Annotated in this window: 101 protein-coding genes, 3 pseudogenes and 1 riboswitch (2 of these 105 only partly in view); of the genes and pseudogenes, 82 read left to right on the top strand and 22 right to left on the bottom strand. The window is 42.9% G+C overall.

What is annotated here, in order from left to right; genetic code table 11:
• The 28 genes from L5L98_RS06295 to fliJ all read left to right on the top strand — a co-directional run.
• On the top strand, positions 1 to 262 hold the final stretch of the coding sequence (locus L5L98_RS06295; protein ID WP_028761211.1) for a chemotaxis protein CheV. 659 nt of this gene lie to the left of the window's left edge; only the last 262 of its 921 coding nucleotides appear in the window; its start codon lies beyond the left edge, outside the window; its stop codon occupies positions 260 to 262.
• A 100-nt stretch (positions 263 to 362) separates the two neighbouring features.
• On the top strand, positions 363 to 1,202 hold the full coding sequence (locus L5L98_RS06290; RefSeq protein ID WP_168824478.1) for a CheR family methyltransferase: 840 nt from the start codon (positions 363 to 365) through the stop codon (positions 1,200 to 1,202).
• 143 nt (positions 1,203 to 1,345) lie between these two features.
• Positions 1,346 to 1,750 carry a flagellar basal body rod protein FlgB gene (flgB, locus tag L5L98_RS06285; protein ID WP_113939454.1) on the top strand — a complete coding sequence of 135 codons (405 nt, stop codon included), beginning with the start codon at positions 1,346 to 1,348 and terminating at the stop codon, positions 1,748 to 1,750.
• A gap of 2 nt (positions 1,751 to 1,752) precedes the next feature.
• Positions 1,753 to 2,169 (top strand): flagellar basal body rod protein FlgC, encoded by a 417-nt coding sequence (gene flgC, locus L5L98_RS06280; RefSeq protein ID WP_006085646.1) that lies wholly within the window; start codon positions 1,753 to 1,755, stop codon positions 2,167 to 2,169.
• Between the two features lie 24 nt (positions 2,170 to 2,193).
• A complete protein-coding gene (flgD, locus tag L5L98_RS06275) occupies positions 2,194 to 2,964 on the top strand; it encodes a flagellar hook assembly protein FlgD (RefSeq protein ID WP_212600939.1) in 771 nt (256 codons plus the stop codon).
• A gap of 82 nt (positions 2,965 to 3,046) precedes the next feature.
• Positions 3,047 to 4,408, top strand: coding sequence for a flagellar hook protein FlgE (flgE, locus tag L5L98_RS06270; protein ID WP_105251929.1), 1,362 nt, complete (start codon positions 3,047 to 3,049; stop codon positions 4,406 to 4,408).
• A gap of 172 nt (positions 4,409 to 4,580) precedes the next feature.
• Complete coding sequence (gene flgF / locus L5L98_RS06265; protein ID WP_105251930.1) at positions 4,581 to 5,324, top strand: flagellar basal-body rod protein FlgF; 744 nt, start codon at positions 4,581 to 4,583, stop codon at positions 5,322 to 5,324.
• A gap of 10 nt (positions 5,325 to 5,334) precedes the next feature.
• Positions 5,335 to 6,123, top strand: a complete 789-nt coding sequence (flgG, locus tag L5L98_RS06260; RefSeq protein WP_028761205.1) for a flagellar basal-body rod protein FlgG — start codon at positions 5,335 to 5,337, stop codon at positions 6,121 to 6,123.
• An 11-nt stretch (positions 6,124 to 6,134) separates the two neighbouring features.
• Positions 6,135 to 6,809 carry a flagellar basal body L-ring protein FlgH gene (flgH, locus tag L5L98_RS06255; RefSeq protein WP_028761204.1) on the top strand — a complete coding sequence of 225 codons (675 nt, stop codon included), beginning with the start codon at positions 6,135 to 6,137 and terminating at the stop codon, positions 6,807 to 6,809.
• Between the two features lie 11 nt (positions 6,810 to 6,820).
• Positions 6,821 to 7,912 carry a flagellar basal body P-ring protein FlgI gene (locus L5L98_RS06250; RefSeq protein ID WP_028761203.1) on the top strand — a complete coding sequence of 364 codons (1,092 nt, stop codon included), beginning with the start codon at positions 6,821 to 6,823 and terminating at the stop codon, positions 7,910 to 7,912.
• A 17-nt stretch (positions 7,913 to 7,929) separates the two neighbouring features.
• Positions 7,930 to 9,072: a flagellar assembly peptidoglycan hydrolase FlgJ gene (flgJ, locus tag L5L98_RS06245; RefSeq protein WP_028761202.1), complete on the top strand. Its 1,143-nt coding sequence runs from the start codon at positions 7,930 to 7,932 to the stop codon at positions 9,070 to 9,072.
• Positions 9,073 to 9,112: 40 nt separating this feature from the next.
• Positions 9,113 to 11,038, top strand: a complete 1,926-nt coding sequence (gene flgK, locus L5L98_RS06240; RefSeq protein ID WP_263139382.1) for a flagellar hook-associated protein FlgK — start codon at positions 9,113 to 9,115, stop codon at positions 11,036 to 11,038.
• A gap of 11 nt (positions 11,039 to 11,049) precedes the next feature.
• Positions 11,050 to 12,261, top strand: coding sequence for a flagellar hook-associated protein FlgL (gene flgL, locus L5L98_RS06235; RefSeq protein WP_263139381.1), 1,212 nt, complete (start codon positions 11,050 to 11,052; stop codon positions 12,259 to 12,261).
• A gap of 94 nt (positions 12,262 to 12,355) precedes the next feature.
• Positions 12,356 to 13,177: a flagellin gene (locus tag L5L98_RS06230; RefSeq protein WP_212600936.1), complete on the top strand. Its 822-nt coding sequence runs from the start codon at positions 12,356 to 12,358 to the stop codon at positions 13,175 to 13,177.
• 258 nt (positions 13,178 to 13,435) lie between these two features.
• Complete coding sequence (locus L5L98_RS06225; RefSeq protein WP_212600935.1) at positions 13,436 to 14,254, top strand: flagellin; 819 nt, start codon at positions 13,436 to 13,438, stop codon at positions 14,252 to 14,254.
• A gap of 140 nt (positions 14,255 to 14,394) precedes the next feature.
• Positions 14,395 to 14,772 (top strand): flagellar protein FlaG, encoded by a 378-nt coding sequence (locus L5L98_RS06220; RefSeq protein ID WP_131523081.1) that lies wholly within the window; start codon positions 14,395 to 14,397, stop codon positions 14,770 to 14,772.
• 33 nt (positions 14,773 to 14,805) lie between these two features.
• Complete coding sequence (gene fliD / locus L5L98_RS06215) at positions 14,806 to 16,176, top strand: flagellar filament capping protein FliD (RefSeq protein WP_263139376.1); 1,371 nt, start codon at positions 14,806 to 14,808, stop codon at positions 16,174 to 16,176.
• Between the two features lie 30 nt (positions 16,177 to 16,206).
• Positions 16,207 to 16,527, top strand: coding sequence for a flagella biosynthesis chaperone for FliD, FliT (locus L5L98_RS06210; protein ID WP_263139374.1), 321 nt, complete (start codon positions 16,207 to 16,209; stop codon positions 16,525 to 16,527).
• A 6-nt stretch (positions 16,528 to 16,533) separates the two neighbouring features.
• Entirely contained in the window at positions 16,534 to 16,944 is a 411-nt protein-coding gene (gene fliS / locus L5L98_RS06205; protein ID WP_212600932.1) for a flagellar export chaperone FliS, read from the top strand.
• 286 nt (positions 16,945 to 17,230) lie between these two features.
• Positions 17,231 to 18,664, top strand: a complete 1,434-nt coding sequence (locus tag L5L98_RS06200; protein ID WP_283090761.1) for a sigma-54 dependent transcriptional regulator — start codon at positions 17,231 to 17,233, stop codon at positions 18,662 to 18,664.
• Positions 18,665 to 18,773: 109 nt separating this feature from the next.
• The gene (locus L5L98_RS06195) at positions 18,774 to 19,856 is read left to right on the top strand and encodes a sensor histidine kinase (protein WP_263139372.1); all 1,083 of its coding nucleotides are present in this window, start codon (positions 18,774 to 18,776) and stop codon (positions 19,854 to 19,856) included.
• A complete protein-coding gene (locus tag L5L98_RS06190; protein ID WP_198572626.1) occupies positions 19,849 to 21,192 on the top strand; it encodes a sigma-54-dependent transcriptional regulator in 1,344 nt (447 codons plus the stop codon). The genes L5L98_RS06195 and L5L98_RS06190 overlap by 8 nt, the downstream gene beginning before the upstream one ends.
• A gap of 231 nt (positions 21,193 to 21,423) precedes the next feature.
• Positions 21,424 to 21,759 (top strand): flagellar hook-basal body complex protein FliE, encoded by a 336-nt coding sequence (gene fliE / locus L5L98_RS06185; protein ID WP_028761191.1) that lies wholly within the window; start codon positions 21,424 to 21,426, stop codon positions 21,757 to 21,759.
• A 45-nt stretch (positions 21,760 to 21,804) separates the two neighbouring features.
• Positions 21,805 to 23,487 (top strand): flagellar basal-body MS-ring/collar protein FliF, encoded by a 1,683-nt coding sequence (gene fliF, locus L5L98_RS06180; RefSeq protein ID WP_263139440.1) that lies wholly within the window; start codon positions 21,805 to 21,807, stop codon positions 23,485 to 23,487.
• On the top strand, positions 23,480 to 24,532 hold the full coding sequence (gene fliG / locus L5L98_RS06175; protein ID WP_028761189.1) for a flagellar motor switch protein FliG: 1,053 nt from the start codon (positions 23,480 to 23,482) through the stop codon (positions 24,530 to 24,532). The genes fliF and fliG overlap by 8 nt, the downstream gene beginning before the upstream one ends.
• On the top strand, positions 24,519 to 25,514 hold the full coding sequence (fliH, locus tag L5L98_RS06170) for a flagellar assembly protein FliH (RefSeq protein ID WP_263139365.1): 996 nt from the start codon (positions 24,519 to 24,521) through the stop codon (positions 25,512 to 25,514). The genes fliG and fliH overlap by 14 nt, the downstream gene beginning before the upstream one ends.
• Positions 25,483 to 26,820: a flagellar protein export ATPase FliI gene (fliI, locus tag L5L98_RS06165; RefSeq protein ID WP_028761187.1), complete on the top strand. Its 1,338-nt coding sequence runs from the start codon at positions 25,483 to 25,485 to the stop codon at positions 26,818 to 26,820. The genes fliH and fliI overlap by 32 nt, the downstream gene beginning before the upstream one ends.
• 29 nt (positions 26,821 to 26,849) lie before the next feature.
• Positions 26,850 to 27,296 carry a flagellar export protein FliJ gene (gene fliJ, locus L5L98_RS06160; RefSeq protein WP_028761186.1) on the top strand — a complete coding sequence of 149 codons (447 nt, stop codon included), beginning with the start codon at positions 26,850 to 26,852 and terminating at the stop codon, positions 27,294 to 27,296.
• Between the two features lie 195 nt (positions 27,297 to 27,491).
• Here the strand turns inward: fliJ and L5L98_RS06155 are convergent, their stop codons facing one another.
• Positions 27,492 to 28,490: a hypothetical protein gene (locus L5L98_RS06155; RefSeq protein WP_263139362.1), complete on the bottom strand. Its 999-nt coding sequence runs from the start codon at positions 28,488 to 28,490 to the stop codon at positions 27,492 to 27,494.
• Positions 28,491 to 28,935: 445 nt separating this feature from the next.
• Between L5L98_RS06155 and L5L98_RS22440 the strand changes: the two are divergent.
• The 22 genes and pseudogenes from L5L98_RS22440 to L5L98_RS06045 all read left to right on the top strand — a co-directional run.
• A pseudogene (locus L5L98_RS22440) lies at positions 28,936 to 29,421 on the top strand (flagellar hook-length control protein FliK); the annotation flags it as partial.
• An 84-nt stretch (positions 29,422 to 29,505) separates the two neighbouring features.
• Positions 29,506 to 30,033, top strand: coding sequence for a flagellar basal body-associated protein FliL (gene fliL / locus L5L98_RS06145; RefSeq protein WP_263139356.1), 528 nt, complete (start codon positions 29,506 to 29,508; stop codon positions 30,031 to 30,033).
• Between the two features lie 39 nt (positions 30,034 to 30,072).
• Entirely contained in the window at positions 30,073 to 31,101 is a 1,029-nt protein-coding gene (gene fliM / locus L5L98_RS06140; protein ID WP_105251943.1) for a flagellar motor switch protein FliM, read from the top strand.
• Between the two features lie 11 nt (positions 31,102 to 31,112).
• Entirely contained in the window at positions 31,113 to 31,493 is a 381-nt protein-coding gene (fliN, locus tag L5L98_RS06135) for a flagellar motor switch protein FliN (protein ID WP_028761182.1), read from the top strand.
• A 30-nt stretch (positions 31,494 to 31,523) separates the two neighbouring features.
• Complete coding sequence (gene fliO, locus L5L98_RS06130; protein WP_105251944.1) at positions 31,524 to 31,952, top strand: flagellar biosynthetic protein FliO; 429 nt, start codon at positions 31,524 to 31,526, stop codon at positions 31,950 to 31,952.
• Positions 31,949 to 32,695, top strand: coding sequence for a flagellar type III secretion system pore protein FliP (gene fliP, locus L5L98_RS06125; protein WP_028761180.1), 747 nt, complete (start codon positions 31,949 to 31,951; stop codon positions 32,693 to 32,695). The genes fliO and fliP overlap by 4 nt, the downstream gene beginning before the upstream one ends.
• An 18-nt stretch (positions 32,696 to 32,713) precedes the next feature.
• A complete protein-coding gene (fliQ, locus tag L5L98_RS06120; protein ID WP_012587225.1) occupies positions 32,714 to 32,983 on the top strand; it encodes a flagellar biosynthesis protein FliQ in 270 nt (89 codons plus the stop codon).
• A gap of 4 nt (positions 32,984 to 32,987) precedes the next feature.
• Positions 32,988 to 33,785 carry a flagellar biosynthetic protein FliR gene (gene fliR / locus L5L98_RS06115; protein ID WP_028761179.1) on the top strand — a complete coding sequence of 266 codons (798 nt, stop codon included), beginning with the start codon at positions 32,988 to 32,990 and terminating at the stop codon, positions 33,783 to 33,785.
• Between the two features lie 18 nt (positions 33,786 to 33,803).
• Positions 33,804 to 34,934, top strand: a complete 1,131-nt coding sequence (gene flhB / locus L5L98_RS06110) for a flagellar biosynthesis protein FlhB (protein WP_263139353.1) — start codon at positions 33,804 to 33,806, stop codon at positions 34,932 to 34,934.
• Positions 34,935 to 35,129: 195 nt separating this feature from the next.
• Positions 35,130 to 37,229 (top strand): flagellar biosynthesis protein FlhA, encoded by a 2,100-nt coding sequence (gene flhA, locus L5L98_RS06105; RefSeq protein WP_028761177.1) that lies wholly within the window; start codon positions 35,130 to 35,132, stop codon positions 37,227 to 37,229.
• 11 nt (positions 37,230 to 37,240) lie between these two features.
• Positions 37,241 to 38,623, top strand: a complete 1,383-nt coding sequence (gene flhF, locus L5L98_RS06100) for a flagellar biosynthesis protein FlhF (RefSeq protein WP_263139352.1) — start codon at positions 37,241 to 37,243, stop codon at positions 38,621 to 38,623.
• A 4-nt stretch (positions 38,624 to 38,627) separates the two neighbouring features.
• Positions 38,628 to 39,509 (top strand): MinD/ParA family protein, encoded by an 882-nt coding sequence (locus L5L98_RS06095; protein WP_006082389.1) that lies wholly within the window; start codon positions 38,628 to 38,630, stop codon positions 39,507 to 39,509.
• Positions 39,502 to 40,215: an RNA polymerase sigma factor FliA gene (locus L5L98_RS06090; protein ID WP_028761175.1), complete on the top strand. Its 714-nt coding sequence runs from the start codon at positions 39,502 to 39,504 to the stop codon at positions 40,213 to 40,215. Before L5L98_RS06095 ends, L5L98_RS06090 begins: the two co-directional genes overlap by 8 nt.
• 47 nt (positions 40,216 to 40,262) lie before the next feature.
• The gene (cheY, locus tag L5L98_RS06085; RefSeq protein WP_007649667.1) at positions 40,263 to 40,646 is read left to right on the top strand and encodes a chemotaxis response regulator CheY; all 384 of its coding nucleotides are present in this window, start codon (positions 40,263 to 40,265) and stop codon (positions 40,644 to 40,646) included.
• 13 nt (positions 40,647 to 40,659) lie between these two features.
• The gene (locus L5L98_RS06080; RefSeq protein ID WP_028761174.1) at positions 40,660 to 41,397 is read left to right on the top strand and encodes a protein phosphatase CheZ; all 738 of its coding nucleotides are present in this window, start codon (positions 40,660 to 40,662) and stop codon (positions 41,395 to 41,397) included.
• A 15-nt stretch (positions 41,398 to 41,412) separates the two neighbouring features.
• Positions 41,413 to 43,662 (top strand): chemotaxis protein CheA, encoded by a 2,250-nt coding sequence (locus L5L98_RS06075; protein ID WP_263139342.1) that lies wholly within the window; start codon positions 41,413 to 41,415, stop codon positions 43,660 to 43,662.
• A gap of 20 nt (positions 43,663 to 43,682) precedes the next feature.
• The gene (locus L5L98_RS06070) at positions 43,683 to 44,810 is read left to right on the top strand and encodes a chemotaxis response regulator protein-glutamate methylesterase (RefSeq protein ID WP_263139339.1); all 1,128 of its coding nucleotides are present in this window, start codon (positions 43,683 to 43,685) and stop codon (positions 44,808 to 44,810) included.
• 13 nt (positions 44,811 to 44,823) lie between these two features.
• Positions 44,824 to 45,345: a membrane anchored protein in chemotaxis locus gene (locus tag L5L98_RS06065; RefSeq protein ID WP_212600960.1), complete on the top strand. Its 522-nt coding sequence runs from the start codon at positions 44,824 to 44,826 to the stop codon at positions 45,343 to 45,345.
• Between the two features lie 71 nt (positions 45,346 to 45,416).
• Entirely contained in the window at positions 45,417 to 46,208 is a 792-nt protein-coding gene (locus L5L98_RS06060) for a ParA family protein (RefSeq protein WP_028761170.1), read from the top strand.
• Positions 46,192 to 47,187, top strand: coding sequence for a chemotaxis protein CheW (locus L5L98_RS06055; protein ID WP_263139336.1), 996 nt, complete (start codon positions 46,192 to 46,194; stop codon positions 47,185 to 47,187). Before L5L98_RS06060 ends, L5L98_RS06055 begins: the two co-directional genes overlap by 17 nt.
• Positions 47,188 to 47,194: 7 nt before the next feature.
• Complete coding sequence (locus L5L98_RS06050) at positions 47,195 to 47,689, top strand: chemotaxis protein CheW (RefSeq protein ID WP_006082380.1); 495 nt, start codon at positions 47,195 to 47,197, stop codon at positions 47,687 to 47,689.
• A gap of 230 nt (positions 47,690 to 47,919) precedes the next feature.
• Positions 47,920 to 48,318, top strand: a complete 399-nt coding sequence (locus tag L5L98_RS06045; RefSeq protein ID WP_263139330.1) for a DUF2802 domain-containing protein — start codon at positions 47,920 to 47,922, stop codon at positions 48,316 to 48,318.
• Positions 48,319 to 48,371: 53 nt separating this feature from the next.
• On the opposite strand, the gene L5L98_RS06040 is transcribed toward L5L98_RS06045, so the two are convergent.
• Together L5L98_RS06040 and L5L98_RS06035 are read right to left on the bottom strand one after the other, a co-directional pair.
• Complete coding sequence (locus tag L5L98_RS06040) at positions 48,372 to 48,680, bottom strand: EscU/YscU/HrcU family type III secretion system export apparatus switch protein (protein WP_028761167.1); 309 nt, start codon at positions 48,678 to 48,680, stop codon at positions 48,372 to 48,374.
• A gap of 61 nt (positions 48,681 to 48,741) precedes the next feature.
• Complete coding sequence (locus L5L98_RS06035) at positions 48,742 to 50,649, bottom strand: hypothetical protein (RefSeq protein ID WP_263139326.1); 1,908 nt, start codon at positions 50,647 to 50,649, stop codon at positions 48,742 to 48,744.
• 219 nt (positions 50,650 to 50,868) lie between these two features.
• Here L5L98_RS06035 and L5L98_RS06030 point away from each other — a divergent pair, with 219 nt between their 5' ends.
• Both L5L98_RS06030 and L5L98_RS06025 read left to right on the top strand, forming a co-directional pair.
• Positions 50,869 to 51,654 carry a VacJ family lipoprotein gene (locus L5L98_RS06030; protein WP_219233968.1) on the top strand — a complete coding sequence of 262 codons (786 nt, stop codon included), beginning with the start codon at positions 50,869 to 50,871 and terminating at the stop codon, positions 51,652 to 51,654.
• Between the two features lie 121 nt (positions 51,655 to 51,775).
• Complete coding sequence (locus L5L98_RS06025; RefSeq protein WP_263139322.1) at positions 51,776 to 52,879, top strand: response regulator; 1,104 nt, start codon at positions 51,776 to 51,778, stop codon at positions 52,877 to 52,879.
• Positions 52,880 to 52,992: 113 nt separating this feature from the next.
• On the opposite strand, the gene L5L98_RS06020 is transcribed toward L5L98_RS06025, so the two are convergent.
• On the bottom strand, positions 52,993 to 54,498 hold the full coding sequence (locus tag L5L98_RS06020; RefSeq protein ID WP_028761163.1) for a peptide MFS transporter: 1,506 nt from the start codon (positions 54,496 to 54,498) through the stop codon (positions 52,993 to 52,995).
• Between the two features lie 472 nt (positions 54,499 to 54,970).
• On the opposite strand from L5L98_RS06020, the gene rfaH reads away from it, so the two are divergent.
• The 19 genes and pseudogenes from rfaH to glmM all read left to right on the top strand — a co-directional run bounded on the left by rfaH (position 54,971) and on the right by glmM (position 78,862).
• Entirely contained in the window at positions 54,971 to 55,477 is a 507-nt protein-coding gene (rfaH, locus tag L5L98_RS06015) for a transcription/translation regulatory transformer protein RfaH (RefSeq protein WP_105251953.1), read from the top strand.
• Between the two features lie 1,013 nt (positions 55,478 to 56,490).
• On the top strand, positions 56,491 to 58,977 hold the full coding sequence (locus tag L5L98_RS06010) for an SLBB domain-containing protein (RefSeq protein ID WP_263139318.1): 2,487 nt from the start codon (positions 56,491 to 56,493) through the stop codon (positions 58,975 to 58,977).
• A gap of 96 nt (positions 58,978 to 59,073) precedes the next feature.
• Entirely contained in the window at positions 59,074 to 60,048 is a 975-nt protein-coding gene (locus L5L98_RS06005) for a Wzz/FepE/Etk N-terminal domain-containing protein (RefSeq protein ID WP_263139316.1), read from the top strand.
• 208 nt (positions 60,049 to 60,256) lie between these two features.
• Positions 60,257 to 61,447, top strand: coding sequence for a UDP-N-acetylglucosamine 4,6-dehydratase (locus L5L98_RS06000; protein ID WP_263139314.1), 1,191 nt, complete (start codon positions 60,257 to 60,259; stop codon positions 61,445 to 61,447).
• Between the two features lie 8 nt (positions 61,448 to 61,455).
• Complete coding sequence (locus L5L98_RS05995) at positions 61,456 to 62,604, top strand: LegC family aminotransferase (RefSeq protein WP_263139312.1); 1,149 nt, start codon at positions 61,456 to 61,458, stop codon at positions 62,602 to 62,604.
• Positions 62,597 to 64,048 (top strand): NeuD/PglB/VioB family sugar acetyltransferase, encoded by a 1,452-nt coding sequence (locus tag L5L98_RS05990; RefSeq protein WP_263139310.1) that lies wholly within the window; start codon positions 62,597 to 62,599, stop codon positions 64,046 to 64,048. Before L5L98_RS05995 ends, L5L98_RS05990 begins: the two co-directional genes overlap by 8 nt.
• Entirely contained in the window at positions 64,048 to 65,103 is a 1,056-nt protein-coding gene (locus tag L5L98_RS05985; protein ID WP_263139308.1) for an N-acetylneuraminate synthase family protein, read from the top strand. The genes L5L98_RS05990 and L5L98_RS05985 overlap by 1 nt, the downstream gene beginning before the upstream one ends.
• The gene (locus L5L98_RS05980; protein WP_263139306.1) at positions 65,103 to 65,780 is read left to right on the top strand and encodes a cytidylyltransferase domain-containing protein; all 678 of its coding nucleotides are present in this window, start codon (positions 65,103 to 65,105) and stop codon (positions 65,778 to 65,780) included. The genes L5L98_RS05985 and L5L98_RS05980 overlap by 1 nt, the downstream gene beginning before the upstream one ends.
• Positions 65,777 to 66,817, top strand: coding sequence for a nucleotidyltransferase family protein (locus tag L5L98_RS05975; protein ID WP_263139303.1), 1,041 nt, complete (start codon positions 65,777 to 65,779; stop codon positions 66,815 to 66,817). Before L5L98_RS05980 ends, L5L98_RS05975 begins: the two co-directional genes overlap by 4 nt.
• Complete coding sequence (locus L5L98_RS05970; RefSeq protein ID WP_263139301.1) at positions 66,817 to 68,202, top strand: surface carbohydrate biosynthesis protein; 1,386 nt, start codon at positions 66,817 to 66,819, stop codon at positions 68,200 to 68,202. Before L5L98_RS05975 ends, L5L98_RS05970 begins: the two co-directional genes overlap by 1 nt.
• Entirely contained in the window at positions 68,186 to 69,337 is a 1,152-nt protein-coding gene (locus tag L5L98_RS05965; protein WP_263139299.1) for an O-antigen ligase family protein, read from the top strand. The genes L5L98_RS05970 and L5L98_RS05965 overlap by 17 nt, the downstream gene beginning before the upstream one ends.
• A 140-nt stretch (positions 69,338 to 69,477) precedes the next feature.
• The gene (locus L5L98_RS05960; RefSeq protein WP_263139296.1) at positions 69,478 to 70,746 is read left to right on the top strand and encodes an oligosaccharide flippase family protein; all 1,269 of its coding nucleotides are present in this window, start codon (positions 69,478 to 69,480) and stop codon (positions 70,744 to 70,746) included.
• A 9-nt stretch (positions 70,747 to 70,755) separates the two neighbouring features.
• Complete coding sequence (locus L5L98_RS05955; RefSeq protein WP_263139294.1) at positions 70,756 to 71,646, top strand: glycosyltransferase family 2 protein; 891 nt, start codon at positions 70,756 to 70,758, stop codon at positions 71,644 to 71,646.
• Between the two features lie 7 nt (positions 71,647 to 71,653).
• Positions 71,654 to 72,466 carry a glycosyltransferase gene (locus L5L98_RS05950; protein WP_317633948.1) on the top strand — a complete coding sequence of 271 codons (813 nt, stop codon included), beginning with the start codon at positions 71,654 to 71,656 and terminating at the stop codon, positions 72,464 to 72,466.
• Between the two features lie 3 nt (positions 72,467 to 72,469).
• The gene (locus L5L98_RS05945; protein ID WP_263139292.1) at positions 72,470 to 73,378 is read left to right on the top strand and encodes an NAD-dependent epimerase/dehydratase family protein; all 909 of its coding nucleotides are present in this window, start codon (positions 72,470 to 72,472) and stop codon (positions 73,376 to 73,378) included.
• Positions 73,375 to 73,929 (top strand): sugar transferase, encoded by a 555-nt coding sequence (locus L5L98_RS05940; protein WP_263139289.1) that lies wholly within the window; start codon positions 73,375 to 73,377, stop codon positions 73,927 to 73,929. Before L5L98_RS05945 ends, L5L98_RS05940 begins: the two co-directional genes overlap by 4 nt.
• Positions 73,930 to 73,954: 25 nt before the next feature.
• Positions 73,955 to 75,121, top strand: coding sequence for a nucleotide sugar dehydrogenase (locus L5L98_RS05935; RefSeq protein WP_263139287.1), 1,167 nt, complete (start codon positions 73,955 to 73,957; stop codon positions 75,119 to 75,121).
• Positions 75,122 to 75,508: 387 nt separating this feature from the next.
• The gene (locus tag L5L98_RS05930; protein WP_263139284.1) at positions 75,509 to 77,449 is read left to right on the top strand and encodes a polysaccharide biosynthesis protein; all 1,941 of its coding nucleotides are present in this window, start codon (positions 75,509 to 75,511) and stop codon (positions 77,447 to 77,449) included.
• Positions 77,450 to 77,528: 79 nt separating this feature from the next.
• Positions 77,529 to 78,862: pseudogene (gene glmM / locus L5L98_RS05925) on the top strand (phosphoglucosamine mutase).
• A 425-nt stretch (positions 78,863 to 79,287) separates the two neighbouring features.
• Here glmM and L5L98_RS05920 read toward each other — a convergent pair.
• Both L5L98_RS05920 and L5L98_RS05915 read right to left on the bottom strand, forming a co-directional pair.
• On the bottom strand, positions 79,288 to 79,992 hold the full coding sequence (locus L5L98_RS05920) for a HutD family protein (RefSeq protein WP_263139283.1): 705 nt from the start codon (positions 79,990 to 79,992) through the stop codon (positions 79,288 to 79,290).
• 198 nt (positions 79,993 to 80,190) lie between these two features.
• Positions 80,191 to 80,643 (bottom strand): copper resistance protein NlpE, encoded by a 453-nt coding sequence (locus L5L98_RS05915; RefSeq protein ID WP_263139281.1) that lies wholly within the window; start codon positions 80,641 to 80,643, stop codon positions 80,191 to 80,193.
• Positions 80,644 to 80,902: 259 nt separating this feature from the next.
• Here L5L98_RS05915 and L5L98_RS05910 point away from each other — a divergent pair, with 259 nt between their 5' ends.
• The 5 genes and pseudogenes from L5L98_RS05910 to L5L98_RS05890 all read left to right on the top strand — a co-directional run bounded on the left by L5L98_RS05910 (position 80,903) and on the right by L5L98_RS05890 (position 85,907).
• Positions 80,903 to 82,444 carry a DUF3369 domain-containing protein gene (locus tag L5L98_RS05910; RefSeq protein ID WP_263139279.1) on the top strand — a complete coding sequence of 514 codons (1,542 nt, stop codon included), beginning with the start codon at positions 80,903 to 80,905 and terminating at the stop codon, positions 82,442 to 82,444.
• Positions 82,441 to 83,811: a GAF domain-containing sensor histidine kinase gene (locus tag L5L98_RS05905; protein WP_263139277.1), complete on the top strand. Its 1,371-nt coding sequence runs from the start codon at positions 82,441 to 82,443 to the stop codon at positions 83,809 to 83,811. Before L5L98_RS05910 ends, L5L98_RS05905 begins: the two co-directional genes overlap by 4 nt.
• A gap of 216 nt (positions 83,812 to 84,027) precedes the next feature.
• Positions 84,028 to 84,198: pseudogene (locus L5L98_RS05900) on the top strand (sugar phosphate nucleotidyltransferase); the annotation flags it as partial.
• A gap of 41 nt (positions 84,199 to 84,239) precedes the next feature.
• A complete protein-coding gene (gene rfbC, locus L5L98_RS05895) occupies positions 84,240 to 84,779 on the top strand; it encodes a dTDP-4-dehydrorhamnose 3,5-epimerase (RefSeq protein WP_263139276.1) in 540 nt (179 codons plus the stop codon).
• A gap of 33 nt (positions 84,780 to 84,812) precedes the next feature.
• Positions 84,813 to 85,907, top strand: coding sequence for an NADH:flavin oxidoreductase/NADH oxidase (locus tag L5L98_RS05890; RefSeq protein WP_263139274.1), 1,095 nt, complete (start codon positions 84,813 to 84,815; stop codon positions 85,905 to 85,907).
• A gap of 108 nt (positions 85,908 to 86,015) precedes the next feature.
• Here the strand turns inward: L5L98_RS05890 and L5L98_RS05885 are convergent, their stop codons facing one another.
• From L5L98_RS05885 to panB, 6 genes are all read right to left on the bottom strand, one after another.
• Positions 86,016 to 88,361 (bottom strand): YjbH domain-containing protein, encoded by a 2,346-nt coding sequence (locus tag L5L98_RS05885; RefSeq protein WP_263139273.1) that lies wholly within the window; start codon positions 88,359 to 88,361, stop codon positions 86,016 to 86,018.
• On the bottom strand, positions 88,361 to 89,146 hold the full coding sequence (locus L5L98_RS05880) for a capsule biosynthesis GfcC family protein (RefSeq protein ID WP_263139271.1): 786 nt from the start codon (positions 89,144 to 89,146) through the stop codon (positions 88,361 to 88,363). Before L5L98_RS05880 ends, L5L98_RS05885 begins: the two co-directional genes overlap by 1 nt.
• A 10-nt stretch (positions 89,147 to 89,156) precedes the next feature.
• Positions 89,157 to 89,867 carry a YjbF family lipoprotein gene (locus L5L98_RS05875; protein ID WP_131523123.1) on the bottom strand — a complete coding sequence of 237 codons (711 nt, stop codon included), beginning with the start codon at positions 89,865 to 89,867 and terminating at the stop codon, positions 89,157 to 89,159.
• A gap of 146 nt (positions 89,868 to 90,013) precedes the next feature.
• Positions 90,014 to 90,253: a hypothetical protein gene (locus L5L98_RS05870; RefSeq protein WP_131523124.1), complete on the bottom strand. Its 240-nt coding sequence runs from the start codon at positions 90,251 to 90,253 to the stop codon at positions 90,014 to 90,016.
• Positions 90,254 to 90,447: 194 nt separating this feature from the next.
• Positions 90,448 to 91,572, bottom strand: a complete 1,125-nt coding sequence (locus L5L98_RS05865; protein ID WP_028761134.1) for a patatin-like phospholipase family protein — start codon at positions 91,570 to 91,572, stop codon at positions 90,448 to 90,450.
• 136 nt (positions 91,573 to 91,708) lie between these two features.
• Positions 91,709 to 92,551, bottom strand: a complete 843-nt coding sequence (panB, locus tag L5L98_RS05860) for a 3-methyl-2-oxobutanoate hydroxymethyltransferase (protein WP_263139264.1) — start codon at positions 92,549 to 92,551, stop codon at positions 91,709 to 91,711.
• 187 nt (positions 92,552 to 92,738) lie between these two features.
• Between panB and L5L98_RS05855 the strand changes: the two genes are divergently transcribed.
• The gene (locus tag L5L98_RS05855; RefSeq protein ID WP_317633949.1) at positions 92,739 to 93,668 is read left to right on the top strand and encodes a helix-turn-helix transcriptional regulator; all 930 of its coding nucleotides are present in this window, start codon (positions 92,739 to 92,741) and stop codon (positions 93,666 to 93,668) included.
• A 105-nt stretch (positions 93,669 to 93,773) separates the two neighbouring features.
• Here L5L98_RS05855 and L5L98_RS05850 read toward each other — a convergent pair whose 3' ends face one another.
• The 8 genes from L5L98_RS05850 to L5L98_RS05815 form a co-directional block, all read right to left on the bottom strand.
• Complete coding sequence (locus L5L98_RS05850) at positions 93,774 to 95,489, bottom strand: proline--tRNA ligase (RefSeq protein ID WP_263139260.1); 1,716 nt, start codon at positions 95,487 to 95,489, stop codon at positions 93,774 to 93,776.
• Positions 95,490 to 95,573: 84 nt separating this feature from the next.
• Complete coding sequence (locus L5L98_RS05845) at positions 95,574 to 95,738, bottom strand: hypothetical protein (RefSeq protein WP_216822558.1); 165 nt, start codon at positions 95,736 to 95,738, stop codon at positions 95,574 to 95,576.
• Positions 95,739 to 95,765: 27 nt separating this feature from the next.
• Entirely contained in the window at positions 95,766 to 96,395 is a 630-nt protein-coding gene (locus L5L98_RS05840; RefSeq protein ID WP_263139254.1) for an acyltransferase, read from the bottom strand.
• Entirely contained in the window at positions 96,396 to 97,130 is a 735-nt protein-coding gene (tsaA, locus tag L5L98_RS05835; RefSeq protein WP_263139252.1) for a tRNA (N6-threonylcarbamoyladenosine(37)-N6)-methyltransferase TrmO, read from the bottom strand.
• A 207-nt stretch (positions 97,131 to 97,337) separates the two neighbouring features.
• Positions 97,338 to 97,718 (bottom strand): Rcs stress response system protein RcsF, encoded by a 381-nt coding sequence (gene rcsF, locus L5L98_RS05830; RefSeq protein WP_263139249.1) that lies wholly within the window; start codon positions 97,716 to 97,718, stop codon positions 97,338 to 97,340.
• A 78-nt stretch (positions 97,719 to 97,796) separates the two neighbouring features.
• The gene (locus L5L98_RS05825) at positions 97,797 to 99,143 is read right to left on the bottom strand and encodes an amidohydrolase family protein (protein WP_263139247.1); all 1,347 of its coding nucleotides are present in this window, start codon (positions 99,141 to 99,143) and stop codon (positions 97,797 to 97,799) included.
• Positions 99,143 to 102,232 carry an amidohydrolase family protein gene (locus L5L98_RS05820; RefSeq protein ID WP_263139244.1) on the bottom strand — a complete coding sequence of 1,030 codons (3,090 nt, stop codon included), beginning with the start codon at positions 102,230 to 102,232 and terminating at the stop codon, positions 99,143 to 99,145. Before L5L98_RS05820 ends, L5L98_RS05825 begins: the two co-directional genes overlap by 1 nt.
• Positions 102,233 to 102,447: 215 nt before the next feature.
• Positions 102,448 to 102,840 (bottom strand): H-NS family nucleoid-associated regulatory protein, encoded by a 393-nt coding sequence (locus tag L5L98_RS05815; RefSeq protein WP_028761125.1) that lies wholly within the window; start codon positions 102,838 to 102,840, stop codon positions 102,448 to 102,450.
• A 310-nt stretch (positions 102,841 to 103,150) separates the two neighbouring features.
• On the opposite strand from L5L98_RS05815, the gene L5L98_RS05810 reads away from it, so the two are divergent.
• The 3 genes from L5L98_RS05810 to L5L98_RS05800 all read left to right on the top strand — a co-directional run bounded on the left by L5L98_RS05810 (position 103,151) and on the right by L5L98_RS05800 (position 106,767).
• Entirely contained in the window at positions 103,151 to 103,900 is a 750-nt protein-coding gene (locus tag L5L98_RS05810) for an electron transfer flavoprotein subunit beta/FixA family protein (RefSeq protein WP_006082338.1), read from the top strand.
• The gene (locus L5L98_RS05805) at positions 103,901 to 104,827 is read left to right on the top strand and encodes an electron transfer flavoprotein subunit alpha/FixB family protein (RefSeq protein WP_263139241.1); all 927 of its coding nucleotides are present in this window, start codon (positions 103,901 to 103,903) and stop codon (positions 104,825 to 104,827) included.
• A 95-nt stretch (positions 104,828 to 104,922) separates the two neighbouring features.
• Positions 104,923 to 105,119, top strand: a riboswitch (Lysine riboswitch).
• A gap of 79 nt (positions 105,120 to 105,198) precedes the next feature.
• Positions 105,199 to 106,767, top strand: a complete 1,569-nt coding sequence (locus L5L98_RS05800) for a Na+/H+ antiporter NhaC family protein (RefSeq protein ID WP_263139239.1) — start codon at positions 105,199 to 105,201, stop codon at positions 106,765 to 106,767.
• A gap of 144 nt (positions 106,768 to 106,911) precedes the next feature.
• Here L5L98_RS05800 and L5L98_RS05795 read toward each other — a convergent pair whose 3' ends face one another.
• Both L5L98_RS05795 and L5L98_RS05790 read right to left on the bottom strand, forming a co-directional pair.
• Positions 106,912 to 109,062: a M3 family metallopeptidase gene (locus tag L5L98_RS05795; RefSeq protein ID WP_263139237.1), complete on the bottom strand. Its 2,151-nt coding sequence runs from the start codon at positions 109,060 to 109,062 to the stop codon at positions 106,912 to 106,914.
• A 204-nt stretch (positions 109,063 to 109,266) separates the two neighbouring features.
• Entirely contained in the window at positions 109,267 to 111,366 is a 2,100-nt protein-coding gene (locus L5L98_RS05790) for a multiheme c-type cytochrome (protein WP_263139438.1), read from the bottom strand.
• A gap of 541 nt (positions 111,367 to 111,907) precedes the next feature.
• Here L5L98_RS05790 and L5L98_RS05785 point away from each other — a divergent pair.
• Together L5L98_RS05785 and L5L98_RS05780 are read left to right on the top strand one after the other, a co-directional pair.
• Entirely contained in the window at positions 111,908 to 112,504 is a 597-nt protein-coding gene (locus L5L98_RS05785) for a thymidine kinase (protein WP_028761119.1), read from the top strand.
• A gap of 369 nt (positions 112,505 to 112,873) precedes the next feature.
• Positions 112,874 to 115,343, top strand: partial view of a transglycosylase domain-containing protein gene (locus tag L5L98_RS05780; protein WP_219250893.1) — the 5' portion only. 608 nt of this gene lie beyond the right edge of the window; only the first 2,470 of its 3,078 coding nucleotides appear in the window; the start codon lies at positions 112,874 to 112,876; its stop codon lies beyond the right edge, outside the window.

The raw sequence follows: 115,343 nt of genomic DNA, 5'->3' as shown, positions 1-115,343 counted from the left end.
GATCGCCAAAGAGATGGATAATGTGGCCGATGAGATCCCCCTCATCATCTCTGATATTGAGATGCCTGAAATGGATGGCTACACCCTGACTGCTGAAATCCGAGATGATCCTAAGCTTAAGCATATTAAAGTGGTACTGCATACTTCGTTAAGTGGTGTATTCAATCAGGCAATGGTTCAAAAAGTGGGGGCTAATGACTTTATCGCTAAGTTTAATCCTGACGAACTGGCCGCTGCTGTGAATAAGCATTTAAGTTTGTAATTGCTGTAGGTTAGTACCTAGATACGCTTTACGCTATAATCTCGACTTTATAACATGATGGTTTCGCACTGATTTTGGTGCTTGCTATAGGATTTAGGATGTGAATGTGCCAAATAAATCACTCGCTGAGGCTGAATATAATCAATTTAGGTTGTTCTTAGAGCAACACAGCGGCATCGTACTGGGTGAAAATAAGCAATATCTTGTGCGCAGTCGTCTTGCTCCTTTGATGGGCAAATATAACCTGCCATCCTTATCTGATGTGGTTAAGCATTCGATGAAGCCTACTGAGCGTGCGCTCAGAGCTGAAGTGATCGATGCTATGACGACCAATGAAACCCTTTGGTTCCGTGATCGTTATCCATTTGAGTTGTTGAATAATGTCCTACTACCTGAATACAGTCGTCTGGGGCGTCCGCTTAAAATTTGGTCTGCGGCTTGCTCGTCAGGCCAAGAGCCATACTCATTGGCTATGACTATTCTTGAGTATCAACAGAAGAAGCCTGGTGCCTTGGCTGGTAGTGCTTCTATTCAAGCAACGGATTTATCTCCTTCCATGTTGGAACGTTGCAAAAATGCCGAGTACGATAGTTTGGCATTAGCGCGTGGTTTATCTGAAGAACGTAAGCGTCAGTTTTTTGATGCATTACCTTCAGGCAATATGAAGTTAAAGGACAATGTGAAGCGGTTGGTGAACTTTAGAGCGCATAATTTACTCGAGAGTTATAGTCTGCTTGGCAAGTTCGACATTATCTTTTGCCGCAATGTGCTGATTTATTTTGCACCAGAGGCAAAGGCAAAAATTTTGCGGCAATTCGCTGCCGCTCTCAATCCCAAAGGGATTTTATTTCTCGGTGCATCAGAATCTATCGCTGGTTTAACGGACGAGTTTGATATGGTTCGTTGTAACCCTGGCATTTATTACCAGAAAAAGACTTAACTCAGCCGCTCTAAAGAAAATTACCGACAATTGTCGGTAATTTTTTACCCATCACTTGCTCATCCTTGTTGTTATTCTCAAAATTTTCCTGATGTTGGCACATGAATTGCTTTATTTTCGTGAGAACACGAGGAGGCAATTTTATGGCGATCAATTTTGATAATGCACTGGGTGTGCATCAATACACTCTCGGTATTAGAGCGCAGCGGGCTGAAGTCATTTCAAGCAATATCGCTAACGCAGATACGCCACATTACAAAGCCCGCGATGTTGATTTTTCTGCGGCAATGCAGGCCGCTCGAGGCCAACAGCAGCAGCGAAATAGTCTTGAAATGCAAGAGCCAGATAAGCATTTTGGGCTTGCGGAGTTGACTGGGCAATTTGTTAAGTTCCGTGTGCCAAATCAACCCGATACCGGTGATGGTAATACTGTTGATATCCAACAGGAACAATCGGCATTCATGCAAAATGCACTTGAATATCAAATGTCGCTAGGTTTTTTAGACAGTAAGTTTAGTGGCATGAAGAAAGCGTTGAGAGGGGATTAATCATGAGTTTATTTAGCATATTTGATGTTGCTGGCTCGGGAATGTCTGCTCAATCGGTCAGGCTAAACACCACCGCGAGCAACATAGCCAACGCGGATTCCGTCTCGAGTAGTGTAGATAAGACCTATCGTTCTCGTCATCCCATTTTTGAAGCCGAAATGGCTAAGGCCCAAAGTCAGCAACAAGCCTCTCAAGGTGTAGCTGTAAAAGGCATTGTAGAAAGTGATAAACCACTACTGAAAGAATACTCGCCCGATCATCCAATGGCGGATGCGGACGGCTTTATTTATAAACCGAATGTTAATGTCATGGAAGAAATGGCAGATATGATTTCTGCTTCGCGCTCATATCAAATGAATGTTCAAGTCGCTGAAGCAGCTAAGTCTATGCTGCAACAAACACTTGGGATGGGTAAATAACATGTGTTACTTAGGAGGTAAGCTGTGAGCCTCATTAATCAAATTAACCAAGCGTCGGCGCAGACGGCTCAAAATAAGAGTCAGCCAAATGCCGTTACGACGAATTCATCAACCAGCTCAACGGGTAATCCGTTTCTTGATGGCATACGTTTGCCAAAAGAGTCAATAGTACCGGAAGCAAAAAGCCAGCAGTTAACTCAAGATGACTTTTTCTCGTTATTAAGCCAACAGTTATCGATGCAAGATCCCTTTAAGCCCGTCGACAACGACCAAATGATTGCGCAGATGGCATCATTCTCGACGGTTGATGGTATTACTAAGTTGAATAAGGAAATCGTTAATTTAAACGGTGTTATGACATCAAGCCAAGCATTACAGGCATCAGGACTTGTTGGTCGCAAGGTGTTGATCCCAACTGATACAGGTAACATTTCAGCTGAAAGCCCAACAATAAAAGGTGTGATTAGCACGCCAGCTAAAATTCCTGAAGTTACTGTACGTGTTGAGGATGAGAAAGGCCAAGTTGTGACCACCTTTAAAGTTGATGGCAGTAAGGGGGGCAATGTCGATGTTAACTGGGATGGCCTCGATAAAGATGGAAACCCTGTAACCACAGGTAACTATACGATCAAGGCGAGTGGTTTAGTGGATGGGAAATCCCAAGAATTGCCAGTCTCGACCTATGCTCATGTGACCAGCGTTTCTCTCGGTACGGCCAGTACTGGCGCGATTCTTAACTTGAGAGGCGGTATGGGCATCAAGTTAACCGATGTGTTAGCTGTGTCTGAAACCTAAGTTTGCATAAAAGAATTTTTGCAGTATCCGAATTGAGCGTAAGTTGCTCATAAATGAATTGAGTCAAGTGTAGAGGTGAATTATGTCGTTTAACATTGCATTGAGTGGCATTTCTGCCGCGCAGAAAGATTTAAACACTACGGCGAATAACATTGCTAATGCGAACACCATTGGCTTTAAAGAGTCCCGTGCTGAATTTGCGGATGTTTACGCTAATTCTATTTTTTCAAATGCTAAAACTGCTGTCGGTGGTGGTGTTGCTACGAGTCAAGTGGCACAGCAATTCCATCAAGGTAGCTTACAGTTGACGAATAACTCCCTTGATATGGCGATTAAAGGTGGTGGCTTTTTTGTTACTGCCTCTGAACTGGGTACATTAGACCACTCGTTTACCCGTGCTGGAGCATTTAAGGTCGATAAAAATAATTACATGGTTGATTCTGCTGGTAATTATTTGCAAACTTTCCCAGTGGATAAAGATGGGAACTCAACATCAGTGAGTTTAACGACGGCTAAGCCGGTACAAATACCAGACACTGCAGGTAGCCCTGTAAAGACTGAGAATGTTACTTTACAAATGAACTTAAATGCTAAGGAAAGTGCACTCGACCCCGCGGCATTCGATCCTTTAGATGCAAAAACCTACAATAACGTTACATCAATGACAATTTATGACTCACTCGGTGAGCCACATATTATGACCACTTATTTTGTTAAGCCCAAAGATGGTTCGTACAATGGTGAGAACAATTGGGTGGCTTACTATGCTGTTGATGGAAAACAAGTCGATCTAGCTGGTCCTGCTGGTACTTATCAAACAGATACCACAGGAGATGGTACACCTGATGCAACGGGCACGGCTCAAACTGCTGGTGGTTGGAAAGGCTCTGTCCTCAAGTTTAATTCTGTTGGTGTCTACACTGGTAGTGATCCTGCTATAGTCAAGACTGAGGCTTTGGGCGTCAGTGGTGCGGGTGTTTTAGGGGCTGGTGCCGATGGTACTCAAGATTTGACTGTGAAGTTTAATGCCCCAACGCAATATGCGGCTCCTTTTGGTGCAACTGAGTTGACGCAAGATGGTACAACTGTAGGTCGCTTAACTAACGTTGAAATCGGTGAAGATGGTTTAGTGACCGCGAGTTATTCTAATGGTTCAACCGTGCCTTTAGCACGGGTTGCTTTAGTTCGTTTTGCTAACGAACAAGGTTTAACGCAAGTGGGTAATACGTCGTGGAAGGCTAGTTTGAACTCTGGTCCAGCGTTAGCGGGTGAGGCAAATAGTGGAACTTTTGGTAGCATCAGTTCATCGGCGTTAGAGCAATCTAACATTGATTTAACGACTGAACTGGTCGATTTAATTTCGGCGCAGCGTAACTTCCAAGCGAACTCCCGTACCCTTGAAGTGAATAACACGCTGCAACAAACCGTATTACAAATCCGCTAATCATTACTTTATTTAACTAAGTGTTGCCGCCAGTGGCAACACTTAGCCTTTATCCTGCCGTCAACTCACTTCATTTCTTTATTCTTCAATTTTATCAGTAAATTAAAATCAATTTTTATTGGCACGATGCTTGCTTTGATATCGTCATGTAGAAAATTTGACGGAGCAGTCTGTGGACAAATTCCTTTATGTCGCCATGAGTGGCGCTAAGCAAAATATGAATGAGCTGGCACTCCGTGCGAACAACTTAGCCAATGCTAATACCGATGGTTTTAAATCAGATATGGCGCAGGCCAGATCGATGCAAGCCTTCGGTGAAGGGTTGCCTTCAAGGGTGTTTGCGATGACAGAATCTCCGTCAGCTAATTTTCGCTCTGGTCCGATTAAAACCACTGGACGGGATCTCGATGTTGCCATTAAAGGTGATGGCTGGTTTGCCGTTCAGGCGAAAGATGGCAGTGAAGCTTATACCCGTTCCGGTAGTCTCAGTTTCGATGCGACGGGCATGTTGTATAACGACAGAGGCAATCCCGTGATGGGGGACGCTGGCCCGATAGTGCTGCCATTACCTATTGATAAAGTGTCAATTTCACAGGATGGCATAGTGTCTGTTCGCCCTCAAGGGGCGACTGCTGAAGTAATAGAAGAAGTGGCGAGATTGAAGTTAGTCAATCCCGGCAATGCGCAGATGATGCGTGGTGAAGATGGATTATTTCGACAAATGTCAGGTGAACCTGCACCAGCTGACCCTTTCGTCGCAGTTGAAAGTGGCGCCGTAGAGGGCAGTAATGTTAACCCTGTTGATGAAATGGTGTCTTTAATTGATCTTCAGCGGCAGTTTGAATTGCAAGTCAAGATGATGAAAACCGCGGAAGAGAATGATCGCGCTTCATCTTCATTAATGCGTATTAGTTAGGAGATAGATTATGCATCCGGCGTTATGGATTAGTAAAACTGGCTTAGACGCACAGCAAACTGATATTTCAGTGATTTCAAACAACGTAGCGAACGCTAGCACTGTGGGCTACAAAAAAAGCCGCGCAGTATTTGAAGATTTACTCTATCAAACAGTTAACCAAGCGGGTGGTGTTAGTGCTTCTAACACTAAGTTACCCAACGGATTAAACATCGGTGCGGGTACGAAAGTCGTCGCCACTCAAAAAATGTTTACTCAGGGTAACATGCTGACGACGGATAACTCACTGGATCTCATGATTGAAGGTCCTGGATTTTTTGAAATCCAGCTCCCTGATGGAACCACTGCTTATACTCGAAATGGTCAGTTTACCTTAGACGATACGGGTCAGATTGTGACGCCAGGTTCTGGCTATTTGCTACAACCCGCGATCACTATTCCTGATAATGCGACCAGTATTACCGTTTCAGCAGAGGGTGAAGTTTCAGTAAAAACGCCGGGTACCGCTGAGAACCAAGTCGTGGGTCAGTTGACTATGACGGATTTTATTAATCCATCGGGTCTAGATCCTATGGGACAAAACTTATATACGGAAACCGGTGCGAGCGGCACGCCAATTCAAGGTACCGCTTCGTTAGATGGCATGGGAGCGATTCGTCAAGGCGCCTTAGAAACCTCTAATGTTAACGTGACCGAGGAACTGGTTAACCTTATCGAAAGTCAGCGTATTTACGAGATGAACTCCAAAGTGATTTCAGCGGTAGATCAGATGCTGTCTTATGTGACTCAGAATTTATAGAGGCAAACATCATGGCTAGATATCTTGTGTTGGCCGTCGCGTTATTGCTTGCAGCCTGTAGCTCGACGCAAAAGAAACCCCTTGCGGATGATCCCTTTTACGCGCCGGTATACCCAGAGGCGCCGCCGACCAAAATTGCCGCAACTGGCTCTATTTATCAAGACAGTCAAGCATCTAGTTTGTATTCGGATATACGCGCCCACAAAGTTGGCGACATTATCACTATCGTATTGAAGGAATCGACTCAAGCTAAGAAGAGTGCAGGCAATCAGATCAAAAAAGGCTCAGATATGAGCTTAGATCCCATCTTTGCAGGTGGTAGTAATGTGTCCATTGGCGGAGTGCCAATTGATTTGCGTTACAAAGATAGTATGAACACTAAGCGTGAATCGGATGCGGATCAGAGCAATAGTCTAGATGGCAGCATCTCGGCAAACGTGATGCAAGTGTTGAACAACGGCAGTTTAGTGATCCGTGGTGAAAAATGGATTTCAATCAATAATGGTGATGAGTTTATTCGTGTCACTGGTCTCGTTCGCTCGCAGGACATTAAACCCGATAACACTGTCGATTCAACGCGAATGGCTAATGCCCGTATCCAATACAGTGGCACAGGCACTTTCGCAGATGCTCAAAAAGTGGGCTGGTTAAGCCAGTTCTTTATGAGCGACTGGTGGCCCTTCTAAGGAGTCGTATCATGAAATATAAACTGGTGTTAGCCGTTGCCATGCTAGTGTTTTCTCTACCTAGTCAGGCTGAACGAATTAAAGATATTGCCAATGTGCAAGGAGTGCGTAGTAACCAGTTGATTGGTTATGGCTTAGTGGTCGGTTTGCCGGGAACGGGGGAAAAAACCAGTTATACCGAGCAGACCTTTATGACTATGCTCAAAAACTTTGGGATTAATCTTCCTGACAACGTCAAACCGAAAATTAAAAACGTTGCAGTGGTAGCCGTACACGCGGATATGCCCGCCTTTATCAAACCTGGTCAAGATCTTGACGTGACGGTATCTAGCTTAGGTGAAGCCAAAAGCTTACGCGGTGGCACCTTATTACAGACCTTTTTGAAAGGGGTAGACGGTAATGTGTATGCCATAGCCCAAGGTAGTTTAGTGGTGAGTGGTTTTAGTGCCGATGGTTTAGATGGTTCAAAGGTGATTCAAAATACGCCAACTGTAGGTCGTATACCCAATGGCGCGATTGTTGAGCGTAGTGTGGCAACCCCATTTTCAACTGGCGATTATTTGACGTTTAACCTACGTCGTTCGGATTTCTCTACTGCGCAGCGCATGGCCGATGCGATCAATGATCTATTAGGTCCTGATATGGCGCGTCCTTTAGATGCGACGTCTGTTCAGGTAACGGCTCCACGTGATGTATCACAACGGGTCTCCTTTTTAGCAACACTTGAAAACCTTGATGTTGTTCCCGCAGAGGAATCTGCCAAAGTGATCGTTAATTCACGTACTGGAACCATAGTGGTTGGGCAAAACGTACGCTTACTCCCTGCGGCGATTACCCATGGCGGCATGACTGTCACTATTGCGGAGGCGACACAGGTTTCGCAGCCTAACGCGTTGGCAAATGGTCAAACAACCGTCACGAGTAATAGTACGATTACAGCGACAGAAAGTGACCGCCGTATGTTTATGTTTAATCCAGGCACTACGCTGGATGAGCTGGTTAGAGCGGTTAACTTAGTAGGTGCAGCCCCTTCAGATGTGTTAGCAATACTTGAAGCATTGAAAGTGGCAGGAGCTTTGCATGGTGAACTTATCATCATCTAATTTCTGTCGGGAAAATCATGGAAAAGCTTTCAAGTTCATCACATTTTCTTGACCTGGGCGGGCTAGATTCACTCCGCGCCCAGGCTCAGAAAGATGAGAAGGGCGCCTTGAAAAAGGTCGCCCAACAATTTGAAGGTATTTTCGTGCAAATGCTGATGAAAAGTATGCGCGATGCCAATGCGGTTTTTCAGTCTGATAGTCCACTCAATAGCCAATACACTCAGTTTTACGAGCAGATGCGCGATCAGCAGTTATCGGTCGATTTATCTGACAAAGGTGTATTGGGCCTTGCCGATATGATGGTGCAGCAACTCTCTCCCGAAACAAGTCATTTCACGCCTGCATCGGTATTGCGTGACGATGGTGGCATGAAAATGCTCCACGACGATAAAGCGCTTAATGTGCCTATGCAGAGTTCAGCCGCTCCTGTGGTTGAACCCACAGTTGTAAATCATGGTGTGCCGGCTGCTATCGCTCGGCCTGTATTTGAACCGGATAGAGCTGAAGATGCAAATTCATCAATGGACATTGATGCGCCTAATCGTTCACTGGCTATCGATACGCCTAAGCCGAGCTGGAGTGAACAATCACTTTCAGTGGTAGAACCTGTGATTAGCGGCCAAGTTTTGCCGACGGCAGCATTTAGGGAAACCCAAAAAATTGTCAGGTTCGGTAGTCGAGAAGAATTTTTAGCGACCTTATATCCACATGCTGAAAAAGCCGCAAAAACATTAGGTACCCAACCAGAAGTATTATTGGCGCAATCGGCACTGGAAACTGGCTGGGGACAAAAAATTGTCCGCGGCAATAACGGTGCGCCGAGTCATAACCTATTCAACATTAAAGCTGATCGTCGTTGGTTAGGCGATAAGGCTAACGTCAGTACCCTAGAATTTGAGCACGGTGTTGCTGTTCAGCAAAAAGCTGACTTCCGAGTTTATAGTGATTTCGAGCATAGCTTTAACGATTTTGTGTCCTTCATTGCCGAAGGTGAACGTTATCAAGATGCGAAAAAAGTGGCCGCTTCCCCTACTCAATTCATCCGAGCTTTGCAGGATGCGGGTTATGCCACTGATCCTCGATACGCTGAAAAAGTGATTAAAGTGATGCAGTCGATCAGTGAAGAACTGAAATCAATTCTGCCAGGAGAAGACAAATGATGAATCTTACAACCCTGTTTGTTCATAGGAGTGTCAACTAATGGCCGTTGATCTACTGAATATAGCGCGAACTGGGGTGCTTGCCTCCCAGTCGCAACTGGGGGTTACCAGTAATAACATAGCTAACGCCAATACCGCTGGTTACCACAGACAAGTGGCAACCCAGTCGACTCTTGAATCGCAGCGTTTTGGTAGTAGTTTTTATGGCACGGGAACTTACGTTAATGACGTTAAGCGTATCTACAATGACTATGCCGCAAGAGAGTTACGCATTGGCCAAACAACGTTAAGCGCCGCCGAAGCCAGCTACGGTAAATTGAGTGAGCTAGATCAGCTGTTTTCACAGGTAGGTAAAGTTGTGCCACAAAGCTTAAATGACCTGTTTTCGGGGCTGAATAGTGTGGCTGATTTGCCTGCAGATTTGGGTATTCGGAGTTCGACCCTAACAAACGCACAGCAAGTTGCCAGCAGTCTTAATCAGATGCAGTCGTATTTGAATGGCCAGCTTAATCAGACCAATGACCAGATCACAGGTATGACTAAGCGTATCAATGAGATCAGTACAGAACTGGCAAATTTAAACCTAGAGTTAATGAAGTCGCCGAATCAGGATGCGCAGTTGCTTGATAAGCAAGATGCACTTGTTCAAGAGTTAAGCCAGTACGCTCAAGTGAATGTTATTCCATTAGAAAATGGTGCTAAGAGCGTAATGCTTGGTGGCTCAGTGATGTTGGTTTCTGGTGAAATTGCTATGACGATGGGAATCCAAGCGGGTGATCCATTTCCGAATGAGCTCCAATTGACTTCAAGTATTGGTTCGCAAAGTGTCACTGTTGATCCGAGTAAACTTGGCGGTCAGTTAGGGGCCATTTTTGATTATCGTGATCAAACGTTAATTCCCGCGGGTCATGAGCTCGATCAATTAGCCTTGGGCGTGGCTGATAACTTCAATAAAATGCAAGCACAAGGTATTGACCTCAATGGGCAAGTTGGTACCAATATCTTCAAAGATATCAACGATCCTATGATGTCTTTGGGCCGTGCAGCAGGTTTTTCTGGTAATACGGGTAATGCAACGTTAGGCGTCACCATAGATGACACCAGTTTATTAACTGGTGGTGCCTACGAACTGTCATTTACCGCGCCTGCAACTTATGAACTGAGAGATTCGAAAACGGGGGCAATTACGCCACTGATATTAAATGGCTCGACTTTATCGGGTGGATCTGGATTTTCAATTGACATAAAAGCGGGCGCTATGGCGTCTGGCGATCGTTTTGCCATTCGCCCGACAGCGGGTGCTTCAAATGGCATTGAAGTGGTCATGAAAGACCCTAAAGGCATTGCCGCCGCATCACCAAAGATTACCGCAAATGCCGCTAACTCTGGCAATACCCAAGTGAAGCTGACTCAAATTAGCAATCGCAATGCCGCAAATTTCCCTGTAACGGGCAGTGAGTTGACGATAAAGCTCGATACCACAGTTGTGCCTCCAACCTATGAAGCATTCGACGCCGCGGGAACATCCCTTGGGGCTGCAGCCCCTTATACTCCTCCGAGTATTAGCGCTTTTGGTTTTACCTTTGAAGTTGACAGCAAAGCGGCTGCAGGCAATGACAGATTTATCTTCGATTTATCCTTCGCAGCGGGGGATAACTCTAATGCTGTCGCTATGGCTAAGTTGAGCGAAAGTAAGGTGATGAATGGGGGAAAGTTGACCCTAGCTGATGTGTTCGAGAACACTAAGATCGAGGTAGGCAGTAAAACGAAAGCGGCTGAAGTGCGTGTTGGTTCGGCAGAGGCGGTGTATCAACAAGCTTATGCGCGAGTAGAGAGTGAGTCGGGCGTGAACTTAGATGAAGAGGCAGCAAATTTAATGCGTTTTCAGCAAGCCTATCAAGCCTCTGCGCGGATCATGACGACTGCACAGCAGATTTTTGACACCTTATTATCCTCAGTGCGTTAGGAGATTTAACTATGCGATTATCATCCGCGCAGATTTTTAATCAAAGCATTACCAGTGTGCTGCAAAAGCAAACGGCGACCAGCAAAATTCTTGACCAATTGAGCAGTGGTAAGAAAGTCAATACTGCTGGTGATGATCCTGTGGCGTCACAGGGTATTGATAATCTGAATCAGAAAAATGCGCTAGTCGATCAGTTTATGAAAAATATTGACTATGCGACAAATCGTCTTGCTGTGGCAGAAAGTAAACTCGGTAGTGCTGAAGATTTAACTGGCTCTATGCGTGAGCAAGTTATGCGAGCGATAAACGGCACACTATCAGGAACTGAGCGGCAAATGATTGCCGAAGAGATGAAAGGCAGCTTAGAAGAATTGCTCTCTATTGCCAATAGTAAGGATGAATCTGGCAATTATATGTTCTCTGGTTTCAGTACCGATAAAGAACCTTTTGCTTTTGATAACTCGACGCCGCCTAAAATAGTGTATAGCGGCGACTCTGGCGTCAAAAATAGTTTAGTACAAACGGGTGTTGCCATGGGGACAAACATCCCTGGCGATAGCGCGTTTATGAAAGCACCCAATGGATTTGGTGATTATAGCGTCAATTATTTGGCCAGCCAGCAGGGGGAGTTTAGCGTTAAAACAGCAAAAATTTCTGATGCTGCAACTTATGTTGCTGATACATATACATTTAACTTCACAGGTAATGGTGCCGGCGGTACTAACTTGCAAGTGCTCGATTCTGCGAGTAATCCTGTCGCAAACGTAGCTAACTTCGATGCCACTAATCCCGTTAGTTTTAATGGTATAGAAGTTAAAATTGATGGAAAACCCAGCGCTGGCGATAGTTTCACCATGGAGCCGCAGGCCGAAGTCAGTATTTTCGATACGATCAGCAGTGCGATTGCCTTAATTGAAGACCCTAATTCTGCCAACACTCCCCAAGGTCGAACTCAGTTGGCACAGATATTGAATAACATCGATAGTGGCGTCAATCAAATTAGTTCTGCCAGAAGTGTGGCGGGGAATAATCTGAAAGTTGTCGAGAGTTACAAAGAGACTCATACCGAGGAGAAAGTGGTGAACTCATCAGCGCTATCACTCTTGGAAGATCTCGATTATGCATCAGCGATTACGGAATTTGAAAAGCAACAGCTTGCATTGAACGCAGTCTCTAGCGTGTTTAGTAAGGTGGGTTCTGTTTCCCTGTTCGACTTTATTTAACAGAAAGCAAGTACCTATCCATCTGTAAGATAAATTGTTAAAAATTTAGCCAAGCTCCAAGCCTTGGCGGTATAACTAGGAAGAGGAACTCAACATGGCTATTACAGTAAATACCAACGTGACTTCAATGAAGGCACAAAAGAATTTAAATACTTCCAGTAGCGGTTTAGCAACCTCAATGGAACGTTTATCCAGTGGTCTACGCATTAACAGTGCAAAAGACGATGCCGCTGGTCTAGCCATTTCTAACCGTTTGAATAGTCAAGTGCGCGGTCTAGAAGTGGGGATGCGAAATGCTAATGATGCGATTTCAATTGCTCAAATCGCCGAAGGTGCGATGCAAGAGCAAACCAATATGTTGCAGCGTATGCGTGATTTGACCATTCAGTCTGAAAACGGTGCTAACAGCTCTGCTGACTTGGGCGCTTTAAAGGCTGAAATGGATCAGTTAGCAATTGAAATCGATGAAATCGGTAAGTCTACTGCCTTTGGTACGACCAAGTTGCTGACGGGGACGTTTTCCGCCGGAAAAACCTTCCAAGTTGGTGCACAAAACGATGAAGACATTAAAGTTACGGTTAAAGCCAGTAATAAAACGTCATTATCAGTTGGTTCATTAAATAATGCTACTTCAGCTAACCGCGCATCTTCATTAGCAAAAATTGATGCCGCAATCAAAACGATTGATGCCCAACGTGCCGACCTAGGTGCGGTACAGAATCGTCTAGCGCATAACATTAGTAACAGCGCCAATACTCAGGCGAACGTTGCCGATGCGAAGAGTCGGATTGTGGATGTGGATTTTGCCAAAGAAACCTCAGTCATGACAAAGAACCAAGTGTTACAACAAACAGGCTCAGCCATGTTGGCACAGGCGAACCAGTTGCCTCAAGTAGCCTTATCTTTACTTGGCTAATCCAAGTTTATTATATTGACACTGCGAGTATTTTTGCTTGCTTCTTTTGTGTTACAGCAAAAGAGTAGGCAAAACGTTTTGTGAGGTAAATATTTATCTATATGAAAAATTAGCACTTTTTAAAAAGTCATTATTTTTTTTAAAATAGTGCTAAAGATAAAAAAGGTGCTGCCGTTAAATATACTGTAACCACTAACACCCGCCTGGCTTAAAGTAGACAGGCTAGTTAAATAAGCCAGGTATAAAGAGGAAACGATCATGGCCATTACAGTAAACACTAACGTCACATCTTTAAAAGCACAAAAAAACCTAAACACTTCTGCAGGCGGTTTGGCCACATCGATGGAACGTTTATCCAGTGGTCTACGTATTAACAGCGCAAAAGACGACGCCGCAGGTTTAGCGATTTCTAACCGTCTAAACAGCCAAGTACGCGGTTTGGATGTGGGCATGCGTAATGCCAATGATGCCATTTCAATCGCACAAATTGCTGAAGGTGCGATGCAAGAACAAACTAACATGTTGCAACGTATGCGCGATTTAACGGTTCAGTCTGAAAACGGTGCAAACAGCTCTGCGGACTTAACGGCACTAAAAGCTGAGATGACTCAGTTAGCTAATGAAATCGATGAGATTGGCAAAACAACGGCTTTTGGTACGACTAAACTATTAGCAGGTGGGTTCTCAGCTGGTAAGAGTTTCCAAGTGGGTGCACAAAACGATGAAGACATTAAAGTTACTGTAAAAACGAGTAATAAAACGTCATTATCAGTTGGTTCATTAACTAATGCGACTTCAGCTAATCGTGCATCTTCATTAGCAAAAATTGATGCAGCGATTAAGACCATTGACGCACAACGCGCAGAACTCGGTGCGATTCAAAACCGTTTAGCACACAACATCAGTAACAGTGCGAATACTCAAGCAAACGTTGCTGATGCGAAGAGCCGAATTGTTGATGTGGATTTCGCGAAAGAAACATCACAAATGACCAAGAACCAAGTGTTGCAACAAACGGGTTCTGCAATGTTGGCCCAAGCCAACCAGTTACCTCAAGTGGCCTTGTCACTGCTGTAGTTTAAAGCAGAATAGTGAGAAAGTGATAAGGGAGGTTCGGTGACGGATCTCCCTTTGCCACTTTAAAGGTTAATGTAGTTTTATAGGGTAATTTTAATGTAACCATTTAAAGTTATTACTAAATTTGCTGAGGTATGGCTATGGATATCAATATAGCAAGTTCACCTTCTATGCTTCACAGTAAGGTTGATTTAGCTCAAACGCCGCTAAAAGCATCTGCTCCAGATGCTGAGTTAAAGCGAAATACGGCTATTGAACAAGCTGCGGAACAAGATGTAACGAAAAATGAACAGAACCCGAGTAAGCTGGCTCAAGTTGCCACAGAGTTGTCTGATATGATGTCTATGATGCGTAAAGGTTTAGCATTTAAGGTTGATGAGAACTCTGGACAAGCTGTTGTGACTGTACTTGACCGAGATACTGGTGATGTGATTAGACAAATGCCGAGTGAAGAAGCATTAGCCTTGGCAGAAAAACTATCAGAAGTCACAGGGCTTTTGATGAAAACAGAAGCATAAATATTTGTAAGTACGTTTGATTGAGAGGTCTATATGGCATTAACAGCGACAGGCATGGGATCTGGCCTTAAAATTAGTGAAATTGTGCAAGTTTTAGTTGATGCCGAAAAAACACCGAAAGAAGCGATGTTTAATAAAACAGAAGACAGCATCAAAGCAAAAGTTTCTGCCATGGGAACCTTAAAAAGTGCGTTGTCTACGTTTCAAGATGCCCTAAAAAAACTTCAAACTGGCGATGCCCTCAATCTGCGTAAGGTTTCTGTTAGTAATCAAACTTATTTGTCAGCAACAACAGACAAAACTGCACAAGCGGGTAGCTATGGTATTAAAGTTGAGCAACTTGCGGTAAATCATAAAATTGCTGGAAAAAATGTTGCAGATCCTGCATTACCTGTAGGTGAAGGGAGCCTTGATTTTGGTATCAATGGTAAGAATTTCTCCATTGATGTTTCGGCTACCGATTCACTTGCTGCGATTGCTAAAAAAGTTAATGAATCCCCAGATAATGCGGGCGTAACTGCAACTGTTATTACCAGTGATGCAGGCAGTCGATTGGTTTTTAGTTCAGATAAGTCAGGTGAAGACAATCAAATTAGTATTACAGCTAATGACACGACTGGAACTGGACTAAATGATATGTTCGGTGCTGGTAATATCTCCACGCTTCAAGATGCTAAAAATGCAGTTGTTTATATCGATAATCAGAAAGTTACCTCGCAAACTAATGAAGTTAAAAATGCAATTACAGGTGTGACGTTAAACTTAACTGATGCCGATGTTTCTAAGACGACTACGTTAAAAATTGAACAAGATGATGATGCAGTAAAGACAAATGTGAAAGCTTTTGTCGATGCCTACAATAGTTTAGCGACTGCAGTTGATAAAATGTCATCCTATGATAAAGAGAAAAAAACAGCAGCTGCATTACAGGGCGACTCTATGATCCGTTCTATAGAATCGCAACTCCGAAGTATATCGAGTGAAAGAGTGCCAACTGATAGTGGCAGTTCGATAGCATTATATGATATTGGTATAAAAACAGATAGATATGGTAAGTTGTCTGTCGATGACACTAAACTTAATAAAGTCATCTCTGAAGATATGGCCAGTGTTGAGGCATTATTCTCGACACCAGATAAAGGGCTTGCTAATCGCTTTAATGATCTTGCTGATAGTTATGTCAAGTCTCGAGGATTAATTGCCTCACGTCAAACCGGATATACTAATCAACAAAGCCAGCTTACTGATAGAAGAGAAGCTTTCACGCTTAAGATGGATCAACTAACAGCCCGTTTAACAAAGCAATTTAATGCAATGGATCTAGTCGTTGGAAAACTAAATCAGCAGAGCAGTGGTCTTGTTGATCGTTTGAATTCGCTTCCTGGAGCTGTTAAAAAACGATAGTGAAATTATAAATGAGTAAGGGGAGTATAAGTGAAACAACTCGATGAGCTTAATGTCCTTTTGAGTGAAATTTTAAATAAACTGACTCAGCTTTCTGCTGAAGAGTCTCAATCTGACGAGTTGGTGTCGAACTTGCAAGTACTGGTTGGAGAGCGTCAAATTTTACTCAATGTATTAGTGGCTGATGCTAATATGACAGATGTTGATTATCTTCAACATCAGCTTGAACTTACTCAAGAGTACACAAGTAAAGCAAGTGTTGTTATGGCAGATAGGCAAGCATTATTACATGCAGGTAATAAGAATAAGCGCCAGATTAGTGTTTATGAGACTATAGATTTAAACAGGTAGGTGTTTATGAGAGGATCACTGCAATCGTATCGTAAGGTGTCTTTAGAGAGTGAAATTACTGTTGCGTCACCACATCGTATTATTCAGCTTATGTTTGCGGGGGCACTACAACGTTTAGCACAAAGTCGTCTTGCGATTGAACAAAATGACTTGTCTAATAAAGGTATGTACATTGGCAAAGCTATTGGAATTATTACTGGTTTAAACAATAGCTTAGATATGGATGCTGGTGGCCAGATAGCTAGAAATTTGAGTGATTTATATGACTTTATGTTGCGTAGAATTTCTGAAGCTAACCTAAATAATGATGTGAAAGCGATTGATGATGTATGTGATATTTTACGTACTATCAAAGAAGGTTGGGATGCAATTCCTGCAGATAAACATAATATTTCTGCACATTCTGAAGCGGGTTAATATCTTATTTCGTGATTAAAAATAGACGCACTGGTTGCGTCTTTTTTTGGCTAAAAGTCAAAGTATTGACGTTTTAGACTAGAATCATGATGTAAATGAACTAAAATCAATTCAGTTTGGCATAAACCTCATCTGAGGCTTGCTTCTCGTCTGCTGATAATACAATATTCATCACAAGTAGTGATGGTGGCACAGATTGTTACATTGAATTTGTTAAGCTTTTACAGCAACTAATCATAAATAATTAATGCGAATTAATACATATTAGAGCTTTACGGCCTACTGAATGATGCAAACAGATCAACGAATTTTACTTATCGGCCCTCCATCAGAGCGATTAAATCGCCTGTGTTGCATTTTGGATTTTTTAGGTGAGCAATTTGTACAAATTGACACCGAAAAATTAAGTGCTAGCCTCCAAGATACCCGTTTTCGAGCTTTAGTTATCCTAACTGATGTTATGGATGCTGATGGGCTTAAAAACATCGCAGGTCAACATCCATGGCAACCTATGCTGTTGCTTGGCAATGTTGACAATCTGCAAGTGTCTAATATTCTTGGACATATAGAAGAACCTTTAACGTATCCTCAGCTCACTGAATTATTACACTTTTGCCAAGTATTCGGTCAAGTTAAACGGCCTCAAGTCCCTACTAGTGCGAATCAAACAAAGTTATTCCGAAGCTTAGTGGGACGCAGTGATGGTATTGCGAATGTGAGGCACTTGATAAATCAAGTAGCAACATCTGAGGCAACCGTGCTTGTTCTGGGTCAATCAGGTACAGGTAAAGAAGTGGTCGCCCGTAATATCCATTATTTGTCTGAGCGCCGTGACGGTCCATTTATCCCTGTTAACTGTGGTGCTATACCGCCTGAGTTATTAGAGAGTGAGCTATTTGGTCATGAAAAGGGGTCATTTACGGGGGCAATCTGTTCTCGTAAAGGCCGTTTTGAATTAGCTGAAGGTGGTACACTATTTCTCGATGAAATAGGAGACATGCCACTACAAATGCAAGTTAAATTACTCCGTGTGCTGCAAGAGCGGGTATTTGAGCGCGTTGGTGGTACTAAGACTATTAATGCTGATGTACGCGTAGTTGCTGCGACACATAGAGATTTAGAAACCATGATCAGCGTTAATGAGTTCCGTGAGGATCTTTATTACCGCCTAAACGTATTCCCGATTGAAATGCCCGCGTTGTGTGATCGCAAGGACGATGTGCCTTTGCTATTACAAGAGTTAGTTAGCCGAGTCTATAACGAAGGCCGTGGTAAGGTGCGTTTTACGCAGCGTGCGATAGAGTCGCTGAAAGAACATGCTTGGTCGGGCAACGTGCGCGAGCTGTCTAATTTAGTCGAACGCCTCACCATTTTATATCCGGGTGGATTGGTCGATGTTAACGATTTACCTGTCAAATATCGCCATATCGATGTGCCCGAATATTGTGTAGAGATGAGTGAAGAGCAACAGGAACGTGATGCTTTAGCTTCTATCTTTAGCGATGAAGAGCCGGTTGAAATCCCTGAAACGCGTTTCCCTAGTGAGTTGCCGCCTGAAGGTGTGAACCTTAAGGATTTGTTAGCAGAACTAGAAATAGACATGATACGTCAGGCGCTAGAGCTACAAGATAATGTCGTAGCTCGCGCTGCTGAAATGCTTGGAATACGCCGTACAACGCTTGTAGAAAAAATGCGTAAGTACGGAATGACCAAAGATTAGTTTTCTATTTTATTGTTATATAAGTTGTTTTAACCTCTAAAGTTCAATTTCCAATTTGGCATAGATACTGCAGTCACCCCGTCATAAGCAATTTTTTGACGGAGTGACTATGTCAGCCAACCCACTAGCGCAAATTGAGTCATTCAAGCACACTAGCAAACAATGGAACCAACTGCGTGAGGCCGCGAATATGTCCAATCGAATGGAGCATATTTTACAGGCTATGCCATCCGGCGTGGTGATTATCAATGGCGACGGTATAGTCACGGATGCAAATCCGGTTGCAGTTGAGTTACTTGAGCGCTCCTTGTGTGGTGTTCGCTGGATTGATGTGATTCACAGTGCCTTTGCGCCGCAGGACGATGATGGCCACGAAGTGTCACTGCGTAATGGCCGCCGCGTTAAATTAGCGATTACGCCATTGACGCCAGAGCCTGGTCAATTAATTGTGCTAACTGATCTGACTGAAACTCGGTTATTACAGAAAAATATCTCCCATTTACAACGTTTATCTGCACTGGGCAAGATGGTAGCAACTTTGGCTCATCAGGTGCGCACGCCTTTATCTGCCGCTTTGTTATACGCTTCAAACCTTGCGAGTCCGAAGTTATCCGATGCCGCTAAAGCGAAATTCCAACAAAAACTTGTTGATAGACTCAATGAACTCGAGCGGCAGGTTAACGACATGCTATTGATGGCGAAAGGTCGTCAGGATGAACTTGGAGATCTAATCTCATTGGCTGAGGTTATCGACAATGTTTTGGCAAATTGTGAGCCGATAGCGGCAAAGCAAGGCTGTGACTTGTCATTTGATGATGCATCAAGCAGCTCGATGTTAGCTAATTCCAATGCATTAAGCTCGGCGATTAATAATTTAGTCATGAACAGCATAGAAGCCGGAGCAACTGAAATTCGTATCCAAGCGAAGGAAGAGGGCGAACGGTTATTATTGGACGTCATCGATAATGGTAAAGGCTTAGACGCCACTATGCAGCAGAAGGTATTTGAACCTTTCTTTACGACTAAGTCGCAGGGAACTGGGCTTGGGTTAGCCGTTGTGCAATCTGTGGTGCGCAATCATGGGGGGCAACTGCAACTCAGTTGTGTACCGAATAAAGGCTGTACTGTGTCTTTAGTATTCCCACGGGCTAAATCCGCGGTGATATTACCTTTGGAGATTACCCATGTCTGAAGCAAAGTTATTGCTCGTTGAGGATGATGCTTCATTACGTGAAGCCTTGTTTGATACCTTAATGCTGGCTCAGTATGAGTGTGTTGATGTTGCCTCCGGTGAAGACGCTATTTTAGCCTTGAAACAACATCAGTTTGATTTAGTTATTAGCGATGTGCAGATGCAAGGTATTGGTGGTTTAGGTTTATTGAACTACCTGCAGCAGCATCATCCTAAGTTGCCAGTGCTGTTGATGACGGCCTACGCGACTATTGGTAGCGCGGTGAACGCTATAAAATTAGGCGCTGTTGATTATTTAGCCAAACCTTTTGCACCAGAAGTGTTACTCAATCAAGTCTCACGCTATTTGCCATTAAAACAAAATGTGGATCAGCCCGTCGTCGCTGATGAAAAAAGTTTAGCCTTATTAGCACTTGCTCAACGGGTTGCCGCCTCCGATGCCTCTGTCATGATCTTAGGTCCTAGCGGTTCGGGTAAAGAGGTTTTGGCCCGTTATATTCATCAACACAGTAGCCGTGCTAATCAAGCCTTTGTGGCCATTAACTGTGCCGCTATTCCTGAGAACATGCTCGAAGCCACCCTTTTTGGTTATGAAAAGGGTGCATTTACAGGGGCTTATCAAGCGTGTCCGGGGAAATTTGAGCAGGCTCAAGGTGGCACTTTGCTGCTCGATGAAATCTCTGAGATGGATTTAGGCTTACAAGCTAAGTTGTTGCGGGTTTTGCAAGAGCGTGAAGTTGAGCGTTTAGGTGGCCGTAAAACCATTAAGCTCGATGTGCGCGTGCTTGCCACATCCAATCGTGATTTAAAGGCAGTGGTCGCAGCTGGCGGATTTAGGGAAGATCTCTACTATCGAATTAACGTATTTCCTTTAGCTTGGCCTGCGTTAAGTCAACGTCCTGCAGATATTTTACCTCTTGCGCGTCATTTACTGGCTAAACATGCTAAGGCATTGAATGTTGCCGATGTGCCTGAGTTGGATGAGAATGCGCGTCGACGTTTATTGAGTCATCGCTGGCCTGGGAACGTACGTGAACTCGACAATGTGATCCAGCGTGCTTTGATATTAAGAGCCGGTCAATTGATCACTGCCAATGACATTATTATCGATGCGCAGGATGTGATTTTAAGCGGTGAAGATCTAGACCCATTTTCTTCTGAGCCAGACGGTTTAGGTGAAGAGCTCAAAGCTCAAGAACATGTGATTATTTTAGAGACCCTTAATCAATGCCAAGGAAGTCGTAAGTTAGTCGCCGAAAAGCTAGGAATTAGCGCACGAACCCTAAGATACAAGATGGCAAGGATGCGTGATATGGGGATCCAACTGCCAAATTAGTCTATAAATTCAAGTTATCATCCCGCAGCCTCCACATTGAGTGTGAGGCTGTATTTATTAAAAAACACAACCGCAAAAGTGGCCCATTTCATCCAAAATCCTTAGATATTGGCATCTTCTTATCCCGTCAATTTATTATCAATCACGACCATCTGAAAACTTGGCCGTTATTTTGCATTGTCCCGTTATCGGTATTTTGATCGTCAAGAATTCGACGACTGGGAGCTCAGCATGCAAATAGGCGCAAATTCATTCCTGCAGGAAATGCAGAAACTCCAAGGCGAAATAACGCCGTCGTTTGGCGTTCAGCCAAATATCATGCAGCAAGTGAATAACACCAGTGGTGCAGACTTCGGTCAGTTGCTATCGCAAGCCGTCGGCAATGTCAGCGGCTTACAGTCCGCATCGTCAAACCTCGCGACACGTTTAGAGATGGGTGATACTACCGTTTCTTTATCAGACACTGTGATTGCCCGTGAGAAAGCGAGTGTTGCTTTCGAGGCGACAGTGCAAGTGCGTAATAAGCTTGTCGAAGCCTACAAAGAAATAATGAGCATGCCTGTCTAGGCCAGTGAATAACCCAATTAGCAGGTACGAATCGTGAGTACAGAAATGATTGTCGGATCCAATTCTGGTTTAGCTGACCAAGGTGTCCAGCAAGAACATAAGTCAGGAATGATGGGAAATCTTGGCGGTGTCGATATGATGCGCCAAGTGACTATGATTTTAGCCTTAGCGATTTGTTTAGCCTTGGCGGTATTTGTCATGCTGTGGGCGCAGGAGCCAGAGTATCGTCCATTGGGTAAAATGGAAACTCAGGAAATGGTTCAAGTGCTAGATGTACTTGATAAAAATAAAGTTAAGTACCAAATCGACGTGGACGTTATCAAAGTTCCTGAAGATAAATATCAAGAAGTCAAAATGATGTTGAGCCGTGCTGGTATCGACAGTCCTGCAGCCAACCAAGATTTTTTGAATAAAGACAGTGGCTTTGGTGTCAGCCAACGCATGGAACAAGCTCGTCTTAAGCATAGCCAAGAAGAAAACCTCGCCCGTGCGATTGAGCAACTACAAAGTGTCAGCCGTGCCAAAGTCATTCTTGCGTTACCTAAAGAAAACGTCTTCGCCCGCAATGCCTCTAAACCGAGTGCAACTGTGGTGATCAATACCCGTCGCGGTGGTTTAGGCCAAGGTGAAGTCGATGCTATCGTCGATATTGTTGCTTCTGCAGTACAAGGTTTAGAACCATCAAGGGTGACGGTAACTGACTCTAACGGCCGTTTATTGAACTCGGGTAGCCAAGATGGCGCGTCTGCGACGGCTCGGCGTGAACTTGAATTAGTACAGCAAAAAGAAGCTGAATATCGCACTAAGATTGAATCGATTCTGGTGCCAATTCTAGGTCCTGATAATTTTACCTCTCAAGTCGACGTCAGTATGGATTTTACTGCTGTTGAGCAAACATCAAAGCGTTTTAACCCTGATTTACCGGCACTGCGCAGTGAAATGACAGTTGAAAATAACACCACTGGCGGCTCTTCTGGTGGGATCCCTGGCGCGTTATCCAATCAACCGCCAATGGAGTCAAATATTCCAGAAGATGCGACTAAAGCGACCGAGTCTGTCACCGCAGGTAATTCGCACCGCGAAGCGACCCGTAACTTTGAATTAGATACCACCATTAGCCATACCCGCCAGCAAGTTGGTGCAGTGCGCCGTATTAGTGTGTCAGTCGCGGTGGACTTTAAACCTGGTGCCGCTGGAGAAAATGGTCAAGTAGCCCGTGTTGCCCGTACCGAACAAGAACTGACTAATATCCGTCGTTTGCTTGAAGGCGCGGTTGGTTTTAGTTCACAACGGGGTGATGTGCTGGAAGTGGTAACCGTTCCCTTTATGGATCAATTGGTTGAAGATTTACCCGCACCTGAACTTTGGGAGCAACCTTGGTTTTGGCGTGCGATTAAGCTTGGGATTGGTGCGCTAGTGATTTTGGTGCTGATTCTAGCTGTGGTACGTCCTATGCTGAAACGCTTGATCTATCCTGACAGTGTGAATATGCCTGAGGATGGCAGATTAGGTAATGAATTAGCCGAAATTGAGGACCAATATGCGGCTGATACGCTAGGGATGCTCAATACTCAAGAGGCGGAATACAGTTATGCTGACGATGGCTCAATTCATATCCCTAATCTTCACAAAGATGATGATATGATTAAAGCTATCCGTGCGCTCGTGGCGAATGAGCCTGAGCTCTCTACTCAAGTCGTGAAAAACTGGTTACAAGACAATGGCTGAGAATAAAACGAAAGAAGTGGCTCCTGCGGCCGCACCGGCCTTTAATATCAAAGATATTAGTGGCGTTGAAAAGACCGCTATCTTACTCCTCAGTTTGAGTGAGGCTGATGCTGCATCCATTTTAAAACACTTAGAGCCGAAGCAAGTGCAAAAAGTGGGTATGGCCATGGCGGCAATGGATGAGTTTGGTCAGGAAAAAGTTATCGGGGTACATAAGCTGTTTCTTGATGATATTCAAAAGTATTCTTCAATTGGTTTCAACAGCGAAGAGTTTGTCCGTAAAGCCTTAACCGCTGCGTTGGGTGAAGATAAAGCGGGTAATCTGATTGAACAGATTATCATGGGCAGTGGCGCTAAAGGTTTGGACTCGTTGAAGTGGATGGATGCACGCCAAGTGGCGACCATTATTCAAAACGAACATCCACAGATCCAAACCATTGTGCTGTCTTATTTAGAACCCGATCAAGCGGCGGAAATTTTTGGTCAATTCCCTGAGAATACCCGCTTAGACTTGATGATGCGTATTGCAAATCTTGAAGAAGTACAGCCTGCCGCACTGCAAGAGTTGAACGACATCATGGAGAAACAGTTCGCCGGTCAAGGTGGCGCCCAGGCCGCGAAAATGGGTGGCTTAAAAGCGGCTGCCAACATAATGAACTACTTAGACACGGGTATCGAAAGCCAGTTGATGGAAACCATGCGCGAGTCTGATGAAGAAATGGCGCAGCAAATCCAAGATTTGATGTTTGTATTTGAAAACTTAATCGATGTCGATGACCGCGGTATTCAAGCCCTGTTGCGTGAAGTGCAGCAAGATGTACTGATGAAGGCGCTCAAAGGCACAGATGATCAGCTGAAAGAAAAAATCTTGGGTAACATGTCAAAACGTGCCGCTGAATTGTTGCGTGATGATCTTGAAGCCATGGGCCCAATCCGCATCAGTGAAGTGGAAGTCGCCCAAAAAGAAATCCTGTCTATTGCTCGTCGCTTAAGTGACAGCGGCGAAATCATGTTAGGCGGCGGTGGTGGCGATGAGTTCCTCTAATCCGAGCGATAATAAATTGTTGAATAAGGTCTTGAGCGAAGGAGATGTCGAATTTAGTCACTGGGCGCTGCCAGATGTGACTGAAGCCGATGATGATTCTATCTCAAATCTGTTCGGCCATTCTAATCATCAAGCCGCTAAGTCGACTACTGTGGAAAGTGTTTCTCCACCGACTATGGCTGAGATTGAAGACATTCGCGCCCAAGCCGAAGAAGAAGGCTTTAGCGAGGGTAAGCAGCAAGGGTATGAGCAAGGGCTAGAAAAAGGGCGTTTAGAAGGGTTAGAGCAGGGCCATACTGAAGGGCTCGCCCAAGGGCATGAGCAAGGATTAGAAACCGGTTTAGCCCAAGCAAAAATATTGCTCTCGCGTTTTGAAACCTTATTAGCCCAATTTGAAAAACCATTGCAATTACTCGATGGCGATATTGAACTTTCGCTACTGAACCTGAGTATGACATTAGCGAAATCTGTCATTGGCCACGAATTAAAAACTCATCCAGAACAAGTGCTTTCGGCATTGCGTTTAGGTATAGAATCGCTGCCGATAAAAGAGCAAACGGTCACAATCCGCTTGCATCCTGATGATGTTATTTTAGTCGAACAACTTTATTCCAGCGCTCAACTGACCCGAAGTAAGTGGGAACTTGAAGTTGACCCTTCCTTAAGCCCAGGTGACTGTATTCTCAGTAGTCATCGTTCTTTAGTCGATTTGACCCTCGCATCGCGTATCGATGCTGTATTTGAGTCCTTACGGAACCAACATGCTCACTTAAGTGACAAGCAGCGTCAATTGCAAGAGGCGATAGAGGTTGAAGATACCGCTAAACACGTTGCTGCTTCTGAGGCTGTGGGATCAGAGCTTGATGATCAGGTTGTCGATACGGTTTCTCAACATGCTGAGGATATACAATCTGCCTCAAACACAGGTGAGCAATTAGAGGCAAAATCAGATGCAAAATCGCCAACATCAACTGCTGAATAGGCTTAATCATCATCAGGGTAAGGTGCCGCCATTTCGCGCAGTGGCCAGTGGTCAACTGGTGCGTGTTGTCGGCTTAACCTTAGAAGCAAGCGGTTGCCGTGCGCCTGTGGGCAGTTTATGTTCGATCGAAACTATGGCGGGCGAGTTAATCGCCGAGGTGGTCGGGTTTGATGGCGAACTATTATATTTAATGCCCATTGAAGAATTACGTGGTGTATTGCCCGGTGCGCGGGTTGTGCCTTTGGGGGAACAAACTGGACTCAATGTTGGTTTATCCCTACTAGGACGCGTACTCGATGGTAACGGCGTGCCTTTAGATGGTTTAGGCGCGTTGCAAACCGACCAACAAGCGCCAAGACATAGCGCTGCCATTAATCCTTTATCTCGCCGTGCCATTACTGAACCGCTGGACGTTGGCGTTCGCGCTATCAACGCTATGCTGACCGTGGGCAAAGGCCAACGTATGGGCTTGTTTGCGGGCTCAGGTGTTGGTAAGAGTGTGCTCTTAGGTATGATGACTCGCGGTACTACCGCCGACATTATTGTGGTTGGGCTAGTGGGTGAGCGTGGCCGGGAAGTGAAAGAGTTTATTGAGGAAATTCTTGGTGAGAAAGGTCGAGCGCGTTCGGTCGTTGTTGCTGCGCCTGCGGATACATCGCCTTTGATGCGCCTTCGCGCCTGTGAAACCTCGACTCGTATTGCCGAATACTTCCGCGATTTAGGCTATAATGTTTTATTGCTTATGGACAGTTTAACGCGCTACGCCCAAGCGCAGCGTGAAATTGCTTTGGCTGTGGGTGAACCGCCTGCGACTAAAGGTTATCCGCCTTCTGTGTTTGCAAAATTGCCACGTTTAGTTGAGCGCGCCGGAAACGGTGGCCCTGGGCAAGGTTCAATTACGGCATTTTATACTGTGTTGACGGAAGGAGACGATCAACAGGATCCCATTGCCGATGCTTCGCGGGCGATCCTTGATGGTCACATTGTCTTGTCACGTTCGCTTGCGGATTCGGGGCACTATCCTGCAATTGATATTGAAGCTTCTATTAGCCGAGTCGCACCTATGGTGATCTCCAATGAACATTTGGAGGCGATGCGCCGCGTGAAACAAACCTATTCTTTGTATCAGCAAAATCGAGATTTGATTTCTATTGGGGCCTATGCCCAAGGAAGCGATCCTCGCATTGATAATGCGATACGACTGCAGCCAGCAATGAATGCTTTTTTGCGACAAACCATGCGTGATGCATTTAGCTTTGCCGATAGCCAAGTCATGCTTGGGCAACTTGCTGCACAGTGCAAATAATGGCGTCATCGAATTAATTGAGGTCTAGTATGGCTAACGCCGATCCCTTGTTGTTAGTGTTAAAGCTTGCCAATGATGCCGAAGAACAAGCGGCTTTATTGTTAAAATCTGCGCAGTTAGAGTGTCAAAAACGGTTGAATCAACTCAGTGCTCTGAATAACTATCGCTTAGAATACATGAAGCAAATGCAATCCCAGCAAGGTCAAGCCATCAGTGCTAGTCACTATCACCAGTTTCACCGTTTTATTCGTCAGATCGATGACGCTATTATCCAGCAAAATCGCGTCGTAGCCGACGGTGAAAAGCAAAAAGAATATCGACAACAACATTGGTTGGAAAAGCAAAAAAAACGTAAGGCAGTAGAATTACTCTTAGCCAGTAAAGAGAAGAAGCGTCAAGTGGTTGAACAAAAAAGGGAGCAAAAAATGACCGATGAATTTGCTTCCCAGCAATTTTATCGCCGTCATCAACGTTAGTGAAATGATAGGCATCTTTACTGCTCGCTAGCCGGATAGGCTCTTTAGTTTTTTTGTATTGATGGCATAAGCATCAATTCGGCACCTCTCAGTGTTAATTCTTTTCGATATGCTGTCGTAAAATCTGATGTTTTGGCATCTTATTTGCTTTGATTTAGTCCATGACCCTGCAACCGCAGTGTTTAATTGACGTTTCTACCTAGCCATTTCTTTTTTTGCTGGGTGATGTTTGGGAGCACTTATGCAACAAATGACCAATATCCTGTTAAGTAAAACAGGCAACTCTGCGGCCAATTCCGCTAAGACATCTTCCCAAGAGTCTAATAATGAAGACTTTTCATCTACACTTGCGTCAGTCACCGCTAGCTCATTTTCTATTTCTGCGTCTAAAAAAACCATTGCTAACACTGATGATACTGTGCAGGTTACCTCTGCTGATAAAGTAAAATATGACGATATATCAACTGATGACGCCGACGTAAATCTCATTTTTGCCCAAATTAGCATGGCAAATGATATGAAGAAAACGGCATCAGATGGAGATAGTTTGCCGCTAGCATTTTTAAATGCTGAAGAAAATATTGATACTTCATCAGCTTTATTAACCGCCGCAGCATTGGCATCTACTGTTTCTGATAATTCAACATTGGCATCTACTATTTCTGCTGATTTAGCATTGGCATCTACTGTTTCTGATAATTCAACATTGGCATCTACTATTTCTGCTGATTTAGCATTGGCATCTACTGTTTCTACTGTTTCTACTGTTTCTACTGATTCAGCATTGGCCTCTACTGTTTCTACTGTTTCTGCTGATTCAGCATTGGCACCTACTGTTTCTGATAATTCAACATTGGCACCTACTATTTCTGCTGATTTAGCATTGGCATCTACTGTTTCTACTGTTTCTACTGTTTCTACTGTTTCTACTGTTTTTGCTGAGATTGAACTGGCATCAGATATGGATGCCGATGAAGCGGGTTTTTCTGCTGAATTACAAAAGTTAGTTTCTACTAGTCCAGATATGGCAGCAATTTCAATCGCAGATGACGTGAAACCATCATCTTTGACTGATAAGTCACTCGTACATATTCTCCCCATAGACCCAAATATACTTGAAGCGTCAGCGGATAGTGATGCTGTGATTGATCCAAATTTGACCGATGACGCTTCAGAATTACCTTCAGAAGACACTGAGCTTGTCTCTGCCACTGAAGTCGGGGTGAGTATAGATGAGTCTTTAGTTGAGAATGAGGTCACACTTAATGCTGTGATTAATCAAGCGGGCTTAGCGAACAGTGCAACGATAAAGTCGGCAACCAACACTGCGGCAAAAGCAACGACTAGCAGCTCGACAGTGAATAGTCCCAATACGGGTAATATCGCGACCTCGGGAAATACTTTCGACCTGAATGCCTTAGGCTCTTCAATTTCATCTGAACCATTAGATACAACATCTGTAACAGAAAGTGATCTTGATGGGAGCCCCAATTCCGATTTGGCTGCTAACCTATTACTGAAAGATGCTAAATTGACGGTTGCGATGGATATTCCCAGAGACGAAAGTTTTATGGATGATAGTAGTAATACTTTCTCAGAACTTAAGTCGACATCATCCATACAGACATTCTCGATGTCACAATTAAATCGCCAAGAAACCATGCAAGTTCAGCTGTCATTGCGTCAAGGAGTAGAACAGCAAAACCAAATGCAGGAGATGATCCAACGATTTTCACCTGTGATGAAGCAGCAATTGATTACTATGGTGAGTCAAGGCATCCAACATGCGGAAATCCGGCTCGATCCCCCTGAGCTTGGGCATATGTTGGTAAAGATCCAAGTGCATGGCGACCAAACCCAAGTACAGTTCCATGTTACTCAGCCGCAAACGCGTGATCTGGTTGAACAAGCTATGCCAAGATTACGTGAGTTATTGCAAGAGCAAGGGATGCAGTTGGCTGACAGCCATGTTTCTCAAGGCGATCAAGGTGAGCGTCGGGAAGGTAGTTTCGGTGATGGCGGCAGTTCAAATGCGGCTGATATGGATGAAATCTCGGCAGAAGAGTTACATTTAGGTTTAAATCAAGCGATTAGTGTAACTTCAGGTATAGATTATTACGCTTAAGCAGGTAACCTATAGCAATGACTGACATAATTACGTTTCAAATAAAACTGTAATGAGTTTCCGCCTAAATTAAAGAGAATAGTGATGGCTAAGGAAGAATCGTTAGAACTTGAAAGTACTGAAGAGCCTAAGAGTAAGAAGAAACTATTTATTTTTGCTGGTGTAGGCGTTTTAGTCGCGCTGTTAATCGGTGGCGGCGTCTGGTTCTTTATGGGAAGCGGTACCGAAGAGGTTCCCGCCGTAGCTGCCGATGGTGCAGTTCAGGTTGAAGCCCCAGTATCAGGAGTAGTGGCTACCGCATCATACGTGCCTATGCCGCGTCCTTTCTTATTCAACTTACCAGGGCCTGATAGGGCTCGTTTAGTTGAGATTAAAGTGCAGCTTATGGTGCGTGGTACCGATGATGATGTGCTAACACAAAAACATATTCCGCTGATTGAAGATGCGCTTTTAACGACCTTTAGTGGTGCAGATGTGCAAAAGCTCAGCACGCAAGCGGGGAAAGATGAGTTACGGCAGTTAGCACTTTTGAGTGTGCAAAATACTCTACAGTCAGTAACTGGGCGTAAGGTTGTCGAGAAAGTACTATTTACAGGTTTTGTAATGCAATAATCCTTTAACTTCAGCACCAAAAGAGGCGAAGGCAATATAGTGAGTGATTTATTAAGCCAAGACGAAATTGATGCGCTATTGCACGGGGTTGATGACGTTGATGATGACGAAATTGACGCTGTTGGAGAAGATGCCCGTTCCTACGATTTCTCTTCCCAAGATCGAATAGTTCGTGGGCGTATGCCGACGCTGGAAATCGTGAATGAGCGTTTTGCGCGCCATTTGCGCATCAGCATGTTTAATATGATGCGCCGAGCGGCCGAAGTGTCGATCAACGGTGTACAGATGCTCAAGTTTGGTGAGTACGTACATACGCTTTTTGTTCCAACTAGCTTGAATATGGTGCGTTTTAGCCCACTCAAAGGCACAGCATTGATCACCATGGAAGCGCGACTGGTATTTATCCTAGTGGATAACTTCTTTGGTGGCGATGGGCGTTTCCATGCCAAGATTGAAGGGCGAGAATTTACGCCGACAGAAAGACGAATCGTGCAGTTACTGCTTAAGATTATATTTGAAGATTATAAAGATGCTTGGGCGCCCGTAATGGATGTTGAGTTTGATTATTTGGACTCTGAAGTCAATCCCGCCATGGCGAACATTGTTAGTCCTACCGAAGTTGTGGTGATTAATTCATTCCATATTGAAGTCGATGGAGGCGGTGGTGATTTTCATATCACTATGCCTTACTCCATGATTGAACCTATCCGAGAGTTACTCGATGCGGGTGTGCAAAGTGACAAGCAAGATACTGATATGCGTTGGTCACAGGCATTACACGATGAAATCATGGATGTGAAGGTCGGGTTCGATGCCAATATTGTTGAACATGAATTAACGCTCAAAGAGGTCATGAATTTTAAAGCGGGCGATATTATTCCGATTGAGTTACCCGAGTTTATCATGATGAAAATCGAGGATTTACCGACATATCGTTGTAAAATGGGCCGTTCTAGAGATAACCTAGCGCTTAAAATATGTGAGAAAATCCCTCGGCCAGAGACAGTTAAATCTGAGCTGCAATTGGTGACGCGTAAGGGTAAATCTCGTGATATATCAGAATTATAAGGTGAAGTAAGATGAGCACAGACGATACGGATGATTGGGCTGCAGCAATGGCAGAACAAGCGTTAGAAGAAGCCAACGCAATTGAACTCGATGAGCTGGTTGATGATTCAAGACCTATTTCTAAGGCTGAAGCGGCTAAGTTAGATACAATTTTAGATATTCCTGTCACCATTTCGATGGAAGTGGGCCGTAGCTATATTAGTATTCGAAACTTATTACAACTTAACCAAGGTTCTGTGGTTGAGTTAGATAGAGTCGCAGGTGAACCGTTAGATGTGATGGTCAATGGCACGCTTATCGCTCACGGTGAAGTGGTGGTGGTAAACGATAAATTCGGTATTCGCTTAACGGATGTGATCAGTCAAACTGAGCGAATTAAAAAGCTTAAATAATACGAGATGTAAAAGTCGTTGGAACTTTAAATGAGCACATCGGTAATACAGAGTTTAGTGGTAGCGGTTCAAGCGAGCGCAGATAGCCTCGGTGGGGAAGGCGCAGCGAATATTGCTTCAATAGCGCCTGCTGCTACAAAAATGGCAGAACCTTCTCAAGTTGCGACCTTAGCAAGTATGTTAGGTGGCTTGATTCTGGTTTTATTATTAATTTTCGCGTTAGCTTATTTACTGAGAAGGTTTAATTTAGTCCCCACGACCAATGGCGTACTAAAGACCATTGCTGTGACTTCCCTCGGTCAAAAAGAGCGTTTAGTCTTGGTTCAGGTGGGCGAACAGCAATATTTGCTTGGGGTTAGCTCGCAGCAGGTGAGTTTGATTGATAAGTTAGCTGAACCTATCCATCTAGAAGCTGATTCGTTTGCGAGTCGATTACGCCAGGCGAAATTAAAACAATGACAACACGTATCCTCGCGTTAGTTGGGTTAGTTATGCTGCTATTGATGCCGTCAGCATGGGCCGCAGATGGCGTCTTACCTGCTGTAACAGTAACAACGGCGCCAGACGGCTCAACGGAATATTCGGTCACAATGCAGATTTTACTGCTGATGACATCGCTGAGTTTTTTACCTGCGATGCTCATCATGTTGACCTCTTTCACGCGGATTATCATTGTCCTGTCGATATTACGCCAAGCCATTGGATTACAACAGACTCCATCTAATCAAGTCTTAATTGGCATGAGTTTGTTCATGACTTTTTTTATCATGGCACCGGTATTCGACCGGATTTATGATGAAGGGGTGAAGCCTTATATCGATGAGCAATTAACCTTGCAGCAAGCGTTTGATAAAGGGAAAGAGCCGCTGAGAGGCTTTATGTTGGGCCAAGTAAGAACGACGGATTTAAAGACCTTTATTGAGATTTCTGGCTATAAGGATATTAAGTCTCCCGAAGAAGCACCCATGAGTGTGTTAGTGCCCGCTTTCATTACCAGTGAGTTAAAAACCGCATTTCAGATTGGCTTTATGCTATTTGTGCCTTTTTTAGTACTCGATTTAGTGGTGGCGAGTATCTTGATGGCTATGGGTATGATGATGTTATCTCCCATGATAGTGTCGCTGCCGTTTAAGATCATGTTGTTTGTGCTCGTAGATGGTTGGAGCTTAGTCCTCGGGACATTAGCGAATAGTTTCGGATAGCCAAGGGAGAGTAAACACATGAGTCCTGAGGCGCTAATTGATATTTTTCGTGAAGCTCTCGCTGTTATCGTCATGATGGTGTCTGCTATTGTGTTGCCTGGGCTGGGAATTGGGTTGATCGTTGCTGTGTTTCAAGCGGCGACTTCTATTAACGAGCAGACCTTAAGTTTCCTTCCGCGTTTGTTAGTGACACTTTTTGGCCTAATGTTTATGGGACATTGGTTAGTTGAAACCCTGATGGACTTTTTCATCGAGATGGTGAATCGCATTCCTCAAGTGATAGGCTAACGCGATGGAGCTGCTGCTCGATACCTTAATGCAAACCATTGCCGCTTATATTTGGCCATTGTTTCGCGTCGCGAGCATGTTGATGGTCATGGTAGTATTTGGGGCGGCAACGACACCAACTCGAGTGCGTTTATTATTGGCGATGGCAATTACCTTTGCGATAGCACCTGTTCTTCCTCCAACTCAAAATGTGGATTTATTTTCGTTAAGCGCAGTATTCATCACGGCGCAGCAAATTATTATCGGTGTTGCCATGGGGTTTGTGACTCAAATGGTGATGCAAGTCTTTGTGCTCACTGGACAGATCATTGGTATGCAGACCAGTTTAGGCTTTGCCTCTATGGTTGACCCTGGTTCTGGCCAACAAACACCCGTTATTGGTAACTTTTTTCTTTTATTGGCGACATTGATTTTCTTAGCAGTGGACGGCCATCTTTTGATGATCCGTATGCTAGTGGCAAGCTTTGAAACTTTGCCGATTTCTAATCAAGGCTTAACACTGACAAGTTATCGATCGCTGGCTGATTGGGGGTCGTATATGTTTGGTGCGGCACTCACTATGTCGATATCTGCGATTATCGCCTTGTTATTAGTCAACTTGTCCTTCGGGGTCATGACCCGCGCCGCGCCGCAATTGAATATTTTCTCTATTGGTTTTCCGATCACTATGATTGGTGGACTGTTTATTCTGTGGTTAACCCTAACACCGGTAATGGCACACTTCGATGAAGTATGGTCGACGGCTCAAGTGCTGCTTTGCGATATGTTAGCGCTCCAATGTAACGCTGATGGCTTGATATGATGGGATTAGGAGAAGCCCATGGCTGAAGAGTCAAGTGATGAACGTACAGAGGAACCCACGGGGAGGCGTCTAGAACAGGCGCGAACAAAAGGACAGATTGCACGTTCGAAAGAACTTGGAACTGCAGCGGTATTAATTTCGGCAGCATGTGGGTTTTATATGCTAGGCCCAAGTTTGGCCATTAGCCTAACTCGGGTGTTTGAAATTGTATTTACCATGGATAGGGCGCAAATTTTTGATACGAATGAAATGTTCAAAGTGTGGGGCGTTGTTGTGAGTGAAATAGCCTGGCCCATGGCTAAAATTATGCTACTGATTGTGGTTGTTGCGTTTATCGGTAACGTCTCTCTTGGAGGGATCAATTTTTCGACCCAAGCTATGATGCCAAAAGCCAGTAAAATGAGTCCCCTTGCTGGTTTTAAACGTATGTTTGGCGTACAGGCTCTGGTTGAACTCACCAAAGGTATTGCAAAATTTTCGGTAGTAGCGTTTTCTGCTTATTTTTTATTAAGCTTCTATTTCAATGACATTATGTTGCTGTCTAGCGACCATCTTCCAGGTAATGTTTACCATGCATTAGATTTGTTGGTTTGGATGTTTATCCTGTTATGTTCCTCGATTTTGTTTATTGTCGTCATCGATGTGCCGTTCCAAATTTGGAATCACAACAAGCAACTTAAGATGACCAAACAAGAAGTAAAAGATGAATATAAAGACACTGAGGGTAAACCTGAGGTGAAAGGGCATATACGGCAGATGCAACGTGAACTAGCACAAAGGCGTATGATGGCTGAAGTGCCAAATGCCGATGTGATTGTCGTTAACCCTGAGCATTTTGCTGTTGCGATTAAATACGATGTGCAGCGCTCTGCGGCTCCCTTTGTGATAGCGAAAGGTGTTGATGATGTGGCTTTTAAAATACGTGAGATTGCCCGCGCGCACAATATTGCGATTGTTTCGGCCCCACCACTTGCAAGGGCGATTTACCATACGACTAAGTTAGATCAGCAGATCCCTGAAGGTTTGTTTACTGCTGTCGCACAGATTTTGGCTTATGTATTCCAGCTGCGCCAATATCAAAAAGGACGCGGTCGTAAACCTATTCCTGTCCCACTCAATCAACCTATACCTGATGAATTGAAATACTAAATACTAACCACTAACCACTAGCCTCTGATGGTAGTCATTGGTAAAGCTGATGATGTCGAGTTCATTTGTTTTTTATGGCTAATTTTATGTATATCAATCAGTCACAGTACATATCTTTCCTTCATTAATGGCTTCAATCTTGTTGGCGCGTTTTTTGCTTTATGCTATGACACGTCAAAGTTTAGGTTATAGCGAATGGATGTTAAAGCGACTCTTGGTCAAGTAAAACAAATTAGGCTCAGCACTTTTAAAGGCATTGGCACGCCGGTGGTTGTGCTTGCTGCATTGGCCATGATTGTTTTACCCATCCCTCCATTTCTATTAGACATACTCTTTTCATTCAACATTGCGTTAGCTCTCATCGTATTGCTGGTGGCTATTTATACCGATAGACCCTTAGATTTTGCTGCCTTCCCAACTGTGTTACTGGTGGCGACGTTATTACGCCTTGCGCTCAACGTTGCCTCTACTCGTGTGGTTTTACTTGAGGGTCATAATGGCGGTGATGCCGCGGGTAAGGTGATTGAAGCCTTCGGTTCTGTGGTGATCGGTGGTAACTATGCCGTTGGTCTAGTGGTCTTTATCATTTTGATTATCATCAACTTTGCGGTGGTGACTAAAGGTGCAGGTCGTATCGCAGAAGTCAGTGCCCGCTTTACCTTGGATGCTATGCCTGGTAAGCAAATGGCAATCGATGCTGACTTAAATGCTGGAACCTTAAATCAAGACCAAGCGAGAATACGCCGTGCCGAAGTGACCCGTGAAGCCGATTTCTATGGTGCGATGGACGGTGCGTCCAAATTCGTTAAAGGGGATGCGATTGCCGGTATCATGATCTTAGTGATCAACATCGTAGGTGGTTTTATCATAGGGATTGTGCAGCATGGCTTAAGTTTCTCGGAAGCGGTTGAAATTTATACCTTACTGACTATCGGTGATGGTTTAGTGGCGCAGATCCCTGGTCTATTATTGTCAATCGCCGCAGCCTTGATGGTGACTCGTCAAAACGAGTCAGGTGATATGGGCCAAATGATGATGAGTCAGATGTTTGACAGTCATAAGTCATTGGGTATCGCCGCCGGAGTCCTGTTTGTAATGGGTATTGTTCCTGGTATGCCGCACATGGCGTTTTTAAGCTTTGCCTTTATGACTGCTGGTGCAGCTTATTTTGTTTATAAACGAAATGAAAACAAACGTCTTAAAGCGCTAGAACAAGTGAAATCGGGTCCAATAGAAAGACAAGATAAAGAGCCTAAAGAGCTAGGTTGGGACGATGTACATCATGTTGATACTATTGGTCTTGAGGTTGGATATCGTTTGATCCCTCTGGTAGACAAGGGCCAAGGTGGCGAGTTACTAAGCCGCATTAAAGGCGTGCGTAAAAAGTTGTCTCAGGAACTAGGCTTCTTAGTGCCCGCGGTGCATATTCGCGATAACTTAGATTTATCGCCTAATGCGTATCGCATTTCATTAATGGGCGTCGTCGTCGGAGAGGCAGATATTCGTCATGATTGCGAATTGGCGATTAATCCTGGTCAAGTCTATGGCAAACTCGATGGTATCGAAACGCGCGATCCCGCTTTTGGCCTAGAAGCGGTATGGATCGCTCCTGAGTTACGTGAGCACGCACAAACATTAGGTTATACCGTCGTCGATGCCGCCACTGTTGTTGCAACTCATATTAGTCAATTACTCACAAATAATGCCGCTAAGTTGTTAGGCTACGAAGAAGTGCAACAACTGATGGATATGCTTGCGAAACACTCACCTAAGCTGGTTGATGGCTTTATTCCAGATATCATGCCACTAGGACATGTCGTAAAAGTGATGCAGAACCTATTAAATGAAGGGGTTTCAGTTAGAGACTTGCGTACTATAGTGCAAACTTTGTTAGAATATGGCACTAAGAGCAATGACACTGAAGTCTTGACTGCCGCTGTACGTATCGCTTTGAAACGTATGATAGTTCAGGAAATCTCAGGCCCAGAGCTCGAAATCCCCGTCATTACTTTGGCGCCAGAGTTGGAACAGATGTTGCATCAGTCAATGCAAGCAACCGGTGGCGATGGTCCTAATATTGAACCCGGTCTTGCAGAACGCATGCAGCAGTCCCTTGCCGATGCGGCTCAAAAGCAAGAAATGGTCGGACAACCCGCCATATTGTTGACGTCAGGTATGTTACGCGCGACGCTGTCACGCTTTGTTAAACATACTATTCCTAATCTCAGAGTCATTTCATACCAAGAAATACCTGATGAGAAGCAAATACGTATCGTATCTGCAGTCGGCCAGTAGAGGACGCATAAGTGAAGATTAAACGATTTTTTGCCAAAGACATGCGCGCCGCACTGGCCCAAGTGAAAGAAACACTCGGCTCAGATGCCGTCATTATGTCAAATAAAAAAGTGAACGGTGGCATCGAAATTGTCGCTGCCGTTGACTATGACGAACCTAAATCGAAAACTGCAGCCACTGCGCCAGCACCGACCTTTATGGACGTGAGCGACGATCTCGTGTCCCTAGGTGCTAAGCAGCCAGTTCGTGTAGAAACTCGCGCTAAGCCAGCCGCACCAGCAGACTCATTACAAGCCTTACTTGAGAAGCAGCAAAGCCGTTTGAATCAACAAATGTCACATCAGCAAGTTGATGCCGAGTTACCAGCATGGGCTAAGGGCTTACAAGCCCCTACTGCTGTGAAACCAGAACGTCGTGAAGCACCTTCCTCATTTGATAAAAAGCCACAAACATCACAGAAACAAAGTGCTGATATTGAGGCTATGCGTGATGAATTAGCATCACTGCGTAATTTACTGACACATCAAGTATCCTCCTTGATGACGGAACATAAAAAACGCATCGATCCCGTTGGTGCTATGCTCGAAGCCAAATTGCTTGAGGCTGAATTCTCCCCTGCGGTTGCGAATAAATTAGCCGCGCTGAGCCAGCATTATACGCCAGCTGAATTAGTCAGAGCATTACCACAAAGTCTCGCTAATATGCTTGACAATCAGGGTGATGACATTGTGAAACAGGGCGGGGTAGTTGCATTAGTTGGTCCTACTGGCGTTGGTAAAACAACGTCATTAGCTAAACTTGCTGCCCGTTTTGCGGCACATCATGGTGCTGAACATGTTGCTTTAATTACCACAGATCATTATCGCATCGGAGCCTATGAGCAATTAGCAACTTATGGCAAAATAATGGGCTGCCCAGTAAAGCAAGCTCATGATCTAAATGAATTAGAGCAAATTCTCTATCAGTTTAGGAATCGCAAGCTAGTATTGATAGATACGGCTGGCATGGGACAGCGAGATATGCGCCTTTACCAGCAACTTGATAATTTAACTGCAAATAGCAGGATACCTATCCGCAGTTATCTGGTACTGTCTGCGACAGGGCAGCGCCGTGTGCTGCAAGATGCAGTCAATCATTTTAAACGCATTCCCCTATCTGGTGTCGTTCTCACAAAACTCGATGAATCTGTGTCGTTAGCAGGGGCATTAAGTGTGTTGATCCAAAACGGATTACCATTAAGTTATATTACTGATGGACAAAGAGTTCCTGAAGATATGAAAGTTGCGGATACCCTAGATTTAGCCCAGCAGGCACTCGCAGCGTTAGATAGTACAGAACAACAATCATTACAAGACACAGCGTGGTCAGATAATATGGCCTGTGCATTTGAGTAGATTTATGACCCTGGATCAAGCAAGTGGTTTACGTATGATGAATCAACCCTATAACGAAAAAGTGAAAGTAATCGCGGTCACTGGTGGTAAAGGAGGCGTGGGTAAAACCAGCGTTTCTATTAATACTGCTGTGGCATTAGCCGAAAAAGGCAAGCGTGTCTTGGTACTTGACGCTGACCTTGGCTTAGCAAACGTCGACGTCATGCTGGGTATTCGTGCCGAGCGTAACCTCTCTCATGTTCTCTCTGGTGATGCAGAGCTTGACGATATTATCGTGCGTGGTCCTAAGGGGATAGGCATAGTACCTGCCACCTCAGGAACACAGGGGATGGTGGAATTAAGCCCTGCGCAACATGCTGGATTAATCCGTGCATTTAGTGAGATGCGGACTCAGTTTGATATTCTAGTCGTAGATACTGCGGCTGGGATCTCAGATATGGTGCTCAGTTTCTCACGTGCTTCGCAGGATGTGTTAGTCGTTGTTTGTGATGAACCCACTTCGATTACCGATGCCTACGCCCTGATTAAAATTCTCAGCCGTGAGCATGGTGTGTTCCGTTTTAAAATAGTTGCCAATATGGTGCGTAGTTTACGCGAAGGTATGGAATTATTTGCTAAACTCAGTAAAGTGACCGACAGATTTTTAGATGTCGCACTTGAATTAGTCGCCACGATTCCATTTGACGAAAACTTACGTAAATCTGTTCGTAAACAAAAATTGGTGGTTGAAGCTTATCCTAAATCACCAGCGGCGATTGCGTATCAAGGATTGGCAAATAAAATTTTGAGCTGGCCTGTGCCGCAGCAACCTGGTGGGCATTTGGAGTTTTTCGTTGAGCGTTTAGTACAACGACCAGATTTTCAAGAGGAAAAAACGAGTGAATAAAGCCGCTGCGTATACTTGTTTAGACAATAAATCGTCGATCGTTGAACAGTATGCTCCGTTGGTTAAAAGAATTGCGCATCATTTACTCGCCAGACTACCTGCATCTGTGCAGTTAGATGATTTACTCCAAGCTGGGATGATGGGGTTACTAGAAGCATCATCCAAGTTTGATGGTGGCAAGGGTGCGAAATTTGAAACCTTCGCCGGCATACGCATACGTGGAGCCATGTTAGATGAAATTCGTCGTGGCGACTGGGTCCCTCGTTCCGTTCATCGTAACAATCGTAAGGTTGCACACGCTATTGATGAGTTAGAGCAAGAACTGGGCCGTGATGCACGCGACACAGAAATTGCAGAAAAACTTGATATGACGCTCGATGAGTACCATCATATTCTTAACGATGTTTCTGTCGGAAAAATCATAGGGATAGAAGATTTAGGCGTATCTCAGGATATACTTACAGTGAGTGATCGGTCCGATGATGATTCATTTGAAGCATTAGCTGAGAACCAATTTCATTCTGCTCTGGTTGAGGCAATTAAATTATTGCCTGAAAGAGATGCATTAGTGTTATCCCTGTACTACGATGAAGCATTGAATTTAAAAGAGATTGGCGCCATTCTTGAAGTCAGTGAATCGCGGGTTAGCCAGATATTAAGTCAGGCAATGTTGCGATTGAAAGCTAAACTCAAGCACTGGACATAAGTATAATTATTAATCGAGCACAGAATGTCAGCTCACCGGAGGAAACCTTGGACAAGAATATGAAGATTCTCATTGTTGACGATTTTTCGACAATGAGGCGTATCATCAAGAACTTGTTGCGAGACTTGGGGTTTAATAACACCCAAGAAGCAGACGATGGCTCAACAGCCCTGCCGATGTTGCAAAAGGGGGATTTTGATTTTGTTGTTACAGATTGGAATATGCCTGGTATGCAAGGAATCGATCTGTTAAAAGCAATTCGCGCTGATGATTCGCTAAAGCATTTACCCGTATTAATGGTAACTGCTGAAGCAAAACGTGAACAGATTATTGCTGCCGCTCAAGCGGGAGTGAATGGTTATGTGGTTAAGCCTTTTACCGCTGCAACGCTGAAAGAGAAGTTAGATAAAATATTCGAACGACTCGCTTGAGCAAGGATGAGCTATGAAGTCACAAACATCAGGGCTCATCACGCTCGAGCAAGCTCAGCATTTAGTTGAATTATTAAGTGCAGGTGAGCAAAGTCAGGCAGATGATTTATTTCGGGAGCTTGCTGCTCCACTGCAACGAGAATTATTCGAAGAAGTAGGTAAATTAACTCGGCAACTTCATAGTGCGCTGATGGATTTTCAAGTTGATAATCGTCTTGCTGAATTAGCCAATACAGAGATCCCCGATGCCAAGCAACGTTTAAATTACGTTATTGACATGACCGAACAAGCTGCAAATAAAACCATGGATGCGGTTGAAGAATGTTTACCTTTGGCTAATGCCGTGACCGTAAATATTCAAAATGTCATGCCATCTTGGGACAGATTAATGCGACGCGAGATAGCGCTGACTGAATTTAAGGGCCTTTGTCACGATGTACAAGACCTTATGTCTCGTAGTGCAAATGACTCGACTCGATTACGTGAATTGCTTAATCAAATTTTGATGGCGCAAGATTTTCAAGACTTAACAGGACAAATAATACGTCGTGTTATTGATCTAGTAATGGAAGTAGAAAGTAATCTGGTTTCTATGCTGACGGTATTTGGTGAGCAACCTATGATTGAAAGTCAGATTGCTCAGAAAAATAATATTGAAGCAGAAGGCCCGATAATGAATGCCGAGCTTCGTCAAGATGTGGTAACGGGTCAAGACGAAGTGGATGATCTTCTATCGAGTCTGGGTTTCTAACTGGGAGTCAATTTGATGGCCTTTGATGTAGATGAAGAGATACTCCAGGACTTTTTAATCGAAGCCGGTGAAATTTTAGAGCTTCTGCAAGAGCAACTCGTTGCGCTTGAAAATAATCCTGATGATACTAACTTGCTGAACGCCATTTTCCGAGGTTTTCATACCGTTAAAGGTGGTGCTGGCTTTCTTAGCTTAACTCCCATGGTTGATGTTTGTCATGAGGCTGAGAATACCTTCGATTTATTGCGGACAGGCAAGCGTAGCGTTAACGCAGAGTTGATGGATATTATTTTGCAGGCTGTTGATGCAATTAATACCATGTTTGCGCAAACCCAGCAGGGCGAGCAACAAGATCCCGCCGACTCAGGTTTGTTAGCGAGACTTAAAATGCTCAGTTCAGGTGCGCCTTTGCCATCTGAAGTCGCTTCTGTCAAGGTTGTAGAGCCAGAACCTGTTGTTGAAGTCATTATTGATACTCCTACCCTTCAAGAAATCCCTGCTGACATAAGTGATAACTCATCTTCCATTGAAAATACGTCTTCAAGTATCGATGATATCAATGATGCTGAATTTGAAGCTTTATTGGATGCGCTTCATGGTTCAGGAAAGGGACCAGCGGTCGCTGCTACCACATTTGTATCTGAGCCTGTTGCTGTCAAGCCTGCTGCACCAATTAAAACACCTTCAACATCAGGTGATGACATCACTGATGATGAGTTCGAGGCGTTACTGGATGAACTTCATGGCTCAGGTAAATTTAAAGCTGAGGCTGAAGTGCCTGTTAAGCCTAAGGTTGTGGCAACACCTGCGCCTCAACCGATTGTAGATGCTGATGAAATTACCGATGATGAGTTTGAGCGATTACTCGATGAACTCCATGGGAAAGGCGGAGCACCTGCGAAAGCTGAAGTAAAAGCGCCTACGCCCCCTGTTTCGACTGTAGCACCTACTGCTGCACCACATGCTCCTGCGCCAGTAAAAGCCGCAGTACCAGCTCCTGCCCCAGTCGTTGCTGCAAAACCTAAGGTGGAAATTGCGGTTGTCGATAAAGCACCTGCTAAGGCTAGCTCTGCGAATGTGCCTCAGGGTGAAACAACGGTACGTGTAGATACTGCACGACTCGACCAGATCATGAATATGGTGGGTGAGTTAGTGTTAGTGCGTAATCGATTGGTGAGCTTAGGCATCAGCCGTGATGATGAGGAGATGTCGAAAGCTCTCGCGAACTTAGATCTCGTTACTGCCGATTTGCAAGGCGCTGTGATGAAAACCCGTATGCAACCGATCAAGAAAGTGTTTGGTCGTTTCCCTCGGGTGGTACGTGATCTTGCTCGTACACTAAACAAAGAAATTGATTTGATCATGGTCGGTGAAGAAACTGACTTAGATAAAAACCTCGTTGAAGCGCTTGCCGATCCACTCGTCCACTTAGTGCGTAACTCTGTGGACCATGGTATCGAGATGCCAAACGAGCGTGAAGCCAGTGGTAAGCCAAGAACGGGAACGATTACCTTATCTGCAAGCCAGGAAGGCGACCATATACTGCTGAAAATCGAAGACGATGGCGCAGGCATGGATCCTGAAAAACTCAAAAAAATTGCCATAAACCGTGGTGTGCTCGATGAAGATTCTGCTTCGCGGATGACAGACAGCGAAGCCTATAATTTGATTTTTGCACCAGGTTTTTCAACTAAAGTTGAGATTTCAGATATTTCAGGCCGTGGTGTTGGGATGGACGTGGTAAAAACTCGTATCACCCAGCTGAATGGCACTGTACATATTGATTCCATGAAAGGTAAGGGAACGATACTTGAGATTAAAGTACCGCTAACACTGGCGATTATGCCTACCTTAATGGTCGATGTCGCTAAACAAGTGTTTGCATTACCTCTATCTAGCGTGAATGAGATTTTCCATCTCGATCTCACAAAAACTAATATTGTTGATGGGCAACTGACTGTCATAGTACGTAATAAGGCCGTACCTTTGTTCTATTTGGAACACTGGCTACATAGAAACAAAACGACCTTTAAACATGGCGATAAAAAGCATGGTCATGTGGTTATCGTGCAATTAGGCATGATGCAAATTGGTTTTGTAGTGGATGCCTTAATAGGGCAAGAAGAGGTCGTTATTAAACCTCTTGGCGCTATGTTACATGGCACACCTGGGATGGCTGGTGCGACAATTACATCGGATGGTGGTATTGCACTGATCTTAGATGTTCCTGGATTGCTAAAGCATTATGCGAAAAGTAAGAATTAGTTTCCAAGCTAAGGAATGGAATGGCCATTAAAGTATTAGTCGTTGATGACTCAAGTTTTTTCAGACGACGTGTTAGTGAAATAGTCAATCAAGATCCTGAACTGGAAGTTATCGCGACGGCCTCAAATGGGGCCGAAGCGGTGAAGTTGGCTGCTGAGCTTAATCCCCAAGTTATCACTATGGATATTGAGATGCCTGTCATGGATGGTATTACTGCTGTTCGTGAGATCATGGCTAAGTGTCCGACTCCGATCTTGATGTTTTCTTCTTTAACCCATGATGGCGCTAAAGCAACGTTAGACGCTTTAGATGCTGGTGCATTAGATTTTCTGCCTAAACGTTTTGAAGATATTGCGACCAACAAAGATGATGCCATTTTATTGTTGCAACAAAGAGTTAAGGCATTGGGACGACGCAGAATGTTTCGTCCGATTGCACGTCCTGTGGTCGCGCCAACACCTAGCGTGCGTCCAACAGGTAGCGTTTTAGGTACAACGAGTATATCGGCTCATACGCCTGTCGCAGCTCCTGTTAGAACCTCAACGGCAACGACGATTCGTGCAAGTGGTAAACAGTATAAATTATTGCTGATCGGTACATCTACTGGTGGTCCGGTTGCGCTGCAAAAAATACTCACGCAGTTTCCGGCAAACTATCCGCATCCTATTTTATTAATCCAGCATATGCCTGCTGCCTTTACCCCTGCATTTGCGAGTCGTTTAAATGGCTTATGTAAGATTGAAGTGAAAGAGGCCGCTAATGGCGATCTTCTTAAACCGGGTTGCGCATATTTAGCGCCAGGTGGTATGCAAATGATGGTTGAACGTACTGGAGCAAGTGGCCGATTAAAAGTTATCACAGGCAGTGCTGATATGAATTATAAGCCCTGTGTGGATATCACCTTTGCTTCTGCTTCTAAAGCCTTTAGTGGTGATGTGCTTGCTGTTGTATTAACTGGCATGGGGGCGGATGGCAGAGAAGGCGCACGTATGTTGAAAGCTGTAGGCGCAACCATTTGGGCGCAAGATGAAGCCAGTTGTGTGGTTTATGGTATGCCACAAGCCGTTGCGAGTGCAGGGATTGCCACCCAGTCGATAGCCTTAGACAACATGGCCGAATGTATTTTAAAAGAGTCTGTTCGTGTCTAAAAACCAATATCCGATGAGCACAAATAGTGTGCTCATCATTTTGTTGATGGGCATAGCCATTTTGGTTCTTGGTGCCTTAAGCCTTGATTACAAACGTAAGAATAGTTTGCTGCAGGCGGATGTAAAACGTTTGGAATCGACTCAGGTGCTGTTAATGGTACCTGACGAACAGGCTGAGGCTATTGCAACTTGGTTAGCGTCTCATCCAGATCAGACTAAAGCAATGTTGCAATTAGCGGCTCCTGGTGAGCAGAAGGCTGTAGCGATTGGTCCTGAGCCGGTACAAAATAGCATTCCGCCTTTGCTGGGCGAACCAGATACTGAAATAGATACGGCGAAGGAAAAAACTAATCTGGAATCCTCTATTCCTAAACAGCTTCAAGCGCCAGAAAAAGAGGTTAAAGCTGTTTCTCAGACAATTGCCCCCCAAAATGCAGAGATGCTGCCCGTGGTGATATCTGAGAATGCCGATGGTGTCAAAGTGATTAGTTTGCCCAATGGCGGCATTCGAGTCACGACCAGAAAAGAGCAGTAATTTTTAGAATTTGTGAACTCACAATTTTCTAGTTCATTAGCATATTAACCAGTATAGGTAGGGGTCACTTCTTGAAAGTCTGGACCATAGCGAATCAAAAAGGTGGCGTAGGTAAAACCACGACGGTAGCGAGTTTAGCGGGAACATTAGCTAAGCGTGGCAAGCGTGTTCTTATGATAGATACCGATCCACATGCTTCGTTAGGTTATTACTTAGGTATTGATTCTGAAGAGGTTCCAGGCTCGTTGTTTGATGTTTTTCTTGCCCATAAAAACCTTTCTAAGGAACTCGTTTTATCCCATGTTGTGCCAACCTTAGTCGATGGTTTGGATTTATTGCCTGCAACTATGGCATTGGCTACCTTAGACAGAGCCTTAGGTCATCAAGAAGGAATGGGATTAGTACTACGTAATTTATTAGCACTGGTTGCTGATGATTATGATGTTGCTATCGTTGATTGCCCACCCGTACTCGGGGTATTAATGGTCAATGCGCTTGCGGCAAGTCAGCATATCATTATTCCTGTGCAGACGGAGTTTCTTGCCATTAAAGGGCTAGAGCGGATGATTAAAACAATGGAGTTAATGGGGCGATCTAAGAAGACGCGTTACAGTTACACTGTTGTGCCAACCATGTACGATAAACGCACCAAAGCATCACCTGCGGCTTTGCAAGTTCTTGGTGCCGAATACAGTGATACTTTGTGGAAAGACGTTATTCCAGTAGACACTAAGTTTAGAGATGCCAGTTTGGCACATTTACCAGCATCGCATTATGCGAGTGGTTGCCGCGGCGTTAAAGCCTATGAAAGATTATTAGATTTCTTATTAGTTGGGGAGTTTGGCCATGTCAAAATCGGTTGATGAAACTGTTTTTGATTTTTTCGCATTATTGCTACAGGAAGACGACAGTCCAAACCAGATTGTTTCCCCTCAAAGCATTGTAAAAGCAGACTCAAATCAAAATGTTGCCGTTAATCAAACGGAGGCAGCATTGCTCGATGCGGCTATTTTGGCTGAAAATGGTCGCACTGCCGCACCGCAGAATGTAGAGAAGGCCATAACGCCTACTGCGCAGTTGCAGCCAAAAGCGGCGCCAAGACAACATGAGTTTGTTGCTCCGGTAAGCCAGGTTGTAGCTCAAGTGAATAAGCAAGCGTTAGAGAAATTATTAGCGCCAGTACTAAAGACTGCAAGGTTAGAACCGATACCACCTTCAGTAGAGATAGCGCCACCTATTGATGTTCAACCCGTTGTGGTGGAAGTACCAAAAGCTCAGCCTGTTGTTAATGAAACCGTTGCTGATGAAATCGTTGAGCCAGTGGTTGTGCCAGAAACACAAGTCGGCATTACGCCTCCTAGTGTGACAAAAGATTTGCAAGAAGTGCTCGATGATGAGTTTCAGGTACTATTCTTTAAAGTAGCAGGGCTGACATTGGCTGTGCCTTTGGTGAGTTTAGGCGGAATAGTAAAAGTTGAGCGGATAAACCACATCTTTGGTCGACCCGCATGGTTTCTTGGTGTACAGACGCATAGGGAGGAGCAATTGAACATTGTTGATACTTGTGCGTGGGTTATGCCAGAAAAATACACAGATAAACTGGCGCAATCAGTAAATTATCAATATCTTGTATTATTAGAAGGCAGTAACTGGGGATTGACTTGTGAGTCCTTGGTCAATGCGGTAAAAATTAATAAATCGCAAGTCAACTGGCGTAGTCAAGCGGGTAAACGTCCTTGGTTAGCAGGTGTAGTGAAAGAACAGATGTGTGGCATTTTGCACGTACAAGCCTTAGTTGAAATGCTTAATGCGGGTTTAGGTTGTCAGGACTCAATTGGTTGAGGTAAACATGAAAGATACAAGAAATGTAGCAGCAGTCGCTGCAAGTAAAGATGATGCAGTATTACAATGGGTTACCTTTAAGTTGGACCATGAAACTTATGGTATCAACGTAATGCAAGTGCAGGAAGTGCTGCGTTATACTGAAATAGCTCCTGTACCTGGTGCCCCCTATTATGTACTAGGCATCATTAACTTACGTGGTAATGTCGTTACTGTAATTGATACCCGCTCACGTTTTGGATTGCAGTCTGCTGAAGTTGATGATTCAACTCGAATCGTTATCATCGAAGCTGAAAAACAGGTCATTGGTATCTTAGTTGATAGTGTTGCAGAAGTGGTTTATTTGCGCCGCTCTGAAATTGACAATGCGCCTAATGTTGGAACGGAAGAGAGTGCTAAGTTTATTCAAGGCGTGAGCAATCGCGACAATGAATTACTTATCTTAGTTGATCTCGACAAATTATTGTCCGACGAAGAATGGGCCGAGTTGACTCAGATCTAATCAATGAGTGTGATAAGGCTGAATGATTAGAATTCATTCAGCCATTTTGTTTATTTGCGAATAAATCGATGATGTTGAGTATTTACGATTTATGGGTAGACGAAGTCTTTTTATCATAGCTTGAACAATGGCCAATTATATTGGTGACGTTAAGTGAGCACTTTGGAATAGATAACTCAATTGTAAGCCAGCTCCTAATCTATGGCTTTGAGTGTGTATAAGGATTTTTGATGGGCGATGAATTTTTGATCGCAGCGTTAGTTTATGTCATCGCATGCTTAGGGTTAGTACTCTTTTTACAAAAGCAATTGAGTAAATTAAGAAGCAAAGTTGATGCATTGACTGTGTTAGTTAAAGAGGGCGATCGGCAGCGAGAGTCTTTTAAACGCGAATTGCAAGAAATACGCAGTGGCACAATCGGTGTAGGCCGTCGTGTTATTGAATTAGAGAAACGCATACTGCAACAGTCTGAACGGATTGAAGAGACGACTCAACAGGATCCACAGGCAAAACTTTATACTCGAGCCATGAAGATGGTCGCGCTTGGTGCTGGCGTTGACGAGTTGATTAAGGAATGCGAATTACCTAAAGCTGAAGCCGAGCTGTTGATCCGTCTGCATCGTAAGTAATCGGTAGCCAATTGAACACTAAAAGCTAATTTTTCTGAATTAGCTTTTTTATTTTATGCCTTCTCGACAATTTTTTTATGCATATTATTCCATTGCTCAGGAAATTTACCGTCGAGCATATACACAAATGCAATCAGTTCGGCGATAAGCAGGTAAAGCTCCTTGGGAATTTCCTCTCCTAACTCTAGCAGTTGCAAAAAATGGCTCAGATGGGGATCTTGATGGATATAAACGCCGTTAGCCTTAGCTAAGGCAATAATTTCTTCTGCGATAAGCCCTTCACCAGTCGCGACTATTTTAGGAGCGTTACGGCCATCGTAGCTCAGTGCGACAGCTTGTTTAGGTTCACTCTCTTCGCTCATATCGTTATTTCCAATGTTTTGTATAATGAACTCAATATTAGTGTTGGAACATTGTCACTCATTAAGCTTTTGTCTTTACGAGGAAATGATCACCAGGTAATAAGGTTGCTGGTACTTGCGCTATTTGAGTTGATAGTTCTCCAGGCGTAAAACCCAGTTGTGATAGTTTTTGGCTTAAGGGCGTTAAAAAGTTATTAACCTTATTAAGTAGTATCTGACTATTGCCTTTAAACTGGATATCTAATTGTTGATTGTGGTTTTGGGCTGAAATCAGCAGAGGTCCTTGTGCTAGATTAAACTTCAGTTGTAAACGCCATCCCATTTTTTTATCTGGGTCATCAGGATCGGCTTCTTGCTCAAATTTCCCTTCCAGCTGCTCCTGTCGTTGGTTAATGCCATAGGGCAGGGCGAAGAACCACACCAAATTGCCAGCGCTCTCATTACTTGCCTGTTGGTATAAATGCAGGTTAGAGGCTAATAGTCCCATGCTATCAAGGCCTCCTGCTTTGCTCAGTTGCCCAAGAAGTTTAGTGGAGAAGCCCACTTTAGCTTGTAACTGTTCAAGGTAGTCGGCAAGCTTTTTGCTCACGGAATTCGAATTGTTATTGGCTTTAAAGCCAAGTAGCAGCTGAAAAAGTGAGGTAATTGCACTCCCATTCATGAGCATAGAGGCTTGATTTGATTGAGGCGTAGCAAGATTTAGACTCGCTAGACCGAGAATATTGGCTTTGAGCTCATCGATATCATTCAATTGGCTCAGTGGTGGTAGCCCTAAATGCGGTAGGTGTTTCAATAACTCAGATGCTAAATTCGAGCTGCTATTAGAACGAGATAACTCAATAGGAAGTGCCCCCGCTTTATTGAACGCTTTTTGTAAGACATCAGCCACTTTTATCGAAGTGTCAGTCTTAGCATCATTGCCTTGTTGTTCACTCTTTTGGCTACTGGGTCCTAAAATATTATTAAGTTTGTTTATGTCTGTAGGACTCACACTTAGGATTTCTTGTGACGTTTTTGAGCCTTGAGATAACCCGTTTTTGCTATTTACGTTTTCACCCATTTGTGATGTTGGTGATTGACCCACAAGCCGATTTTCAAGGGCTGAGTTTTGAGCGCTGATCTGACCTAGGTCTTTAGTTGTTGGCGTTATGACTTGCGCGTTAGAGATATTCTGTGAGCCAGTCGCAGTAGGCGCTGATGGAATATCTACTTTACTTTGAAGCTGCATTATATCGACTTTGGCCGTCACAATTTGCTTTGTGGGCTCAGGTAGAAAGTTGATATTTTCGAGTTTTTTTAGAAAGGAGGCAATGATCTGGGCTGGTTCAATTTTCGCGATCACAAGATCAGAAGATGGTTTATTTGTGGGAACCTGAGTTTCATTTACTGGCGCCCCAATCATGATTTCGAGTTTGCTCTGTATTGGGGTGAGTAATAAAATAGGGCGCCCTTGTTGAAAGGCTATTTTCGCGATGAATTCACCTTGATTCAGCTGGGGTCCAGGATCTTGTGCTACAACGGTACCATTAGCAAATTGAAGATCCTTGTTAACTATAGTGACGTTGGGTAATGGATAGCCCTGTGTGCGAGCCGCGAGCGCTGAAAGCTGCGTCTGAGATATGCCATTTTGTTGCGCCAGATTGATCACTGCCTCAGGGATTTTCAGTACGAGAGGTGTAGCTAAGGCAAGCAGTTGGCTAGTGGAGTTTTGCACTATCGTAGTTGGAGTTGAGCTGTTCTGCGCATTGGGCGTGACTAAAAAGCTATTAGCAGTCAACAATATTTGCCGCTGTTGAGCATTAACTAGCTTTAAATTATATTCTGTACCGTTTAGAATAATACTATCTCCCTCAGGTGATGTTTGCACCTGAGCTGGCATGGGGCGTGGAGTAGCATTGAGGGCATCAGTGTTAGCCATCGCAGTGTGTAACTGCGAATTTTGACTGCTGACAAGTGGAATCGACTCCATTTAATGACCTTATATAGTTTATCCTGCGATACATTCGTTTAGTAAAATTAACAATTGACCAATTTTTTTTGCCAAGTATGCTTATGCGCCTTGTGACAAAGGAACTGTCATACTGGATAGTATGCCACTAAGACGAATTATCTTTATATCGTCATTTTTGTATTGTCACTTTAGCGAAAATTTGATGTCTAAACAGTACATTTATATTAAGAGAGCGATATGAAGTTAAAATGGATGGGATTATCTTTGGGGTTAATGCTGTTGCCTAAAGTGCAATCGGCTGAAGTATCCCTACCAGATACCATTCAGCAGGAAACACCTGCTAAGGTACAAATTACCTATGATGATCCCCGCGATCCGTTCGAAGGCTTTAACCGAGCTATGTGGGACTTCAATTATCTCTACCTAGATAGATATTTATATCGTCCTGTAGCCCATGGTTATAACGATTATATTCCTACGCCTGCTAAAACAGGTATCAATAACTTTGTGCAGAATTTAGAGGAACCTAGCAGCTTAGTAAACAATGTGCTGCAGGGTAAGTGGGGCTGGGCAGCTAATGCTGGTGGACGCTTTACAATCAATTCTACTGTCGGCTTATTAGGTGTCATTGATGTCGCTGACATGATGGGTATGAGCCGCAAGCAAGATGAGTTTAATGAAGTGCTGGGTTATTATGGGGTGCCTAATGGACCTTACTTCATGGCGCCATTTGCGGGTCCTTATGTTGTGCGAGAACTCGCGTCTGATTGGGTTGATGGTCTATACTTTCCATTGTCTGAGTTAACAATGTGGCAATCCATTGTTAAATGGGGACTTAAAAACCTTCATTCTAGAGCATCAGCAATCGATCAAGAGCGACTTGTTGATAATGCACTCGATCCCTATGCCTTTGTCAAAGATGCATATTTACAGCACATGGACTATAAAGTCTATGATGGTAATGTCCCTCAAAAGCAAGATGATGATGAGTTGCTCGATCAGTATATGCAGGAGCTTGAGTAACCCTATTGGCCGTACTTGACAGCATTTGTCTTTAGTCATCAAATGCTAGCCTTGTTAAATTTTGTTATTGGCATATTCACTTGAGTAATGGCTATGCGATGAACTTTATTCGGGAACCTTTATGGCGTTAAATGGTGTTGCGGTTCTTTTAGTTGAAGATGACCCCGTGTTTAGGCAGATTGTTGCAAACTTTCTCGATAGCAGAGGTGCGCAAGTTACACAAGCCTGTGATGGTGAACAAGGATTGTCAGTTTTTAAATCGCAGCGCTTCGATATTGTTCTTGCAGACTTGAGTATGCCTAAGCTCGGAGGGCTCGATATGCTTAAGGAAATGACAAGGTTAGCACCTTTAGTGCCTTCTATTGTGATCTCAGGTAATAATGTCATGGCTGACGTCGTAGAAGCCTTACGCATTGGCGCAAGTGATTATCTCGTTAAGCCAGTATCTGATTTATTTATTATTGAACAAGCCATTAAACAAAGCCTTCATAGTTCCTACATTGATGATACTCAAGCCGCAGATTTTGACGCGCTATCCCACCAAGAATTGAGTGATAATCTAGCATTGCTTGAGCAAAGTGTTGCTGCGGCAAAACAAGTTCAGCAACAACTCTTTCCCGCTTCAAATATTAGTTATCCGGCAGCCAAGGTTGACTATAGCCTTTATAAAAATAGCGATATAAGCAGTTATTTCATTGATTCAACAATGGTTGGTAGTGATTACCTGATTATGTACATGGCCCATTTGTACCCAGAGGATAATCGAGCTGCGTTTGCCTGCGTTCTGCTGAGAAGTTTTGTTAATCAGAAGCTTAAAGATTTTAGGAATGGTCAGAGTCATAGCATTATTGAACCCTTTAACATGATGAGCTATTTGAACGAGCGTTTAGTGAAATCTGGTCTCGATATCAAAGCCGATATGATTTATGTTGCCATTGAGCTAACTAAGTACCGTGCAGCTATTGCACAGGCGGGTAAGGGGCTACGTTGTTATCTGCGTAATGACGAGGGATTAAGCCCGTTAGCACTGTCAGAGAGTCTTCAGCTTGGCGTGTTGGATTGGGGTAAACCGAGCATTCAGTTCCGCAGTATTTTACCGCAAGAACAGTTGTGTATTGCGACAAGTGAGCCTGAGCATAAACAAGCTTTACTTGATAACAAGTTTAAGGGTTTAGTCTATGATGCAACGCTACCCGCAGGTGGTTTTCTACAGTTAAGCCTTTAGTTTTTTTGACGCTTTGGCGAAATTGAGTATACCGAATAGCTGACTTAACAAAAACGCCTTACTCTTGCGAGTAAGGCGTTTTGTTTTGACTGTTAAAACAGTTGAACAGATAATTAACGTTTTATCGCTTCATGTTCAGCCGTCACTGCAATTTCACTTTCTAAGGCTTCGGCTTCAGTATGATGCTTGGTTTCTGCGCCGTGCATCCAATCGACTAATTTGTCAGCCATAAAATACAGGATCACGCCAGATAGAGCAGCTGTAATCGCAATACCGGCAAAAATTGACATAGCATTAGCAAGTTGTTCCTCTTTGCCACCACCGTGACCAATCAAAGAGCCTACGACCCCAGCAACCTTGTTCGCCATCGCAATAAACAGGAACCAAGCGCCCATCATCAAAGAGGCAATACGCAGTGGAGCAAGCTTAGTCACCATAGACAAGCCAATAGGTGACAAACATAATTCACCCATAGTATGGAAGAAATAAGCACCCACTAACCACCACATGCTTGATTTAGCTGTAGGATCGCTACCCATCTCAACCACAGCGCCAATCATGAACAAGAAGCCAATCGCCAATAAGAACAAACCTAAGGCAAATTTCACTGGCGAGTTAGGTTCATTTTTACCTAAACGGATCCAGATAGAAGCAATTACAGGGGCAAATAACACAATAAAAATAGCGTTTAGCGATTGGAAATAAGTCGTGGGCACTTCCCAAGTACCTATGTAACGGTCAGTAAACTCATTGGTAAATAAGTTCATTAACCCGCCCGCTTGTTCAAACCCCGCCCAGAAAATAATCGTGAACAAACCCAGCACCATAATTACCTTGAGACGATCACGCTCAATTTTAGTAAGTGGTTCTTTACGGGTATTGCCTAGCTTAGCCTGGCGCTCACGTTCCAACTTGGCCGCTGGCACGGTACCAATGTTACCTAACAGTTTTTGAGCAAATAAAAATTGAATCACCAGCGACAGCAGCATACCAATACCAGCACAGAAGAAACCTGCTTGCCAGTTATTAACAAAAACCTCTTGGCCATTAACCATTTCAGTGTGGCCAAAGCTAGTATAAGCCCAAGCAACAATAAAGCCGGATAATGCCGCACCTAAATTGATTCCCATATAGAAAATAGTAAATGCACCATCGCGACGGTGATCACCTTCCTCGTAGAGATCGCCCACCATAGTGGAAATGTTCGGCTTAAACAAACCATTACCCAGAATAAGGGTACCTAAACCGATATAAAAAATGGTCGTTTCAATACCAGGAAACCAAGCATGAGGCGCAGCTAGCATAAATTGGCCAGCCGCCATTAACGCACCACCAAAATAAATAGCTTTGCGCTGACCCAGAAAATTATCAGCTAACCAACCACCAATCAGCGGCGTTAAATACACTAACGCAGTAAAAGTACCATACAAGGATAAAGCATCAGCTTGGCTAAATCCTAAGCCGCCACCGCCTTGTTTACCCACCTGATCAACTAAATACAGTACCAAAATGGCACGCATTGCATAATAACTAAATCGTTCCCAAAGTTCTGTTGTAAACAGCAGGAACAATCCCTTGGGATGCCCAAGCATCGTTCCTTGTGGTTTTGCTACGCTCATGAAGTCTTCCACCTTAAGCTCGTGATTGCCTGTGGGCCCCTGAAACAGGATGATGTCACCACAGAAAAATGGTTGTTGCTCGTCCCAATATCGCCTGCAGGTTTAATCAACCATTAATTCGCGCTATAGCATTCATTAATTGTTGAATAACCGCTAGTTACGTATGGGTTATTGTTACGTTCTTATAATAAAAGTAATGTGTTTAGCAGTAAAATGAGTATTTTCGCTAAAATCCCACCTTATATACCCCTTAAAAGCAACCAAAGTCAATTTTGGTAAGCTAAGTGGTGACATTATCAGCAGTATAGTGTTGTGATTTTAATTATGAATTAGTTAATGTGAGCGTCATTGTATGCATACCGAGCGAGAGACTGGAATAGTCGAAAAATTACTTCCACCGACTTGAGCATCTTTGCTATGATTGCGACCCGTGAATGGACATCACTTATTTATAGGGTAGTGAGATTAGCTTATGAAGGCATGGTACCTTTTGTATTGTAAACCTCGTAGTGAAGCGAGAGCACAACAAAACTTAGCACTTCAAAATTTAGAGACGTATTTGCCTATGGTCTCTGAAGAGAAATCTCAGCGCGGGCGCAAACAAGTTTGTCGTGTACCACTATTTCCAAATTATTTATTCATCAATTTTGACCCAAGCCAGACAAGTGTCAGGCAGGTCCATTCTACTCGTGGTGTGAATCGAATCGTTAATTGTCAAGAGAAAATGACGCCCATTGACGACAGAATTATCCATGCCATTCGCATGAAAGAACTAACGCCTTCCCAAACAGTATTAGCCGAAGAATTAGAGCTAAAAACGGGGGAAAAAATTCGTTTTACAGATGGGCCCTTTGTTGATCTCGAAGGCATTTTTCAAGAAAAATGCCCAAATAAACGTTGCCATGTTCTTTTTAACATTATGGGGCAGATAAAGACGGTTACTGTACCTGAGCAAACGGTTGAAAGAGTTTGTAGTTAACTAATTGACACAAGTTTCATTGTAAGAATTAAGATGAAATATTTGTAGGAAATTGACTATTCTTATTATTAAGGCTTTTTGCCAGAGATGGATGACGTTTTGTTAAGTTATTAAATAATAAGGTTTTTATTGATTTTTACAAAATTCAAATCATTAAGATTTTAATTTATCTCTAAAATTTGAAACATAGACTTGTAATTGCTTGTTAATTAACCAGTCAAGCTTTCGGGTTTGAAGTAAACTTATGTAACCAGACTTTAAGATTGTCGTTTATCATTCTTAACGTCATTGGTATGTTGTTAAAAATGAATCTTTAGTTGATGCGCAAACTTAGCTGCTTAAGGGCTGCTTAAGGCTTGCATTGACGTTTAGGTGACTATTTGGTTTAGGCTGCGATAGTCTTGTTCTAATTAATAATTTGGCGTGTTTTTCCCACAAGAGTGGTGATATCACTCGCTAGAAATTCAAATGGATTGGAGCCTTGTAATTCTTTTTATAAAGAATGATGAGGTTTTATTACATGAAAAATATGAGTTTTCGCGTCGCGAAGGGCAATATAGAAGCCGCAATCTATGGGCGGTAGCGTGTCTGAAAGGCAACGAATGAAAAGTTTCATTCGTTAAGCGGACGCCGAAGGCCTCGGGCCGCCACGCGGATCGGTAGCGTGCCTGAAAGGTGAGAAACCGCAGGTTGATCCCTCGAACGAGAGGTACGGATACCGAACTGGCTGGTATATAGGGATATTTATCGAAAAACAGTTTCTTCATTAAATGAGTAATGCAGGGAGCCTCAATAGCCATTAAGATGTCCAATTTTACCTTTATTCAGCCATGATAGGATTAACCGTAGCTGCTTGATGATGTAAACAATCCAATATTTACCCCAAAGAATCGTTAGTTTTTTGTACACTCTAAATGGCGTTTGATTGCCGAGTGTTTGAATCTAAAACTTAGGTTTTACCTCTAAAAATCCAATAATAAGCTTTGACTCATTTTTATAAACGGAGATATCTGGTGCTACGACAAGTCAAAAAATTCATCATACTAGGCATAAGTGCCGCGATTTTGATGGGCGCGCAGGCTAATGCCATTACGCCATCTCCACAGATGATCGAGCAGTTCAAAGCTTTACCTAAGTCAGAACAAGAAAGGCTAGCACGTCAATATGGCGTTGACCCTTCAATGATTACTGGTGGTTCAGCTGCTCAACCAGTAGTTGAAAATCCAACTGTGGTGACCCCACGTGCTGCTAATAATGATGTAGTTGACCAGTCTGATAATGACCAGCTAAATCAGGCCACTAAATCGGCGGACAAGGTTGAAGCTATTGAAGACAAAAAAGAAAATCAATTAAAGCGTTTTGGTTACGATCTCTTTGCGGGTTCGCCAAGCACTTTTGCACCAGTTAGCGATGTGCCAGTGCCTGCTGAGTACATGATTGGTCCCGGTGATAGCTTAAATGTTCAGTTGTTTGGTAAAGAGAATAACCAGTACACGCTAAACGTTGGTCGTGATGGAGCAATTCAATTTCCGGGTTTAGGGCCAATATCGCTTGTTGGTTTGAGTTTTTCAGAAGTACGCGAATTGTTACAGCAAAAAATTAGCCAAAGTATGATTGGCATAGAGTCAAATATCACAATGGGCGAATTACGGTCAATTCGTATCTTTGTTGCTGGTGATGCTTTTCAACCAGGCTCCTACACTGTTTCTAGTTTATCGACGATCACTCAAGCATTATTTATTTCCGGTGGTGTGAATCAAATTGGTAGCTTGCGTGACATACAAATTAAACGAGCAGGTAAAACCGTAGGTCGCCTAGATCTCTATGATTTACTTCTGCGTGGTGATGCATCAGGTGATATTCGCTTGCAATCAGGTGATGTGGTTTTTATTCCATCATCAGGTGGTTCAGTTAGCGTGATTGGTGAAGTTCGTCGTCCTGCTATATATGAACTTAAAAATAATGAAACCATGGCTGATGTTATTCGCATGGCCAGTGGTCTAAATCCGGGCGCATATCCAAAAGCAAGTACAGTCGAACGTTATAGTAATGAATCAGTTAAAACTGTAGTAAGTGTTGATTTAACAGAAAATTTAGGACTAAATACTTTAGTCAAAAATGGCGACCTCTTAAATGTAAGATCTGCCTCTAGCCGTATTGATAATGCGATTACTCTGGCTGGTGCTGTTGTTCGTCCTGGCAAATATCAATGGACTAAAGGTTTAACTGTTGCCGATTTACTCCCTTCAGTTTGGGGGGATCTAACTATATCCGCTGATTTGGATTATTCCTTACTTGTCCGTGAAATAAATCAACGCGGTGATATTCAAGTGGAACGTATTGCGCTTGGACGAGCGATAGCAGAACCTAAATCACATTATAATCCTAAGCTAAATCCGCGTGATTCAATCATTGTTTTTGATTACGCAGACCGCGAAGAGTTATTAAAACCTATAGTTAAAAAACTGAGAGAGCAGAGTCGTTTCGGCGATGCCGCTAAGTTAGTCAGCATCAATGGAAATGTGCGTTTTCCTGGGCAATACCCTATTACTATTAATGGCGATGTTAAAGAATTACTCATTGCGGCTGGTGGTTTAGAAGAAGGTGCCTATACACTTTCGGCTGAATTGACTCGTCAAAATGTTTCTGAGCAAAACGGCGTATCGGTTGAACATATGCAGCTGAGCTTAGATCAGGTCATGCAAAATGTACCAACTGCAAACGTTATACTTCAAAGCCGTGACATCCTAACTGTTCGCACGCTTCCTGATTGGCAGGAGACTCGCTGGGTGACTATCAAGGGTGAAGTTAAGTTTCCTGGTACTTACAGTATTCAGCGTAGCGAAAGCTTGAAAGATGTGATCTCTCGCGCAGGTGGTTTGACGAGCGATGCAGCTCCTCGCAGTGCCGTATTTTTACGTAAGTCAGTAAAAGATAAAGAGCAGCTTGAATTATCAAAACTTGCTGATGAATTACGTCGTGAAATTGCCGCGAAAGCATTAACAAAAGATACACCAACCATTGGCTATAACGATGCGCAGCTGATGTTAAATCAGCTTGAAAATGTTAAAACTGTCGGTCGATTAGTTGTTGATATCAATGCAATCCAACTGGGTATCGATAGTGCTAACCTTATGCTTGAAGATGAGGATGCCTTGTATATTCCTGCGACTAATCAAACCGTGTCAGTCATGGGCCAAGTACAGCATCCAAGCACGCATAGGTATAAGCAAGGTCTAACATTCGACCAATATTTAGCATTATCTGGTGGCGCACGTAAACGTGCTGATGAATCACGCTCATATATTTTAAGGGCTGATGGCTCAGTCGAAATGCCAACCACATCCTTCTGGTTTAATGGTGGAAGTGCTATAGAACCAGGAGACACAGTTGTTGTGCCATTAGATACTGAATATAAAGACAACTTAACGCTTTGGAGTCAAGTCACTGGCATTATCTACAATACTGCTGTTGCAGTGTCTGTAATCTCAGGGCTCTAGGCGCTAGAATCTAGCAGAGTGTAGCCCGCTCTGCTTTTAGCTTTTGCCCTTATAGAAGCGCAGCGCTCTTGCCGCGTACTAGAATCTGAAGAACTAATGAACACACAAATTACTCAAAATCCAAATACATATAAAACTGATGCGCAATTCCCTCAAACCACAAGCGATGACGAAATTGATCTTCGCGAGCTTTTTTCGGTTATATGGCAAGGCAAATGGTTAATCATTGCCATTACTGCTGTATTCGCCATTGGTTCTGTGGTGTTTGCGATAATGCAACCCAATATCTATAAGTCTGAGGCATTACTGGCCCCTGCTGCAGAAGAGCAAGGTGGTGGGTTAAGTGCATTAGCCTCTCAATTTGGCGGTTTAGCCAGCTTAGCAGGAGTGAATTTAGGCAGTAAAGGGGGGACAGATAAAACTCAGCTTGCAATTGAAGTATTAAAATCCCGTCAATTTACTAGTGATTTCATTCAAAAGCATAATATTCTTGCTGATATAATGGCAGCAAAAAAGTGGGATCGAGATTTAGATATAATCGTATACGATGCGGATCTTTATGATGATAAATCAAATCATTGGGTACGCGAAGTTGACCCTCCACTTAAACCAGAACCTTCAATGCAAGAAGCGTATAAAGTCTTCAGTAAGATCTTATCTGTTAATTCGGATAAAGAAACCGGAATGGTAACATTGTCAATTGAGCATTTATCCCCAACAGTCGCTCAGCAATGGGCTTCATGGTTGGTGCAAGATATTAATAAAGTAATGAAGGAACGTGATGTTGCAGAGGCAAATCGCAGCAGTGAGTTTTTAAATAAGCAGATTGCGCTAACTAATGTCGCTGATATTAAGTCAATTCTTTATAAGCTAGTAGAAGAACAAGCGAAAACCATTATGTTCGCTGAAGTACGAGATGAATACGTATTTAAAACCATAGACCCAGCACTTGTCCCTGAAGAAAAGGCAAAACCTAAACGCGCATTAATTTGCGTATTGGGTACTATGCTCGGCGGCATGTTAGGCGTGATGTTTGTGTTGGTAAGATATTTCGTTAGAAAAGAAGATTGAAACATCTTTAAAAATAAAAGTAAGAGACTGTTGGGACTGTTTTAAGATAAATAGCTGTAAAGCAGTAAAATCTTAGCTTTACAAGGGATAGCGCTTACTTAGAAATAAGACTGACTGTCTCAAAATGAATAAAGTGTCTCAGCTGGGTTTGAAAGGCTGAGATGCAAAGTGAATAATTTTGATAATTTTGATTTAGGAATTGAAGTTTATGAGCAATATATTGCCATTAATTGGGCGTAAAAAAGAATTATTCTCCTTCGATATCAGTGTTCACAATGAAGAATTAGAGCGTATTATATCAGAATCAAGGTTCCTTGTTTTAGGTGGTGCTGGCTCAATTGGACAAGCGGTCACTAAAGAGATTTTTAAGCGTAATCCAAAGAAATTGCACGTTGTCGATATCAGCGAAAACAATATGGTTGAGTTGGTGCGTGATATCCGTAGCTCTTTTGGTTATATCAACGGTGATTTCCAAACTTTTGCGTTGGATATTGGTTCTATTGAGTATGACGCTTTTATCAAAGCTGATGGTCAATATGACTATGTTCTGAATTTATCTGCTTTAAAGCACGTTCGCAGCGAAAAAGATCCGTATACTCTAATGCGAATGATTGATGTAAATGTATTTAATACAGATAAGACTATTCAACAATCAATTGTTGCTGGTGTAAAAAAATACTTCTGTGTGTCAACGGATAAAGCAGCCAACCCAGTTAATATGATGGGAGCATCGAAACATATTATGGAAATGTTCTTAATGCGTAAAAGTGAGCAGATTGCTATCTCTACTGCTCGTTTTGCCAATGTAGCTTTTTCTGATGGGTCGTTATTGCATGGTTTTAACCAGCGTATTCAAAAGTGTCAGCCTATAGTGGCTCCAAATGACATCAAACGTTATTTTGTGACGCCACAAGAATCGGGGGAGCTTTGCCTGATGTCTTGTATCTTTGGCGAAAATCGGGATATTTTCTTCCCAAAACTAAGCGAAGCTTTGCATTTAATTACTTTTGCAGACATAGCCGTGAAATATCTGAAACAACTTGGCTATGAACCTTATTTGTGTGACAACGAAGATGAAGCCCGTGAGTTGGCTAAATCCCTACCAGCGCAAGGCAAATGGCCATGTCTATTTACTTCCAGTGATACGACGGGGGAAAAAGATTTCGAAGAGTTTTTTACCGACAAAGAAACTTTGGATATGGCGCGTTTTGAAAGTCTGGGTGTGATTAAAAATGAGCCACTGTATCAGCAGGAGCTGCTTATGTTGTTTGAACAGCAAATAGCTTCTTATAAACAGGAAAAAGCCTGGACTAAAGAGCAGATTGTTGAGTTGTTTAATCAGATTATCCCTGACTTTGGTCACAAAGAAACCGGTAAGTATCTAGATAGCAAAATGTAAGGTGTCACATGAGCACTGCAGTTATTAGTTTTATTCGGGATATTTACCGTACTAACGAATTTATTCCGTTACATGCGCCAACTTTCGCAGGTAATGAGCTGAAGTACGTTACCGAAACGATTCAAAGTACTTTTGTTTCCAGCGTTGGTAAATTTGTCGATGATTTTGAGCGCAAGATGGAAACGTTCACTGGCACAGCTAAGGCTGTTGCTACAGTAAATGGCACAGCAGCTTTGCATACTGCGCTTTATATGGCAGGGGTAAAGGCCGGTGATTACGTGATCACTCAGGCACTGACTTTTGTTGCAACCTGTAATGCCTTGCATCATATGGGCGCACAACCCATTTTTGTGGATGTGTCCAAGGTCAGTTTATCTTTGTGCCCTGTTGCATTAGATAACTATCTGGCAGAAAACGCCTTTAGCAATGAATCAGGCTGTTTCCACAAAATAGATCATCGCCGTATAAGTGCTGTAGTACCTATGCACACTTTTGGTCATCCGGCAGAGCTGGATGAATTGGTTGCAGTATGCAGCAAATGGAACATCATACTGGTTGAGGATGCTGCAGAAAGTCTGGGGTCTTATTACAAAGGTAAGCACACAGGCACCATTGGCGAGCTGGGAGCTCTTAGTTTTAATGGTAATAAAATTATCACCACAGGTGGTGGTGGGATGGTGTTATGTCGTGACTCAGCTCTGGGCGCCCGCTCCAAGCACGTCACTACTACTGCTAAAGTGCCTCATCCTTATGAGTTTTTTCATGATGAGCCTGGTTTTAACTACAGATTGCCAAATTTGAATGCGGCATTAGGCTGCGCTCAAATGGAAGTGTTGCCTGAGTTTTTAAAACAAAAACGTCAGTTAGCAGAGCATTATAAAACCTTTTTTGCTGATACCGAATTTAGTTTTGTTGTTGAACCTGACTATGCTCAGTCAAACTATTGGCTTAATGCTGTCATTTGTCCTGATACAGAGTCTCGTGATCAGTTGCTAAAAGTCACCAATGAGTCCGGTGTGATGACTCGTCCAATTTGGCAATTAATGCATCGTCTACCAATGTTTTGTTACGCACCAAGAGGTGACTTAAGTCAATCTGAATATATTGAAGCCCACCTAGTAAACTTACCGAGCACTCCGGTGTGGTTAAATGAATAAATTAGTATTAATAGGTGGGGGGGGGCATTGCCGTGCATGTATTGATGTTATTGAACAAGAGGGGAAATATTCGATAATTGGGATTTTGGACTCAAGCAAAAATAAAGGCGCTAAAATTCTTGGTTATGAAGTTATCGGAGATGATAGCGACATTCCACACTTTGTTACTGAAAATTGTGATTTTCTAATTACTGTAGGCCAAATAACCAGTGCTGAAGTAAGGGTACACTTATACAATTTAATCAAAAACTATAATGGGCATTTAGCTACTGTGATATCACCTAGAGCTTATATTGCAAAATCTGCAACAGTAGGAGCTGGGACTATCATTATGCACGACGCACTTATTAATTCGAATGCAAAAATTGGTGAAAACTGTATTGTAAACACAAAAGCTTTAGTAGAACATGATTGCTTAATAGAATCACATTGTCATATATCGACATCAGCTGCTTTAAATGGTGACTGTAAAGTAGGTGAAAAAACATTCTTTGGAAGCAATGCAGTAAGCCCACAAGGTGCTTTAATTAACCCGAAAAGCTTTATAAAGGCAGGTAGTTGCTACAATATGGCTAATCAGATTCATAAAAAAGTTGCATTACTTACTACGTTATACCCACTTGAGGCTCAAATAGTAATAGACTTTTTTAGTTCCGTTTCTTCTCAAAGTGAAAAAAATTTTGACATAATAGTTCTTAATGATGGATTTTCTGATTTCAAGTCAATTAAACAACTTTTTTCAAAATTAAGAATAATAGAATTACCTTCGGAAAGAAATATAGCGAAAAATAGAGAGTCATTAATTAAGTATGCGAAGAAGGACGGCTATGAAATTGCGATATTTGCTGATATCGATGACACGTTTTCGACTAATCGAGTTGAGGTGTCTATTAAAGAATTGGCCTTCAATGATATTGTGGTAAATGATCTTACTTCAATCAAAGGGGATACTTTATTAAATCAGAATGTGTATTCTGAAAGGCTAAGTCATGGGCAGTTTATAGATTCTAGTTTTATTTTGGATAAAAATATATTTGGTTTGTCTAATACTGCTATTAATATGAATGTTGTAGACTATAATAGTATATCTTTTCCAAAAGATTTAATTGCAGTTGATTGGTATTTCTTTAGTTCGTTACTATTAATGGGTGCTAGAGCAAAGTTTATTTCTAATGTTGTAACGTTTTATAGACAACATGATAGTAATACAGTTGGGTTAGCTGGATTTACTGCAGATAAAATTAGAAACATTCTCAGAGTTAAGAAAATACATTATGAACGAATGAGCGAATCTTTTCCGATTTTTAAGTTGTTGGCTGATGAGTTAAATGTAAAAAGTAAATTAATTTTGGATGAAAAATACTTTGATGTATTTTTAAATTCATGCACTAAAAACATACATTCGCCTTTGTGGTGGGAATTAGAAGACTTTAAGGATTTATAATGAAATTAACTGATAAGGTTGAGTTACAAAACTACGCAAAGCCATACGTAATTGCCGAATTGGGGTCTAACCATAATGGAGATATGGTACTAGCGAGAAAATTAATTGTCGAAGCAAAAGAAGCTGGCGCCGATTGTGTAAAGTTTCAAAGTTGGTCTAAAGATACTATTTTTGCAAGAGAGAAGTATGATGATAATTATTTTATTGCTGATGATTATCGAAATAGAACTGATTATACTTTAGAAGAAATAGTTGAATCATATTCGATTTCTGAGAACGAACTTCTTGAAATGAAGGCTTTTGCTGATGAAGTTGGTATAGATTGTTCGTCGACTCCTTTTAGTAAAGCAGAGGCAGATTTTCTAGTAGATAGACTAAATAGTCCTTTTATTAAAGTAGCTTCAATGGATCTTAATAATCTTCCGTTTTTAGATTATCTTGCTAGAAAGAACCTACCAATTATCATCTCAACAGGGTTAAGTGAATTATATGAGATAGATAGGGCTATTAAAACGATTGAATTAGCTGGTAACCATCAAATTATAATATTGCATTGCGTCTCTACTTATCCGCCTGTTGATACAGATGTGAATTTGAATAATATGAAAACAATTATGGCTGCATACCCACATTATTGTGTAGGATTTTCAGATCATACCATTGGTACAGCTATACCTTTAGCTGCAGTAGCAATGGGCGCTTGCTTAATTGAAAAGCATTTTACCCTTGATAAGAATATGGAAGGTTGGGATCATAAAGTTTCTGCTACAAAAGATGAGTTGGCAGAAATTGTTTGTGGGGCTGGTCGTATTGTCGATGCATTAGGCTGTTATCGTATCACTGCTACCGAAAGTGATGAGAAAAAATCCGAATTTAGACGTAGCATTGTAATTACTCATGCAATGAAGAAGGGGGAAACTTTATCTGTTGATGATATTGATTATAAAAGACCTGGTACTGGCCTGAAGCCTGAACTGACAGAATTTATTATAGGAATGACAATCAATAAAGATTTGCCTTATGATCATATCTTAACTAAAGAAGATCTACTCTGATGCTAGCATTAATACCTGCACGTGGTGGCTCAAAAGGGTTGCCTGGTAAGAATATCAAACTTTTAAATGGCAAGCCATTAATAGCTTATACAATAGAGGCAGCACTCAATTCATCATATATATCAAAGGTGGTTGTGTCTACGGACGATATAAATATTTATGAAATAGCATTGAAATATGGTGCTGAAAGTACGTTTTTGAGACCCAAAGAGTTAGCTGAAGATAACTCTTTGGCAATAGATAATTATAAATATACTCTTGATAGGTTAAAAACGGAGTTTGGCTATGATATTGAAAACTTCATAGTTTTGCAGCCGACTTCACCTCTTCGTACTGTTGGGGATATCGATGGTGCCATTTCGCTTTTCTACGAAAAGAACGCAGACTCAGTAGTTAGTTACTGCGAGGAGCACCATCCGATTTCTTGGCATAAATATCTGAAAGATAATGGATGCCTTGAAGATATTTTTGATGACGGATTGAAAAACAGACAAGAATATAAAGCATCAATATTTCCAAATGGTGCAATTTATGTTTTTAAATATTCTCTAATCAATTCGGGTAGGTACTATTCTGATTATTCTTATGCATATATTATGAGTAGGAAAACTTCTGTAGATATCGATACAATTGATGATTTTGAGTATGCTGAATTTTTAATGGTAAAGGCTCGATGAAACACACTATAATTTTAAGCGAAAAAACAACCTTTAATGATGCACTTGGTGAGCTAGACAAGTCTGGAGTCGGATTTTTAGCATGTGTGAATTCTGTTAATGATCTGATTGGTATTCTTACTGATGGAGATGTTAGGAGAGCTATACTAAATGGACAAAGCGAGTTAAAAAATATAATTAATAGTCACCCATTTACTATGTCATCTCAAGCAACCAAACAAGAAATAATTGCAAAGTTAATAAAGTTGCACCGACGGCATATGCCATTGATTAACTCTGAAGGGAAGTTGGATTCAGTCTTCTATTTAGACTCAGTTGAGTTTGAAAATAAAGAAAACTCAGTTGTTATTATGGCTGGGGGATTAGGAAGTAGACTTGGAAAGTTAACAGAGCATACTCCTAAGCCAATGTTAACAGTTGGTGGGAAACCAATAATTAAGCATATATTAGAGCAGTTTAGAGAGCAAGGCTTCAGAAAATTTATATTTTGTGTTAATTATAAGAAGGAAGTTATTAAGGACTATTTTGAAGATGGTAGTAAGTTTGGTGTTGAAATTTCCTATGTTGAAGAGAAGAAACGATTAGGTACAGCTGGTGCGTTGAGTCTTATTTCTCCTAAGTTTGAACATCCATTCTTTATTATTAATGGTGATGTTATGACAAATTTAGATTTCTCAAGTTTTTTAGAAGCGCACGTCTTATCAAAATCTGACGCATCTATGGCTGTACGAGAGTTTGAACATCAAATAGCTTATGGCGTTGTTGAAACTGATGAGCTTAATAATATTATTGGTTTAACGGAAAAGCCAAAAGTAAAATATAATATTAACTCCGGCGTGTATATACTTTCACCTAAAACTCTTGATTTGGTACCCAAAGACGTATTCTATGATATGCCATCCTTATTCGAGAATTTGATCTCTTTAGATTATAATACAAAAGCTTACCTTATAGATGATTATTGGATAGATATTGGTATGGAAGAACAGTTAAATAAGGCTAATAAAGATTTTTCTGTCAATAATGAGTCTGAATAATGAGTAATTTTCTATTTCCAATTGAGACAACCGCTAGAGAACTTGATCATAAAATTCTAATGGCAATTAAGTCTTTACAACATGGTCGTCAGATAATTATCGCTGACCAGCAATATATTCGTTTATTGAGCTTTTTCATAAAGGGTGGCGTTTATTTTGGGAAGCATCTTTTTGGTAAACCTAGATTTTCAGATGTTAATTACTTTAAAAGATTGAAGGAAAATAACTTTAATGTTGTGCATTTAAATGAAGAGGGAGCTGTTTGGCCTGGTGATGAATCTGTCTGGCAAAATTTAATGATCCAGTCTGAGCGCCCATCTGTATTATCAAATTCAGATATTGTTGCTACGTGGGGGGATTGGCAAAGAGATTTTAACCTGTCGTATGAGGAGGTTAAAGCGAAGGTTATTACTACAGGACATTCTCGCTTTGACTTGTATCGTGATAAATATTCTTCTTATTTTGCTGATGAAGTTGATAAACTTAGAAATGATCTAGGTGATTTTATACTCATCAATACTTCATTCTCCTATTCCAATAATGGCGAAGGAGGGGTAAAGTTCATATTCAAAAAAACTTTGTCCTATGACTGTAATAACGAAGCTGATAGGGAGTACAGATTTAACCGTTGGTCAAATCAAATGTTGTCAATGACCTCTATTGTTTATTTAGTGAATAAATTAAGTCTTGAATTTCCTGAGAAGAAAATAGTTATAAGACCACATCCGAGTGAAAGTACAGAGTATTATAAAAATATTTTTCAAAATATCTCAAATGTAATTGTAACTTATGATGGGCCTGTCACTCCTTGGATCTTAGCCTGTAGCTTACTTATTCATAATGGATGTACAACCGCGATTGAAGCTACTCTTGCTAAAAAGTACGTTATCAATTTTCAGCCGACCTATAGCTCTTCGTCCTCAAATGTTTATCTTGCTAATATTTGTGGAGATACGGTTTCAGAACCTGATGATGTGATACAAATTATTAAGTCTGGAAATACGTCTAATAAAGGCATTCCAAATGATAAATTAGCAAATAGCCTGTTTGAAAACTTTAAGGAGCAAGATAGTGCTTCGAGGCTATTGGAGTTATTAAATACTGCAGATTTTAATGTAGAGACCAAAAAAACTAGTAAATTTGGTGGTTTTATTTATAAGTTAATTACTTTCAGCTTTAACTGCTACAAGATAGTTAAGTATGCTTATTATTATTTTAGAGGAGAGAAAAATAAGCACTTAGATTATAAAAAAAGATTCGAAATGTTTCAGTCAGATAAAATACGTAAAAAGCTAGATCGAATGGCTGCAATAAATAATGTAAAATATAAAATTAAGCATTTTAGTAAACACTGTATAGTATTAGAATATGACGATAAATCGTAAACTTTTTTTTGATTATTGTATCGGTATTGTTCTTGGTATGATAATAGCTAAGCACACCATCAGTGGCATAGTCGGTATTAACCCAACACCTATTTTATTTGTTATCTTGATGTTGTTATCTATTTATGGAATCAGAAACTTTACTTTTGATGGTAAGGTTAATGTTAAAAAAATACCCGTAGCTTTAGTCTTGTTTACATTGTTATTGTATTCTTTTTTCTCAACTATCATCAATGAGAAGTATAGGTTCGATTTATTACTTGATAGTTTTTTGATTTTCTTGTTGTTTATAGTTGCTATAAATTTAAGGCGCGATTCATTTGTTTCTTTATTAAATACTGTAGTTTTTCTTTCATCATTGTTAGCTGTTGCTTTAATCATTGACAGAAGCTTCGTTAAGGCTCAAGGAATAAACTATTTATTGCTGAGTTTACCTCTCGGTATTAGTTTTATTATATGTATTAATAATGCAAAGAGTATAAATAATATTTTTTGTAGAACAGTATATTTAATGGTGGGTGCATTATGTTTTATAGCTTTATTTTTTCTACAGTCACGAGCCGTAGTTATTACTGCTATTATTTTTTCATTTATATCGCTCACCTTTGATACTAGATTAAAAAAAGTTTTAGTTAAATTCTTTGTTGTAGTTTTTATTGGGCTACTAGTTTCTATAGCTTACTCTGATGTGATTTTTTCTCTGTATGAAAGTTCATCGCTATACCAGCGGATGAATGGTCTGTTAACAGGGGAGACATCAGAGCCAAGAGCAAGACTGTATTCTGATTATTTTTCTTCTCTTTGCAGTTTTTATTTTAGTGGTTTTGGGATGGGTGGTACTGAAGATGCACTATATTTAAACACTGCTGAGAAATACCCGCACAATTTTATTTTAGAGTTTACATCCGAGTTTGGTATTTTAGGGATGTTATTCTCACTTTCTATAACGATTGCTGCATTAATCCAATGTATTAAGTTGTTAGTGTCAGATAAGGAAAACTTAGTCCTTGTCTTTTTCTTTCTATACTACCTTATAAATTTTATGAAATCATTTACGATTTATCAATCCACATTTTTATTCGTGGCATTTGGTTTGCTTTTTAATGCTAATTTATACTGCAAGAAAAATTTTTAGAACTAAAATAATTTTTTGAAATAATATTGCTCAGTATTGTTTTTCTCATTTTGATGCGTCATGTACTTTATTGTAGTGTTATTATATTTATTGATACTCTAAGGTATATTCAATATTTTCATGTTTTACAAGGAATTAACTTGATTAAATCATTGATAAGGCAAAGTTCCGTCGTCTTGCTTTTTAAGTTATTTGGATCAGCTAACGCTTTTTTTCTGACAATATTAATAACGAATGGGCTTGGTGCAAATGCTTCTGGTGGTTTTTTTTTCGTAATATCAATTCTTGCTTTTTTAACTAGTATTACTACGTTTGGCTTACCTGTTGGCCTTGTAAATCTACTTCCGAAAAGTCTTTCTAAAAATAATGATGACGTTTTTAAAGTTGTAGTGTCCTCTATTATTATGGTTCTATTTTTTTCAGGTGTGGTGATATTAGGTCTTTTTCTAGTTGAGCCTTTCGTAGGTAATAAAATTATAACTGACTATAAGTTTGAAATATTACTCTCGTTAATTCCCTTTGCTCTATTAATAATTCTTTCGTCTGTATTTCAATCTTTAGAGAAAGTTTCTTTTGCTATGTTAATGTTGAATGTCTTATATCAAGCAATTCTGACGGGGATAATAGTTATTCTTCGGCCGAATACATTATTATTAGTTTTGGATTATTTTATTATATCGTTATGGGTTTCGTTGGTTGTAGGTTTTTGTTATTTTTTTTGGTGTTTTAGGAAGTGTATGAAATACTATTTTGATCTTAATCACTTGCTTTTTTTAGTAGGTTTCGCATCTACTTTTATGATAACAAATTCTTTAGGTCAATTTTCAAACTTCTGGATTTCATATAATTTATCGATTTTTAGTAATACGGATTCTATTGCTGTTTTTTCTGTTGCAGTAAGAATTGCTTTGATTATATCTCTAGTTTCTTTTGCTTTAAATAAAGTTACAGCTCAGAAGATAAGCACCCTTGCAAATGTTGATGATAGGAAAAAACTGTATAGGATTATTTCTGTTTCAGTTCTAATTGTATTTTTAGTTGTGAGCCCTATTTTATTAGTATCTTTACTTTTTCCTGATAAGGTTTTGGTTTTGTTTGGAGAAGAGTTTGTATCAGGAACATTAATTTTATCAGTTATCATGGTTGGACAATATTTTGCGTCTATCACTGGTGTTAATTCGTTTGTTTTGCAAATGACGGGAAGTCAAAGTGTAATGAAAAATATTGCTATTTCTTCATTATCTATATCAATACTGATTTCGTATTTCGCTATATCTACTTATGGTCTTTTAGGAGCTGCATTATCTTATTCTTTTAATTTATGTTTAATAGGGACTCTTTCCAGTTTATACGTATATAAGCTGACTGGCTATAATATTTTTAAATTTTTAACTTACATTTCAAAATAAAGGCTTTGTATGTTTATCGGTGACTTTTCGGTTGTTATTACAACAAAGAATAGACAAGATTTCCTTCTAAGGTTGGTTAAAAGTATTTTAGCGAGTACTGTTCTACCAAAGGAAATTATCATTGTTAATGATGGAGGAATTGAACCTGTTTTTAAAGATGTTGATATGGGGGGGGCGTCCTGTATTATAATTAATAATCAGTTCTCACTCGGGGCTAATTATTGTAGAAATGCTGGTGTTTTAAAAGCTAGTGTTGAATTTGTTTTTTTAATTGACGATGATGATGCTGTAACTCAGGACTCATTTGAAAGCAGATTGAGTTGCATGAAAGAGTATGCTGATTGTGGATTAGTATATACGGGTATCAATATAGTATATGACGACAATTTAGAGCACGTAATAAGAATGTCTGTTGCAACTCCTAGAGGTAATAATTGTAGCTACCATATGTTAAAAACAGAAGGTAATATTGTAGGTTCCACTTCAAGAGTCCTTATAAGGAAATCTGTTTTTTTGAAGGCTGGTATGTTCGATGAGAAGTTAAGTAGTTTTCAAGATTATGATTTATGGATTAGGGTGGCTAAAATTAGTAATATTTTTTGCGATGGCCAGTTTGGTGTTATTTATACAATTCATAGAAACGGGAATCAGATTAGTTCAAACTATAATCGTTATCTTGATTCTGCTCGATATTTAATATGTAAATATCATTTTGATGGTGCCGAATCAAATGCATTTAAAGCCAATTTGTTATTTAGGGTGGCATTATCTGCTGCTCATTCTAAATATAGCGTGCAAGTAAAAATGGCTCTTTTGGCATTTTATTATAAAAAGAATTTTAAGTACTTGAGCTTGCTATTACCCGTGTTTATTTTAAAGAAAATACATCCCTTTATTTGAGTTTGATATGATATATAAGTTCTCAGTATTAATGTCACTTTACTATAAAGAGCAGCCTCGTTATTTGGATGAATGCTTTGTTAGTCTAATGGACCAAACTTTACCAGCAAGTGAAATTGTACTTGTTTTCGATGGTGAAGTTGGTATAGAACTTGAGGAAGTAGTTAATAAGTGGATTCAAATACTTCCAATCAAAGTTTTTAGACTTCCTAATAACATAGGACTGGGTAAAGCATTAAATTTTGGTTTAGAAAAATGCAGTCACGAGTTGGTTGCTAGAATGGATACCGATGATATATGCGTTCCGGTAAGATTTGCAAAGCAATTACAAAATATTGTATCTAATCCTGAGGTTGCTATATTAGGATCTTCTATTCGCGAGGTTGATGGGGTTACACTAAGTCCTATAAGTAATAGATTTGTCAGTGAAAATCATGCTGACATAATGAAAGAGTTGCCAGTAAAGAATCCTTTTAATCATATGACAGTCATTTATAGAAAATCTGCTATAGAGGCCGTAGGTGGGTACAAAGATTTGCCTTATATGGAAGATTGGTATTTGTGGTTGAGATTATTATCTAATGGATATAAAGGTTTGAATTGTAGGGATATTTTGGTCGTTGCCCGTACCGGTAGTGAAATGATTCAAAGGCGTTCAGGTTTAATTTATATACATAGCGAATGGTTAATGACAAAAGCTAAAGTTAAGTATGGTATCGCGTCTAAAAGTTATGCTTTAATTATATTTTTCAAACGCTCTATCCCTCGTTTATTACCAGGCATAATTCTGCAAAAGGTCTATTTATGGGCTAGGGGGTGATGCATGTCGATTTTGGTAACCGGGGCAACGGGCTTTATAGGTAAAGAATTAAATTTAAAGGTAGAATGCAGAAGTGTTTTAAGAGGTTGTTCATCTGAATCTGATGAAAAGTGCTTTTTTATTGAGCAATTAGATGGGGTGACCTCCTGGAATAATGCATTCGTCGGTATTGAGTCTGTTATACATCTAGCTGGGTTAGCTCATTCTGATACTTTTACTTTATCTGATTACCGGACTGTTAATGTTGAAGGCACTTTACATTTTGCCAGAGAGGCTGCTGAAGCCGGAGTTAAGCGTTTTGTTTTTGTAAGTTCTATCGGGGTCAATGGTTTTGTGAGTAATTGTAGGCCTTTCACTTCTGCGGCTAAGCCGATGCCTCATAGTGATTATGCACAATCAAAATATGAGGCTGAAATTGGCTTGATAAATATATCTGAAGAAACTGGTCTTGAAGTTGTGATTGTGCGTCCAACTTTGGTCTACGGCGTTAATGCTCCAGGCAATTTCGGCAGATTAACTAAGTTGGTTCAAAAGTTTACTTTTCTCCCGTTTGGCTTAGTTAACAATAAGCGGGACTTCATCGCTGTTCAGAATTTGGTTGATTTGCTTATTCTATGTGCGCGGCATCCAAATGCTGCTGGGCATATTTTTTTAGCGTCTGATGGTGAAACCGTTTCTATTAAAGAGTTTACAAACGCCATTGCTAAAGGTTTAGGGAAAATAGTAATTCAATGCCCTGTACCTATAAGTTTAATGAAGGCTACTTCGAAAGTTTTGGGTCGGTCTGCAATGATATATCAACTATTTTCGAACTTGGAAGTCGACTCATCTAATACTAAAGAAGTTTTAGGTTGGTCTCCACCTTATACAATGGAGCAAGCAATGGCTTCACTTTCTGAGAATAAAAAATGATTCGTATATTAGATTTTTTAGCTGCGCTATTTGGCTTATTGCTGCTTTGGCCTATTTTACTGATCGTTACGATAATCGGTCTTTTCGATACAGGCTCACCGATTTTTGTTCAGGAGCGTGTAGGTCGTAACAAAAAGCCTTTTAAACTAATAAAGTTTCGCACTATGTCAGTTGAAACAAAATCTATAGCTAGTCATCTAGCAAGTAATGCTTCAATCACTAAGCTTGGTGCTTTTTTACGTAAAACTAAGATTGATGAGTTACCACAACTAATTAATGTAGTCAAAGGTGAAATGAGTTTAGTAGGCCCGCGCCCAAATTTATTCAATCAAGAAGAGTTAATTAAACAGCGTGATGCTTTAGGTGTTTATGATGTATTGCCAGGCATTACGGGTTTAGCTCAGGTTCAAAATATCGATATGTCTACACCTGCTTTTTTAGCTAAAACGGACAAACAGATGATTGATAGCCTAACAGTTAAAGATTACTTCAAGTACATCATGATGACTGTCACTGGCAGTGGTTCTGGTGATGCGGTAAAACCTAAATAGTTCTTTGTAGGAAACTTAATTAATAATGAAAATTGCAGTTGCCGGTACGGGTTATGTCGGTTTATCAAACGCTATGCTTTTGGCACAGAACCATGAAGTTGTCGCGGTTGATATCGTTCCAGAAAAAGTAGAGATGCTGAATGAAAAAAAATCTCCAATTGTTGATATCGAAATTGAAGACTTCTTAGCTAATAAATTGCTCAATTTCAAAGTTACGCTTGATAAAGAAGTAGCATATCAAGATGCAGAATATGTCATTATCGCGACACCTACAGATTACGATGTTGATACTAATTATTTCAATACATCATCTGTAGAAGCGGTAATTCAAGATGTGATGGCCATAAATCCTAACGCTGTTATGGTTATTAAATCAACTGTGCCAGTGGGTTATACTTCTAGGATTAAAAAAGAGCTCGGTTGTGACAATATAATCTTTTCACCAGAATTTTTACGTGAGGGCCGTGCTTTATATGATAACTTGCATCCGTCTCGTATTATTGTTGGTGAGCGTTCTGAACGGGCTCAACTTTTCGCAAACCTTTTGGTTGAAGGTGCGGTAAAAGAAAACATAGAAGTCTTGTTTACTGACTCTACAGAAGCAGAAGCCGTTAAATTATTTTCTAATACTTATCTTGCTCTTCGCGTTGCTTATTTTAATGAACTTGACTCTTACGCTGAGTCGCATGGTTTAGACTCACGTCAAATTATTGAAGGTGTGGGTTTAGATCCGCGTATTGGTAATCACTACAATAATCCATCCTTTGGTTATGGTGGTTACTGTTTACCAAAGGATACTAAACAACTGCGAGCCAACTATGCCGATGTTCCAAATAGTATTATTGGCGCAATCGTTGAGTCGAACACTACTCGTAAAGATTTTATTGCTGACTCTATTTTAAGTCGTAACCCTAAGGTGGTAGGTATTTATCGCCTTATCATGAAGTCAGGTTCTGACAACTTTAGAGCTTCAAGTATTCAAGGTATTATGAAGCGCTTGAAAGCAAAAGGGATCGAACTTGTCGTTTATGAACCTGTTTTACAAGAAGATTTTTTTTTCCACTCTAAAGTCATTAAGTCACTTGAAGACTTTAAAGCAAGTTGCGATGTGATAGTTTCAAATCGTATGGTTGATGAAATTCGTGATGTTGCAGATAAGGTCTATACGAGAGATTTATTTGGTTCTGATTAGTATTCATTGTTAGCTCAAGCATAGACGATCTGCTGTTATCTATTGGGAATGTGCCACTTGTGTACTCATTTGTTTTACACTATTTGAAATGGAAATGCCTCATTGATATGGGGTACTCGAAATAAACGTCTCAGTGCTTTTTGTTGCTCACAGCGGTAGGCGTTTGCCAATTTCAATGAATGCTCTTTTGCTTACGCTAAAGCAGCTAGAGATAAGCCTCGATTTATTCTGCTTGTTTCTAAAAGTACCCCTTTCACTGTATCAGTTAGATAGGGGGCCACTCAAGCCTTATGGTGCTATAATTCCCACCCTTGCATGTTAGAGTTTTAGCGGCTAATAGCTAAACTTTTTGGCTAAATTATGAATGTTATTTATTTGGAGCGAAAAATGGAGTTTTTGCAAGGTTTATTCCGTTTAAAGCGTGCTCACAAGCGTATGGTGAGCGTTGTTATTGATTCTGTTTTCCTGTGTTTTGCATTCTGGGCGGCATTATTGGTGCGTCTTGACGATGTCAGCGTGCTCGTTAATGGGGCTTACTGGGCATTACTCATGGTTGTTGTCCCTTTGAGTATTGTGGGATTTGCCAAACTAGGTTTATATCGTGCTGTGCTTCGCTATATGGGGCTACAAGCCCTCACCGCAATATTGTTTGGTGTTGTTGCATCCACCATTAGCTTAGTGATTGTGGCATATTATTCTGATGCGCAATTACCTCGGACTGTACCTATCATTTACGCTGCTTTTGCCTTAGTTTTTGTTGGTGGGACGCGTGCTATGGTACGTTCGCTTGTTGGTTCAGGCATGAAGCGGGTTGGTGAGCCCGTGGTGATTTATGGTGCCGGTGTGAGTGGTAGGCAAACTGCAATAGCACTTGCGCAAAGTCATGAGTACCATCCCTTTGCTTTTGTTGATGATGATGAAACTTTGCAAGGTACTGTTATTCAAGGTCTGCATGTACATAATCCTAAAGAGCTGCGCAAATTGCTCAAACAAAAAGCTACTGCGCGCGTACTGTTAGCAATTCCGAGTGCTTCGCGTTCACGTAGGCAAGAAATTATCCACCAACTCGAACCTTTGGCAGTAAAAGTCATGACTTTGCCTGCTATGGCAGATTTAGTGAGTGGTGATAAATTATTTAGTGATGTCAAAGAGGTTGAGATTGAAGATTTACTCGGCCGTGATTCTGTTGCTCCACGAGAGAATCTGTTGACTGCGAATATTAAAAATAAAGTCGTGATGGTGACGGGGGCCGGTGGTTCGATCGGTTCTGAGTTATGCCGACAAATTTTAAAACAGGCGCCTAAAAAATTAGTACTGTTTGAGTTATCTGAATTTGCACTGTACTCCATAGAACGGGAACTTTCTGCAACCGCTCATGATCTGGGGATTGATATTGAAATTTTGCCCATGATGGGTTCTGTGCAGCGTGAGAATCGTGTCCAAGCCGTAATGCAGGCTTTTAAGGTGCAAACAGTTTACCATGCAGCAGCTTATAAACACGTGCCGTTAGTTGAGCACAATGTGGTAGAAGGTGTACGTAATAACGTATTTGGTACCTTGTATACTGCCAGAGCGGCAATAGCAGCAAAAGTAGAAACTTTTGTTTTAGTTTCTACCGATAAAGCAGTAAGGCCCACCAATATCATGGGCACGACTAAACGTATGGCTGAGTTGGCATTACAGGCGTTATCGAAAGAGTCGCACCAAACGCGCTTTTGTATGGTGCGTTTTGGTAATGTGCTGGGTTCTTCGGGATCGGTAGTGCCATTATTCCGCAAGCAAATCGCTAATGGTGGCCCGATCACGGTAACCCATCCTAAAATTACTCGTTTCTTTATGACTATACCTGAAGCTTCACAGTTGGTAATTCAAGCTGGCGCTATGGGTAAGGGTGGAGATGTATTTGTGCTTGATATGGGAAAGTCAGTAAAAATTGTTGATTTAGCTACGAAAATGATTCGTTTGAGCGGTTTTGAGGTAAAAGATGAAGCTAATCCTGATGGCGATATTGCCATTGAGTTTAGTGGTTTGCGTCCGGGTGAAAAACTTTTTGAAGAGTTGCTGATCGGTGATGATGTGACTGGAACCGACCACGAGCGGATTATGACTGCGAACGAAACATATTTACCTTGGTCTGAGTTAGAGCAAATTCTTAATCGTTTAGACAAAGCTTGCCATGAATTTAACCATGAGGCAATTAGAGAGATTTTACTCGCTGCGCCAACAGGTTTTGCACCAACTGATGGAATTTGTGATCTAGTATGGCAAGAAAAGAAATCATCCAACTCTAGTGCTGTTAAAGCTAAAGTGGTTACTCTGGTTTCTTAGTTTCTTACTAGTTATTTTAAAAAGCCAAATCAGGTTTGATTTGGCTTTTTTCGTTTATAACTGTTTTTATGGATTTTGTATGTCTAGGAAGTATTTTGGTACTGATGGTGTACGTGGCAAGGTCGGTGAGTCTCCTAATACGCCTGATTTTGCGATGGTACAGTGCTTGCGTCTAGTGGAACTAAAGAAGTACTGATTGGTAAAGATACTCGTAGTAGTGGTTATATGCTTGAGTCAGCAATGGAAGCTGGGTTTTCTGCTGCAGGCGTGAATGTTGCGCTTATTGGCCCTATGCCTACACCCGCGGTGGCGTATTTGGCCTCAACATTTCGCGCTGACGCAGGGGTCGTGATCAGCGCATCGCACAATCCATTTTATGATAATGGCATTAAGTTTTTTTCTAATTCCGGCACTAAGTTAAATGATGCGCAGGAGCTGGAAATCGAAGCCTTGTTAGAAAAGGCGCTTAACCAGAATGAAATGCAGTGTGTTGCCTCTGAAAAGCTTGGCAAAGTGCGCCGTATTGATGATGCTGCCGGTCGTTATATTGAGTTCTGCAAAGGCACTTTTCCAAATCATTTGTCTCTAGCGAGATTGAAGATTGTTGTCGATAGTGCCCATGGTGCTGCATATCATATCGCGCCCAATGTTTACCGTGAACTCGGTGCTGAAGTGATTAGCATCAATGACAAACCTAATGGTGTGAATATTAATGATCACTGTGGGGCGACGCATTTAGACAGTTTGCAAACAGCGGTTATGGTGCATGAAGCTGATTTAGGTATTGCGCTCGATGGTGATGCTGACCGGGTTATGTTTGTCGATCACAACGGTCATGTGGTTGATGGTGATGAGATTTTATTCATTCTTGCTCAGGCTGCCCACAGCAAAGGTGAAATGACAGGTGGCGTGGTTGGTACCTTAATGTCAAATCTTGGTTTGGAGCTCGCACTTAAGCAGATGGATATCCCTTTTGTTCGCGCAAAAGTAGGCGACCGCTATGTGGTTGAACAGCTTAAAGCGACTGGCTGGCAACTTGGCGGTGAAGGTTCAGGACATATATTGAGCTTGCAATATGCTTCAACGGGTGACGGCATTGTTGCATCCTTACAGGTACTTAAAGCTGTATTAGAGTCCCAGAAGAGTTTGTCTGAGATTAAAGCTGGCATGACTAAACTTCCTCAAGTGTTAATTAATGTGCGTTTGGCCACGGCTGATGCTGACAGTATTTTAGCGACAAGCAGCGTACAGCAAGCTGTGATTAAAGCCGAAGGGATCTTAGGTGACCAAGGGCGTGTGTTGCTGCGTAAATCGGGTACAGAGCCGCTTATTCGGGTAATGGTGGAATCTACTGATAATCTTATGACGCAGACTCAAGCTGAATATATCGCAGATGCGGTACGAGCAGCCTAAACCTGAAGTTTGTGATGCTTAACTGTTTTAAGCGTACATTCTTTTTTAAATGCCAATTCATTTGAATTGGCATTTTTGTTTTAGGCTGTTTGATAGATATTTTGTAGGAGTTTTTGGTTATGTGGCAAGGTGGATTTAATTGATTAAGGCAAGTTCTTTTAACCTTTTACTTTTTGGGTTAGCGATATGTGAATACGCATTACCAGTGGAGCCTGCTTTATCGGTTCTGCCTTGGTCCTTATGCTGATTGGTCAAACGACGTTACAGACCTGGGCATGATGTGCGTTATGCCATTGATGCGAGCAAGATCCATGGCAACCATTAGAGTCCTTCGATTCTGGGCTCCGAAAAACCGTCGAGTGGTTAGTGGCCCGGTATTTTAACGCGCAAATTGAGTAATATTGGAGATTAACCTGTAAATACTGTTATAGGGGACTGGCAGTAATAGACACTTTAAGTAGTCTACTTGGTCTTGTTGTTTTTAACCTTATACCATCGCCTTGTTGGAAAACGAGAATATCATAGGGCATGATCTTGATAAGCTTTCCATTGTGCTCCCATGTCATGGTATCTAAGCAGCAAAGTATTTGGATGATAGGGACGTCAGTTGTGCTGTGGTGTTCATTTGGATAGTTGTTTGAGGTTGCAATCTGTTCTTCGATAAATATGTCATCAATGCTAAGCCTTTGCGTATGCGCTTTAAATGCGCCGCGTTTGGTCATGACATTGAAATCAATAACATTACTGCCTAATAATTGACTTGTTATTGAGGTTTCACCAGCAAAGCCGAATGGGCTATCTGTGGGTGTGAGTCGTTTATACTCAGTTGTATCTGTGTCTCCCAGTATTCTTTCTTCGCCCCCAAGGTTATTTATCTGTTTTTCCCCTTCATGGCTATCGATGCTGAGTTCAACACCATCGCCTTCTAGGATGACCAGTTGTCTGTCTATGCCATTAAATAATGAAAAGGGTCCGTTACTGCTAATGCTTGCTATGCTGATCCGATAATCAAATTCAGTAAGTTCGGCATTGATGGGGGAAATGAGTAGCTGTTTTGTGCTTCCACCACCATTTTTCCATGGCGTTGATGGGCAATCTTGATAGCGGATCAGTTGTATGCTGTTATTCAAAATCACCTCTTTATTGGTTAAGAAGGTTTGATTCGCCTTTCTTAGCTTCACAACTTCTAAAGCATGGCTTTGCGATTGCAGAACATTTCTGTGTGACTTATGGATAACGGTACGGAGGCTTTGCTCTTACGTTAAGTGCAAAGCCGCCGTTATTCATAATCTAATACCGCAGCTGAGTGCTAGCTGCCAGCTCTGCTTTTATAGACCTTTCTTTTTCAACACATAATTTGCAGCAAGTTCGCCGGTGATCCGTTTGCCTTCAGTGTCTAACATGATCAACTGATTTTCACCGACCAAATATTGTGTACCATCTTCTAGAGTGATTTTCTGGCCCAGTTCGTCCCATGTCACTTTACCCATCAGTTTTAAAATCTTTTCATCTTTACCTAAATAAACTGTTTCTTGAACAAAGCTATTATCAGCTTGCAAAGTGATTAGGGTTTGCATTCCTTCACAACTGGCGCAAGGCAATACGCCTTCATAACTACCTGCCCAATCGAGCGAGTTCTGGCTGGTATCACCTACTGGGACGGATTTTGCCGCTTCTGTTTGAGCTTGGGCTGTATTAACTTCCGTTTCGTCTTTTGGTGCTTCTGAGCAAGCCGTGGTGAATAAAGCCAGCAGTGCGATGTAACATAGTGATTTTTTCATAGTAGCTCCAATAGAAATTTTGGGAATTATGCATTAAGTGCACTCATCATACCCGCCAAGACTAGGTTAGGCTAACTTTTGCTATTTCTATTTTTATAACAATAGCTTAAGTTGTTTTTGTGTGGGTTTTAAGTGGCCACTATGTTGGTTGTTAGTCCTAAGCGGTAATTAATGGGATGATAATTTATCCTTTGAAACTAGTCACTTTCAAGATTGAATCTATACTAAAACGTAACTATTCATCGCAAACGGTGGTTTTGTGGCGTTATTTAAGAAAAGTGCTGATGTTATCGAAGATACATCCCATAAGCCTAAACAAGGCATTTGGAAGGTGGCCATTATTGATGATGAACCAGGGATCCATGATGTCACTCGATTTGCGTTAAAAAATCTGACCTTAGATAATCGTGTCTTGCAGTTCTACTCCTGTTACAGCGCTGCTGAAGGTTTAACATTATTTCAAACTGAATCAGATATTGCCTTGGCCTTTATTGATGTCGTCATGGAAACGGATCATGCAGGCTTAGAGCTAGTCCAAAAAATTCGCACTGAATTAAATAACCACAGTACCCGCATCATTTTACGTACGGGTCAGCCGGGGCAAGCACCTGAAGAGCAAGTTATTCGGGATTTTGACATTAACGATTATAAAGCTAAAACAGAGCTCACCGCGGCTCGGCTTAAGTCTTGTGTGTACACGTCATTGCGCTCCTATCGCGATATAAAAATTATCGAGCAAAGCCAAAAGGGGATGGAAAAAGTGATTGCTGCTTCCACCTCTGTACTTAAGAGCCATACATTGCATAACTTTGGTAGTGCAGTGCTCGAACAGACCTTGCAACTGCTCAATCTTGAAAGCTCGGCTCTTTATCTCACGAGTTATCATCAAGACCTTTACCTCGATACTCAAATGAATCTGCTGGCCGCCACGGGAGATATGATCAGTTACTTTGAAGGTGGAAGCGTTGAGACTCTGCCAGGGGATGTGCGGGAACATATTATTGAAGCGATAGCGCTAAAAACCTCGCTGATCCGTGACAATATTTATGTTGGATTTTATGAGCTTAGTGGCCATGTCACCAGTATTTTATATTTACAACACAACACTAAGTTAACGGATTTTCAAGTCAGCATTCTTGAGCTATTTGCGGCAAATGTGAGCTTAACCTTTGAGAACTTGTCGGGCCGCGAAAATGTGCAGCAGACACAAAGGGAGCTAATTTTAATCATTGGAGATGCCATTGAGCAGCGCAGTAAGGAGACTGGAGCCCATGTGCGCCGCGTAGCGCGCATGACAGAAATGCTCGCGATTGCCATTGGTATGAAGGCAGACTTTATCGAAACCATTCGTTATGCGGCGCCTCTTCATGATGTAGGCAAAATTGGTATCCCTGAGAGTATTTTGCATAAGCCCGGTAAACTCGATGCCGAGGAATGGGCGATTATGCAAACCCACGCAGAGAAGGGTTATAACCTGTTGGTTGGCTCAAATCGTATTATTGCCAAAATGGGCGCTAGAATTGCTTATACTCACCATGAACGTTGGGATGGGCAAGGTTATCCCCGTGGGCTATCGCAAGAAGACATTCCTATTGAAGGCCGCCTGATGGCGATTGTTGATGTAATTGATGCTTTGCTTTCTAAGCGAAGTTACAAAGAGGCTTGGTCAGTTGAGGCGGTGCGCGAGTACATCTTAGCGCAATCGGGTAAACAGTTTGATCCCGTGTTATGTGAAGCCAGCCTTGATTTGTTAGATGTGTTTGCCTCCCTACATATTCATATTCCGGACGAGCCGCTATGACCCGAATGCTTGATCGAATTTTATTTGATGTCAGTAAGTCTCAGGTTATTGATGAGGGTGATCTAATTCAAGCATCACAACTTATCGTGAGCTCAATTTGTAAGGGATTACAGATCTCTCGGGCGGGCATTTGGTTGTTGAGTCCGGATAATCAGAGCATCGCTTGTTATTATTCACTCGACAATCAGCAGCCACAAGAAGCGTTAGTGCTCACTCGCGCGCAGTTTCCCCATTACTTTAGCCTGCTCGACAATGAGCGCACAATTGTCGCCAATAAGGCGCAAACGGATCCCGCCACTAAAGAATTTGTCGAAACCTATCTGAAACCGAATCAGATCAGCTCTTTGTTGGATAGTCCTATTCGTCACCACGGAAAAATGGTGGGGATTATTTGTTCTGAACATCAGGGTGAGGCGAGGGAATGGACTCGGGATGAGAAGGCCTTTGCCTCGGCACTGGCCGACCTTTTTGGCCGAGCCATGAGTGCTAAAGAGATCATTGAATATCAGCAACAGCTCAAGCTCATTAATACCGATCTTGAGCATAAAGTTGAGCTGCGCACCGCAGAGCTTGAAACGGCATTATCGACTTTAAAATCAACCCAAAAGCACTTAATTGAAAATGAAAAAATGGCGGCCTTAGGCAGCTTAGTCGCCGGTGTTGCCCATGAAGTGAACACCCCCCTTGGCATAGCTGTCACATCCGTGACCCATTGTTTGGATGAGTTATCCCTATTGAAAGGACTCTTTGAGAAAAACGAGCTTGATGAGGATAAATTTGTCAGCTTTATCAATACAATGCAGGATGGTTTATGCTTAATTGAGCGTAATCTTTCCCGTGCTGCAGAACTGGTGCATAACTTCAAGCGCACTGCTGCAGACCAATCGATACTGGAACGCGAGCGCTTTAATCTGAAGAATTATATTTTTCAGATATTTAGTTCATTAAAACCCTTGATGCGTAAGAAAAATATCACTTTAAAAGTTGAACTTGACGATAATATTTTTATTGATTCTTATCCTGGTGCGATCGCACAAATTTTCACTAACTTAGTCGCGAACAGTTTTCGCCATGCTTTTCCCGATGATTTTGTCGGTGATAAGCAAATTGTGATAGTAGTTGAAAAAATGGCTTCGCAGATCAAGATGATTTATGAAGATAATGGCGTAGGCATGTCCGATGAAGTGAAAGCCAAAGCATTTGAGCCTTTTTTCACCACCGCAAGGCAGAGTGGCGGAACAGGTTTGGGGATGTCGATTATTTATAATCTGATCACACAAAAACTGAATGGTAATGTGTCACTCTTCTCTGCGCCTAATCAGGGGTTACGTATTGAGATGCTGATCCCTGAAAGTAGTAAGGGTTGAGATAGGTTAGCGTCTTCTTATATGTTTATTAAGTAAAAGACGAATTGAAATCTTACTGAGCCAAAATGGTATTTAGCTTTTGCAGTTTAATATTCAGCTGTGTTGTTTTTCCTGCATTAACAGCCAACAGCCCTGTTATCCGTTCTTCCTGCCGGCGACATTTTATATGCTACAATCTTGGCACTTTAACATGGCTTATCAATCCTAAATATTTCAATGAGAAAAGGCATTTTACTGGCGGGTTGTACTGGCTCGCGTCTTTATCCTATGGCGCAGGTTGTTTGTAAGCAATTACTGCCCATTTATGATAAACCAATGACTTATTACCCTTTGGCCACACTTATGCAAGCTGAGATTCGGGATATATTGATCCTTTTTATACCGTACTATTTCGCTGTTTCGCGCATGACTCTATAAGCAGGTATTGGATGAAATATTGCGAAACAGAATTAGCCGAAGTATTGGTGTTTGAACCCCAAGTATTTGGTGATGAGCGTGGTTTTTTTAAGGAAACGTTCAGGCAATCCTATTTTGATACTTGTTTTACTGTAAGAGGACTTCAGCCTCCCGTATTTGTGCAGGAAAATCAGAGTCGTTCGCAACACAATGTACTACGTGGATTGCATTTTCAACAGCGTAAGCCGCAAGGTAAATTGGTGCGGGTTTGTGCAGGGAGCATCTTTGATGTTGCTGTTGATATACGGGCCGACTCGGCCACCTATGGAAAATGGGTTGGGCGAGTGTTATCGGCAGAGAATCACCTGCAAATGTGGATCCCACCGGGGTTTGCGCACGGTTTTTATGTTCTTAGTGATTATGCTGATGTTATTTATCAATGTACCCAATATTATGATCCTGAAGATGAAAGCGTTTTAGCTTGGAACAGTGCTGAGTTTGCCATTGATTGGCCATTAATTGCCGCACCGATTTTATCCACCAGAGATAGCATCGCCAGTACACCCTCATAAAGCCAATCACTGCTTGTATTAAAAGGAATGACAATGAGTTTATTATTTTCGCCTTTAACCTTAGGTCAACTCGAGTTAGCTAACCGCATTATCATCGCGCCTATGTGTCAGTATTCGGCAGAAAACGGCCAAGCAACCGATTGGCATACGATTCATTTAGGGAGCATGGCGTTATCGGGTGCGGGAATGCTCATTTTAGAGGCTACCGCTGTTCTGCCCAATGGCCGAATTTCCTATGCAGATTTAGGCCTATGGGATGACAAAACGGAGGCTGCTTTAGATAAAACCCTCAAATCTATTCGCAAGTATTCAAGTATGCCAATGGCGATACAACTCGCCCATGCGGGGCGTAAAGCATCAACTCGAAAACCTTGGGAAGGTGGCGGCACTATTGCACCCGATGAACATAATGGTTGGCAGACGATAGCGCCTTCCGCGCAGGCTTTTAACGAAGGTACAGCATTACCGAGTGCGATGACATTGGATGAAATTGATGAGCTTATATTGGCATTTGTCAGTTCGGCGCAACGTGCCGAACGATTAGGGCTTGATGCGATTGAACTCCATGCTGCTCATGGTTATTTACTTCATCAATTTTTATCCCCATTATCGAATCAACGCATTGACCAATATGGTGGCAGTTTAGAAAATCGTTTGAGTTTATTATTGGCCGTGTTCGATGCAATTAAAGCAGTGATATCGCCTAAGATGGCACTCGGTGTGCGGATATCAGCGACTGATTGGGTCTATGGCGGTTGGGATTTAGCTCAAAGCCTAGTATTGGCAAAAGCATTAGAGGCCCGAGGCTGTGATTTTATCCATGTGAGTACAGGTGGATTAAGTCCATTACAACAAATTCCTGTTGCAGAACACTTTCAAGTGCCTTTTGCCGAAGCCATTAAAGCTGAGGTAAACACACCTGTGATTGCCGTGGGATTAATTACGGATGCCAATAAAGCAGAAACGATTCTGGCACACGGGCAGGCTGATGCTATTGCACTTGCTCGCACTATGCTCTATGACCCACATTGGCCTTGGCATGCGGCAGTAATATTAGGTGCAACTGTGAAAGCGCCGCCACAGTACTTACGTTCATCGCCACATGGGATTAAATCGCCAATAAAGTAGTGAGCTAATTTTGCAGTGCAGATTTTACTATTGTAAGTTAGTCCTAAAGGCAGAAAACAAAACGGGCAAGAATTATCTTGCCCGTTTTGAGGTTTAACTGAGTACTAATTATTTAATGGGGTCAACACTGGGTCTGGTATACCAAGGCGCACGTGCATCAGTTACATCGAACAAGTTGTACTTACGGCCAAGCATTTGACCGCCGTCGCGGGTCAACGGCATCCATGATAGGAAAGCACGACTATGGGTAGACTTAACCGTCATTAGATCGAATGGGATTGAAATATAGAATCCCTTGGTAAAGCTTCCCTCACCGTATTCATCTGCCGATAGATTAGTTTTAGTCGCAAATGCGCCGACGATAACACCACTATCAAACTGTTTAGAGAAATCAACCGTCACGCCTTTATCCTCGGTGAGATATTGTCCAGCACTGACTCTGAGTAAGGTGTTAGGAAACCACTCCGGTTGGTAATAAGCCGTTGCATGTCCAGTCACTACGCCAGTCTGAACTCGATAGGCACGATTGGTGAGAGGGTCAAATTGATTTTCATCCTTAAAGAACCCAAACATGCTATCGGGATCTCGCTGCTTAGCATAGTTAACATCGAACCCAAAGGCCCATTGACTATTAAGTGGGCGATATAGAAACTCAGTACCAACACCGCCATACATCATCTCTAAATAGCCACCATAGGCTTGATAGGAAATATTATCACTAAAATTGTCCATCCAAGTGAGTTGCAGGTTATTAACTCTCACTGGGTTATCGTGAACATATTGGCGGATTAAGGTTCTTACGCGTTTTAACTCGGTGCCGTCTGGTGGCACGTCATATAAAAATTTATCATAGTTATCGTATAAATTAAGGTAGAGAGAACCGCCAAATTCGAAGTTATCGGTAAATCGATAGTTGGCACTACCTGTAACACCGATATTAAACATGTAGAAGCTTTCTGAACCACCGAAGGATTGCACCATAGTCGGTGAAATATCAAAGCCAAGCTTGTCTAACCAATTTTTGTCTGAGTGTGTGACTAGTTGGCCTTGAGGTAATGAAGGGACACTGACTTGACTTGCGTCTGCTATCTTCGCATTCAGATAGCCAAAACTTGCTACTTGCGCAAATTTTTCCGCATTAATACGAGTTTCGGTAATTGGCTGGCTATAGTGAGTTTCAATCAAGCGATACTCTTTGATTCGAGTTAGATCGCTACTGTTGGCGAGTATGGTTGCCGCCCTTTGATGGGCTTCATTTCTATCTCGAAACTTAGTTTGCTCACCAACGACAGTGATGCTGTCAGAGCTGAGGTAAATTTTAGGATTGTTATAGCCCGCAATGGATTGTAGATCCTGTGCTACTTTCGACCAGTTAATTGCTGTTTCTAACATGCCCTCTTGTGGCTGTATTAAATGAACGTCAGCGATTTCTGTTGTGGTGTCTATGGTGGCGCTGGCTATTGCAGGCGTTTGTTCTGAAGAATTAACACTCTTTAATGGCGTATTTGTTGTTTGCGCATGTGTTAACGGTGCCGCAGGAATTGGCTTATATTTCGCTGCAGCAGGATCGCGTTTAATCTGTGTTAACTCATTAAAATTCGTTTGTAGGCTAAAACCAAGCGTCCAAGTGTTTCCGCGCTCATAGCTTAAGTGCAGATCTCCCCAGTCTCCGAACCGATATAATAGGCCATAGTTAAATTTGCTGTCCTGTGGCATAGCAATACCGCCGCGAACAACTGGAAAGTCGGATTGGTAGTCGTTACCATCGTATTCGACTTTGACGCGTAGTGGGTCCCAAGGCGTTTGATATTCGACACCGCCGAAGAGGGCCGCGCAACCTTTAAACCAACGTTGATAATCAACTGTGCCACCTTTACCACCATAGGACGTATCTCGATCGCAGTTATAGTTGAGATCTTTTTTATCCGATGTCAGGTTGCCGCTATTACCGATATATCCCCAGCCAATACCTAAGGTGAAATCTAACGGCCCAACTCGTTTAGTGGCTGCAATAAACTCACCATCGAATAATCCTGTGCCACCAAAGTCGCGGACACCAATCGAGGTTTCTGGTAGCCAGTTGCTTTCTTCAAGTAGACGGACTTTAAAGTCTATGCCCTTATCCGTGTATTTTGTGTTTCCACTAAAACTGGGGTCGCTACTATAGAGTAAGTCTTGTACTTGGGTATAACGAACTGTGGTTTCAAACCAAGGGAAAAGTTGTACAGAGGCCGTAAAGTGTTGGTATTCGTCGTTATAGCTAGTGGCAAAATTAAACTCGCCTTCAGGTGCCATACGCCCCGTTGGCATCTGCATTAAACCAACACCGCCAAAATCTGATTGCGAGGCTAAGAGTGTGGGATAGCTAAATTCATCGGCAGTCGCATGTAATAGTGGCAAAAGTGCCAAAGATAGTGCGGATAGACGACCTAAAGAATGGAGAGAGTTTTTCATTACAGAGCCCGATTCCTGAGTAATTCAATCATGTTTTCATTCAAACTCGTGTCGTCACCAAAGCCGCTTGAAAACTCAACGTAAAGTGTTGCCCCAGGTGCAATATCCTGAGTCTGATGGTTCCAATAGGCGATAGGTTGTTTTATTGCCTGTCCATCGGGTTGAATTATCCATATAAAACTAGTTTCAGCATTATCGAGTATGCCTGCTTGCTTGAGGTAATCTTTGCTACTTAGTTGATTCTGCCATGTAAAACTCCCCGTTTGAGCCACTGCACCAAGTACCGTGACGGTTGTTGGACGAGGCGGTAAAACTAATAGAAAACGACCATTAATCAGCGAATTATACGAATCATTAATTCGAATAACATCAACATCCAGTGGTTGTATTACACGTTGTCCAAGTTTTAAGTTGCGAATGAATTGTGCAAGTTTAGCTAGCTTGGCGATGTAAGCACTGTCGTCTTTAGCTTCGCCCATTTTGGATAGTAGGGTTAAGACTTGCTGGCGTTTAGTCTCTAATACTGTGGTATTCTCAATATCGAGTAATGCTGCACCTAACCAATAAATAGGCACGACTTCATTTTGATTGGTTTTATTATATTTTGGAAGTTGGACTAATCCATCTTGCACTATTTGCTCAATACGCACAGCTGCAGGATAGTTCAGTTGAACCTGAGCATCTTGATTTGTTGATGTGCTGATGAATAGCTGAGTTTCAGCCTGAACAGTTGTCGTTAATACCGAACTAAGTACAAGTGCCAATGGCGCTATGTAATATCTCATAATGGTTCCACTAGGATGCAAATGGCTTAAGTAAAGTGATATCAATAAAAGGTAGATTTGGTGCTATCTTCTGGCGACTTTTAATGACGTGTCCATTATCTGGCTTTAACCAAAATTCATTTTGATACTGGATATTCAGGCCTTCCACTGATACTCGCTCACTGTAATGCAGTACTTGGGTTGGCGTATCGTTGATGAGTATCTCTTCCTCGGCAATAAAAGCAAACTGCGAGTTAATCTTATATCCATAATGGTATCCTGGCTGCCAATCAATAGTTCGAGTCCAAGTTTTAGGAGTACTGCTTAAATGCAAGCCCAAGAGAATAGGATCGGGTTCAGAGCTTTCTATTGCGGCTAAATTGCCAGTAAGTAGACTTTGAGTTTTTACTAAACGTCCGTTCACTGTCACTAACATAGCGTTATCTGCGGAGAGCCATTTTAGCTCAATTACTTCCGGTGCGGGTCTGATTGGGGTGAGAGTTTGTTTCGGTTCCGCAAAGGCTAAAACAACAAATGCTTGGGGGGTGTCATCAATCTTGACATAAATGCTGGCATAGGGATTAGCTTTCACTTGCTCGGTTGTGAGCTTAACATCGCTATCTCCAACGAAAGCCAATTTCATCGTATCGTTGAGGGCGCTAATTCGTTGACTACAGCCAGAAATTCCCATTAATGCAATGGAGGCTGTGAGTAGTGATAGTAGTTTTTTATTTATACGCATCCGAGTTGCTTATTCTCAATAGTCATAAATATCAAATGTAGAGAGAGGTGAGTCTTATTTCAAGAAATGGAGCAATTCCTACTCTCTAGGAGAAACAAAAAAAACAACCGCCAGTAGGCGGTTGTTTGATAGCTATATCAGACTGATTAGTTGCCAGTACCAGTGGTAGTGTTAGTACCTGTACTCGTGATTGGGTTGCCATCAGAGCTGTTAGAGATTGCAACAGCACCGGCAATCGCAGCACCAGCAGCAACAGAACCAGCAACGATTAAACCAGTGCTGTTAGCTGCAGCGTTAGTGCCTGCTGCTTTGCCTTCAACTGCATTTGCAGCCATAGAGCTGAATGCCGTGATTGCAACGATAAGTGCTAGTGAAGTTTTTTTCATCGTGATTCCCTTTTTGAAAAAATGTGCATGATTTTTTGATAATCTAGTACAGCATAGTAAGCGATGCAAACAAAATTATCAATGTTAAATCCATCTTCTTGCTCATGCGAAAGTTTGAATTTCGGCACTAATATTCAAGCTATATCTATCCATTTGGCATGATTTTTAGTGAAAAAACTGATTAAGTCGTTAGCTTATTTTAAACAAAAGAAATCTTTAAGTTCATCGATTTTTTCCATGGCATCTTTATAGCCTAAGTCGATTAAAGCGCTGGTATACGTTTTTTCGAAGAGTAGGTAGGACACAATACTTGAGTCTGATTGCCTGTCTATACCAATGAAGCCGAGTAAGGTTTTAACGGCCCATGGCATGTCGTCATAGAAGCGGGCAGCAATTTTGCTGAGATCTTCGCTAGGTTTGATGACTAGGGCTTTAATCGGATGCAAGGCGAGTTTGTTACGGCTTGACTCAGGAATCAGGCTTAAAGTGTTATTGATCCTTTCTAGTCTCTCAAGGTCGCTATTTAAGGTATCTGAAAAGATGGTATCGAGCAGATGACCCGCTATGGTCGCTGTTTTTGGGTGATATTCCAGTTCCATTGGGAAATGCTTGTGTGGACTCTCTAAGTTAATGACTAAGAGTTTTTCGGCGCCTAAATGAATAGGGCTTGAGAGCGGTGCTAGCTGATGGACTGAACCATCACCATAATAGGCTTGGTTGAGTTTAATGGATGGAAATACCATAGGGATTGCCGAACTGGCGAGTAGGTGCTCGGTATTGAGCATGATACGTTCGCCACTGCGACGGGCACGGGTCCAGTTTTCGATTTCTTTCGCGGCTTGAAAAAAGGTCACTGAGCGAGAGTTATTATAACAAGAGGCATCTACACTCAGCGCCGTCAGCGAGCCATTACGGATATTGCGGTCGATACGTTTAAAGTCGATAAGCTCATTGAGTAAGCCTCTGAGTGGATCATTATCGAGCAGACTGCCTGCATCGGTATTGACCTTATCATCTTGCATACCTTTGAGGGCCATTTTCGTTAGATGGCTGAGAACGCCTGTGATCGAAGCTCGGTAGACTTTTCGAGTTTCAAAATGACGCCAAACCCATTCGAGTTTTCTGACGCCAAGGTGAAAGCAAGAGGCATGGGTCGCGATAGCTGTGCCATTGATGGCACCCGCAGAGGTTCCGCAAATAATTTTAAAGGGAATACCATGATTGCGTGGATAAAGCTGGACCAGTGCTTTTAACACGCCGACTTGGTAGGCCGCCCTAGCGCCGCCACCGCCTAAGACTAATGCAGTTGATGTAGGCAATCTTCAGACTCAATTTATTGTTTTAATAGTTTTATTAAAGCAACGCCCCCCTATAAAAAGCAAGTCGGTAGACTCAATTAGTTGTAAATTTCGATTTATCGTTTATTCGATTGCTGGATCATTTAATTTTAGACAATTAATCCGCAGTAACCTTAGTCGTTTTGCTGAGGCCAAAGCAATGCTCCGATGTTGGAAACTCACCCGTTCTCACTTCTTGGGCATATTGGGCGCAGGCCTTAGTGATCAATGGTCCTAAGTCGATATAGCGTTTAGCAAATTTAGGCGTGTAGTCAGAAAATAAGCCTAAGATATCCTCAGTCACGAGCACTTGACCATCGCAGGCGGGTGAGGCGCCAATGCCTATGACTGGGATTGAGACTCCTGCCGTCACTGTGCGCGCCGCGAGCTCGGACGTGCCTTCAATCAGTATGCTAAAAGCGCCTGCTTGCTCAAAGTCTTTCGCTAAACTAACGAGGGCTTCGATGGCGGCAGCATCCCTTGCTTGGGTTTTAAATCCACCCAATAGATTCACGTGTTGCGGCATTAATCCTATGTGTGGCATTACAGGGATCCCTCGCTGGGTTAAAAAACGAGTGGTGTCGAGCATCTCTGCGCCACCCTCAAGTTTTACCGCCTGCGCGCCTGTGCGTATCAATACTTGGCTGGCATGTCTGAAGGCTTGCTGAGGCGATACTTGATAACTCCCAAAGGGCATATCGATAATAACGCAGGCATGTGCTGCGCCGCGAGTGACAGCAAGACCATGATTAATCATCATTTCTAAGGTGACCCCGAGTGTAGAGTCTTGCCCATAAACCACCATGCCGACGGAGTCGCCGACGATAATCATATCCACATGGGGATCGATAATTTCTGCCATCGGCTTTTCATAGGCGGTTAGAGCAACTATGGGGGTTTTACCTTTCATTTTTTGTAATGTAACGGGCGTTACGCGATTTTTATCCATGTGGATACTCATGTCATCTCCAATTTATTCAGTCTGATATGACATGTTAGCGTTTGCAGCTTTGGCTTTAGCTCGATAGATTGACTTAATGTCTAGATATAAAGACACTTCTTTGCATAAAGGTACTTCTAAACAAAGAGGCGCTTCTATACGGAAGAGGCTCGATAATACGAAAAGAAGCTTCGATATAAAAATCACCTTGGGCGATAACACCTTGAATCAAGTCACTGACACGCATTTATCCCAGCAGCATATTACTCAGCACACGCAGGTCGCACCTTCACGTTTAGCCGCCGCAGGGCTAAGTGCCTCCATCGTGTTGCTTAAGCGAACACTCAAGCCGTTTGAACATGTGCAGCGCCATAGTCATTCCTGGGGACAGGTCATTTATGCCAGTCAAGGCGTGTTGAGTGTGATCACGCCTGCGGGGCGTTACATTGTGCCGCCTGAGCAAGCGGTGTGGGTGCCTCCCTTTGTCGATCATGAGGTTATCGCGCTAGGTCAGGTGCAATTGAGTAGTCTGTATTTGGATGAAACCCGGATAGGCGGGTTTCCACCCGACTGCACTTGTTTGAGTGTGAAGCCTGTTTTGCAGTTATTACTGCAAGAGGCTAATGCCTTAGTGAAGAGTGAGGCTGGGCTAATTGATCCCGATTTTAAGGATCGCGTCATGCGGCTCTTGATGGTGATCCGTGATTTTATGGTACTCGCCCCTAAGGTCGCCTTGGATTTACCTTATCCTAGGGATAAAAAATTACTGCGCATTACCGAGGCTTTGCTTGCCGATCCAAGTGAGCAACGTACTTTGGTTGATTGGCAGCGGGAGGTCGGTGCCTCTGCCCGCACGTTAGCGAGATTATTTAAACAGCAAACAGGGCTGAGTTATAGCCAATGGTTGCAAAGGCTTAGATTGCAGGTGGCGATTCAAATGCTCAGCCGAGGTGAATCTGTGCTCACTACAGCGTTATCCTTAGGTTATGCCTCGGGTTCAGCCTTTGGTTATATGTTTAGGCAGTTGATGGGTGTCGCTCCGAGTCAGTACCTGTTAGCGCAAAATACCTTGCCCAAAATACAGTGCCAAAAATACAAAGATAAACAGCCACAGATAAAAAGTATTGTCGCGAGTTAATGTGATCTAAGCAGGTCAATAAAAGTCCAATAAAAAACGCACTTAAGCTGGGCTTAAGTGCGTTTCGTTTTGATCGTTAAACTTTTCTACATTTCGCGTTGAGGCTTAGCCTTTAACTGCGTTTTTAAGGAAGTCGAGCAGTTGATCAAATGGAATATCTTGCTTTTCACCGGTACGGCGGTTTTTGTATTCAAATACCCCAGCGTCGATATTGCGATCGCCAATCACCACAGTGTGTGGGATACCAATCAGTTCCATATCGGCAAACATTACACCTGGGCGCTCTTTACGGTCGTCCAGTAACACTTCGATACCCGCTTCGTTTAAGTCTTTGTATAACTGCTCGGCGATATCGGTGACGCGGTGCGACTTGTGCATGTTCATTGGCAGAATGCCCACGCTAAATGGCGCAATCGCTTCTGGCCAAATGATGCCACGGTCATCGAAGTTTTGTTCGATGGCTGCTGCTACAATACGGCTCACGCCGACACCGTAACAACCCATTAGTAGCACCTGTGACTTGCCATTTTCGTCAAGTACAGTCGCGTTCATCGATTTAGAATAGTTAGTGCCCAGTTGGAAAATATGGCCCACTTCGATACCACGCGCCATAGCATAAGTGCCTGAACCATCTGGTGTTGGTTCGCCTTCGACTACGTTACGGATATCGGCAACTTGCGCTGTCGGCAGATCGCGTTCCCAGTTGATACCAAAGTAATGTTTGTCATCCACATTCGCACCAGCAGCAAAATCGCTCATGACGCTAACGCTGTGATCGATAACGATAGGGATTTTAAGACCGATAGGACCAAGTGAACCTGGACCTGCGCCAATGGCGTCACGGATTAGGGCTTCTGGCGCCATTTCCAATGGTGATGCGACTAAATCTAACTTGTCGGCTTTGACTTCGTTGAGTTCATGGTCACCGCGAACGATTAACGCCACTAGCGGAGCGGCTTCGGTCGCACCTTTAACGATTAAGGTTTTGACCGTTTTGGTGATATCCAAATCAAACTGCTCAACTAATTCCGCAATGGTCTTCGCATTTGGGGTATCGACTAAACGCAATGCTTCAGTGGCTGCGCCGCGTGGTTCAGTTGGCATAGGTGATTCGGCTTTCTCAATGTTAGCGGCATAATCGCTGCCCGTTGAGTAAGCAATTAAATCTTCACCGCTTTGTGCTAGAACATGGAACTCGTGTGACATGCTGCCACCGATTGAACCCGTATCAGCTAAAACTGGGCGGAAAGCTAAGCCCATGCGCGATAGAATGTTGCTATAGGCTGTGTACATAGCCTCATAGGTTTCATTCATGGTATCGACGTCAAGGTGGAAAGAGTAGGCATCTTTCATCAAGAATTCGCGTGAGCGCATCATGCCAAAACGTGGGCGAACTTCGTCACGGAATTTGGTTTGAATTTGGTAAAGATTCAGCGGTAATTGCTTGTATGAGCTGACTTCTTTACGAATGAGATCTGTGATTACTTCTTCATGGGTTGGCCCCAGTACGAAGTCGCGATTGTGACGATCTTTAAAGCGTAACAGCTCGGGACCAAACTTTTCCCAACGACCCGTTTCTACCCACAAGTCTGCCGGTTGCACCATAGGCATTAGAATTTCAATTGCACCGGCTTTGTTCATTTCTTCACGAACAATGGCTTCGACTTTACGCAGTACACGTAAGCCCGTGGGAAGGTAGCTATAAAGGCCCGACGCATTACGACGGATCATGCCCGCACGTAACATTAATTGATGACTAATGACTTCTGCGTTGGCAGGAGTTTCTTTCTGTGTTGATAGCAGGTACTTGCTGACGCGCATTACCGATGTCCAAATTTGAGTTGAATGGTCGCCATTTTATCACCTGCTTTGGTGATGTCACCTAGGGATTTAGGTTAAATTCAACTAGCTGGGAGATAAATAGCATTTTTTGATGCTGGATAACGGATAACGGATAACGGATAACGGATAACGGATAACGGATAACGGATAACGGATAACGGATAACGGATAACGGATAACGGATAACGAAAGGAAGAGCGCTGTGCTGTTAGAGCGTGACTTCGTCACTGCTAGTATCAAGATAATCCTTACTGCTTACTTATCCCGTCTATCACCAATCACTTTGGCGGGGTTGCCTGCCACTATCGCCCAGTCGGGCACATCTTTCGTCACTATGCTGCCCATACCCACCACAGCGTGATCGCCAATGGTCACACCATCGACTATGCCGGCCTGAGCGCCAATCCACACATCTTGGCCAATAACAATGCCTTTGGAGTTGGCAGCTTGTTGATATATGGGGGTATCTGGCGCCATGCCATGGTTAAAGGCGTAAAGGGTGACATTATTGGCGATGCGGGTTTGATTGCCTATCTGAATTCCGACCCTGCCGCCATCGAAGGAGCAACCATGATTAATCGCCACTTCGTCCCCTAGCGTGATAGGCCCATGCAAAAAACACTCGGCGGCGATCATGCAGCGATTACCCATGCGGATATCACGATTGGGTTCGGCGAATAACTGCGCCTCGGGGGCGATAAAGCATTGCTCGCCGATAGTTACCGTTTCGAGGGCACAAAGTTTTGCTTGGATCTCATCCTGCCAAGGTTTAGCCCAGATTAAATGTTTCTCTTTTAAAGAAAAATACAGCCACGGCATCCAAGAGAGCCGCTTTTTATGCTGGTTTTGATAATCAGGTTTTGATGTAGGCGTTGGCGCAGACATTTAGCCACATTTCCCCGGTTTGAGTTCCAGTACCAAGATGTATTCTTGGTCATTATCATCGACTGCCATTTGCCAAAACACATCTAAATCATAGAGGGCGACTTGGTATAACTTAGGATCGTCCTTGGCTTTTTTATAGGCTGGGCGCGGATCTTGCCCCAAGACTCCGCGGATAAGTACGGCTAAATCTGTGTAGGTTTCCTGCTGGGCGTAACGCTCAATCTGTGTCTTGGCATGGTCAGAATACACCACTGAAATCAGTTTAGGCGCGTCTTGGGCAATGCCACCCACAGCATCGGTAATCGAATCTGAGAAAGGAATGTATGGCTTAATATCAATTATCGGTGTGCCATCGAGCAGATCCATACCGGAAATTTCGAGGCACACTTTGCCCTTGCGCTGCACTACACCGTGCAATTTCACTACAGACTGACCTATACCATTGGGGCGAAAAGTGGAGCGAGTGGCGAACACGCCGAGTTTTTCATTGCCGCCTAAACGCGGCGGGCGCACTGTGGTTTTCCAACCTTGGGCAAGATTCTCATGGAAGCAAAACAGTAACCAGAGATGTGAATATTGCTCTATGCCACGCACCGCATCGATATGATTCACATGGGGCTCTAGTTCGACATAGCCGCGCGCTTCAACAAGTCCGGGTTGTCTTGGAATGCCAAATTTTTGTTTATAGGGCGTGCGGCATGTTGCCACTGCGATAATTTGGTTGGTAAATATCATGCAAAAAATTACCTAAAGGGTAAGTATAACAACCGCCTAAGTTCATCATTCTAAGCTCATCATTTAGGCCCATCTTTGAGCGCTAATTACGCAGCGTAGGTAATGAAACGATTAGTCATTAAGCGTTAGCCATTAAGCGGTTGATAGGGGCAATCTTAGAACACTATAGGATCACGCCACGAGCAGTATGCTTAATATGCGTGAGGCTTACTCTGTTGTAGCCGTTTTTACTGCTTGACCAACGCATAATGCACGGCTGATACAACCTTGGGCAGCTTCTTCAAATATGACACATTGCTTGATGATAATGCCGTTAGCCCCTTTATCTGCCGCATTGCGACGGGCTCCAGTTCTGGCATCGGCAAGTGATGCGGGCGCACCGTTGGTATCGGCCTGACAGGACTCACCTTCGACCAATCCTTTTAACTCATAATGACCTTTAGGCAAGGTATCACCTTCATAAAGGACGACATCGGATGCCTTGAAATAGTCATTAATCGCCTCACTGTCCAAATTACTGTTAAAACTGTAGTCGCTTGCACAGGCACTGAGCAGGAGCACTAATGCACTTGAGAGGATAATTTTCATGGTTTGACCTGAGGTTGAGGAGAAAACTGCGCAGCCTTGGTAGGCTGCGCCGATGCGATATTATTATCTGAGTAAATTCTACCGCTTAAGGTACTTTTGATAAAGCTGCTGATGGCGATTATTCAGATCTATCTGCCGCCCTTCAATCCAGATAGCCTCAATTTTATTGGTCATAGGGTCGAGAATGTCCCCTTCGGACAGCACGACACTGCCTTGGTATCCCATCGCTATCGCACCTAAATCCTCCACACCTAACAGTTTTGCGGCATCTAAGGTGATGGACTTAAGTGCTTGTTCAGGTGTTAAACCATAGGCGGCGCTGTAACCTGCGGCGTAGGGGAGGTTACGGCTATTCCAGTCCGATGAGAACCCAAGGGCGAAGGGAATACCTGCATTGGCGAGTAAAGATGGGATTTTAAAGGGTAAATCAACTGGCTCATCTTTACGTTTAGGCAGACTCAAGGTATGAGGGTAAATGACTCCAGCCTTAACTTCCCTTAGGCTTGAGTCCAAACGCCATGCATCGTATCCGCCGACAATTACCAGTTTGAATTGGTATTTTTTCGTCAAGGCGATCACTTGCTCAATTTGGCCAACACTGTCGGCATGGGCAAACAGTGTCGCTTTGCCTTGGTATAGCGGCAACATGGCCTGCCAGCGCAGGTTGTTGGTCGCGGACTGGGGATCTTCATTCTGGTTTTTGTCTTTGCCGTTAGCCTTATCACTTAAGAAATAGCGATAGCCATCTTCAAAGGCGATATTGAGCTTGTCGATTGCCTGCTGATTTTTCTCGATGGCCTTGGCTTTCTCTTTTTCATCTTCTGGCATGCGTTTGATTTGCGGCCAATAGACATGGAACTGTCCAGCACTTGGCGTTATCGCATCTTCAATCGTCCATGCATCGAGATCCACCAGTACCGATTGTCCAGCTAACCCATCACCGCTCGGAACGATTTGTGCGTGGGTAATGCCGTTGTAACGTATGGTCGGGATGAGCTCCGAATCCGGATTGTAAGCTGTGGCCGTGCTGATCTGCGGATTGATATAACCCACCTCGGCGTTATCAACCGTTGGGCGGCTCATTTCAATTTCGACTAAGCCTAAACTGGTGTCTAGGGCGATTAAGCCCGGATACAAGTGTTTACCGCTGGCATCGATGATTTGAGTGTCACTGGTTTCTGCGGTTGTATTGTTGATTTGGCTAGTCAGTTTAGGCCCAACGGCCGTGATTTTTCCATTTTCAATTAAGACGTCTGTGTTGCTGAGCACGCCTTGACTGACTGTGTGCACAGTGGCGTTTTTAATCAGTACGCTGCGGCTTTGTTTAGGCGTGGGTACGATATCATTGGCCATAACTGGGGCCTGCGTGGTGCAAATTGCGCCGAGTAGCGCCACAAACAAAACGGTTTTAGATAAATGTTGCATTATTTGGCTCCCTCATAAGCGTGGCCCCATGCCTGATAGTGGGTGTCGCAGTGCCACTGTGGCTCGTTGAGTGGCGTGACTTTTTCACCCGCTTTACTTTGGTCATCACTGCTGAGAATTTTTTGGATAAGTGCGGTGCGCTCGTTCACCACAGCTTGTTGGGCAACTTGGTCTTGGTCGCGGTCAAAATAGCGTTTTCCTTCAACCCATGCCTGCGTCACTTTGGCGTAAATAGACAGCGGCTCTGCGTTCCAGAGTACGATATCGGCCATTTTGCCTGGGGTGAGTGAACCCACAAACTCATCGACTCTTAATTGTTTGGCTGGATTGATAGTGACCATGTTCCAAGCATCTTCCTTCGACATATTGCAATACATCATAGACTTAGCCGCTTCTTGGTTGAGTCTGCGCTGCATTTCATAATCGTCTGAGTTAATGCTGGTGATCACCCCCTTGTTTTGCATCAGACACGCGTTTTGCGGAATCGCATCATACACCTCAAACTTATAGGCCCACCAATCGGCAAAGGTCGATGCGCTAGCACCATGGGCAGCCAGTTCACTCGCCACTTTGTAACCTTCGAGCACATGGGTAAAGGTTTGTACTTTAAAGTGATAGGCCTCGGCTAAGCGGATAAACATCAGGATTTCTGACTGCACATAGGAATGAATATGTACGTCGCGTTGCTGGTTTAATACTTCGGCCACTGCTTGCAGACGGTAACTTGGGCGCGGAGCGACAGTTTTCTTTTTATCGCTGGAGCGCAGATTATCATAGGTTTTTAACGCCTTTTCATAGGCGATAGCAGCGTCGAAGGTTTCTTCAAATAACGCTTTGACTCCCATGCGAGTCTGGGGGAAGCGCTGAACAAATTTCTCACCCCAGTTACTCTGTTTGACGTTTTCACCTAAAGCAAATTTGATACTGGCGGGCGCGTTAACAAATTTGAGTTGTTCGGCTGGCTCGCCCCATTTCATTTTGATCAGTTGTGATTGGCCACCGATAGGGTTGGCGCTACCGTGGAGTAATTGCGCGCTGGTGACGCCGCCCGCTAAGGCGCGATAGATTGAAATATCGTCGGGATTAATAATATCGCCAATGCGTACTTCAGAGGTAACTGCGTCTGTTCCTTCGTTAGTACCGCCATTAATGGCGATATGCGAGTGTTCATCGACTATGCCGGCGGTGAGGTGTTTACCTGTTGCATCGAGGACTTGATAACCTGATGGTGTACTTAATTGTTGGCCAATTTTTTCGATGCGGCCATTGGCCATCAAGAGATCAGCATGTTCGAGAATGCCTTGCTTATCCGATGTCCACAGGGTGGCATTCTTGATGTGTAGCTTCTCAACATTAGGGGCTTCGCTCAGTCCGTAAGCAACGTTAGGGAAGGTGAGGTGACTCACTAGGCTCGTGTTGGCTTCATTCTTGGGAGCATGATTGCTTGCTTGGTCTGCTTTTTTGAGCTTTGCAGTTTGAGTTAAAGCGACACCGGCAACATTTGTAGTGCGACTTTTTGCATCGACCATACGACCTTGAATGCCGTCATCGGCCATCCACAGCGTAAAGCGGCTAAGGCCGTTAATGCCTGCGGCGCTCAAATCGGCAGTAAAGCTCAATCTCCCGTTATCATCTAACTTAAGTTGAGTGAGTGAGATTCTTTGTTCGCCACTGCTTAAATTGCCTTGGATGTTGGGTTTATCACTTTTACTTTCATCATGTAGCGATAAATCTAGCGTGAGGTTATTGAGGCTTAATTGGTAATCTCCCAGTAATCGTGCTTGGGGAAGTGAGCGCAGACTTTGCTCCTGACCTTGCAACCAAACACTGTAGATTTGGCCATCTTTAAATATATTGCCTTTAGTGATAACAAAGTCAGCCATATAACCGGGCGCGAGTTTACCGGTAAAGTCCGCGGTGCCTGTCATCTCTGCGGCTTGGGTGGTGAGTGCCGCGAGAGCGTTTTCTTCACTTAAACCTTGGGCAATAGCCTGGCGTAGGCGCGGCCAGAAGGCATCGGTCTTAATCCCAAACTGCGTTAACGCAAAGGGGATACCCGCGTTAGCTACCGCTGCAGGGTTGGTTGGTGCACGTTCCCACTGTCTTAAATCCGCCAGTGATACTTCACGATCAGCGTCATCTGTGCCGACATCGGGCGCCTGCGGATAGTTTAAAGGCAAGATCAACGGATAGTTCAGCGCCTTTAACTCATTGATGCGTGAGTATTCTTGACCATTACCAAGTAGGTTGGCTAGCAGTTTATGTTCTTTAAGTAAATGGGCTGCACGTAATTGGTCGTTGAGATTTTTGGTTTCAAAGATAATTTGCTTATCGGCTAAATTATCTAAACGCTCAAAGGCGATATTAAATTCGACTTGATTGTTTATTGCGCCATTGACAGGTTTGTTTTTATTTTGGTTATACCAATTTGCATCGGCAAAGGTTTGCCTAATAAGTGCAATGCTGCCCATTAATGATGAGGGATAATCTTGTTCAGACGAACCTTTATCGAATGCCATAAAAGGTTGACTGCGGGCGCGATAAATCACTTCATTAGCAGTTTTGTCCGCTAATGAAAGGCTGACACCCGTCCCACGGAAGATACCGTCGAGTTTGCTACTTTGCACACTGGTGAAACCATTATTAATCCACTCTTTTGCGCGTTCTTTATTGGGGTAAACGTAATTAAACCATTCTTTTTCAGAATGAATTGCACCATTTTCCGCATTACCACCGATACGCTTTATATCATAGACGGGGCGAGTGAGCTTAAGTTTGGGATATTCGAATTCAATCCCATAATCGGTAAAAGGATCGATAAATCCGGGATAAATTGTATAACCACTCAAATCGATTCTAAATGCGCCAGCGGGAATGTCGTTGTGCTCAATAATGGCTTTAATTCGATTATTTTCAATTAATAAAGTGGCATCGCTTAAACGTTTTCCCGGGGCAATAATTAATTCAGCATGGGTAAATGCAGTGAGTTTACTGGATGTTGTTCCAGTATTGAGCTGGGCAAATGTTGTTTGTGATACTAAGCTAGCGATTATGCTGCAGCTTATCATTATCTTATTGTTTATCTGCATTATTTTATTCAATTGAGTGAGGGTGAACAAAGAGTAACTGAAAGCAGATGTAAATACTAAGGCTGAATTGTAACGTAATTTGAGCGGGAGTGAGGTGCAGAATTAACGGCTGTTGTTTAAGTTTGAAACGATTGATGGATATAAAAAAGCTCGCAACTAATGCGAGCTTTTATGCAAACTGGTGTTGGCAATTAGCGCCATCACACTTGGTTGGATTAGATTAAGAAATCTTCCATAGAACGACCTTTGTTGATCTCGTTCTTAAATACGGTAGGCATACGGCCTTGGCCAGTCCATTGAACCATTTCACCGTCAACTTCAATTTGGTATTTAGCTGGACGAGGAGCGCGTTTCTTCGCAGCAGCTTTAACAGCTACGCCACCTAAGTCATCAATTGATAAACCAACGGCTTCCATTTGTTGACGGATTTCTTCAATCTTAGCATTACGAGCTGCCATGGCTTGTTCTTCTTCCTCAGCCATAGACTCGCGTTCTACTAAAATTTTATCTAATTTGTCGGCTAAATCACGTAACTCTTCAACGCTAAGTTCTTTAACTGCTGCTTTAAAACGACGGCCGTGAGTTAATATCTCTAAAAATTCGCTCATATCTATTTTCGTCCCACTCTAATTTTTAATACAGGATAATGGTGAACAACACCTAAATGATAGAAACTAATATAGCTCGAATCAAATAAAATTATGCGTTTTAAGTAAATTAAATATTATTTATATTTTGAACTTTTCTTATTTACTCAAATAAGTGTCCAAAAAAGTAGCCGTTGCGCGGATTAAAAAATGCAAACAGGCGTTTGACTTTGGTTGACGTTAACGTTAACAGGACGTAAAGTTGCTCTATCCTGCATTGGTATTAACCAATGTTTTGTCCATGTACATGAAAGTGTAGGAAGGAAACCCTATGAAAGTATTGGTGCCCGTTAAGCGCGTTGTTGATGCCAATGTGAAGGTCAGGGTCAAAGCTGACAATACAAGTGTTGACACTGCAAACCTAAAAATGGCGTTGAACCCTTTTTGTGAAATCGCAGTAGAAGAAGCGGTTCGTCTAAAAGAAGCGGGTAGCGCTACTGAAGTGGTTGTTGTCAGTATTGGTAATAAAGCCGTGCAAGAACAATTACGTACAGCGCTCGCATTAGGCGCAGACCGTGCGATTCATATCGATACTGAAGAAGAACTGGTGCCAGTATCTATTGCCAAATTGCTCAAAGCGGTACAAGACAAAGAACAAGCTGAACTGGTGATTTTTGGTAAGCAATCTATCGATGGCGATAACAATCAAACCGGCCAAATGTTCGCAGCGCTGATGGATATGCCACAGGCGACCTTTGCTTCTGAAATCAAATTGGAAGGCCAATCTGTGCAAGTCGCTCGCGAAGTTGACGGTGGTATGCAAACCTTACTTATGCCGTTACCTGCAGTCGTGACTGCCGATCTACGTTTGAACGAACCTCGTTATGCTTCACTGCCTAACATTATGAAAGCTAAGCGTAAGCCATTAGAAGTCTTTACAGTGGCTGACTTGGGCGTGACGTTAAAAAGTCACCAAACGGTTGTGAAGGTCACTCCGCCAGCAGAACGTAAAGCGGGCATCATGGTAGCGTCGGTAGCTGAGCTAGTTGAAAAGTTAAAAAATGAAGCGAAGGTGATCTAAATGGCCATTTTAGTATTAGCTGAACATGATAATGCCGCACTGAAACTCGATACGGCAAAAATCGTCACTGCCGCCCGCGCCATTGGCGATGAAGTGCATGTACTGGTTGCGGGTCACCAATGTGGCGCGGTTGTCCAAGCTGCACAAGCACTACAAGGCGTTAGCCAAGTGCTTGTTGCCGATGCCAGCGTGTATGAAGCGCATTTAGCGGAAAATTTTGCCAAATTGCTGGTGGACTTAGCGCCAAACTATGGCCACATTCTGGCTTCTGCTTCGAGCTTAGGTAAGGACACGCTTCCGCGCGTGGCGGCATTATTAGATGTTGCGCAAATCTCAGAAGTCATTACCGTCGTCAGTGCGGACACCTTTGTGCGCCCTGTGTATGCGGGTAACGCCTTAGCGACAGTGCAAAGTCATGATGCCATCAAAGTGATGACAGTGCGCGCCAGTGCGTTTGATGCTGCACCAGAAGGTAACAGCGCGGCTGTGATGACACTCGATAAAGTGTTTGAAGCGAGAACTCAGTTTGTTTCTCAATCCCTGACGGTATCAGCTCGTCCAGAATTAGGTAATGCTGGCATTATCGTTTCTGGCGGCCGTGGTATGGGCAGTGGTGAAAACTTCGGCATGTTAGAACAACTTGCTGACAAGCTTGGTGCTGCGGTTGGCGCATCACGCGCGGCAGTTGACGCTGGCTTTGTGCCTAACGATTTACAAGTCGGTCAAACCGGAAAAATTGTTGCGCCTAACTTGTATATTGCCGTGGGGATTTCTGGCGCGATTCAACATTTAGCGGGCATGAAAGACGCAAAAGTTATCGTTGCTATCAACAAAGACGCGGAAGCGCCTATTTTCCAAGTTGCCGATTATGGCTTAGTTGCGGACTTATTTGAGGCGGTTCCTGAGCTGATCACAAGTCTCGGTTGATTTAAAATGTGATCTAGGTCACATTAAGTGGCTTTGCGCTAGCATCTGCTAAGCCGCTTATGTTTTTATGTGCCTCACGCTCGGGTACGGGCGTTCTTAGAAGTAGAGGCGCGCCAAATATTAGTAGTGATCAGTAGGGTGATTCCGTTGATCGATTGCGAAAGGATTTGGTGCCGAAGTGGTTCGATTTATCACGATCAACTGCTGGGGTTGTACCTAATAGGTGCAACACTGCCATAGTATTTTCCGATACGGATATTGGAAATAGTTACTATGGAGCGCTACTGATAGGACAGGTGACCTTGGGTATCTATTGCCTTTCCCCACCAGTTCAGTCGCCCTCCATTCGTATTTAACGAAGATAATAATCAATGACTGTTATGAATTATGCCGATTCGGCACTTTCCTTGCTGCCGCCTGCGGTGGCTATTGTGTTGGCGATCTTAACTCGCCGTGTACTGCTTTCTTTGGGGTTAGGTATTTTAATTGGTGCTTTATTGCTCAATCAATTTTCACCTGTAGCGACGGGTGAATTTGTATTTAATGGCGTTAAAGGACTTTTTTGGACGGGCGAAGGCCTTAATTCGTGGAACTTATATATTCTCGGTTTCTTAATTGTACTGGGAATGATCACAGCGTTAATTACCGTAAGTGGCAGCGCGCGGGCTTTTGCCGATTGGGCTCGTTTACATATACGTAATAAACGTGACGCTAAATTATTAACCATGTTTTTAGGGTGTGTGGTTTTTATTGACGACTATTTCAATAGCTTAGTCGTAGGTTCGGTCGCTAGACCTGTTACCGACCGTTATTATATTTCCCGCGCTAAGTTAGCTTATTTATTAGATTCTACTGCGGCACCTGTGTGCGTTATTTCACCAGTATCAAGTTGGGGCGCGTATATTATTGCACTTATTGGTGGAATATTAACGGCCCATGGTTTTGCTGATACTGGCCATTTGAGTATTTTTATTCAAATGATCCCAATGAACTTCTACGCAATCTTCTCCTTGTTATTATTACTTTTTGTTGTCTTTATGGGACTAGATGTTGGGCCAATGCGTGAGCATGAGCTCAATGCCCAACGTGGTAATTTATACGATGAGTCTAAAGGATTACCGCCTGGGGCGAACGCGGATTTACCTGAAGCCGAAACCGGTAAGATTTTAGGTCTGTTCCTGCCGATTACCGTGTTGGTATTTGCAACCCTCTATTTCATGATTAACAGTGGCGCTCAAGTACTCGCGGCGGAAGGGATTGAATTTAATATTATTTCTGCTTTTGAGAAAACCGATGTCAGTTCATCACTTTTCTTTGGTGCATTAATTGGTCTAGCGGTTTCGCTGATATTGAATTTAGTGCAAGGCGTTGAGAAATTGATGATAGTCAAAGGTATAGTGCAGGGCGCTCGCTCTATGCTGCCGGCGATTTACATCCTGTTATTTGCTTGGACAATCGCAGGTGTGATTGGTCAACTCGAAACCGGTAAGTTTATGGCGAGTTTAGCAACAGGAAATATTCCGTTCGCGTTTTTACCCGCCTTAATGTTTGTGCTAGCAGGTATTACCGCGTTCTCAACTGGTACTAGCTGGGGTACGTTCGGGATCATGTTGCCGATTGCTGCTGATATGGCGATGGGAAGCCACACTGGCATGATGTTGCCTATGCTTGCCTCTGTGCTGGCGGGGGCTGTATTTGGCGATCACTGCTCGCCAATTTCCGACACGACTATCTTGTCGTCTACGGGTGCTAGTTGCCACCACATCGACCATGTGGTGACTCAACTACCTTATGCACTCATTGCGGCGTTTATTAGCTTAGTGGGTTATGTGGCACTTGGATTTACCGAGTCTGTTGTCGCGGGTTTAGTGGCTTGTAGTGTGGCATTTGTGATCAGTATTATCGTACTTAAAATCAAATCGAAAGGCGCAATTAGCTAGACATTAATTGAAACCTTTCACTGCAAACGTTCACGTCAAATAAGTCAAAATAAATCAGCCAGCATTATGCTGGCTGATTTTTTTGGTTAAGGCTGAGTTTGTCTTTATCTTTAGCCTATCGCATTAAGGCTACCAACTCTTAGCTTAGCGTGCTTGATCTAGACCGCGGCGTTTAAGTAAGCCTTCCGTGGTTGGTTCTTGTCCGCGGAAGTTTTTGTAGGCGTCCATTGGCGCTATGCTATTACCCACTTCACGGATCGTTTTGCGGTACTTCATGCCGATTTCACGATTGAGCCCACCTTGGGTTTGCACATAGGCAAACGCATCCGCCGCTAAAATCTCACTCCACATATAAGCGTAATAACTTGCCGAGTAACCGCCGGGGAAGGCGTGGGCAAAATAGGTCGACTTATAACGCGGAGGTACGGCACTGATGTTTAAGCCGTGCTTTTTCAGGGCATTGGCTTCAAAGGTTGGTACATCTTGCTGCGGCGTATCTGGGCTTAATGAATGCCATTCCATGTCTACTAATGCGGCGGCCATGTATTCCAGTGTGTCAAAGCCTTGGTTGAAGCTGCCAGATTTCAGCAGTTTTTGCAGCAGTTCATCGGGAATGGGTTTGCCCGTTTCGTAGTGTTTCGCGTAGTTCGCTAACACTTTTGGATGGGCTGCCCAATCTTCTTCAAACGTCGATGGAAATTCGACAAAGTCGCGTGAAACCGAGGTACCCGCCAGACTTGGATAAGTCACTTTAGAGAACATGCCGTGGGTGCCGTGACCCATTTCATGGAACATAGTGGTGACTTCGTTATAGCTGACGAATGTGGGTTGACCTTCGGGCGCTTTCTTTATGTTCATCACGTTGACGACCACAGGTTTAGTGCCTTCGAGGAAGGATTGACCGACGAACGAACTCATCCAAGCGCCACCACGTTTACCTTCACGGGCAAAATAGTCGGCGTAGAAAATGGCCATGCTTGAGCCATCGGCATCAAACATTTCGTAGGCTTTCACATCGGGATGGTAAACCGGTAAATCTGGGCGTGGTTTTAAGGTGACGCCATAGAGTTCTTTGAGTGTGTAGAATACGCCGTCTTCGAGAACGCGGTTAAATTCGAAGTATGGGCGAATGCTATTTGCATCGAGGGCGTATTTTTCTTGGCGGACTTTTTCTGCGTAAAACTCCCAGTCCCACGGTGCCAGTTCAAATTTCCCACCGGTTTTAGTGATCATGGCTTGAATGTCGGCCGCTTCTTTCTCTGTGTTAGCAACTACCGCAGGCACCATTGAACCAAACATGCTGTAAACCGCTTCGGGTGTTTTGGCCATTTGCGGTGCTAATCGATAACTTGCCCAGTTTTCATAGCCTAATAGTGTTGCGCGCTCGGCTCTGAGTTTCGCTAAACGAGATACGAGTGACGCAGTTTCGTTTTCACCAGTTAAGCCACGGTTCGCTGAGGCTTCCCAAATACGCTGGCGTAGCTCACGGTTTTCCAGTGATGCCAACACAGGTTGGCGAGTGGTGTTGGTGATGTTAATCAGATACTTGCCATCGTGACCGGCCGCTTTGGCATCGTTCGCGGCCGAAGTGATTTCACCGTCGGTTAATCCAGCAAGTTCACTTTTTGAATCCACCACAACGGCGATTTCTTTGGTTAAGCGTAATAAACGCTGAGAGAACTCATTCGTTAGTGTTGATTGTTCTTCATTTAACGCGCGGATTTTAACTTTTTGTTCATCGGTAAGTTTAGCGCCAGCCATGATAAAGCGTTGGTGATATACCTCAACCAAACGTACGGCTTCTGGGGTTAACCCTAAGTTGGTGCGGTCGTTATAGATGGCTTCGATACGGGCAAATAGCGCTGGGTTTAAGTTGATATTATCTGAGTGGGCCGCCATTTTGGGCGCCATTTCCCCTTGGATTTTACGCAGTTCTGGATTGCTATTTGACCCTGCTAAATTATAAAACACGCTTGATGCGCGGTTGAGTAGGGCGCCACTTTTCTCCATAGCCACAATCGTATTATCGAAGGTTGCTGCTGCCGGATTATTGGCTATTGCGAGAATTTCTTGGTACTGCTCTGCCATGCCTTGCTCTAGGGCTGGCGCGAAGTGCTCATTCTTGATGAGGCTAAAATCGGGTGCTTGATATTGCAGATTACTGGCTTGGAACAGCGGATTTTGGGTTGGTACCGAGATAACGTTAGGTGCTTTAGTTTCTGTGCTGCTGCAACCTGCCATGAATCCGGCGGTGAGAGTGGCGCCGATGGCGATGGCAATAAAACTTTTATGCATAATTGAGTGACTTCCTTTGAATTGTTGTTTTTTAGGACTGTAACGTTAGTAACTTAAATAGGACTGAAAATGGCTTGTTATCGGGTAATGTATAAGTAAAAAAAGGAGCCTCGCATTAGCGAGACTCCTTTGGCTATTTCCTTGCAGGGAAAATAGGTACCGCTTTTTACTTACTTCTTAATCACGCGATGATGAGATGATTAATTAGCGAGTAAACTTGTGGTATTTATCAATACCAGAACTTCTACCTGTGTCATGACATACTGCACAGGATTCAGAGGTCGGTTGTTTAAACCAGTCAGCAACCTTTGGTATGCTGATTTCACCACCGTTGCTTGCCATATGCGCCTTAGCTGAATCGCTAGTGTGGCAGGCATAACAGTTAGCGGTGACTGGGCTTGTCATTTTGCTACCTGGCTCAGCGATGTATTGATTTGGCACTTTGCTTAAATCAATCGCTTTTTCATGACAGGCAACGCAGCTAGTAGAGGCTTCAATCGCGCCTGCACCGTTTGCGGTTTGCGCTTGAGTTCCATCAGCTTTAACTTCACCGACTTTAGCGCCATTACCCCAGTGCCAGCTGTGCACCATAGGACCAAAACCTGCGCCTAAGGCTGCTGAAGTACGTTCCATGCCGTTGTCATGGCAGGCGATACAAGCTTTACCACCTTCATCGAAGGCACCATTTTTGTGGAACGCAGTGGCATCGTTGTGACAAGTAGTACAGCTGTTAGTACTCGCTATCTCACGACGTTCGAAGCCAGAGACCTTTTGAGTGGTGACAGGGTTAACGACATCTGAGTAAGCCGTAAAGGATATACCCATAGAACCATCATAACCTGTCGCTCTTAGGCTACCATTACTTTGGTAACGTTGATTGCCATCATATTCCATCCAACCAGCGGTACTGAATGTCACGCGGGCAGAATAAACATAGTTAGCATTCACTGCGCTGATATCTGTCAGTAAATGACAGATATTTTTAGTGCCGTCAGTGTTGTAACCATAGTAGTAGTTAGTACGGTTACCTGGGCGACCCACTAAGCTGCCATTTTCATAGGAATGTAAATAAGCGCCCGCATAAACTACGGGTTTCTTAGCGTCATATACTAGCGGGCTAGAATAGTTAAAGTTGTCTTTAATGCTAAAGACGTTACCATCGGTGTCTTTCACTGTCAGCGTTGTACACCAGCCTGGGGCGGTTACTGCAGCCGCAGCACCTGTTGGCGCATAGTGGTCTGTCTTGGTAGAAATATCATCTACTTTAACAGGTGTTGATAGACTCAATTTATACTTAGCGCGAATCGCTTGGCGTTCGGTTATACCCGCTTTGCTTTCGTGCATAATGCGCAGATCCGCACCATTACTTGGGATAATAGCCCCTGGTACGCCACCACTGTCATGGCAATCAATACAACCGGGTCCAGCTACGTTGATGTTTTTAGGTGCTTCAACGTGACAAGATGTACAGTTTTGTACTGAAAAGTCTTTAGTAAAATCTTGGTGATTGATATGACCAATTTTAGATAGGGTGTTTGTCGCATAGCCACCCGTAGAGAAACCTTCAGCATTGACAACTGCGCGGCTAACTGAGCCGTGACACACTAAACAGCCTTCCACGAAGGTGACTTCGCTGTCCATGCCGGTAGCGACATAGCTTGCATGACGACGAGGGCTTGTTGAATAGTCGATATGGCAAGAGTAACAACTATCAGTTGTGGTTGAATGGGTGCCTTCAGGTTTGTTAACGACCAGAGGTTTAGAGGTCGCAATACCATTATTACCACCGACACGTAACCAAACGATACCTTCAGTGCTTGGATTAACCCCTTTCATTGGCACTTTAAATTGGTAATGACCATCAGCTAAAGCGGTCAATTCAGCGCCGACGGTTGCTTGAGTTGCTTCACCGCCAATATGGACGTTATCTGCAACACCATTTTTATCAGCTTCGGTGCGGTTAGTGATGAAGCCTTTATCTGTTAGTGCCGCCACTTTGGCTTGAGCATTTAACAGTCCGTTGATTAGGTTATTGTTTTCATCTGTAATTTCAAATTCGTAAGTGATACTGCCTTCGCCAAAGCTATAGTTGATCACTTTGACGTTAGTCATAGTAGAACTGGTGACAGGGGGCGGTGTTCCAGGCTCACCGGGTGTTCCAGGTTCACCAGGTGTTCCAGGGATACCGGGCGTTCCTGGTGCTCCATCTACACCATCTTTACCATCATCGCCACAGCCAACAAGGGCGCCAGTTAGTGCTAAGGCAACTAAATATGCCAGTTTTCTAGAGGTGAAAATTCTCATCATAATCTCCATTTGATCCAATATGCGAATAAAGGACGGAGTGGAGCACTAAAGTTTGCAGGGTAGATTAGTGCTTTGACCGTTGGTCTCAATTTGCAAGCTATCGAATACTTTTCTTTTTTTAATTGAGCACGTTTTGTCTCGAATGAAATATTACTGTTAACGCTATGTTTATTTTTTGAGCGCAAGCCCATTTATACCTATTACTTTGGAGGTAGATCGCACTTTTTAAATTTAACTTTTACTAATTTTTCCTTATGAAACAACATTTAAGTTTCAGTTAAGCTTTCATTAACAATTGAACGGCATCGGGGCGTTTTTTATGTTTTTTGCAGGGAAGAGTATTAAATGAAGTGGACTAGAAATATTTCAGGAGGCGATTGGGGATTAAAATGATTGATAAGTTGGTGTCATTGCAGAATTTCATGATAAAAGCTTAGCGGCTGCTAGTGTTCTGATGTGAAGCGCAATGTTAGACTAGCGCTCAATTTGGCTCTGGTAGCAGACGCGTAAGCGCTAACGTTTTTAAAGGGTATAAGTCTTGGCTCAATTGTATTTTTATTATTCGGCAATGAACGCGGGTAAATCCACTTCCCTATTACAGTCATCCTATAACTACCGTGAACGCGGTATGAATACTTTGGTCATGACAGCCTCCATAGACGACAGATATGGCAAAGGTAAAGTGGCCTCACGTATTGGCATTGAAACCGAAGCACAGGTATTTAGTAGCCAAGATGATTTAACTCAAATGATTAGCGATGTGCATCAAGCTACGCCATTAAGTTGTGTGCTGGTGGATGAGTGTCAGTTTTTGAGTAAAGAACAGGTTAAGCAACTGACGCATGTGGTCGATAATATTGATATTCCTGTACTCTGCTATGGCCTAAGAACGGACTTTCAAGGCGAACTTTTTAGCGGCAGTCATTATTTATTAGCTTGGGCCGATAAATTAGTTGAGTTGAAGACTATTTGTCATTGTGGGCGTAAGGCTAACATGGTGGTGCGTCTTGATGGTGAAGGCAAGGTGATGCGCGAGGGTGAGCAAGTGGCGATTGGCGGTAACGAAAGTTACGAGTCTGTCTGTCGCAAACATTTTCGTGAATTTATCTGGGATGCGCATGAATATGTGGGATGAGGCTTCGTTAATCGCGTGTAATTATTGAGCGACTCATTCTTTTTATGCGACTTAAATTAGCTCGTTTTGTTTTTAAGTCATACTGTCTGTTGCCTTAATCGCTGAAAATACCTTGATATCAACAAATTAATATTTGGCAAAATGTACTATCAGCTTAACATTAGTATTGATTAGTGGCGGTTGTGGGTCACAGGCACCCTTCTTTACAGTGAAGTTAGGTTTGATAAAGTGTGGAACATAATGGGTACTAAGACTAATTAATAGAGCCGGATAATGGCTAGATGAGTTTGATATCTTGCTTTACTGAGTGGCAACGGATTTGCTGAGTTGCATGAAAGATGAATATTTTAGTGTTTTTTTGGAGCTGTTTTGCCTAATTCCACATCAGAGATGAAGTTCGAAAATTATCGTCCTCGTCCACCACAACCTGAGCCTAAAGCTAAGGTTAAGCCGCCGCGTAAAGCCAGATCAAAGGGCAGGGTCTGGTTCTTATTTTTCATTCTGATTTGCTGCGCTGCATTGCTGATTGGACTTGAGGTTAAAACTTCGTTTTATCAAGCAAAATTCATCAATCAATATGCTAAGACGCTCACCTATGAATTAGAAAGCTCACCGAGCCAAGCGGTTATTTATCCTAGTTATGGTCCTTTCGATGAGCGCCATGGCTACAGTAAGTTACCTCAGTATATTGATAGGTTATTGCAACGGAATTTTCAGGTAACGCAACAAGTGGCGTTTTCGCCAGCGTTGCAGGAATACGCTCAACTTGGATTTTTTCCGCCTTACCATGAAAAGGCCCAATCTGGGTTGACGCTGCTCGATTGCCGCAATACCGATTTATACGAATTTGCCTATCCTAAACGGGTTTATCAGGACGACGATAAGATCCCCAATGAAATCGTTAATACTTTGCTGTTTATTGAAAACCGCGAGTTATGGACGACGGAAGAGAAACTCAATCCTGTGATCGACTGGCCACGTTTTGTGGTGGCAGGCATGAGCCAAATTGCTGAAATGGTTGGTATGAATGTCTCTACCGCGGGTGGCAGTACACTCGCGACTCAGATTGAGAAATTCCGCCATTCTTCCCAAGGTTTAACCTTGAGTATTAAAGATAAGTTACTGCAAATTGGCTCGGCCAGTGTGCGCGTGTACCAACAAGGTGAAAACACTGAACCTGCTCGTAAGCGCATCGTTCAAGATTATCTGAATACCGTGCCACTATCTTCGGCGCCAAATCATGGTGAAGTTCATGGTATTGGTGATGGACTGTGGGCGTGGTTTGGTACCGATTTCGATACTGCAAACAAGCTGTTAGCATCGCCGCAGATCAAAGGTAATGCCACCAAGCGCGGACAAGTATTCCGACAAGTGGTTGCCTTGATGATCGCCCAACGTCGTCCGTCCTACTATCTATTGCAAGGTCATGAAGATCTTGAAAACTTAGTCGATAGCCATATCCGTTTACTCGGCCAGTATTATTTGATTGATCGTGGTCTACGTGATGCTGCACTCGCGCAGAAATTGCAGTTTAAGGTCGCCAAGCCGCAACGTAATACCCAATCTGGCGCAGATAAGGGCGTGAACACAGTTCGCATTCGCACCGCAGGCATGTTAAATGTGGGGCTGTATGATTTAGACAGGCTCGATTTGACGGTCAATAGTAGCTTACACAGTGACTTACAGCAGAAAGTCAGTCACTACTTACGCAGTCTGGCGCAAGTGCCTACCGCGGAGCAAGTGGGTCTGTTGGGCGAACGGTTACTCGACCCAAGCCAACTGCAAAACGTACTGTATAGCTTTACGCTTTATGAGCGCACTGAGACCGCCAATCGAGTTAGAGTGCAGACGGATAGTACCGATCAGCCTTTTGATATTAACGAAGGCAGTAAGTTGGAATTGGGCTCAACCGCTAAATTGAGGGTGATGGCGACCTACTTAGAAATCATTGCCGAGATCCACGACAAGTATTCCAAGAAACATGGGATTGAATTGGAATCCATCATTATCGAACCTAGGGATCATTTAACCCGTTGGGCGATTGATTACTTGATTTTGAATCCCGACAGACGTTTAGACCGCATGTTAGATGCGGCGTTACAGCGAGAATATTCGGCCTCAACCAGTGAACAATTTTTTACCGGTGGCGGGTTGCATGTGTTTAATAACTTTAAAAAAACAGAAGATTTAAAAACGCCAACACTTTACCAAGCCCTGCAGGATTCGGTTAACTTGCCGTTTGTGCGCCTCATGCGCGATATCGTGAATTACAGCAGTAGTATGCAAAACGAGGGCAATATGGCCCAGTTGCTGCGTAATGATAAAGATCCGCGCCGTGACGAATATCTGCGGGTATTTGCTGATAGAGAAGGTAATACCTTCGTTACTAAGTTTTATCGCAAGTACAAAAAAGTGGCTGCGAATGAGCGTTTTGACATGTTTTTTGACGGTTTGTCCCAGTCGGAGCAGCAGTTGACGGCGGCGTATCGCTATTTACTGCCCGATGAACCTATGGCGGCATTTAAGGCTTTCTTGAAGCAAAGATTGCCGCAGGTAAGCTATACCGATGGTCGTATTAAGAGCTTATATAACAAGTACGGTCCGGATAAATATAATTTGCCAGATCAAGGCTATATCGCACGGGTGCATCCCTTGGAATTGTGGGTGCTGGATTACCTTAATCATAATCCTGATGCCAACTTGAACGATGTTAAGCAGGCGAGTGAAGCACAACGTCAAGAGGTTTACCGTTGGTTGTTTAGGACAAGGCATAAAAACGCCCGTGATGTACGAGTGCAAGTGATGCTTGAAGTTGAAGCTTTCCTCGACATACATCAAC

It is taken from the genome of Shewanella sp. SM23 (assembly GCF_025654295.1).
Classification (GTDB): domain Bacteria; phylum Pseudomonadota; class Gammaproteobacteria; order Enterobacterales; family Shewanellaceae; genus Shewanella; species Shewanella oncorhynchi.
This window is presented reverse-complemented; position numbering and strand designations above follow the sequence as displayed.

Coding starts and splice junctions, on each gene's coding strand:
- flgB (WP_113939454.1), top strand. CDS start 1,346: ATGGCGATCAATTTTGATAATGCACTGGGTGTGCATCAATACACTCTC.
- flgC (WP_006085646.1), top strand. CDS start 1,753: ATGAGTTTATTTAGCATATTTGATGTTGCTGGCTCGGGAATGTCTGCT.
- flgE (WP_105251929.1), top strand. CDS start 3,047: ATGTCGTTTAACATTGCATTGAGTGGCATTTCTGCCGCGCAGAAAGAT.
- flgG (WP_028761205.1), top strand. CDS start 5,335: ATGCATCCGGCGTTATGGATTAGTAAAACTGGCTTAGACGCACAGCAA.
- flgH (WP_028761204.1), top strand. CDS start 6,135: ATGGCTAGATATCTTGTGTTGGCCGTCGCGTTATTGCTTGCAGCCTGT.
- L5L98_RS06250 (WP_028761203.1), top strand. CDS start 6,821: ATGAAATATAAACTGGTGTTAGCCGTTGCCATGCTAGTGTTTTCTCTA.
- flgJ (WP_028761202.1), top strand. CDS start 7,930: ATGGAAAAGCTTTCAAGTTCATCACATTTTCTTGACCTGGGCGGGCTA.
- flgK (WP_263139382.1), top strand. CDS start 9,113: ATGGCCGTTGATCTACTGAATATAGCGCGAACTGGGGTGCTTGCCTCC.
- flgL (WP_263139381.1), top strand. CDS start 11,050: ATGCGATTATCATCCGCGCAGATTTTTAATCAAAGCATTACCAGTGTG.
- L5L98_RS06230 (WP_212600936.1), top strand. CDS start 12,356: ATGGCTATTACAGTAAATACCAACGTGACTTCAATGAAGGCACAAAAG.
- L5L98_RS06225 (WP_212600935.1), top strand. CDS start 13,436: ATGGCCATTACAGTAAACACTAACGTCACATCTTTAAAAGCACAAAAA.
- L5L98_RS06220 (WP_131523081.1), top strand. CDS start 14,395: ATGGATATCAATATAGCAAGTTCACCTTCTATGCTTCACAGTAAGGTT.
- fliD (WP_263139376.1), top strand. CDS start 14,806: ATGGCATTAACAGCGACAGGCATGGGATCTGGCCTTAAAATTAGTGAA.
- fliS (WP_212600932.1), top strand. CDS start 16,534: ATGAGAGGATCACTGCAATCGTATCGTAAGGTGTCTTTAGAGAGTGAA.
- L5L98_RS06200 (WP_283090761.1), top strand. CDS start 17,231: ATGATGCAAACAGATCAACGAATTTTACTTATCGGCCCTCCATCAGAG.
- L5L98_RS06195 (WP_263139372.1), top strand. CDS start 18,774: ATGTCAGCCAACCCACTAGCGCAAATTGAGTCATTCAAGCACACTAGC.
- L5L98_RS06190 (WP_198572626.1), top strand. CDS start 19,849: ATGTCTGAAGCAAAGTTATTGCTCGTTGAGGATGATGCTTCATTACGT.
- fliE (WP_028761191.1), top strand. CDS start 21,424: ATGCAAATAGGCGCAAATTCATTCCTGCAGGAAATGCAGAAACTCCAA.
- fliF (WP_263139440.1), top strand. CDS start 21,805: ATGATTGTCGGATCCAATTCTGGTTTAGCTGACCAAGGTGTCCAGCAA.
- fliG (WP_028761189.1), top strand. CDS start 23,480: ATGGCTGAGAATAAAACGAAAGAAGTGGCTCCTGCGGCCGCACCGGCC.
- fliH (WP_263139365.1), top strand. CDS start 24,519: ATGAGTTCCTCTAATCCGAGCGATAATAAATTGTTGAATAAGGTCTTG.
- fliI (WP_028761187.1), top strand. CDS start 25,483: ATGCAAAATCGCCAACATCAACTGCTGAATAGGCTTAATCATCATCAG.
- fliJ (WP_028761186.1), top strand. CDS start 26,850: ATGGCTAACGCCGATCCCTTGTTGTTAGTGTTAAAGCTTGCCAATGAT.
- fliL (WP_263139356.1), top strand. CDS start 29,506: ATGGCTAAGGAAGAATCGTTAGAACTTGAAAGTACTGAAGAGCCTAAG.
- fliN (WP_028761182.1), top strand. CDS start 31,113: ATGAGCACAGACGATACGGATGATTGGGCTGCAGCAATGGCAGAACAA.
- fliO (WP_105251944.1), top strand. CDS start 31,524: ATGAGCACATCGGTAATACAGAGTTTAGTGGTAGCGGTTCAAGCGAGC.
- fliP (WP_028761180.1), top strand. CDS start 31,949: ATGACAACACGTATCCTCGCGTTAGTTGGGTTAGTTATGCTGCTATTG.
- fliQ (WP_012587225.1), top strand. CDS start 32,714: ATGAGTCCTGAGGCGCTAATTGATATTTTTCGTGAAGCTCTCGCTGTT.
- fliR (WP_028761179.1), top strand. CDS start 32,988: ATGGAGCTGCTGCTCGATACCTTAATGCAAACCATTGCCGCTTATATT.
- flhB (WP_263139353.1), top strand. CDS start 33,804: ATGGCTGAAGAGTCAAGTGATGAACGTACAGAGGAACCCACGGGGAGG.
- flhA (WP_028761177.1), top strand. CDS start 35,130: ATGGATGTTAAAGCGACTCTTGGTCAAGTAAAACAAATTAGGCTCAGC.
- L5L98_RS06095 (WP_006082389.1), top strand. CDS start 38,628: ATGACCCTGGATCAAGCAAGTGGTTTACGTATGATGAATCAACCCTAT.
- L5L98_RS06080 (WP_028761174.1), top strand. CDS start 40,660: ATGAAGTCACAAACATCAGGGCTCATCACGCTCGAGCAAGCTCAGCAT.
- L5L98_RS06075 (WP_263139342.1), top strand. CDS start 41,413: ATGGCCTTTGATGTAGATGAAGAGATACTCCAGGACTTTTTAATCGAA.
- L5L98_RS06070 (WP_263139339.1), top strand. CDS start 43,683: ATGGCCATTAAAGTATTAGTCGTTGATGACTCAAGTTTTTTCAGACGA.
- L5L98_RS06065 (WP_212600960.1), top strand. CDS start 44,824: ATGAGCACAAATAGTGTGCTCATCATTTTGTTGATGGGCATAGCCATT.
- L5L98_RS06055 (WP_263139336.1), top strand. CDS start 46,192: ATGTCAAAATCGGTTGATGAAACTGTTTTTGATTTTTTCGCATTATTG.
- L5L98_RS06050 (WP_006082380.1), top strand. CDS start 47,195: ATGAAAGATACAAGAAATGTAGCAGCAGTCGCTGCAAGTAAAGATGAT.
- L5L98_RS06045 (WP_263139330.1), top strand. CDS start 47,920: ATGGGCGATGAATTTTTGATCGCAGCGTTAGTTTATGTCATCGCATGC.
- L5L98_RS06040 (WP_028761167.1), bottom strand. CDS start 48,680: ATGAGCGAAGAGAGTGAACCTAAACAAGCTGTCGCACTGAGCTACGAT.
- L5L98_RS06035 (WP_263139326.1), bottom strand. CDS start 50,649: ATGGAGTCGATTCCACTTGTCAGCAGTCAAAATTCGCAGTTACACACT.
- L5L98_RS06030 (WP_219233968.1), top strand. CDS start 50,869: ATGAAGTTAAAATGGATGGGATTATCTTTGGGGTTAATGCTGTTGCCT.
- L5L98_RS06025 (WP_263139322.1), top strand. CDS start 51,776: ATGGCGTTAAATGGTGTTGCGGTTCTTTTAGTTGAAGATGACCCCGTG.
- L5L98_RS06020 (WP_028761163.1), bottom strand. CDS start 54,498: ATGAGCGTAGCAAAACCACAAGGAACGATGCTTGGGCATCCCAAGGGA.
- rfaH (WP_105251953.1), top strand. CDS start 54,971: ATGAAGGCATGGTACCTTTTGTATTGTAAACCTCGTAGTGAAGCGAGA.
- L5L98_RS06005 (WP_263139316.1), top strand. CDS start 59,074: ATGAACACACAAATTACTCAAAATCCAAATACATATAAAACTGATGCG.
- L5L98_RS06000 (WP_263139314.1), top strand. CDS start 60,257: ATGAGCAATATATTGCCATTAATTGGGCGTAAAAAAGAATTATTCTCC.
- L5L98_RS05995 (WP_263139312.1), top strand. CDS start 61,456: ATGAGCACTGCAGTTATTAGTTTTATTCGGGATATTTACCGTACTAAC.
- L5L98_RS05990 (WP_263139310.1), top strand. CDS start 62,597: ATGAATAAATTAGTATTAATAGGTGGGGGGGGGCATTGCCGTGCATGT.
- L5L98_RS05985 (WP_263139308.1), top strand. CDS start 64,048: ATGAAATTAACTGATAAGGTTGAGTTACAAAACTACGCAAAGCCATAC.
- L5L98_RS05980 (WP_263139306.1), top strand. CDS start 65,103: ATGCTAGCATTAATACCTGCACGTGGTGGCTCAAAAGGGTTGCCTGGT.
- L5L98_RS05975 (WP_263139303.1), top strand. CDS start 65,777: ATGAAACACACTATAATTTTAAGCGAAAAAACAACCTTTAATGATGCA.
- L5L98_RS05970 (WP_263139301.1), top strand. CDS start 66,817: ATGAGTAATTTTCTATTTCCAATTGAGACAACCGCTAGAGAACTTGAT.
- L5L98_RS05965 (WP_263139299.1), top strand. CDS start 68,186: ATGACGATAAATCGTAAACTTTTTTTTGATTATTGTATCGGTATTGTT.
- L5L98_RS05955 (WP_263139294.1), top strand. CDS start 70,756: ATGTTTATCGGTGACTTTTCGGTTGTTATTACAACAAAGAATAGACAA.
- L5L98_RS05950 (WP_317633948.1), top strand. CDS start 71,654: ATGATATATAAGTTCTCAGTATTAATGTCACTTTACTATAAAGAGCAG.
- L5L98_RS05945 (WP_263139292.1), top strand. CDS start 72,470: ATGTCGATTTTGGTAACCGGGGCAACGGGCTTTATAGGTAAAGAATTA.
- L5L98_RS05940 (WP_263139289.1), top strand. CDS start 73,375: ATGATTCGTATATTAGATTTTTTAGCTGCGCTATTTGGCTTATTGCTG.
- L5L98_RS05935 (WP_263139287.1), top strand. CDS start 73,955: ATGAAAATTGCAGTTGCCGGTACGGGTTATGTCGGTTTATCAAACGCT.
- L5L98_RS05930 (WP_263139284.1), top strand. CDS start 75,509: ATGGAGTTTTTGCAAGGTTTATTCCGTTTAAAGCGTGCTCACAAGCGT.
- L5L98_RS05915 (WP_263139281.1), bottom strand. CDS start 80,643: ATGAAAAAATCACTATGTTACATCGCACTGCTGGCTTTATTCACCACG.
- L5L98_RS05905 (WP_263139277.1), top strand. CDS start 82,441: ATGACCCGAATGCTTGATCGAATTTTATTTGATGTCAGTAAGTCTCAG.
- rfbC (WP_263139276.1), top strand. CDS start 84,240: ATGAAATATTGCGAAACAGAATTAGCCGAAGTATTGGTGTTTGAACCC.
- L5L98_RS05890 (WP_263139274.1), top strand. CDS start 84,813: ATGAGTTTATTATTTTCGCCTTTAACCTTAGGTCAACTCGAGTTAGCT.
- L5L98_RS05885 (WP_263139273.1), bottom strand. CDS start 88,361: ATGAAAAACTCTCTCCATTCTTTAGGTCGTCTATCCGCACTATCTTTG.
- L5L98_RS05880 (WP_263139271.1), bottom strand. CDS start 89,146: ATGAGATATTACATAGCGCCATTGGCACTTGTACTTAGTTCGGTATTA.
- L5L98_RS05875 (WP_131523123.1), bottom strand. CDS start 89,867: ATGCGTATAAATAAAAAACTACTATCACTACTCACAGCCTCCATTGCA.
- L5L98_RS05870 (WP_131523124.1), bottom strand. CDS start 90,253: ATGAAAAAAACTTCACTAGCACTTATCGTTGCAATCACGGCATTCAGC.
- panB (WP_263139264.1), bottom strand. CDS start 92,551: ATGAGTATCCACATGGATAAAAATCGCGTAACGCCCGTTACATTACAA.
- L5L98_RS05850 (WP_263139260.1), bottom strand. CDS start 95,489: ATGCGCGTCAGCAAGTACCTGCTATCAACACAGAAAGAAACTCCTGCC.
- L5L98_RS05840 (WP_263139254.1), bottom strand. CDS start 96,395: ATGTCTGCGCCAACGCCTACATCAAAACCTGATTATCAAAACCAGCAT.
- tsaA (WP_263139252.1), bottom strand. CDS start 97,130: ATGATATTTACCAACCAAATTATCGCAGTGGCAACATGCCGCACGCCC.
- rcsF (WP_263139249.1), bottom strand. CDS start 97,718: ATGAAAATTATCCTCTCAAGTGCATTAGTGCTCCTGCTCAGTGCCTGT.
- L5L98_RS05825 (WP_263139247.1), bottom strand. CDS start 99,143: ATGCAACATTTATCTAAAACCGTTTTGTTTGTGGCGCTACTCGGCGCA.
- L5L98_RS05820 (WP_263139244.1), bottom strand. CDS start 102,232: ATGCAGATAAACAATAAGATAATGATAAGCTGCAGCATAATCGCTAGC.
- L5L98_RS05815 (WP_028761125.1), bottom strand. CDS start 102,840: ATGAGCGAATTTTTAGAGATATTAACTCACGGCCGTCGTTTTAAAGCA.
- L5L98_RS05810 (WP_006082338.1), top strand. CDS start 103,151: ATGAAAGTATTGGTGCCCGTTAAGCGCGTTGTTGATGCCAATGTGAAG.
- L5L98_RS05805 (WP_263139241.1), top strand. CDS start 103,901: ATGGCCATTTTAGTATTAGCTGAACATGATAATGCCGCACTGAAACTC.
- L5L98_RS05800 (WP_263139239.1), top strand. CDS start 105,199: ATGACTGTTATGAATTATGCCGATTCGGCACTTTCCTTGCTGCCGCCT.
- L5L98_RS05795 (WP_263139237.1), bottom strand. CDS start 109,062: ATGCATAAAAGTTTTATTGCCATCGCCATCGGCGCCACTCTCACCGCC.
- L5L98_RS05790 (WP_263139438.1), bottom strand. CDS start 111,366: ATGAGAATTTTCACCTCTAGAAAACTGGCATATTTAGTTGCCTTAGCA.